Source organism: Rhodococcus sp. 21391 (assembly GCF_016772255.1).
GTDB lineage: Bacteria > Actinomycetota > Actinomycetes > Mycobacteriales > Mycobacteriaceae > Rhodococcus_F > Rhodococcus_F opacus.
In genome coordinates, this window is sequence record NZ_CP063781.1 from 1,884,551 (window position 1) to 1,999,893 (window position 115,343).

A 115,343-nucleotide genomic window follows, 5' to 3' on the forward strand; every position below is an offset into this window, starting at 1 on the left:
GACCTTCAAGGAGGACGACGTGCAACTCGAACGGGCCGATGTGGAAGGCTCGCTCGAGTGACCGGACCCACCGCCCGGACGACGGAGTGGAGACCGGCTCCACGAGAAGGTAGCCTCGGGCGCTGATGCTTACCCTTGGGTAACGTTGGCCCGGGTAGCGATAGATGCTCAGATCGTCCGAGAACGAACACCGAGAATGAAGAGGTTATTGAGTTGAAGCTTCGTAAGATCACGGTTGCCGGAGTAGCAATCGCCGCAGCCCTCACGATGTCCGCGTGTGGCTCCGACGAGAGCGACACGGCGACCAAGACCACGACGACGACTTCCGCAGCTGCCGAGACCTCGGAAGCCATCGAGGTGCCCACCGCGGCCGATCTCAACGCGCTTCTGGTGCAGGGCCTCGATCCGGCCACGCCGCTCGAGGTCAAGTCCGCCATGGTCGAGGGTTCGGAGCAGGATCCGGAGCTCATCAACCAGGTCGCCGCCGCCGCGAAGGCCAACAACGCCGAGGTCACCGTTCTCGACCCGGTCATCGACAACGGTGACGGCACCGCCAGCGGCCAGCTGCAGCTGACCGTCAACGGCCAGGTCCAGCAGGGTGGCGTTCCGGCCATATTCGTTCCCGGCGAGAACGGAACGTGGAAGCTGTCGAAGATCACCGCATGCCAGATCGTGTCGCTCGCGCAGCTGACCTCGCCTGCATGCCCTGCCTGATTCCAGGCCGAACCGTGCGGTCCTGACGGATCGCCGCGTTCCCGCACCGATGCCGGTGTCCCCTCGGGACACCGGCATCGGTCGTTCGCGGCTGGTCGGTTCAGCCGGCAGGGGCGGGCGCGAGCTTCGATACGGCGGTGCTCGTCAGGTCGTCGAAGACGCCGGCGTCGATCGGGTCCTGGCCCGTCGCGACCAGCTGGGTGACGGTGCTCCCGACGACGACCACCACCACGTCCGAGACCAGACTGACGCCCTCGCTGGTGGTGACGAGCCGGAACGCCACCGACGCGTCACCCGCGGGCTGCTGCTCGCGGCCGCCGACCCGGTACTGCACCTGCACGCCGTCGGCGTCCGTGCCGGTGTACTCGGTGCAGCCCACCAGCCGGTCCTGCACCGCCGCGAAGGCCTGGGATGCGTCGGCGCCGGTGCCGTAGCTCGCCGCGTCCTGGTCGATGGTGGCGAACTCCGGGCCGGTGAACCAGTCGGACGCCGACGCCACCGCGCCCGCACGCTGATCCGCGACGGGCGACAGCACCGCGCCGCATTCCGCGGGGTCCGTGCTCGACTTGTCGGAGTCCGCCGACTCCGACGCCGGAGGCAGCCCCAGATCGTCCTCGGGGTCGGGCGCGGGGGTGAATCCGACGGGAAGGTCGCCGACGTCGAGGAGGGCCGCCTTCAGGGCGGCCTGATCGGCGAACGGTGTGCCTGCCGCGTCCGGTGCTGCGGTCACCACCGGTCCGAGCGGCGCGAGTGAGGCGGTGTCGCCGGCGTCGCCGGATGCGTTCGACGAGCACGCCGACAGCGCGAGCACGGCGAACAGGGAGCAGGAGACGGCGACGGGTCCGCGGCGCATCAGGAATCCCACCGGACCGAGTTCGACGTGGTCTGGTGCAGGCGGGTGGCGCCGTCGGGGTCGCTGTACTCCTGGTCGCCGCCCACGGTCACCGTCCCGGCGACGGGCAGCGGCAGGCCGAGGTCGACGGTCATGGTGCCCGAACCGTGCATCACGTACTGGTCGACGTTCAGCGTGCCTGCCTCCCCGGGCAGCTCCCAGACGGGGGACTTCGGCTTCTGGTCGATCGTGTAGTCGACGGTGAGACGGTTGCCGTCCCGGGCGGTCAGGGTGGCCACGGTGGTCTGGTCGAGGGCGATGCCGCTCATCACCTGCTGGCGGATCGTCCACTGGGCGCCCACTCCGACGGGCTCCGCAGGAAACGGGACCGTGCGATACACGGCCTGGTAGAACGCCTGCTCGATCGCGGAGCGCGCGATGTCCTGGGTTTCGGCGTCCGGACGCAGTCGCAGCGCGGTGATCGCACCGGTGGGGTCGACTGTGAAGCCGGCGCCCGAACCGGCGCTGGCTTCGAGCGCGCTGCCGAGGCGGTCGTCGGGGCTGGTGACGTCACCGAGCGTGAGGTCGACGGTGGTGCTGCCGTCCGTGTCGTCGCTGGCCTGCCCGACGGCGGCGGTGAGGGGGAGTGTGATCTCGGGTGAGGAGAAGTCCTGGGCGGGCTGGTCGTCGATCTGCTGGAACACCTGCGCGCCGGTGGTCAACTGCACCTGCTGCGTGACCCCCGCCGGCGGTCTGCGTCGGATCATCTCGCGCGGCTCCTCGCCGGGCTGGATCAGTTCGACGGTGGTGGCGGAGATCGGGACGGTCACTTCGGCGGGAGTGGACGTGGACCCTGCGGGGTTCGACTCCGAGGAGTCGCCGTCACCTCCGCACCCGGCGGTCAGAGCGACCAGGGAGAGGGTTGCGGCGAGTAGGCAGAATCCGGGTCGCAGAGCATTCGAGAACAGTGGCACGCCCCCAGGCTAGTGCGCGCGGGAGCGCGTGAACGGAGGCTTGCCTCCGTAGTGGATGATGAACGGGTGAGTCAAGACCCCACGGCAGAGAACGAGACCGACGCAGAAGACCGAAACGACGGTGACACGTCCGGCACCGCAGCGCCCCGGCCGGTGCAGCATCAGCGCAGGCTGCTGCTGTTCGTGATCGCCGGTGCCGTCCTGGCCGCGGACCTGCTGACGAAGATCCTCGCCGTCGCCAACATCGAGCCCGGCCGGCCGGTCTGGCTGATCGGGGACATCGTCTCGCTGCGGCTCGTGCGCAACCCGGGTGCGGCGTTCTCCATGGCCACCGGCATGACGTGGCTGCTCACGCTCGTCGCTGTGGGTGTGGTGATCGGCGTCGTCCGCATCGGCCGCACGCTGCGGTCGCCGTGGTGGGCACTCGGTCTGGGGCTGGTACTCGGAGGCGCCCTCGGCAACCTCGTCGACCGGTTCTTCCGGGCGCCGGGAGTGATGCAGGGTCACGTCGTCGATTTCGTGTCCGTCGGCTGGTGGCCGGTGTTCAACGTGGCGGATTCCGGCATCGTGTGCGGTGCGATCCTGCTCGTCGTGCTCACACTGATAGGGCTGGAACCGGACGGAACACGTAAGGGGGTAGAGAAGTGAGGGAAACACGGTCGATGCCGGTCCCGGACGGGCTCGAAGCGATGAGGGTCGACGCCGGCCTCGCTCGACTACTCGGTCTGTCGCGCACCGCGGTGGCTCAGCTCACGGAAGAGGGTTCGGTGCTCGTCGACGGCGCACCCGTCGGCAAGTCCGACCGCCTGTCCGCAGGCACCTGGCTCGAGGTGGAACTGCCGGAACCGCCGCGGCCGCTGACCATCGAGGCGGAACCCGTCGAGGGCATGGAAATTTTGTACGCCGACGACGACGTGGTCGCCGTCGACAAACCGGTGGGTGTGGCCGCCCACGCCAGCGTGGGCTGGACCGGTCCGACCGTGATCGGCGGTCTCGCCGCCGCGGGCTTCCGGATCTCGACGTCCGGTGCGCACGAACGCCAGGGCATTGTGCACCGGCTGGACGTCGGCACGTCCGGGGTGATGGTGGTGGCCACGTCGGAACGCGCCTACACACTCCTCAAGCGCGCATTCAAGCAGCGGACCATCGACAAGCGGTACCACGCGCTGGTGCAGGGGCACCCGGACCCGAGCAGCGGAACCATCGACGCGCCGATCGGCAGGCACCGCAGCAACGACTGGAAGTTCGCCGTCACCGCGGACGGCAAGCCCAGCATCACGCACTACGACACGGTCGAGGCGTTCCAGGCGGCGAGCCTGCTGGACATCCACCTCGAAACGGGCCGGACCCATCAGATCCGCGTCCACTTCGCCGCACTGCGGCACCCGTGCTGCGGCGACCTCACATACGGGGCCGATCCGCGGCTGGCGGAACGTCTCGGACTGGAACGGCAGTGGCTGCACGCCCGGTCGCTCGGTTTCGCGCATCCCGCGGACGGGCGGTGGGTCGAGATCACGTCCAAGTACCCGAAGGATCTCGAGGACGCTCTCGGGGTTCTGCGGGCGAGCTGAGGTGAGGCGCCCGTACCCGGGCGGTACCGCGGTGCCGGCAGTGCTCACCGCCGTCGCCCTGATCGCGGTGACGGTCGTGCTCGGAGTACTGCACCCTGTCCGGCGGGCGCCCGTGTCGACGGACACGCTGGGCCCGGACAACGGGGAAGTGGTGGCCGACTACCTGGCCCGGGCGGACCGGTCGCTCGACGCGGCGGACGCGCGCCGCGAACAGTGGGCGCTGGTTTCGTTCACGCGTCCGGTGACGACGGACGTCGTCCGGGACGCCGCGTCCGGCACCCGGGTGTCGCAGGTGCTCTTCCGTGTGCCCCTGGACCGGGTGCAGACCCCCCTCGTTCCCGTGTCCGTCGCGGCAGGCGATGCGGCGCTCGCACGGGCGAGCGTCCTGGCCGCCGGACGCGCCCAGGCGATGACGGGCGAAACGGAGCGGCAGGCGCAGATCGCGGCGGTGTCGTCGGCGGAACTCGCCCGGAACTGCGCGTGCGTGATCGGTGTCGTCGTCCGCGGTGATCACGAAGCCCTCACCGCACTGCGGTCCGCCCCGGACGTCCGGGCGGTCGAGGCACTCGGCGCCGACGCCGTCGCCGGGCGATTCGCCGTGCGCCCGCTGCTGCCGGAGCAGGTCGAGATCGTCGCGCCCGGCCCCGACGACGGCATCGTCCCGGGGAGCGGTTCGTGAAGGCGAGGAAGGCGGAAACCGTGGGCGCCGCCTGCGGAGTCGGCGCCTACGTGCTGTGGGGCGCGTTCCCGGCGTTCTTCGGATTGCTCGGCCCGGCCGGATCGGTGGAGATCCTCGCGCACCGGGTGGTGTGGACGCTCGCGCTCATGTTCGTCGTCCTCGCGGTCTCGGGCCGGCTCCGGTCGCTGCGCGGGCTGAGTCCGCGCACCTGGCTGCTGGTCACGGCCGCGTCGACGGCCATCGCGGTGAACTGGGGCACCTACATCTACGGGGTCACCTCGGACCGGGTGGTCGAGACCGCGCTCGGCTACTTCATCAACCCGTTGGTGAGCGTGCTGCTCGGGGTCGTGATCTTCCGGGAACGGCTCGTTCCCGCCCAGATCGTCGCGCTCGCGCTCGCCGCCGCCGCGGTGGTCGTGATCACCGTCGACTACGGACATCCGCCGTACATCGCGCTGACCCTGGCCGCCTCGTTCGCGCTGTACGGGCTGTGCAAGAAGGTGATGCCGCTCGACCCGCGGACGAGCCTCACCGCCGAGGGAATCGTGGCCGCGCCCGTCGCGATCGGCTACCTCGTGTTCCTCGCCCTCACCGGGGCAGGCACGTTCCTCGGGTTCGGGCTGGGTCACACCCTGCTGCTGATGGCCGCGGGACCGGTGACCGCGCTGCCGCTGTTGCTGTTCGGCGCGGCCGCGCAACGGGTGCCGTTGCGCACACTCGGCATGCTGCAGTACCTGACGCCTGCGCTGCAGATGGCGTGGGGCGTCGCCGTTCTCCACGAGGACATGCCCGCGTCGCGGTGGATCGGTTTCGCGCTGATTTGGGTGGCACTCGCGATCTTCAGTACCGATGCGCTGGTACGGGTCCGGCGCGAGCGGCGAAATACCGAACCGTCCCAGGCGCCCGTCCAGTAACTCGCGTCACGACTTCTCCGACACCCGCCGTCGGCGACCGGTGCTGTCGGTCCGAGGGCCTACACTCGTGAGGCTCCCAGACCTTCAGAGAGGCGCACGTGGCTGACTCGTTCGTACATCTGCACAATCACACCGAGTACTCGATGCTCGACGGTGCGGCCAAGGTCGGCCCCCTGTTCGAAGAGGCCGAGCGACTGGGGATGTCGGCGGTCGGCATGACCGACCACGGCAACATGTACGGCGCCAGCGAGTTCTACAACGTGGCGAAGAAGCAGGGCATCAAGCCGATCATCGGCATCGAGGCGTACATCGCGCCCGAGTCCCGCTTCAACACCAAGCGCGTGCTGTGGGGCGACCGCAGCCAGAAGTCCGACGACGTCTCCGGTAGCGGCGCGTACACCCACATGACGATGGTCGCGGAGAACGCGACCGGTCTGCGGAACCTGTTCAAGCTGTCCTCGCTCGCGTCGATCGAGGGCCAGCTCGGCAAGTGGGCGCGGATGGACGAAGAGCTCATCGCCACCCACCACGAGGGCATCATCGCGACCACGGGATGCCCGTCCGGTGAGATCCAGACCCGGCTGCGACTCGGCCACGACCGCGAGGCGCTCGAGGCCGCCGCCAAGTGGCAGGAGATCTGGGGCAAGGACAATTTCTTCCTCGAGCTGATGGACCACGGACTGTCGATCGAGCGACGAGTGCGTGAGGGCCTGCTCGAGATCAGCAAGAAGCTCGAGATTCCGCCGCTCGCCACCAACGACTGCCACTACGTCACCAAGGAAGCCGCGGAGAACCACGAGGCGCTCCTCTGCATCCAGACCGGTAAGACGTTGTCCGACCCCACCCGGTTCAAGTTCGACGGCGACGGCTACTACCTGAAGCCGGCCGCGGAGATGCGCGCGCTGTGGGACGACCAGGTGCCCGGCGCGTGCGACAACACACTGCTGATCGCCGAGCGGGTCCAGTCGTACGACGACGTGTGGGCGCACCACGACCGGATGCCGATCTTCCCGGTCCCCGAGGGCGAGACGCAGGGCACCTGGCTGCGCAAGGAGGTCATGCGCGGACTGGACCGCCGGTTCCCCGACGGACCGCCCGAGGAGTACCTCGCCCGCGCCGACTACGAGATCGGCGTCATCCTCGAAATGGGTTTCCCCGCCTACTTCCTCGTCGTCGGCGACCTCATCAACCACGCGCGGGAGGTCGGCATCCGCGTCGGCCCCGGCCGAGGCTCGGCGGCGGGTTCGCTCGTCGCCTACGCGATGGGCATCACCAACATCGACCCCATCCCGCACGGCCTGCTGTTCGAGCGGTTCCTGAACCCCGAACGCGTCTCCATGCCCGATATCGATATCGACTTCGACGATCGCCGTCGCGGCGAGATGGTGCGCTACGCGACGGACAAGTGGGGCAGCGACCGCGTCGCCCAGGTCATCACGTTCGGCACCATCAAGACGAAGGCGGCCATCAAGGACTCCGCCCGAGTCCAGTTCGGCCAGCCCGGTTTCGCGATCGCCGACCAGATCACGAAGGCGCTGCCGCCGCCGATCATGGCCAAGGACATCTCGGTGTCCGGCATCACCGACCCGAACCACGAGCGCTACAAGGAAGCGGTGGAGGTTCGCGCCCTCATCGACTCCAACCCGGACGTCGCGAAGATCTACCAGACGGCCAAGGGGCTCGAGGGCCTGATCCGTAACGCCGGCGTCCACGCCTGCGCGGTCATCATGTCGTCCGAACCGCTGATGGATGCGATTCCCGTGTGGAAGCGCGCCCAGGACGGCGCCATCATCACCGGCTGGGACTACCCGTCGTGCGAGGCCATCGGCCTGCTGAAGATGGACTTCCTCGGACTGCGGAACCTCACCGTCATCGGTGACGCCATCGACAACATCAAGGCGAACCGGGGGATCGATCTCGATCTCGACACCCTCGCGCTCGACGACCCGGCCACGTACGAACTGCTCTCGCGCGGAGACACTCTCGGCGTGTTCCAGCTCGACGGCAGCGCGATGCGCGACCTGCTGCGCCGCATGCAGCCCACCGGTTTCGAGGACATCGTCGCGGTGCTCGCGCTGTACCGGCCCGGTCCGATGGGCATGAACGCGCACAACGACTACGCCGACCGCAAGAACGGGCGGCAAGAGGTCAAACCCATCCACCCGGAACTCGAGGAGCCCCTGAAGGAGATCCTGGCCGACACGTACGGCCTGATCGTCTACCAGGAGCAGATCATGCAGATCGCTCAGAAGGTGGCCGGGTACTCGCTCGGACAGGCCGACATTCTCCGCCGCGCCATGGGTAAGAAGAAGCTCTCGGTGCTGGAGGAGGCGTATGCCGGTTTCCGCGAGGGCATGCTCGCCAACGAATTCTCCGAGCCCGCCATCAAGGCGCTGTGGGACACCATCCTCCCGTTCGCCGGGTACGCGTTCAACAAGTCGCACGCCGCCGGGTACGGCCTGGTGTCGTTCTGGACCGGGTATCTCAAGGCCAACTATCCGGCCGAGTACATGGCCGGTCTGCTCACCTCGGTCGGTGACGACAAGGACAAGGCCGCCGTCTACCTCGCGGACTGCCGCAAGATGGGGATCACGGTGCTGCCGCCGGACGTCAACGAATCGGAGGTCAACTTCGCCTCCGTCGGTGAGGACATCCGGTTCGGCATGGGCGCCGTCCGCAACGTCGGCGCCAACGTCGTGGGCTCGATCATCAAGGCGCGCAAGGAGAAGTCCAAGTTCGTCGACTTCTCGGACTACCTCAACAAGATCGACGCCGCCGCCTGCTCCAAGAAGGTCACCGAATCGCTGATCAAGGCAGGCGGATTCGACTCGCTGGGCCATCCGCGCAAGGGACTCATGCTCGTCCACGCCGACGCCATCGACGCGGTGATGGGCACCAAGAAGGCGGAGGCGATCGGACAGTTCGACCTGTTCGGCGGCGACGACGCCGACGAGTCGATCTCCTCGGTGTTCAACGTGAAGATCCCCGAGGAGGAGTGGGACTCGAAGCACCGGTTGGCGCTGGAACGGGAAATGCTGGGCCTGTACGTGTCCGGGCACCCACTCAACGGCGTCGAACACGTGCTGTCGGCGCAGTCCGACACCGCGATCCCGACCATCCTCGAAGGCGACATCAAGGACGGCACCCAGGTCACCGTCGGCGGCATCCTCGCGTCGGTGAATCGGAGGATCAACAAAAACGGTCTCACCTGGGCGTCCGCGCAGCTCGAGGATCTGACCGGTGGTATCGAGGTGCTGTTCTTCCCGCAGGCCTACTCGGTCTACGGGATGGATGTCACGGAGGACTCCGTCGTGCTCGTCAAGGCGCGCGTGTCGATCCGTGACGATCGGATCTCACTCATCGCCAACGACCTTGCGGTGCCGGATCTCTCGGCGGTGGGGGTCGCGAAGCCGCTGGCGGTCAGTCTGCCGCTGCGTCAGTGCACCAAGGACAAGATCGGCGCGTTGCGTCAGGTGCTCACACGCCATCCGGGCACGTCGGACGTGCACGTGCGGTTGATCGGCGGCACCGAGGTCACGTTGTGGAAGGTGGACGACGTGCTCCGGGTGGAACCGTCGTCGGCGTTGATGGGTGATCTCAAGGCGTTGCTCGGACCGAGCTGCCTGTCCGTGTGACGGTCAGGGGCGCGGCGGGAAGAGGCGCCGCGCCCACCACACCACGACGGCCACCGCGGCGGCGGTGAGTATGGCCGCCTGCAGCGTCTGAGTGACCACGAGGACCGTGACGAAGACCAGCAGCGCGACGGCCAGTGCTTCCAGCTTGTAGAGGGGCCACTCGGCGCCGGCGAGATCGACGGTGCGCGGGGGGTCGCTGCGGCGAACCTCGCGGCGCAGCCATGCGTCGTGTGTGGTCATCGCAGGTCACCTCACTGACGGGGACCGGGGGAGTGGACGTCCCCCGCGTGGGATCAGGATACTCGGAACCCGGAGTTCGGCGCAACGAACAAACGGATGCGGTTCTTCGCATGTGCGCTCGTTCGGTGGAATCGGTGGCGCGTTCTCGCGGATCAGGTGTTGACTGGACGCATGCCACTCACAGGTGAATACGAACCCAGTCCGTCCAAGTGGGCAGCAGATCAGGCCGAGTTGATGGAATCCACCGATGGAGCCAAGGGCACGACGCTGGGCGGCAGGCCTGTCGTCCTGCTGACCACGCGCGGCGCGAAATCGGGCAAACTCCGCAAGACGCCGTTGATGCGTGTCGAACACGACGGGACGTACGCGATCGTCGCCTCGCTCGGCGGTGCACCCAAGAACCCGGTCTGGTACTACAACGTGAAGGCCGAACCGCACGTCGAACTCCGTGACGGCTCGACCACACGGGACATGGTGGCCCGTGAGGTGACCGGCGACGAGAAGGTGACGTGGTGGGACCGCGCCGTCGCCGCGTTCCCGGACTACGCCGAATATCAGAAGAAGACCGATCGGGAGATCCCGGTGTTCGTGCTCGAACCCGCCTGACGCCCGCACCGCCGCTGTCCTTCGCCGTTCGACCGTCCCCCGACCGGAGGCCCGATGAGAGCGAAAACCGTTGCCGATCAGCTGGTACGTCAACTCCAGGACGCCGGCGTCCAGCGGATCTACGGAATCGTGGGCGACAGTCTCAATCCCGTCGTCGACGCGGTCCGGCGGTCGGGTGGCGCGGCGAAGGGTGGAATCGACTGGATCCACGTGCGTCACGAGGAGGCCGCCGCGTTCGCCGCGGCAGCGGAGGCGCAGGTCACCGGCAAACTGGCGGTGTGCGCCGGCTCGTGCGGTCCGGGAAATCTGCACCTGATCAACGGTCTCTACGACGCGGACCGCTCGGGGGCGCCCGTACTTGCGATCGCGGCGCAGATCCCGAGCGAGCAGATCGGTCTCGGCTTCTTCCAGGAGACCCACCCGGACCGCCTGTTCGTCGAGTGCTCCCGGTACGCGGAGCTGATCGGCAGTCCCGCCCAGGCGCCGCGCGTGACGGCGTCCGCTATCGCGCACGCGACCGCGCTGTCCGGTGTCTCGGTGATCACCCTTCCGGGCGACATCGCGGACCGCCCCGCCGAGGGACAGGCACCGTCGGTGCCGCGCACCGGCGTACCGGCGATCGTGCCCGACCAGGCCGACGTGCGGGCGCTCGCCGACGCCGTGAACGGGGCGGGAAAGGTCGCGATCTTCGCCGGCGAGGGCGTGCGGGAGGCTCGAGAGGAGCTGCTGAGCCTGGCCGACGCGATCGGTGCGCCGATCGGCCACACGCTCCGCGGGAAGGAATGGATCCAGTACGACAACCCCTTCGACGTCGGGATGACGGGACTGCTGGGATACGGGGCGGCCCACGACGGCATGCACGGCGCCGACCTCCTGCTGCTCGTCGGAACCGACTTCCCGTACAACCAGTTCCTGCCCGACGGAGTCCGCACTGCGCAGATCGACTGGGCCGCACAGCGAATCGGGCGGAGAACGAACGTCGACCTGGCCGTGCACGGCGACGTGGCGAGCACGCTGCGTGCCCTCGCCCCGTTGATCCGGCGGAAGGACGATCGCCGATTCCTCGACGACATGCTCGAGAAGCACCGGACGCTGATGAACAAAGTGGTCGGTGCGTACACGAAACCCGCGAAGCAGCGCATCCCGATCCACCCGGAATATGCGGCGTCGATCCTCGACGACCTCGCCGCCGAGGACGCGATCTTCACCACCGACACGGGAATGTCGAACGTCTGGACGGCGCGCTACCTGACGCCGAACGGGTCGCGGCGTTTCCTGTCCTCGGCCCTGCACGGATCGATGGCGAACGCCCTGCCGCACGCGATCGGCGCCCAGGTGTGCGCGCCGGGCAGGCAGGTGGTCTCCGTGTCGGGCGACGGCGGGCTGTCGATGCTGCTGGGAGAACTGGTGACGGTCGCGATGTACCGGCTCCCGGTCAAGATCGTGGTGTTCAACAATTCCACTCTGGGCATGGTCAAGCTGGAAATGCTGGTGGACGGGCTGCCGGATTTCGGGGTCGACGTCGCGCCCGTCGACTACTCGGCGGTGGCGTCGGCACTGGGCATCTTCGCCCGCCGGATCGAGGATCCGGCCGACATCGAATCGGGTCTGCGGCAGGCGTTCGATCACGACGGACCGGCGCTCGTCGATCTGGTCACCGACCCGCTGGCGTTGTCGCTGCCGCCGACCATCACGGGCGGGCAGGTCACCGGTTTCGCGTTGGCGCTGTCGAAGATGGTGATGAACGGCGGTGTCGGCGAGGCCGTGAAGATGGCGAAGTCGAATGTCCGCAACGTGCCGCGACCGTCCCAGTTCGATCCGCGCGGCTGAACCCGACTGGTATCCCATGGCTGGAGAGTGGGAACATATCCGGGTGTCCACATCGCCCGATACCGCAGCCCAGAACATCACCTCGCCCCTGACAGTGGGCGATATCGACGCTGCCATCGAGCGAATTTCCCACGTGATCGACGCGACCCCGCTGCAGCGGAGCGAGCGCCTGTCGTCGCTGACCGGCGCGAACGTCTACCTCAAGCGCGAAGACCTGCAGGTCGTCCGCTCCTACAAGCTGCGCGGCGCCTACAACCTCATGGCCCAGCTCGATGCCGGCGAGCGTGCGGCCGGAGTGGTGACGGCCAGCGCGGGCAACCATGCGCAGGGCGTCGCTTTCGCCTGCCGGACAATGGAAATCACGGGCCGCATCTACGTTCCGTCGAACACCCCCAAGCAGAAGCGTGACCGCATCCGCGCGCACGGCGGCGAGTTCGTCGAGCTGATCCTGACGGGGGAGACGTACGACGCCGCTGCCGCTGCGGCCGCGGCCGATGTGCGGCGGACGGGCGCGACGATGGTGGCGCCGTTCGACGACGCCCGTACCGCAGCCGGACAGGGCACCATCGCCGCCGAGATCCTCGCGCAGCTCGGTGCGGCCCCCGATTCCGTGCTGGTCCCGGTCGGTGGCGGCGGATGCATCGCCGGCATCGCCACGTATCTGCGTGCGCACGCACCCAATGCGGCCATCGTCGGGGTGGAGCCGACGGGGGCGGCGTCGATGACGGCGGCCCTGGTGGCCGGTGGTCCCGTGACGTTGACGGAGATCGACCCGTTCGTCGACGGCGCGTCGGTGAAACGGGTCGGCGACCTTCCCTACGCCGTGGTGTCCGCCCTCGGCGCCGAGGTCGCGACGCACACGTCGCTGGGCCAGTCCGACCGGTCGACCACGATCCGGCTCGATCCCGAGAGCTTCGTGATGGCCAACCTCGACGAAGGTGCGTTGTGCACCACGATGCTCGAGCTGTATCAGAACGAGGGCATCATCGCCGAGCCCGCGGGCGCCCTGTCGGTGGCGGCCCTCGGCAACATCACGTTCGAGCCGGGTTCCACGGTGGTGTGCCTGATCTCCGGGGGCAACAACGACGTCTCGCGGTACGGCGAGATCCTGGAACGCTCGCTGGTGAATCTCGGCCTGAAGCACTATTTCCTCGTCGATTTCCCGCAGGAGCCGGGCGCGCTGCGCCGCTTCCTGGACGAGGTGCTCGGGCCCGAGGACGACATCACCCTGTTCGAGTACGTGAAGCGCAACAACCGGGAGACCGGTGCCGCCCTGGTGGGTATCGAGCTGGGGAAGGCCGAGGGGCTCGGCGACCTGCTCGAGCGGATGGAGCAGTCCCGGATGCAGGTGGAACGCCTGGAGCCGGGGAGCCCCGCGTACCGCTACCTCACCTGAGCCGCTACTTCTGCAGCAGCCGCGCGACCACCTTGTTGTACAGCTCGGGCTCGGGCATGGGGAGCCCGAGCAGTGCGGACAGGTAGATGCCGTCGCCGACGAGCCGCACGATCTCGGCCTGCACGGGGTCGTCGATCTCGCTCTGGAGACCTTCGTCCCAGCCGCGCATCACCTCGGTGACGGCTTTCTGGATCTCGTCGTGCTGACCGTCGACGCTCCGTAGCGCGGCGATGGTCGAACGGTAGAGGGCGAGTTCCTCGGTGGTGCTCGCGTCCGGAACCTGTAGATACCACTCGGACAGCGAGGTGCCGCCGGAGACGGCGTCGGCGCGCTGGGCGTCCGCCCGTTCGCCGAGCCGGCGCACCATGGCGGCGAGCAGCGATTCCTTGCTGGGGAAGTGGTAGAGCAGTCCGCCTTTGGACACCCCGGCCTCCGCGGCGACGGATTCGAGGGTCACCTGGGCTATCCCCACGTCGAGCAGCAGCTTCTCGAGGGCGTCGAGTATTCGATCGCGCGTTCCGGCAGCCATGGAGAGGGACTGTACCCGGGAAATAACTTTACCGTCCGGACGGTTCACGGTAATGTAACGGAACTGTACCGGCTGGACGGTTCATCACCGTGTCAGCTCTCGAATCGGAAAGTCGCAGGAAGATAAATGTCTGTCTCCACGGATCGCGGGATCAACGACGCCTACGGCGCGCCAGGTCAGTCCTCCGCATCACGCCGAGACTGGCTCGGATTGGTCGTCCTGGCCTTCGCCGTCCTCCTGATCGCCGTCGACGGCACCGTGCTCGACCTCGCACTGCCGTTCATCAGCGCCGACCTCGAACCCAGCAGCACGCAGCTGCTGTGGATCATCGACGTCTACTCGTTCGTCCTCGCCGGCCTGCTCGTCACGATGGGCACGCTCGGCGACCGGATCGGGCGGCGTCGCCTGCTGCTCCTCGGCGCCGCCGGATTCGGCATCGCCTCGCTGATCGCGGCGTGGTCGCCGACACCCGAGATGCTGATCGCAGCCCGCGTTCTGCAGGGAATCTCGGGTGCGACGCTGATGCCCGCGACACTCGGTCTGATTCGCACGATCTTCGTCGACCCGCGCCAGCGGACCCTCGCCATCGGCGTGTGGGGTGCGATGGCCGGTGGCGGCACCGCGGCGGGCCCGCTGATCGGCGGCTGGCTGCTCGAGCACTTCTGGTGGGGCTCGGTGTTCCTGATCAACATCCCCGTGATGCTGGTCCTGATCGCCGTGGGACCGCTCGTGATCCCCGAGTCGAAGGACCCCGCCCCGGGACGCTTCGACCTGCTCAGCGCGGCGCTGTCGATGACGACGATGCTGCCGCTGGTGTACGCGGTCAAGGAGACCGTGGTGCACGGTGTCGACCCGGTGCTCCTCGTCGTCGGACTCGTCGGCGTCGTGTCCGGTGTGGTGTTCGTACGCAGGCAGAAGGCGATGAAGGACCCGATGATCGACATCGGCCTATTCGCCAAGCCGGCGTTCTCGACCGCCGTCCTCACCAATCTGCTGTCCATCTTCGCGCTGGCCGGTGTGCTGTTCTTCGGCTCGCAGTACCTGCAGTTGGTGCTGGGCAACAGCGCGTTCGAATCCGGTGTGCTGATGTTGCCCGGCATGCTGATGAGCGCGATCACCGCACTCGCGGCGGCCTGGATGGTGCGCCGGTGCGCCACCTCGCATGTGCTCGGCGGCGGTCTCGCGATCGCGGCTGTGGGTGCGGCACTGATGCTCACGCTCGGCGTGGACGGCGCCCCGACGATGTTCGTGATCGGCTTCGGCCTCGCAGGCGCCGGTGTCGGTATCGCACTGACCCTGACGTCCGACCTCGTGGTCAGCGCCGTCGAGCCCGAACGGGCCGGCGCGGCCTCCGCGGTGTCCGAGACCGCATACGAACTCGGCATCGCACTAGGCGTCGCAGTGCTCGGCAGCGTCGTCATGGCGATCTTCCGGAACGGCCTCGACACGTCGATGCTGCCGCCGGAACAGGTCGAGCCCGCCCAGGGCACGCTCGGCGCCGCCGTCGCGGAGGCCCAGCACCTCCCGGAGACGGCCCGGACGGTGTTCCTGGAGTCCGCGCAGTCGGCGTTCGTCGACGGCATGCACGTTGCCGCCGGCGCGACGGCCGTGATCCTGTTCGCGACCGCCATCCTCGTCCTGCGGATGCTGCGCGACCGTCAGGGTGAGCTGTCGAGCACCACGAACGAGTGACCCGGTAGCACCGTCGCCGACGCGGTCTCGTCCTGCGTCGGCGGCTCCCACCACAGCACGGGGGAGCCGCCGACCGGGACGCTCACCGGTTCGGCGCCCAAGTTGCACGCGAGCCGAAGCGCACCGCGGTGCACCACGATCCACTGCTCCGCCTCGTCGTAGTCGACGGACAGGTTCTCGAGCCACGGATCCGTCAGCTCGGCGCGGTCCCGACGGAGGTGCAGCAACGAGCGATAGCAGTCGAGCAGCCGGGCATGCGGTTCGCGGACCGGTTCGTCCCAGTCGAGCTTCGACCGCTCGAACGTCTCCGGGTCCTGCGGGTCGGGAACATCGTCCGTGCTCCAGCCGTGCTCGGCGAACTCGGCCTTACGCCCCTCCGCCGTCGCCCGCGCGAGTTCCGGTTCGGGGTGGGAGGTGAAGAACTGGAACGGGGTGCTCGCCCCCCACTCCTCACCCATGAACAGCATCGGCGTGAACGGCGAGCACAGCACGAGCGCGGCCTTCACGGCGAGCTGCCCGGAATCGAGATACGTGCCGGGACGGTCGCCGACCGCCCGGTTGCCGATCTGATCGTGCGTGCACGTGTACGTGACCAGCGAACTGGCCGGGGTCCGGCGGGTGTCCAGCGGCCTGCCGTGGGTGCGACCGCGGAACGTCGAGAACGTGCCCACATGGAACCACCCCTGGCGCAGGGTGTCGGCGAGGCAGGCCATCGAACCGAAATCTCCGTAGTAGCCCTGTCTCTCGCCCGAGACGGCGGCGTGGATGGCGTGATGCACGTCGTCGTCCCACTGGGCGTCGAGGCCGCAGCCGCCTGCCGACCGCGACGTGATCAGGCGCGGATCGTTGAGGTCGCTCTCGGCGATGAGCGTCAGCGGCCGCCTCAGGTGCGCGGACAGCCTGCGGGTCTCGATGGCCAGGTCCTCGAGAAGGTGGGTGGCGGTGTGGTCGACGAGCGCGTGGACCGCGTCGAGGCGCAGCGCGTCGATGTGGAACTCGCGGAACCACCGCAGCGCGTTGTCGATGATGTAGCGGCGGACCTCGCCGCTGTCCGGTCCGTCCAGATTGATGCTCCGGCCCCACGTGTTGGCGCCCTGCGCCAGGTACGGCCCGTACCGGTCCAGGTAGTTTCCCGACGGTCCGAGGTGGTTGTACACGGCGTCGAGGACCACGCCGAGACCGCGGGCGTGGCACGCGTCGACGAGGGTCTGCAGCCCGTCCGGTCCGCCGTAACCCTCGTGCACTGTGTACCAGAGAACCCCGTCGTATCCCCAGTTGTGGGTCCCGTTGAACCCGTTGACGGGCATCAGTTCCACGAAATCGACGCCGAGGGCGACGAGATGGTCGAGCTTGGCGACGGCAGCCGCGAACGTGCCCTCCGGGGTGAACGTGCCGACGTGCAATTCGTAGACGACGGAGCCGGCGAGCTGCCGCCCGGTCCACCGCGAGTCGGTCCAGAGGCTCTCGTCGAGCGTGTGGAGCTGCGACGGACTGTGGACTCCGTCGGGCTGGCGCGGCGACCGGGGATCGGGAAGCGGGGTGTCGCTGTCGTCGAGGACGAACGCGTACCGGGAATCCGGCGACGCGTCGACGTCGGCTCGCCACCATCCGTCCGGTGACGGGGTCATGTCGTGGCGTCGGCCGTCGACCTCCACAGAAACGGATTCCGGAATCGGGGCCCATACCTCGAATGTGTGCACCCGATCAGCATGCCTCGACGCGGCGGGCCGCGCAGGACAGTCAGCTCTCGGGCGTGCCGGAGTCCTCGACCTCCTCGATGATCTCGGCGCCGAGAACGGACAACCGGTGTTCCTCGGCGTCCTGCACGGTGCCGAAGTCCTGCTCCTCGAGCACGTTACGGTCCTTGTCGAGGTATCGATACGTAGCCATGTCCCCACGATGGCACACGCCGGCAGAGATGGCGGCGAGTCGGCCCTTTCGCCCCGGTTCCGGAAGTAGCAAGCTGGGAGTACGGACTCGAACGTCGTCGCGAGGAGCAGTCATGCACGTAGCAGTGGGAGACCGGTTGCACGTTCAGGGCAGGGTGGTCGGAGTGCACGAGACGACCGCCGAGGTCGTAGAGGTACACGGAGAGAACGGCGCACCGCCCTATCTCGTCCGGTACGACGACGGCCACGAGGCGCTCGTGTTTCCCGGATCCGATGCCTGGGTGGAACACCCGAAGTCGTAGGTATCGGGCGTTTCGCCTGGTCGATGCGCGGCGAATCGCTGTGCCACATTGGTTGCACGATTGATGTATCGAATGCGTCTATCGTGAGCCCATGCCCGAAACGGCCAAGAGGCCCTACAGTTCGCCGCTGCGAGCGGAATCGGCGCGCCGGACCCGTCTCCTCGTCCGGGACGCCGCGGCCCGGCTGTTCATCGACCGCGGATACGTCAGCACGACGGTGCGGAACGTGGCCGAGGCCGCCGGGGTGTCGACGCGCACGGTGTTCACCGCGTTCCCCGGTGGCAAGGCGGAACTGTTCCACGAGGTACTTCACGGAGCCATCGAAGGTGATACCGCCGCGGCCCACACGCCCGTGCCCCGGGACGGCGACCCGGTCGAACGGATCCTCGACCAGATGGTGGGATTCAGCACCGACGTCCTGGAGCGGGCCGGGACCCTGATGACGACGTCGATCGAATCCTCGGGAGCGGACGACGACATGCGGCGGTTCGCCGACGAGGGGGCGCGGGCCTCGGCCGAGAATGCGATGACGCTCGCCGAGGGACTCGCCGCGCACGAACTTCTGCGTCCCGAGATCTCCGTCCAGCGGGCCGCCGACGTGCTGTTCACGGTCGTGTCGCCGCAGGTCTACTCGATGCTGCGCCGGCAGTGCGGGTGGGACGTCGACGAGTACCGGAACTGGGTGAAAGCGACGATCCGGGCGAGTCTGCTCCACTGATGGGGCGCGCCTACGGCAGCAGGATGAATTTGCCCGCCGCGTGCGGCTTCCGAAGATCGGCGTGCGCGCGCGCCGCCTCGGACAGCGCGTACGTGCGCGCGACGCGCACCCGCACGTCCCCGTTGCCCGCGAGGTCGACGAGGAAGACGCGGGCCCGCTTACGCGGTTCCATCCCCTCCGGCCCCCGCGCGCCGACGATCCGGAAGCCCGCTTCGGCAGGCCGGGGCCCGGGGACGGTCGTCACCAACCGCGACCGGTCCCGCACCAGTTCCACGGAGACGTCGATCGACTCGTCACTGCCCGCGGTGTGGATGACGGCGTCCACCCCGTCGGGCGCCAGGACGCGGACCCGATCGCCCAGACCGGCGCCGTAGGACACGGGGGCGGCGCCGAGCGACCGGACGTAGTCGTGGTGCTCGGGGCGCGCCGTGCCGATGATCGCGGCGCCGCGGGCACGCGCCAACTGCACGACGAACGACCCCACGCCACCGGCCGCTCCGTGCACGAGCAGCAGGTCGCCGGCGCCGACGTGCGCCGTGTCGAGGGTGTCGACCGCGGTGGCACCCACCGCGAGAAGTCCGGCAGCCTCGTTCCACGGCAACGACGCCGGCTTCGGGATCACCGAATCACCGGACACGACAAGTCGATCCGCGTACGACTCGGACACCGGATACACGATCACCTCGTCGCCCACCGAGATCGGGCCCACCGGTCCCGCTGCGGCGTCACCCACCTCGGCGACGACGCCCGCGGCCTCGCTGCCCAGCCGCAAGGGCAGGGCGTCCGGGTCGGCGCCGAACGCGCCGCTGTAGAGCTTGTAGTCGATCGGGTTGACCCCGATGGCGCGAACCTCGATCACCACCTCGCCGGGGGCGGGATTCACTGCCTCGGCGTCGACGAGCGCGAGGACCTCCGGCCCTCCGTACGCCCGGGCAACCACACGGCGCGCCATACAAGAGCCAGTACCCCTGTGAGTACTTGTTAACCGCGGGCGGTTGACAAGTACTCACAGGGCCAGAAGCGCAACGGGATAGCGGGAGAACAGTGTCGACGTGTCGACTCGGCCGCCAGCGTACGTCGCGGACGTGAGCAGGTCGGTCCAGGTGCCGTCCGGGAGGGAAACGGTGGTGTCGCCCCAGCCGCGTTGCTCCAGGCCGACGGTGTGCCGGGTGGCCAGCGCCACGACGTCCGCGGACGACCCCTGGGGGCCGCGGGCGAAACCGATCAGATGCTGCGCCGCGGTCCCCGACGCGAAGACCGGCGCATAGGTCCCGCCGACGAAGCTGTCCGGACGTTCCCGGCGCAGGCGCAGAGCTGTGCGGACGACGTGCATCTTCGCCGCGCCCGTCGCATCGAGCGGAGGAGTGCTGAGTCCCGCGAGCATGCTCCGTCGCACGTCGTAGTCGACGGGACGGCGATTGTCCGGGTCGACGAGCGAGTCCTCCCACAGCTCGGTTCCCTGGTACACGTCCGGGATCCCCGGTCCGCACAGCTGCAGGAGCTTCTGGCCCAGCGAGTCCGACCAGGCGTGCGGGGCCAGCTGGGTGCACAGTGAACCGAGCGCCTTCCCGACCGTGCCGTCGATCACCGTGTCCAGCCAGCGGTGGAGGTCGCTCTCGAAGTCCTCGTTCACGTCGTGCCACGATGTCCGGGTTCCGGCCTCACGGACCGCCTTCTCCGCGTAGGCGTGGACGCGGTCGCGGAAGTCGGGCACGTCGCCCGCGGCGCGGCCGTCGACCGGCCACACCCCGAACAGGTTCTGCCACAGGAACAGTCCGGTGACGGGATCCGGGCTGGGTGCGATGCGTTCCCACTGATCGACGCATTCGGCCCACAGGTCCGGCACCTGCGACAGGATGCCGATCCGGGCCCGGACGTCCTCCCCGCGCTTGGTGTCGTGCGTCGAGAGCGTCGTCATCGCCCGCGGCCACCGGGTGGCTCGCTCGGCTGCGGCCAGGTGGAATTCGGCGGGGGAGACGCCGACGTTCGCCGGATTGCCACCCACCTCCTGCAGTGACACCAGCCGGGCGGTGCGGTAGAACAGGCAGTCCTCCACGGACTTCGCCATCACCGCACCGCACACCTGCTGGAATCGGGTGGCCGCCTCACCGCCGGCGATCAGGGCGGCGGCGAGGGCGGACAGCGCGTCGGACCGTTGCGGTTCACGCCGCAGGACGTCACCGATCACGCGCTTCGCCAGCCCGGCCAGCGGACTGTAGTCGGACCGGTACACGGGCATGGCCGCGACGACGTCCGCGACGGCGTCACGCAGGTCCGCATCGCTGCAGTCGGTGCCGGTCTCCGCGCGGATCGCACGGACGAGGCGCCGGACCTCCGGGGCGAGGATGGTTCCGGCGACGTCACGTTTGATCGCGGTTTCGTGCTCGTGAATCCACGTCGCGTCACCCCGGTCACCCGTGCGGGACGCCGACAGGGCAGTGAGCGCGGGAGCTCCCGACGTGTCGACGAAGATGCCGCCGAGTTCGGCCAGTGCGTCGTAGCCGGTGGTGCCCGCGATCGGAAGGTGGTCGTCCAGTGGTTCGGTGTGGCCGAGGATCTTCTCGATCACGAGCCACCGGTCCGCGCCGATCAGCCCGCGCAGCCGGTCGAGATACTCGGCCGGATCGGACAACCCGTCGGGATGGTCGATGCGCACTCCGTCGATCAACTCGTCCGCCACCCAGCTCCGCAGTTCGCGGTGCGCGGCCTCGAACACCCGCGGGTCTTCCTGGCGGATACCGGCCAGTTCACTGACCGCGAAGAATCGGCGGTACCCGATGAGCCCGGAGTCCCACGGGACCAGGCGGTAGGACTGCGCGTCGTGCACCGACGCCGGTTCGGCGGCATCGGTGCCGGGGGCGATCGGGAACCGGTGCTCGTAGAACGCGAGCAGGGGCTCGGGTCCCGAGCGGTCGACGGTGAGGGACTCGAGATCGGCGTCCGATCCGAGGACGGGCAGCGCGAGTCGCCCGCCCGCGCCGTTGTCGTCGCTCCAGTCGATGTCGAAGAAGTCGGCGAACTCGGAGCGGCGACCGTGCGTGAGGACGTCCCACCACCACGCGTTCTCACGCGGATTCGCGACACCCACATGGTTGGGGACGAGGTCGACGACGATGCCCATGCCGCGGCCCCGCAACTCCTGGGCCAGCGCGGTCAGCGCCTCCCGCCCGCCGAGCGCCGGGGACACGCGGGTCACGTCGGTGACGTCGTAACCGTGGGTCGATCCGGTCGTGGCCGTCAGGATCGGCGACAGATAGACGTGGGAGATCCCGAGGTCGTCCAGGTAGTCGGCGACGGCGGCGGCGTCCGCCAGGGTGAAGCAGTCCCCGCGCAGTTGCAGTCGGTACGTGGCCGTGATCGACATCGTCGTCCCCGGCTCAGGCGGTCCGGCGCAGCACGACCAGCGACCGGGCCTCGACCTGCAGCGAATTCCCGGCCTTGATCACCGCTTCCTTCGCCCCCGTCGGGACGGCGGTGTCGAGCACGACCGCCCATTCGTCGGCGTAGTCGGAGTTCGGCGTGGAGAACTCGATCTCCTCGTCGTGCGCGTTGAAACACAGCAGGAACGAGTCGCCGACCACGCGCTCGCCGCGATGGTTGGGTTCGGGAATGCCCTCGCCGTTGAGGAAGACCGCCAGCGACTTCCCGAAACCGCTGTCCCAGTCCTCAGGCGTCATCTCCTCACCGGCTGGGGTGAGCCACGCGATGTCGCGGGTCTGGTCACCGCTGCGGATGGGTGTGCCCTCGAAGAACCGGCGACGACGGAACACCGGATTCTTCATGCGCAGTGCGATCACCCGTTTGGTGAACTCGACCAGGTCGGCGTTGGAGTCCGCCAGCGACCAGTCCATCCACGACAGTTCCGAGTCCTGGCAGTACACGTTGTTGTTGCCCCGCTGGGTGCGGCCCATCTCGTCGCCGTGCGCCAGCATCGGCGTCCCCTGGCTCAGCAGCAGGGTGGCCAGGATGTTGCGGCTCTGCCGCCCACGCAGATCGAGGATCTCCGGGTCGTCCGTCGGTCCCTCGACGCCGCAGTTCCAGGACCGGTTGTGGCTCTCGCCGTCGTTGTTGCCCTCGCCGTTGGCCTCGTTGTGCTTCTCGTTGTACGACACCAGGTCGCGCAGGGTGAACCCGTCGTGGGCGATGACGAAGTTGATGCTCGCGCCGGGGCGGCGCCCGGTCGCCTCGTAGAGGTCGGACGAGCCGGTGAGCCGGGACGCGAATTCGCCGAGCGTCGCGGGTTCGCCGCGCCAGTAGTCGCGGACCGTGTCCCGGTACTTGCCGTTCCACTCCGTCCACAGGCCGGGGAAGTTGCCCACCTGGTACCCGCCCTCGCCGATGTCCCACGGTTCGGCGATGAGCTTGACCTGGCTGACGATGGGATCCTGCTGGACGAGGTCGAAGAACGCGGAGAGCCGGTCGACGTCGTGCAGTTCACGGGCGAGCGTGGACGCGAGGTCGAACCGGAATCCGTCGACGTGCATCTCGGTGACCCAGTACCGCAGCGAATCCATGATCAGTTGCAGCGTGTGCGGGTGCCGGGCGTTGAGACTGTTCCCCGTGCCCGTGTAGTCCATGTAGTGCTCGGCGTCGCCGTCGACGAGCCGGTAGTAGGCGGCGTTGTCGATGCCGCGGAACGAGATGGTCGGACCGAGGTGGTTGCCCTCGGCGGTGTGGTTGTAGACGACGTCGAGGATGACCTCGATGCCCGCCTCGTGGAACGAGCGGACCATCGCCTTGAACTCCGACACCGCGGCGCCCGGCTTCTCCGCCGACGAATACCCGGTGTGCGGGGCGAGGAAGCCGAACGTGTTGTAGCCCCAGTAGTTCCGCAGCCCCTTGTCGAGCAGCGTCTGATCGTGCATGAATTGGTGCACCGGCATCAGTTCGATCGCGGTGACACCGAGGTCGACGAGGTGGTCGATGATCACCGGATGCGCGAGGCCCGCATACGTGCCGCGAAGCTCTTCCGGCACACCGGGATGCGTCGCCGTCATGCCCTTGACGTGGGCCTCGTAGATCACGGTGTCGTGGTATGGGTGTTTCGGTGCGCGGTCGGCAGCCCAGTCGAAGAACGGGTTGATCACCACCGTCGTCATCGTGTGGCCGAGCGAGTCGTGTCCGGGCAGTCCCGGCGTCGAGATGTCCCCGGGCTCCGCTGTGAGCTCGGCGTCGTCCTCGGCCTCGATGTCGTCGTCCGAGTCGACGATCTCGACGGCATCCTCCGATTCCTCGGGGGCGGGCTCGGCGGGCGCGTCGATGTCGTAAGAGAACAGGGACCGGTCTCCGTCGAACTCGCCGTCGAACGCCTTGCCGTAGGGGTCGAGGAGGAGCTTGCTGGGGTCGCAGCGGTGCCCCGCCGCGGGATCCCAGGGGCCGTGGATCCGGTACCCGTACCGCTGACCGGGAACGACGGTCGGCAGGTACGCGTGCCACACGTAGCCGTCGACCTCGTCGAGGCGCACGCGTGTCTCCGTGCCGTCCTTCGCGATCAGGCACAGGTCGACGGCCTCGGCGACCTCGGAGAACAAGGAGAAGTTCGTCCCGGCCCCGTCGTAGGTGGCGCCCAGTGGGTAGGCGCTGCCGGGCCACACGGGAATGGGCGTGGTGCCGGTCGACTCGCTTGCTTCCATATCGAGAACACTAGCCCGCGTTCGCGTCGCTCTCAGCTCGACGAGAGCGGGCTATCGGCCCGGGGTGGAGCTCCGTGCGGCAGCAACCATTCCGGTTGTGATCTTCCGCACGTCCTCGCTGGTGCACACGTACGGCGGCATCGCGTAGATCAGGTTCCGGAACGGCCGCAACCAGACCCCGGCGGCCACCGCGGCGTCGGTGGCGGCCCGCATGTCGACGGGTTCGGCGAGTTCGATCACGCCGATCGCGCCGAGCACCCGAACGTCCCGGACACCGGGGAGTTCCCGGGCCGGTGCGAGTCCCGATTCGAGTGCGCGGCGCACGGCCTCGACCTCGCCTCGCCAGTCGCGCGACAGCAGGAGTTCGATCGACGCCACCGCGACGGCACAGGCGAGCGGGTTGGCCATGAACGTGGGGCCGTGCATCAGCCCGCCGGCGTCCCCGGCGCTGATGGTCTCGGCGACGTCGGTGGAGCAGAGCGTCGCCGCGAGGGTCATGTACCCGCCGGTGAGGGCCTTGCCGACGCACATGATGTCGGGGCGTGCGCCGGCGTGGTCCGCGGCGAACAGCTCGCCGGTGCGGCCGAAACCGGTCGCGATCTCGTCGAACACCAGCAGGAGCTCGTGCTCGTCGCAGATCCGCCGCAGCTCCGACAGGTACCGGGGGTCGTGGAAGCGCATGCCACCGGCGCCCTGCACCACCGGTTCCACGATGACGGCCGCCAGTTCGTCGGAGTGGGAGGCCACCAGACGCTCGAACTCTGCGACGTACCGCGGGTCGAACTCGCGGGGCGGGGGTCCCGCGAAGACCTGCCGTGCCAGGACGTCCGTCCACAGCGAGTGCATGCCGCCGTCCGGGTCGCAGACGCTCATCGGGGCGAACGTGTCGCCGTGATACCCGCCGCGCCAGGTGAGCAACCGGTGTCGCTCCGGCCTGCCGCGACTGCGCCAGTACTGCAGGCACATCTTGACGGCGACCTCGACGGACACCGAACCGGAATCGGCGAGGAACACCTTGTCGAGTCCGTCCGGGGTGATCTCCACGAGCAGCTGGGCGAGCCGCGCGGCCGGTTCGTGGGTGAGCCCGCCGAACATCACGTGGCTCATCCGCCCGAGCTGCGCCGTCGCCGCCGCGTCGAGGACGGGATGCCGGTAGCCGTGGACCGCGGCCCACCACGAACTCATGCCGTCGACGAGTTCACGTCCGTCGGCGAGAGTGAGGCGCGTCCCGCTCGCCTCGGCCACCACGAGCGGGGTGGTCGAGGCGGGGAAGGCGCCGTACGGATGCCAGAGCAGCGAGGCATCGAGGGACGTGATGTCGTCGACGGACAGGCTCGGGGAGGTCACGGTCTCGACCCTAGCCACCCGAAGAAAACCGGGCCCACCCGGGTTGAACACCGTTCAAGTCGCGTATCGTGCCGGGGGTGAGTACCGACCGCACCTTCACCACCTGGCTCGACGACGTCGAGGACCAGCGGCGCGCCGCGGGACTGCGCCGCGAGTTGCGTCCACGCACGCCGGGCAACGCGCTCATCGATCTGGCATCCAACGACTATCTCGGACTCGTACGGCACCCGGAGGTGCTGCACGGCGCGATGACCGCCCTGCGCCGCTGGGGTGCGGGGGCCACCGGCTCGCGGCTGGTCACGGGATCGACCACCGAACACGAACTGCTCGAGACGGAACTCGCCGAGTTCGTCGGCGCCGAGGCCGGGCTGGTGTTCTCCTCCGGTTACACCGCGAATCTCGGTGCCGTCACCGCACTGTCCGGCGCCGGATCGCTGATCGTCTCCGACGCGGGCAGCCACGCGTCGCTGGTCGACGCGTGCCGCCTGTCCCGGGCCCGCGTGGCCGTCGCACCGCACGCCGATCTCGACTTCGTCCGCAGCGCACTGGCCACCCGGACGGAGGAGCGGGCGCTGGTCGTCACCGATTCGGTGTTCAGCGCGGACGGTGATCTCGCACCCCTCGTCGACCTCCACCGGGTGTGCCGCGACCACGGGGCGTTCCTCGTCGTGGACGAGGCGCACGGCGTCGGAGTCCGCGGCGCAGGGGGCCGCGGACTCGTGCACGAGGTGGGGCTCGCCGGCGAACCCGACATCGTCGTCACGGCCACGCTGTCGAAGTCGCTGGCCAGTCAGGGCGGTGCGGTGCTGGCGTCGGAGAAGGTGCGTGCGCATCTCGTCGACGCCGCGCGCACGTTCATCTTCGACACCGGACTGGCCCCCGCGGCCGTCGGCGCGGCGCGGGCGGCACTCGCCGTTCTGCGGCGGGAACCGCACCGTGCCGAGTCCGTCCTGGACCGTGCGCGGGATCTCGCGCGCTTCACCGGAGCAGGGGCACCCGAGTCCGCCGTCGTCTCCGTGATCCTCGGCGACCCGCAACGCGCCGTCGACGCCGCAGCCGCCTGCCGCGAACAGGGACTGCACGTCGGCTGCTTCCGGCCCCCGTCGGTGCCGGAGGGCACGTCGCGTCTGCGGCTCACCGCGCGCGCGACGCTCGACGTGGACGAACTGGCGCGGATCGAAGCCGTGCTGACCGACGTCCTGGCGGGAGCGTCGGCGTGAGCATCCTGGTGGTCACCGGCACGTCGACGGATATCGGTAAGACGGTGGTCACGGCGGCGCTTGCGGCGGCTGCACGCGAGGCCGGCCTGTCCGTGGCGGTGTGCAAGCCCGCGCAGACCGGCGTCGCCCCGGGAGAACCGGGCGATCTGGCCGAGGTGACCCGACTGTCCGGCGTGACGGCGGTGGTGGAGCTGGCCCGCTACCCCGAACCACTCGCCCCCGACACCGCGGCCCGGCGCAGCGGGCAGCCGATGCTGCGGTGCGCCGACGTCGTCGAGACGGTCCGCGCACTCGACGACCGGCACGATCTGGTGCTCGTCGAGGGCGCGGGCGGCCTGCTGGTGCGATTGGGCGCCGGGGGCTTCACGCTCGTCGATCTCGCGCGCGCCCTCGATGCACCGGCTGTCGTGGTCGCCGCGGCCGGGCTCGGCACGCTCAACCACACCGAGCTCACGATCCGGGCACTGTCGTCGGCCGGTCTCGCCTGTGCCGGAACGGTGATCGGGTCGTGGCCGGACGAGCCCGGGCTCGCCGAGCGGTGCAATCTCGACGACCTGCCGGCCGTGACCGGGGTCGACGTCGTCGGCTCGGTGCCCGCGGGCAGCGGACGCCTCGGCTCCGCGTCGTTCGGCGCGGCCGCGTCCACGTGGTTCGACGGCACCTGGCTGAAGGCGACGCTCGCGGGCCTCTGAGCTGGGGCGGTCAGGATTCGGCGAGCACCGACAGCACGTTGCCGGCGGGGTCGGTGAACCAGGCGATGTCGGGACCGTTGCCGCGCATGATTCCCTTGTCGTCCTGATCGAAACCGTCGTACCGCAGGAACCGGATCCCGCGCTCGGTGAGCGCGTCGACGGCCTTCTCGACGTCGTCGACGGCGAAGTTCAGGATGGTGAACGTCGCCGGCGTGTGGTCGGGTTTGGGATAGATCAGCACCACTGGCCCCTGGGGGAGGTGCAGGCCCAGCAGGCCCATCTCCTCTTCGGTGACCTCGAGGCCCAGGGCGTCGGTGTAGAAGGACTTGGCTGCGGCGATGTCGTCGACGGCGAATCCGCTGAATGCTCTCGCATTGCTCAACATGGCTGTTCTCTTTCCGTGCTGTCGATCAGGACATCTCGGCCCGCGCCTGCGCGCTGAGCTGGATGATCTGGACGTAGTTGCCGTCGGGGTCCACGGCGGTGCTGAACCAGCTGCCGTCACGATCCTCGAGCGGGGACAGCCACGTCGCGCCGAGTTCGTCGATCCGGTCTGCTGCGGCGCGGGCGTCGGTGACCTCGACGTTGAGGAGTACGCGTCCGGGTTCGGGATTCGTGTCGCCGACGTCGTCACGCCGGTCGAGCATGATGTAGAAGCCGTCGAAGTCGAGGACGTCGTAGCCCGGCTCGCCGGGGGTGCGTTCGACCTTCGGCGAGAACGCGGCGGTGTACCAGTCCCGTAGTCGGTTGGGCTGAGTGCTGGCGAGCAGGATGCTTCCGATCGTGGCGTCGGCCATGATGTCCTCCCGGTGGGTGTGCGTTGTCGGTGGTCCTGCAGATATGGACTCGGCCGCCCCGCGAAATTCATCGCCAGGGAGTTTCCGAGGTTCCGAAAGCTGCACCGTCCCCTCCGAATGTCGGTAGTGTGATTCGTGTCACGGCTACATCCGGCTGGGTTGGGAGGGGTCACATGTCGACCTCCGAAATGCTCGAATTGAATCGCACCATCGACCGCCTTCGGCGCGCTGTCGGTTCGTTGCGATCGATGTACGGCGACGCCGCATCCGTGCGGCGACTGAGCAACGATTTGGAGCGGCTCGAGATCGACGCGCGGGACCTCGACTCCTCGCCACCGAACGTCGTCCACCGGGAACCGGTGGAGCGAATCAAGGTGTCGGACACCCCGTACGACGCGTCGATGTGGCTCGGTGTCGACGACGAGGGGCTGGGCGGGCTCCACTACGAGCGCGGATGAGCGCGCCGCCGAAGAATCCCGAAAGTGCCGGTGTGGGGGCGCCGACGCGTGCCCGGATCGCGGAACGCACGCTCCGCACCGACCGGTGGTGGCTCGCCCCGCTGCTGACGGTGCTCGGCCTGTCCGTCTTCGTGGTGTACGCATCGGTCCGGTCGTGGGTCCGCACCGCGTACTTCGTCGAGGACTATCACTACCTGACGCCGTTCTACTCGCCGTGCCTGAGCGATTCGTGTGTGCCCGGTTCGAGCGACTTCGGGACACCCATCGGCGAGTTGCCGATGATCATCCCGCTCGGGTTCCTGGTGCTGCCGTTCCTGCTCGGCTTCCGGCTCACCTGCTACTACTACCGCAAGGCCTACTACCGGTCGGTGTGGTTCTCGCCGCCCGCGTGCGCGGTCGCGGAGCCTCATCGAACCTACACCGGTGAGACGCGCCTGCCGCTGATCGTCCAGAACGCCCACCGCTACTTCTTCTACGTCGCACTCGTCGTCTCGCTGATCAACACGTACGACGCGATCCGCGCGTTCCACGGCGCCGACGGCGGATTCGGAATCGGGCTCGGCACACTCATCATGGTCTGCAACGTGATCCTGCTCTGGGCGTACACCGTCTCGTGCCATTCCTGTAGGCATGTCACCGGCGGCAGGCTCACCCACTTCTCCAAGCACCCGATCCGATACCGGCTCTGGACCTGGGTCAGCACACTGAACACCCGGCACATGCAGCTCGCCTGGACCACCCTCGCCACACTGATCGTCACCGACTTCTACGTGATGCTCGTGGCCAGCGGGACCATCTCCGACCTGCGCCTGATCAACTGACTTCACCGAAGAGGGAGTGGAATGACGGAAGTCGAACGGCACCAGTACGACGTCGTGGTCATCGGTGCCGGCGGCGCCGGACTGCGAGCGGTCATCGAGGCCCGGGAACAGGGCCTGTCCGTCGCCGTCGTCTGCAAGTCGCTGTTCGGCAAGGCACACACGGTCATGGCGGAGGGTGGCTGCGCCGCCGCGATGGGAAACGCCAACGAGAAGGACACGTGGCAGACCCATTTCCAGGACACGATGCGGGGCGGCAAGTTCCTCAACAACTGGCGAATGGCCGAACTGCACGCCCGCGAGGCTCCCGACCGGGTATGGGAACTCGAAACGTACGGCGCCCTGTTCGACCGGACCCCCGACGGCCGGATCAGCCAGCGCAACTTCGGCGGTCACACGTATCCGCGGCTCGCCCACGTCGGTGACCGCACCGGACTCGAACTGATCCGCACCATGCAGCAGAAGATCGTGTCACTGCAACAGGAAGATTTCGCCGCCACCGGCGACTACGAGGCCCGGATCAAGATCTTCGCCGAGTGCACCATCTCCGAGCTGACCAAGGACGGCGACCGGATCTCGGGTGCGTTCGGATACTGGCGCGAGAGTGGACGGTTCGTTCTGTTCGAGGCACCGGCCGTCGTGATGGCCACCGGCGGGATCGGCAAGTCGTTCAAGGTGACGTCGAACTCGTGGGAGTACACCGGCGACGGTCACGCCCTCGCCCTGCGCGCAGGCGCCAACCTCATCAACATGGAGTTCGTGCAGTTCCACCCCACCGGCATGGTGTGGCCGCCCAGCGTCAAGGGCATCCTCGTGACGGAAGGCGTCCGCGGCGACGGCGGGGTCCTGAAGAACTCCGAGGGTGAGCGGTTCATGTTCTCGTACATCCCGCCGGTCTTCAAAGGGCAGTACGCGGAGACCGAGGAAGAGGCCGACGGCTGGTACAAGGATTCCGACAACAACCGCCGCACACCGGATCTGCTGCCCCGCGACGAGGTGGCCCGCGCCATCAACTCCGAGGTCAAGGCCGGGCGGCAGACCCCGCACGGCGGCGTGTACCTCGACATCGCCTCGCGCATGCCCGCCGACGAGATCGTCCGGCGGCTGCCCTCGATGTACCACCAGTTCAAGGAACTCGCGGACGTCGACATCACCAAGGAGCAGATGGAGGTCGGGCCCACCTGCCATTACGTGATGGGGGGCATCGAGGTCGACCCCGACAGCGGGTCCTCCAGCGTCGCGGGTCTGTTCGCCGCGGGGGAGTGTTCGGGCGGGATGCACGGCTCCAACCGGCTCGGCGGCAACTCGCTGTCCGACCTCCTCGTGTTCGGGCGTCGCGCCGGACTGGGGGCGGCGGAGTACGTGAAGTCGCTGCAGGAACGGCCGGTCGTCTCCGCGGACGCCGTCGATGCGGCGGCGCGGATGTTGCTGTCGCCGTTCGATCCCGCGGTCGGGGAGGGCGGCACCACCGAGAACCCGTACACGCTCCACACCGAACTGCAGCAGACCATGAACGACCTCGTCGGCATCATCCGGAAGGAAGACGAGATCGTCCGTGCCCTGGAGAAACTCACGGAGATCAAGGGCCGCATCGGGGGCGTGGAGGTCGAGGGGCACCGCCAGTTCAACCCGGGATGGCACCTCGCCGTCGACCTGCGGAACATGGTGCTGGTCAGCGAATGCGTCGCGCAGGCGGCTCTGCTGCGCACGGAAAGTCGCGGTGGGCACACCCGCGACGACCACCCGAGCATGGAGGCCGAGTGGCGCAACACTCTGCTGGTGTGCAGCGTGGTCGGCGACATGTCCGCGCATCCCGATTCGGTGGTGCCGGACGTCACCGTCACCCGCGAGCCCCAGCTCCCGATGCGTGCAGAGCTGTTGGAGCTCTTCGACATCGACGAACTGGCGAAGTACTACACCGACGCCGAACTCGCGGAACACCCGGGAAGGAAGGCCTGAGATGGGTTACGACGCGCAGTTCCGGGTCTGGCGCGGCGACGCCGACGGCGGCGCCCTCCAGGACTACTCCATTCCCGTCAACGAAGGTGAGGTGGTGCTCGACATCATCCACCGGTTGCAGGCGACGCAGACCCCGGACCTGGCGGTGCGATGGAACTGCAAGGCGGGCAAGTGCGGCTCGTGTTCCGCGGAGATCAACGGCCAGCCACGGCTGTTGTGCATGACGCGGATGTCGACGTTCACGGAAGACGAGGTGGTGACGGTCACACCGCTGCGGGCGTTCCCGGTCATCCGGGATCTCGTCACCGACGTGTCGTTCAACTACGCGAAGGCGCGAGAGATCCCGTCGTTCACCCCGCCGCCGGGGCTCGGGCCGGGCGAGTACCGGATGCAGCAGATCGACGTCGAACGGTCGCAGGAATTCCGCAAGTGCATCGAGTGCTTCCTCTGCCAGAACACCTGTCACGTCATCCGTGATCACGACGACAACAAGCCGGCGTTCTCCGGGCCCCGCTTCTTCATCCGCGTCGCCGAACTGGAGATGCATCCACTCGACACGGCCGACCGTCGTGAGGCGGCGCAGGAAGAGTTCGGCCTCGGGCTCTGCAACATCACCAAGTGCTGCACCGAGGTGTGCCCCGAAGGGATAAAGATCACCGACAACGCCATCATTCCGATGAAGGAGCGGGTGGTCGACCGACGGTACGACCCCATCGTCTGGTTGGGCAACAAGCTCTTTCGCCGCGGTTAGCGCCTCCGGCACCCGTGAGTACTTATCAACCGCGGGCGGTTAATAAGTACTCACGGGCGCGTCAGCGCACGGCGTGGAGGTTGCGGGCGGTGGGCGACTTCTCGACCGATTCGGGGTCGGGGTCGGTGCCCAGGATCCGGTCGGCGGTTCCCGAGGTGGTGACGGTGAACCAGTAGTGCTCGTTCTTGTAGTGGTGATGGCGGTGGTTGCGCCAGATCGCGCGGTACAGGCGGGAGTTCGGCTTGTAGTCGCTGTGGATGAGGTAGTGCGTCCATTCGTAGAGGACACCCAGGACGCTCAGCACCACCAGGAACGTCAGTCCGAGTCCGGTGCGCGGGAACGCGAGCAGTGCGACGGCTACGAGAACCGGGATCAGCCACATCAGTGTCTGCCACGGGATGAAGACGAGCGGTACGTCCCGGGGGTCGACGTGGTGCTCGCGGTGCTTCCGGGCGAGCAGTGAATCGACGGTCAGGCCCAGGACCTTTCGGGGCTTCCAGTGCAGGATGCAGACGTGGATGACCCATTCGGCGAACGGGAACACGGCCAGCATCACCAGCGGAAGCACGACATCGGTCAGCTGCCAGTCGCCGACGATCAGGCGGGCGGCCACCGCGGCGACCAGCATGCCGCCGATCATCCACGGGGAGGGGTGGCGGCGGAACTGGTCTGCGGCGTCGCGGAGGGTGATCGACCTGCGCTGGCGGCGATCTGCGGGAGGTTTCGTGGTCATGTGTCCTTCTCCGAATCGTGTTGGTGCAGTGCGTCGATGACGGCGGTCACGGCCGCCGTGCCGAGGTCGAGGAGGGTGGTGGCGGTCTGGGCCGCGGCGACTTCGTCGTGGGCGGAGATCGCCTCGGCCAGCTGGGAGTACAGGTCGGTGCGGCCGACTTCCGCGACCATGACGGCGGCCATCGCCGTCATGGTCGGTTCGTACGCGTTGCGGAGGCTGTTGAAGATGAGCCGGAATGCGATGGAATCGGCCGTGTCGACCACGCGCTCCCAGAAGGCCAGGGCGCCGACCTGCTGCGCGACCGGGTCGCTGTCGGAGGCGAGACGATCCACAGCGACGCGGAGAGCGGCACCCGACTCGTCGGTCGCCCGGCCGGCGGCGAGCCGCGCGACCTGCACGCCGATCATCCGCCGGGCCTCGAGGACGCTGCGGACCACGGCCCAATCGGGTACGCCGTCGCGGACCAGCAGCTGGGACAGCAGTTCGGGCCCGCCGTGCTGCCGGAAGTCGCGCACCGAGGTGGCGTCGCCCTGCCGGACCTCGACGAGTCCGGCCTGGGCCAGCTTCTGGATCGCCTCCCGGACCGCGGGCCGGGACACCCCGAAGGCTTCGGCCAGACGTCGTTCGCTCGGCAGGGCGTCGCCGGCGGCGAGGTCGCCGCCCAGCACACGCGCGGTGATCTGGTCGAAGACTTCGGTGGAGGCGGATTTCCGCGCGATCGGCTCGAACATCATGACCACGACACTAAGGCGGCGATAGGTAAGAGGTCAAGTGGTCTTACCAGTGCCTCACGTGCCGAAAAGGCTCCGGACGAACGCACTGGTGTCGGGCAGGGACGCGGGCATGGTGTACAGATGGCCGGTCGGATACGTCCGGAACACGAACTGCTGCCCGTTCGCGGTGAGGTCGGCCGTGAGTTTCCAGGTGAGGGGGACGGGGACGACGTCGTCGAACAGTCCCTGTCCGATGAACAACGGCCGGTCGTAGCCCCGCACGGGAACTCCCAGCGTGATGCGCAGCGCCGCCAGGACCGCCGGGTCGTCGAGGGGGCGGGACATCAACTGGCCGATCGAGATCCCGTCGAGTTGCGGGGCCGCCTCCTCGTAGCAGAGCGATTCGACGCGATTCAGGACGTCGACGCCGAGCGGTGTGAGGTAGCTGTCGATATCGAGGTCGGGCCGCGACGCACGCAAACCGGCGAGCGCGTACGCCACGAACACCGTGCTCCCGGTCAGGGGGAGCTGCGGGAATCCGGGGCCGACGAGCGGTGCGAGGTTCTCGAGATTGGACGGGGCGCCGGTGGCGACGGTGCCGCGGAAGTCGAGGTCGGGTGCGTACGTGGTGGCCATCGAGGCGGCGACGAGAGCGGCGTGGCCGCCCTGCGATTGGCCGATCGCGACCCACCGGTTCGACAGGGACGGCGTGACGGTCCGCGCCGCGCGCACCATGTCGATCACGCTGTGCGCCTCCGTCGGGCCGTCCAGGTACGGGTGCACACCCGGTGTGCCGAGCCCGACGTAATCCGTTGCGACGACGGCGTAGCCCTGGTCGAGCCAGTGCTGGACGTACGGTCCGACGAGTTTTCCCGTCACCGTCGGCGCGCACTTGTCGGCGATGCCGACCGTTCCGTGGGCCCAGGACACGACGGGCCACCCGCCGGGCGGCGCCTCACCGGGGGGCAGCAGGACCGCGCCGGTGCTGAGCGCGGGTTCGTTCATCGGCCCCGTCGTCCAGTAGGTGACGTACGTGGCGTCGGCGACGCCCGGCGGCCGCGCGTCCGGCGCCACCGGCGTCGCGACGACGACGGCACCCGGATCGCCGACCGCAGTCTGTGCTGCCGCCGGGGTGGGCGCGCCGAGGAGCGACAGTGCGAGTGCCGCCGCGAGAACCGTTCCGGTGCGGCGGCCGAGCGAAGACGTCATCGCGTCCGTCCCTGGGCCGTCGGAGGCGCCGCGCGGTCCTCGAGTGGCCGACGCGGCGTCGACTCAATTGTGCGCGCTCAGGGGCGGTGGGCGGAGTCTTTCAGTCGTGCGCGAATTCCGTCGACGAACAGCGACAGGCCGAAGTCGAACCGGACCGCGGGATCGCCGGCGAGGAGATCCTCGTCGTACGCCGCGATCGGGGACTGCGGGGCGTCGGGGGAGAGGGCCGCCCGGGTGAGGGCGCCGGCCGACTCCATCTGCGCCCGCGACTGCTCGTCGACCGTGTGGCCGAGGACGTAGTACAGCAGCGAGTAGGACGACAGTTCCGCGTGTTCGCGGGACAGTCCGGATCGCAGACCGACTGCGGCGAAGCTTTCCCGGACCCGGGAGTTGGTCATGCGGGACGCATACGTGGCGGAGACCAGTTCGGCGCCGTCGCGGTGGGCGAGCAGTGCGGTGCGGAGCCGGTGGGCCAGTTCGGTGAACTCCGCGTCCCAGCCGGGGGCCGTGACCGGTGCGTCGACGTCTTCGAGGATCTTGTCGGCGAGGGCCCCGAGCAGGGTCTGCTTGTTGGGGAAATGCCAGTACAGCGCACCCGGCTGCACGCCGAGGGCCGTCGCGAGTCTGCGCATCGTGAGGTCGGGGAGGCCGAACTCGTCGAGGATGGCCATTGCGCCGTCGAGTACGTCGCCGCGTCGCAACTGCACTGTGTGATCTCCCAATCTCGTCGAAAGCCCGCTTCGGCTTTGACAGTATTCCACCACGGATCTAACGTGAACACCGTTCAACTTGTACGGTGTTCAATTTTTCGGCCCAGTCGATTCACGGCACGTGATCGGCCCGTTTTCCAGGAGATACGTGTGACATCGGCCCCGGTACAGACAGATATCCTCGCCCTCGCGCGTGAGCAGGTTCTCGAGCGCGGTGACGCGCTGAACGAGAGTCAGGTGCTCGAGGTCCTGCAACTTCCCGACGATCGGCTCGAGGAACTGCTCGCCCTCGCGCACGACGTGCGCATGAAGTGGTGCGGTCCCGAGGTCGAGGTCGAAGGCATCATCAGCCTCAAGACCGGCGGCTGCCCCGAGGACTGCCACTTCTGCTCGCAGTCCGGCCTGTTCCAGTCGCCGGTCCGCGCGGCGTGGCTCGACATCCCGTCGCTCGTGGAGGCCGCCAAGCAGACCGCCAAGTCCGGCGCCAGCGAATTCTGCATCGTCGCCGCCGTCCGCGGCCCCGACGAGCGGCTGCTCGCCCAGGTCGCTGCCGGCATCGAGGCGATCCGCAACGAAGTCGACATCCAGATCGCCTGCTCGCTGGGCATGCTCACCCAGGAGCAGGTCGACCAGCTCGCCGCGATGGGTGTGCACCGCTACAACCACAACCTGGAGACGTCGAAGTCCCACTTCCCGAACGTCGTCACCACCCACACGTGGGACGAGCGCTGGAACACCCTCCGCATGGTGCGCGAAGCGGGCATGGAGGTGTGCTGCGGCGGCATCCTCGGCATGGGCGAGAGCCTCGAGCAGCGCGCCGAGTTCGCGGCCAACCTGGCCGAACTCGAACCCGACGAGGTGCCGCTGAACTTCCTCAACCCGCGTCCCGGAACCCCGTTCGGCGACCTCGAGGTCCTGCCCGCGAGCGAGGCCCTCAAGTCGGTCGCCGCGTTCCGCCTCGCGCTGCCCCGCACCATCCTCCGCTTCGCAGGCGGTCGCGAGATCACGCTCGGGGACCTCGGAGCCAAGCAGGGCATCCTCGGCGGCATCAACGCCGTCATCGTCGGCAACTACCTCACGACCCTCGGCCGCCCGGCCGAACAGGACCTCGACCTGCTCGTCGATCTGCAGATGCCGATCAAGGCACTGAACGACACCCTGTGACGATCCGGGCCGAGGCGACCATGGGCGACCACCCCGAGGATCGGGGCGACGGCACCGAGGAGCGCTATAACCCCTACACCGGCCGCCGCGTGGTGACCGGTGTGGACGACGCGGTCCCCACCGCCGCGCAGCTGGGGCTGGAGCCGCCCCGCTTCTGCGAGGCGTGCGGCCGCCGGATGGTGGTGCAGATCAGCCCGGACGGCTGGTGGGCGAAATGTTCCCGCCACGGTGTGTTCGACTCGATCTACGGCGGACGGCGGTAGCGTCGGACGGGTGACCACGCTCCCGCGCTTCAGGCTTCGATCTGCCGCCGGAATCTTCTGCGGGACGGTGGTGGCGAGCGCGCTCGTCGGGGTGTTGTGGGGAGTCCTCGCACCGCCCGAGCACCTGCTGGTGGTCGCCCCCGACCGTGGGGTGTCGCTGACAGGGGAGAGCGTGCACCGGTTCGACGCGATCGGAATGTTCGCCTGCGCGGGCCTGGTGGTCGGCATCCTCACCGCGGTCGCGGCGTGGACGGCGCGGACGAGTCGCGGCCCGGTGGCGCTGGGCGCGGTCCTGGCAGGCAGTGTGGTCGGGGCCGGGGTGATGGCGATCGGTGGAATCGGCGTGGCTGCGCTGCGGTTCCCCGACCCCGACACCTCGACCGCAGGCGCCGTCGTGGCGGTCGCGCCGGGAATCGGGACCCTGCTGGTGCTGATCTTCCAGCCCCTCGTCGCCTGCGCGGTGACGTTGGTGCTCGCCGCGCTCAACCCGTACGACGATCTCGGTGTCAGCGATCCCCCGGTCGAACTCGACGAGCCGGAAGAGCGCGACGCGACCCTTACCTCGTGACCGAGGTCCGCATCCGTACGTCACCGAGGAGGCGCCCGCTGGCGAGAGCGCCGATGCGGCGGGTCGCGAACCGGGTGCTGACCGACGACACCCAGTTCATCAGCCCGGAGACGACGCTCGGCGGGGTGCTGCGCCGGTCCAGGGCACGCAGCGCTGTCGTGACCACCTGATCCGCGGTCTGCATGCGGCCGACGGCGGCGTCCTCGGAGCCGACGACGTCGAAGAACTCGGTGCGGGTGGGGCCCGGGCAGACGGCGAGCACGGTGAGGCCCGTGCCTCGCGCCTCGGCCCACAACGCCTCCGTGAAATTGAGGACGAACGCCTTCGTGGCCCCGTAGACGGCCATGCCGGGAGTCGGCTGGAACGCTGCGGTGCTCGCGACGTTCACGAGTGCGCCGCGTCCCCGGAGCAGGTCGGGCAGGAACGTGTGCGACAGCTCGACGAGGGTGGTGACGTTGAGCTGGATCTCGGAGATGAGGCGCTCCAGGTCGGCGGAAGCGAAATCTCCGTGCGTCCCGAATCCCGCGTTGTTGATCAGTGAGTCGACGCGGATGTCGCGGGCGGTGAGTTCGCTGCGCAACCGCTCGCCGGCGCCTTGTGTCGCAAGGTCGAACGGGAGCACGGTGACCGACACGTGGTGCGCGGCGCGGAGTTCGGTGGCGAGTTGTTCGAGGCGGTCGGCGCGGCGGGCGACGAGAACGAGATCTGCTCCGCGCTCGGCGAACCGGCGGGCGAATTCGACACCGAGGCCCGCGCTCGCGCCGGTGATGAGGACGGTGGTTCCGGATACATCGAAGGACATGTCTGCTCCTATCGGTGGGGTGCCTCGAATGTAGTCAGTGTCATCTATGTAGTCAATGACAACATTTTGCTAGGCTGGCGGCATGTCCGTCGCCGAACAGCCCTACCACCACGGGAGTCTTCGCCAGGTGCTGCTCGCGCGCGCCGAGAGCACGCTCGAGAAGGACGGTGTCGACGGACTCTCCCTCCGGCAGCTCGCTCGTGAGGCCGGGGTCAGTCACGCCGCACCCAGCAAGCACTTCCGGGACCGTCAGGCGCTGCTCGACGCACTCGCGGAGTCCGGTTTCCTGCGCCTCACCGCCGCTCTCGAACGCGCGGTCCAGGAGGCGGAACCCCACGCCCGGGCCCGCTTCGCCGCGCTCGCCGGCACCTACGTGAGCTTCGCGCTCGAGCATCGCGAGTTGCTGGCCCTGATGTACGGCAACAAGCACGCGCCCGGAGCCGCCTCCCAGGTCGTGGAGGCCGGCCACGCCTCGATGGACCTGACGGTCCGTATCGTCACCGAGGCCCAGGCCGCGGGCGACATCGGACCCGGGGACGCGTCGCGCATCGCCCTCATCGCGTTCGCGACGTTCCACGGGATCGCGACCCTGGCCGCCGGCGGAATGCTCGACGGCGCGCCGGTGGACGAAGTCGTCACCGCCGCATCGGACACGTTCTGGCGGGGTCTCGCCCAGGCGTGAGTCCGACGCCCTGACGTGTGGAGGCGGCCTGACGCGCGGGGTCAGCTCGGCGGTCGAAGCGCCGCGAACTCGTCCGTCACCCGCAGCGTGGAGTCGGTGAACCGGTAGAGCGCGGCCGGGCGCCCACCGGTGCGGCCCGACGGTGCCGTGTTCCCGGTAGGAGTCAGCACCCCACGTCGTCCGAGGACGCGCTGGAGATTGGTCGCATCCACCTGGTATCCGAGTGCGGCGCAGTAGATCTCACGCAGCGTCGACATGGAGAACTCGTCGGGGGCCAAACCGAACGCGATATTGGTGTAGGAGAGCTTGGCCGCGAGGCGGGTCCGGGCGTGCCGGACGACGGTGCCGTGGTCGAACGCCATCTCGGGGAGCGCGGACACCGGGTGCCACGCGGTGTCCGGCGGCAGCTGCGGGTCGGCGGGGAGGGGCACGAGCCCGAGGAAGGTCGACGCGATGGTGCGCGGGCCCGGCACTCGATGCGGATCGCTGAACACCGACAGCTGCTCGAGGTGGGAGACCTCCTGCACGTCCACCTTCTCGGCCAGCTGGCGTCGCGCGGACGTGGTGAGGTCTTCGTTCTCGTGGAGCAGTCCGCCGGGTAGGGACCAGGCGCCCGCCTGGGGATCGAGGGCCCGTTGCCACAGCAGCACGGCGAGCTCACCGGTGCCCGCCGCGTGACGCGCATCACCGCCTTGACCTGCGGTGATGTGGTCGGGGAAGTGGCGAACCTGGAACACCGCGGTAAGCACTTCATGCGTGGTGTTACTATTGGGCATGTTTTCGATCCTAAGTCGAAAACCTCGATTGCGGAAATTCGGGCCAGCCCGCCCGAGTTCACGGTGAAGGAGCAAGCCATGACGACCACGACGTTGTGGGCGGGTACCAACCCGCAGATTCAGGACGGTCCCGGCGGTTACGCGGGCGTCGAGGCGAGCGAAGAGTGGGCTGCCGAGATCAAACGGCTGGCACGTGAGCGGGGAGCGACCCTCCTTGCGCACAACTACCAGTTGCCCGCCATCCAGGACGTGGCCGACCACGTAGGCGACTCCCTGGCACTCTCGCGCATCGCCGCCGAAGCCCCCGAGGACACCATCGTGTTCTGCGGCGTGCACTTCATGGCCGAGACCGCGAAGATCCTCAGCCCCGCCAAGACCGTCCTGATCCCGGACGAGCGCGCGGGCTGCTCGCTCGCCGACTCGATCAACGCCGATCAGCTGCGGGAGTGGAAGGCGGAATTCCCCGACGCCGTCGTCGTGTCGTACGTCAACACCACCGCCGAGGTGAAGGGTCTGACGGACATCTGCTGCACGTCGTCCAACGCCGTCGACGTGGTCGCGTCGATCGACCCCGACCGTGAGGTCCTGTTCCTTCCCGACCAGTTCCTCGGCGCACACGTCAAGCGCGTCACCGGCCGGAAGAACATGCAGATCTGGGCGGGTGAGTGCCACGTCCACGCCGGCATCAACGGCGACGAACTCACCGCGCAGGCCAAGGCGCACCCCGGTGCCGAACTGTTCGTGCACCCCGAATGCGGTTGCGCCACTTCGGCTCTCTACCTGGCCGGCGAAGGGTTCGTGCCCGAGGACAAGGTGAAGATCCTCTCGACGGGCGGCATGCTCGACGCCGCCCGCGCGACCGGGGCGAAGCAGGTTCTCGTGGCCACCGAGGTCGGCATGCTGCACCAGCTGCGCAAGGCTGCGCCGGAGGTCGACTTCCAGGCCGTCAACGACCGCGCGTCCTGCCCGTACATGAAGATGATCACTCCCGCGGCCCTGCTCCGCTGCCTGCTCGAGGGCAAGGACGAGGTTCACGTCGATCTCGAGACCGCAGAGCGTGCCCGCAAGTCGGTGCAGCGCATGATCGAGATCGGAAACCCGGGCGGCGGCGAGTGAGCAGCCCGGCCCGGGGGATTTCCTGGGAAGAGCACGCCGACCTCGTGGTGGTGGGCGGTGGTGTGGCCGGACTGACGGCCGCACGCACCGCCTCGCTGCGCGGACTGACCGTGCTCACCGTCAGCAAGGGCGGCGCGACGGACACCGCGACGCAGTACGCGCAGGGTGGTATCGCGGTGGTGGGTGACGCCCTCACCGATTCGGTGGCCTCGCACGTCGCCGACACGTGCGAGGCCGGGGTGGGCCTGTGCGACGAGGACGCCGTGCGGTCGATCGTGGCTGGCGGCCGTGACGCCGTGGCCGCGTTGACCGATCTGGGCGCGGTGTTCGACCGCGGCCGCGACGGCGCCGTCTCGCGCACCCGCGAGGGCGGGCACAGCACCCGGCGGATCATTCACGCCGGCGGGGACGCCACGGGCGCGGAGGTGCAGCGCGCTCTGGGTGCCGCCGGCCTTCCGGTCCTGTTCGACAGTTGCGCCGTACGGGTGCTCACCGATGCGCGCGGCGTCACCGGCGTGCTCGTGGATTCGCCGCGCGGACTCGGCATCGTCCACACACCGGCCGTCCTCCTGGCGACCGGCGGACTCGGGCAGCTGTACGCCTGCAGTACCAACCCGCCCGGAGCGACCGCGGACGGCATCTCTCTCGCGCTCGACGCGGGCGCAGCCGTCGCCGATCTCGAGTTCGTGCAGTTCCACCCGACCGTCCTGTTCACTCCCGGCGGTCTCGGACGGCGTCCGCTGATCAGCGAGGCCGTCCGCGGCGAGGGCGCGATCCTCGTCGACGCCAACGGCGATTCGGTGACCGCGGGTGTGCATCCGCGCGGCGACCTCGCCCCCCGCGACGTCGTGTCGCGGGCGATCGCATCGAGGCTCCGGGACCTGGGTCACGACCACGTCTACCTCGACGCGCGTCACCTGTCCGGGTTCGCGCAGCGGTTCCCGACCGTGACGGCGTCGTGCCTGGAAGCCGGGATCGACCCGCGCGAACAGCTGATCCCGGTCGCGCCCGCCGCGCACTACTCGTGCGGCGGAGTGGTCACCGACGTCGACGGACGCACCGCAGTCCCCGGTCTCTACGCCGCGGGAGAGGTGGCCCGCACGGGGCTGCACGGAGCGAACCGGCTGGCCTCCAACAGTCTCCTCGAGGGCCTGGTGGTCGGCGAGCGGGTCGGCGGCGCTGCCGTCGACCGCGCCGGCCTCCGCGTCGAGGCAACCGCCCCCGAGCAGCGTGCCCTGCCGTCCGCACCGCGGGAGCTGGTGCAGCAGTTGATGACCGGCAACGCCTCCGTCGTCCGGGACGGTGCCGGCCTCGAGGCGGTGGCCGCCGCCCTCGCCGGCGCGCCGCGCACGGTGCCCGAGGGGGAGACCGCGCTCGAAGACGCCGCGTTGACGCTGACGGCGTCCGCGCTGGTACTCGCGGCCTCCGCGCGGACCGAAAGTCGTGGTTGCCACACCCGCAGCGACTACCCGCAGACGTCCGACGAGTGGCGCCGCAGCACGCATGTACGCCTCCGTGACGGCGAACTCGAGCTTCTCGAACCCCAACTGACAGGAGTGCTGTGATGTCCGACCATGTCCTTCCCGACGGTCTGGACGCGGCCGAGGTGCGTGCGCTCGTGCGTCTCGCCCTGGACGAGGACCTGCGGTACGGACCGGACGTGACGTCGTCGTCCACGGTCCCGGCGGACGCGGTGGCGAAGGCGTCCGTGGTCTCCCGTGCGCACGGCACCGTCGCCGGCCTCGACGTGGGACTGCTGGTGCTCGACGAGGTGATCGGGGCGGGCCGCTACCAGATTCTCGATCGGGTCGCCGACGGCGCCCGGGTCGTGCCGGGCCAGGCCGTGCTGACGGTCACCGCGCCCACGCAGGGGCTGCTCACCGCGGAGCGGACGATGCTCAACCTGGTGTGCCATCTGTCCGGCATCGCCACCGCGACGTCCGCCTGGGTGGACGCGGTCGAGGGCACCGGGGCGAAGATCCGCGACAGTCGCAAGACGCTGCCGGGACTGCGCGGCTTGCAGAAGTACGCCGTCCGGGTGGGCGGCGGCGTCAATCACCGCATGGGCCTCGGCGACGCGGCACTGATCAAGGACAACCACGTCGCGGCCGCCGGTTCGGTGGTGGCGGCGCTGCGGGCGGTGCGCGCGGCGGCACCGGACATCGAGTGCGAGGTGGAAGTCGACAGCCTCGAGCAGCTCGACGAGGTGCTGGCCGAGAACGTCGAACTGGTGCTGCTCGACAACTTCCCGCTGTGGCAGACGCAGATCGCGGTGCAACGCCGCGACGCGAACTCCCCCGGCACCAAGCTGGAGTCGTCGGGCGGACTCACGCTGGACGTCGCGGCCGAGTACGCCGGGACCGGAGTCGACTACCTCGCGGTCGGCGCGCTCACCCATTCCGTCACCGTGCTGGATCTCGGCCTCGACATGTGAACCCACCCGTGAGTACTTCTCAACCGCCCGCGGTTGAGAAGTACTCACGGGTCAGACGGCGCGGCGGACTGTCGCCAGGAATGTGGCCGCGACGAAGAACAATCCGGAGAACGTCCGGTTGGTGGCGCGCTGCTGGCGTGGTGACCGCATCAGCCGCAGGACCTTCGACGCCAGCCCGGTGTAGCCGGTCATGACGACGACGTCGACCGCGATCATGGTGGCGGCGATGATCAGGTACTGGGGGAGCAGGGGCGCCGACGGGGTGATGAATTGCGGGAGCACCGCGAGCATGAAGACGACGGCCTTCGGGTTGCTGGCATTGACCAGGAACCCGCGCAGGGTCATCGCGGGCCCACTGGTCTCGGCGACCTCGCCGTCGACGCCGGAAACATCGGTCGCATTCGCCCGCCACTGGCGGATGCCGAGATACACCAGGTAGGCGACGCCGAACCACTTGATCACCGTGAACGCGAGGGTCGAGTTCGCGAGCAGCGCCCCGAGTCCGGCGGCGACCACCGCGATCTGCAGCAGCAACCCCAGCTGCAGACCCGCGATGTTCCAGTAGCCGCGTCGGAGCCCGAACCGCATCCCCGTGGCCATCGACGCGATCGCGCCGGCCCCCGGGGACAGACTGATCACGCACGAGGCCCCGAGCACTGCACACCACATCTGCCACGACACCACGTGATGGTACGTCGCGCCCCGGGCGGTACTCGTTCTACGGGGGATCGATACAGCTGAGGGGCGGATCCACGAGGGAACAGAGTGCGGCAGGGCGTTCGGGTCCGTAGCCGGGCGGGAGACCGTTCGCGACGAGGTCCCGGTAGGTGGTCACCGCTTCGGTCGGTCGCCGGGTGAGGGAGGGGTCGGTCAGCGCGTCGACGGTGAACAGACCGAACCGGGGACGGTACGTGCCCCACTCGTAGTTGTCGGTGATCGACCAGTAGTTGTATCCGATCACCGGGGCGCCGTCCGCCCGCGCCCGCTCCAGCCAGTAGACGTGATCGCGGAGATGATCGGACCGGGTGTAGCCGTCCGGGCGCGGTTTTCCGTCGTCGGTGGGTATGCCGTTCTCCACGACGTACAGCGGTAGTCCCGGGAATTTGCGGGTGTACCGCATCAGGGCGTGGTAGATGCCGTCCGGTTGGGGGCTGATGTCGTAGAAGGCGTCGGTGACCGCATTGGCCGCGGTGACGTTGTCGGGGGAGAGGCCGTAGTAGTAGTCGACGCCGAGGAAGTCGAGCTTGTCGCGGACCCGGTCGACGAAGGTGGCGTCGAGCGCGTCCATGGCGGCCGGGACGTAAGCGAGGTTGCTGCTCACCCGGGCGCCCGGGTCGTTCTCGCGGATCAGGTCGTAGGCGCGGCGGTGGACCTCCACGAGCCGGTCGAGCATCTGCGGGACCCGGTCGGGGCCGACTCCGCCGAACGTCAGCTCCTTCTGCACGTACACGGTCGGTTCGTTGATCGTGATCCAGAGCGCGCCGAGACCGGAATAGCGCTCGATCACCCTCTGCGCGTTCGCGAGCCAGTCGTCGACGGTGTCCGGGTTCGTCCACCCACCCTGATCGGCGACCCACCCCGGATACACCCAGTGGTCGAGCGTGATCATCGGGGTCATCCCGCGGCTGGTGATCTCGCGGACGACGTCGTCGTAGTACCGCAGTTCGGTCTCGTCCCACGCGCCCGGGGCGGGCTGCACGCGGGCCCATTCGACGCCGAACCGGAAGACGTCGACACCCAGGTCCGCGGCGCGGGCGATGTCCTCGGTGTACCGGTGACGGAAGTCGACCGAGTTGCCGATCGCGTCGTGGGTCCGCCCCGAGTCGGAATACCGCCGCCAGTTGCTGTCCGGTGAGGAACCCTCCGATTGGAACCCGGACGTTGCCACGCCCCACAGGAAGTCGTCGGGGAGAGGGGCGGCGTGCGCCGCGGTGGTGGGCGTCAGCAAGCACAGCAGGACCGCGCCGGCGCCCAGGAGTCGCGAGGGAGTCCGCATCGGCCGAAGAGTAGCGGAAAACGGTGTCCCGAGTGCGCCTATTGGGGGATACTGGTGAGTAGGACTACCCGCCAGTAGGAGGCGCGTCATGGTCGACACCTCAGCTCCGAAGGTCACCGAAGAAGAAGCACGAGCGGTCGCGGAGGAGGCGAGGGAATCCGGCTGGGACAAACCCTCCTTCGCGAAAGAACTGTTTCTGGGACGGTTCCGGCTGGATCTGGTTCATCCCTTCCCCCGCCCGGCTACCGAGGACGCCGCGAAGGCCGAGGAATTCCTCACCCGCCTCCGCGCCTACTGCGAGGAGATGGACGGCAGCGTCATCGAATCCCAGTCGCGCATTCCCGACGAATACGTCCGCGGCCTCGCCGACCTCGGCTGCTTCGGCTTGAAGATCTCGGAGGAGTACGGCGGCCTCGGACTCTCGCAGGTCGCGTACAACCGGGCCCTGATGCTCGTCGCGTCGGTGCATCCGAGCCTGGGCGCGCTGCTGTCGGCTCACCAGTCGATCGGCGTCCCCGAACCGCTCAAGCTGGCAGGCACCCCCGAGCAGAAGCGCGAGTTCCTGCCGCGCTGCGCACGCGGAGCCATCTCCGCGTTCCTCCTCACCGAACCGGACGTCGGTTCCGACCCCGCGCGCCTGGCGTCCTCCGCGACCCCGATCGAGGGCGGTGCCGCCTACGAACTCGACGGCGTGAAGCTGTGGACGACCAACGGCGTCGTCGCCGAACTGCTCGTCGTCATGGCGCGGGTACCCAAGAGCGAAGGTCACCGCGGCGGCATCTCCGCGTTCGTGGTCGAGGCCGACACCCCGGGCATCACCGTCGAACGACGCAACGCGTTCATGGGACTGCGGGGGATCGAGAACGGCGTCACCCGGATGTACAAGGTCCGCGTTCCCCGCGAGAACCTGATCGGCCGGGAAGGTGACGGACTCAAGATCGCGCTCACCACCCTCAACGCGGGCAGGCTGGCGATTCCGGCGATGTGCGCCGGGGCCGGGAAGTGGTCGCTGAAGATCGCCCGCGAATGGTCCGGGGTACGCGTCCAGTGGGGCAAGCCCATCGCCGAGCACACGGCCGTCGCCAACAAACTGTCGTTCATGGCCGCGACCACCTATGCCCTCGAGGCCGTAGTGGACCTGTCGGCGCAGATGAACGACGAGGGTCGCAACGACATCCGGATCGAGGCGGCGCTCGCCAAGCTGTGGTCGTCCGAGATGGCCTGCGTCATCTCCGACGAGCTGATCCAGGTCCGCGGCGGTCGCGGATACGAGACGGCGGCGTCGCTGGCCGCCCGCGGTGAACGCGCGGTGCCGGTGGAACAGCTGGACCGCGACCTGCGCATCAACCGGATCTTCGAGGGTTCGAGCGAGATCATGCGGCTATTGGTCGCGCGCGAGGCCGTGGACGCGCACCTCACGGCCGCGGGCGATCTCGCGGACCCGCACGCCGACACGGGTGCGAAGGCCCGCGCGGCCGCCAAGGCGAGCGGGTTCTACGCGAAGTGGCTGCCGCAACTCGTGGCAGGCAAGGGGCAGGTGCCGACGTCGTACAGCGAATTCGGTGTCCTGGCCAAGCACCTGCGGTTCGTCGAACGGCACTCCCGCAAGCTGGCCCGCTCCACGTTCTACGGGATGGCCCGGTGGCAGGCGGCGCTGGAGAAGCAGCAGGGCTTCCTCGGCCGGGTCGTCGACATCGGCGCCGAACTGTTCGCGATGTCCGCCACGTGCGTCAAGGCGGAGATGCAACGCGAGGAGAACGAAGCCGAGGGCGCGGCCGCCTACGAACTCGCCGACGTGTTCTGCCGGCAGGCGGCGCTGCGGGTCGAGAAGCTGTTCGACGGTCTGTGGCACAACACCGACGACGTGGACAAGCAGGTTGCGCACTCGATCCTCGAGGGACGTTATGCGTGGCTGGAGCGGGGAGTGGTCGACCCCAGCGAAGGCACCGGTCCGTGGATCACCGAGTGGACCCCCGGCGCGTCCACCGAGGAGAACCTGGCGAGGAGGTTCCTGCACTCCACCCGCCTCTAGGCCGTCCGGTTCCCCGCCACGGCTCGGCGGTACCCTCCGAGGAGACGCGCACACCAGCGTGGCACCCGCCTGCGTTCTCGGACGCGGGCGGGACGAGCCGAGGGACCACCAGTGCGCAGCTTCATGTGTCGTAAATGCGGCCAACGACTGTCGTTCGAGAACAGTCTCTGCCTGAAATGCGACAGCGCTCTGGGATTCCACCTGCCGAGCCGGTCCATCGTCGTCCTCGACGGCGCGGACCGCGCGGTGGTGGACGGCGCGGACCGCGCGGTGGTGGACGGCGAGACCTGGCTGCGGTGCGCGAATGCCGGCCCGGCGAAGTGCAACTGGCTCGTCCGGAAAGACGACGTCCAGAGCCTGTGCACGTCGTGCCGGCTGACGCGGACGCGTCCCGCGGACGGTGACGACGCGGGCATGGCCGCGTTCGCGACCGCCGAGACCAACAAGAGGCGGGTCGTTCTCGAACTCGACGAACTCGGTCTCCCGGTCGTCCCCAAGTTCGAGGACCCGGACGCCGGGCTGGCCTTCGACCTGCTGTCGAGCGCGCGGACCCGGGTGGTGACCGGGCACGCCAGCGGGGTGATCACCCTTGACCTGGCCGAGGGCGACGACGTGCACCGGGAACAGCTGCGCGTCGAGATGGACGAGCCCTATCGCACGCTCGTCGGCCATTTCCGGCACGAGATCGGGCACTACTACCAGTCGATGCTGATCCGGGGCGACGCCGAGCGCACCCGATTCGAGGACCTGTTCGGGGATCCGGACCAGGACTACCAGGCCGCGCTGAAACGTCACTACAGCGAGGGCGCGCCGAAGGGCTGGGGCCGGCTCTACGTGTCGTCCTACGCCACGATGCACCCCGCCGAGGACTGGGCGGAGACCTTCGCGCACTACCTGCACATTCGTGACGCCCTGGACACCGCGGCAGCCTTCGCGATGGCGCCCGCCGGAGCGACGACGGGCAGCGAACTCAGCGGTGACGTGGGGTTCGACCAGATCATCGACTGGTGGCTGCCGCTGTCGTGGGCGCTGAACCAGATGAACAGGTCGATGGGCCACCACGACCTGTATCCGTTCGTGCTACCGGCCGCGGTGCTGGAGAAGATGCGGTTCATCCACTCACTGATCCAGCCCGCCCCGGTGTGGGACGAGCCGGCACCGGTGTCGACGGAAACCCGGTCGGTCGCCGACCGGTGAAAACGGGGTGCGCCTATCCTGGATAATCGGTGTCGAGCCCTGTTCTCCGCAGAACAGTCCGCTCGTCCGAGACACCGTGTCCCGACAGTCGCAGAGAGGACCTCTCATGCTCGCCCGCACCGACCTTCGTGGTCGTACCCCTTCCACGGCCGAACTTCGCGCCGCACTTCCTCGAGGTGGAGTGGATGTGGACGCGGTCCTGCATCAGGTTCGCCCCGTCGTCGAGGCGGTCCGGGAGCGCGGCGCCGACGCGGCGCTCGAGTTCAGCGAGAAGTTCGACGGCGTCCGTCCCGCGCAGGTGCGGGTGCCGCAGTCCGAGTTGGACCGCGCGCTCGGCGAACTCGATCCGGCCGTCCGCGCCGCCCTCGAGGTCGCGATCGAACGCACCCGCAAGGTCCACGCCGACCAACGCCGCACCGACACCACCACCGAGGTCGTCCCGGGCGGCACCGTCACCGAACGGTGGGTGCCCGTCGACCGTGTCGGGTTGTACGTCCCCGGCGGCAACGCCGTCTACCCGTCCAGCGTCGTGATGAACGTGGTACCGGCGCAGGCCGCCGGTGTCCGGTCCCTCGTGGTGGCGTCGCCGCCGCAGTCCGAGTTCGGTGGTCTGCCGCACCCGACCATCCTCGCCGCGGCCGCCCTTCTGGGCGTCGACGAGGTGTGGGCCGTCGGCGGCGGACAGGCCGTCGCCCTGCTCACCTACGGCGGCACCGACACGAACGGCGCCGAACTCGCCCCCGTCGACCTCATCACCGGCCCCGGCAATATCTACGTCACTGCCGCCAAGCGCCTCTGCCGTGGCCTCGTCGGCATCGACGCCGAGGCAGGCCCCACCGAGATCGCGATCCTCGCCGACCACACGGCCGACCCGGTGCACGTCGCGGCAGACATGATCAGCCAGGCCGAGCACGACGTGATGGCCGCGAGCGTGCTCGTCACCTCCAGCGTCGAACTCGCCGACGCCGTCGACACGGCCCTGGCCGCGCAACTCGAGATCACCAAGCACAAGGAGCGCGTCACCGCCGCGCTGTCCGGCACGCAGTCGGGCACCGTCCTGGTCTCCGACGTCGAGGCCGGACTGCGGGTGGTCAACGCGTACGCCGCCGAGCACCTCGAGATCCAGACCGAGAACGCCACCGCCGTCGCCGCGAAGGTGACCAGTGCGGGTGCGGTGTTCGTCGGCCCGTGGGCGCCGGTCAGCCTCGGCGACTACTGCGCCGGGTCCAACCACGTCCTGCCCACCGCGGGCTGCGCCCGGCACTCCTCGGGCCTGAGTGTGCAGACGTTCCTGCGCGGCATCCACGTCGTCGACTACTCCGAATCCGCGCTGAAGGAGGTCTCGGGCCACGTCATCACCCTCGCGAACGCCGAGGACCTGCCCGCACACGGTGAGGCCGTGCGGCTGCGGTTCGAGGCGCTGCGGTGACCGCGGCGAACGTGCCGGGTTCGTCGATCGGGGTGGACGCCCTGCCGATCCGGGAGAATCTGCGTGGCAAGTCGGCATACGGGGCGCCGCAGCTGACCGTCCCGGTTCAGCTGAACACCAACGAGAATCCGCACCCGCCCACGAAGGCCCTCGTCGACGACGTCGCGGAGTCCGTGCGGGAGGCAGCTCGGGAACTGCACCGCTACCCGGACCGTGATGCGGTGGCTCTGCGCACCGACCTCGCCGCGTACCTCGTCCGCCAGACGGGGGTGCCGGTGACGGTCGACAACGTGTGGGCGGCCAACGGGTCCAACGAGATCCTGCAGCAGCTGCTGCAGGCGTTCGGCGGTCCCGGTCGCAGCGCGATGGGCTTCGTGCCGTCGTATTCGATGCACCCGATCATCGCGGACGGCACCGAAACCGAGTGGCTGCCGATCTTCCGGCGCGCGGACTTCGCGCTCGACGTGGACGCCGCGACCGCGGCGATTGCCGAGCGCAGGCCCGACGTCGTGTTCGTCACCAGTCCCAACAACCCGACCGGGCACAGCGTCGGCATCGCGGAACTGCGCCGGGTCCTCGACGCCGCACCGGGTGTCGTGATCGTCGACGAGGCGTACGCCGAATTCTCCGACGCCCCCAGCGCCCTGACGTTGATCGACGAGTACCCGTCGAAGCTCGTCGTGTCGCGGACGATGAGCAAGGCGTTCGCGTTCGCGGGTGGCCGGCTCGGATACCTCGCGGCCGCACCGGCATTCATCGAGGCGCTGCTCCTGGTCAGGCTGCCGTACCACCTGTCGGTGGTCACGCAGGCCGCTGCCCGCGCGGCGCTGCGGCACGCGAACGAGACGCTCGCCAGCGTGCACGCTCTCGCAACGGAGCGGGTGCGGGTGTCGAAGGCATTGGAGGACACGGGGTTCCGTGTCATCCCCAGTGACGCGAACTTCATCCTGTTCGGTGAGTTCACCGACAGTGCCCGCGCCTGGCAGGCCTACCTCGACCGCGGAGTGCTCATCCGGGACGTCGGCATCCCCGGATACCTGCGCGCCACCGTCGGGCTGGCCTCCGAGAACGACGCCTTCATCGTGGCGAGCGACGACATCGCCGCCACCGAACTCACCAGCTCAGGAGACCGAGGATGACCGACCGCATCGCCCGCGTGGAGCGCACCACCAAGGAATCCAGCATCACCGTCGAACTGAACCTCGACGGCACCGGCATCGTCGACGTCTCCACCGGGGTCCCGTTCTTCGATCACATGCTGACCGCGCTCGGCTCCCACGCGAGTTTCGACCTCACCGTCCACGCGAAGGGCGACATCGAGATCGAGGCGCACCACACGGTGGAGGACACGTCGATCGTGCTCGGCCAGGCGCTCGGTCAGGCGCTCGGCGACAAGAAGGGCATCCGCCGGTTCGGTGACGCGTTCATCCCCATGGACGAGACGCTCGCGCACGCATCGGTCGACGTGTCCGGGCGTCCGTACTGCGTCCACACCGGCGAACCGGAACACCTGCTGCACGCCGTCATCGGCGGCTACCCGGGCGTGCCGTACGCGACGGTGATCAACCGGCACGTGTTCGAGTCGATCGCGCTCAACGCGCGCATCGCCCTCCACGTGCGGGTGCTCTACGGACGCGATCAGCACCACGTCACCGAGGCCGAGTTCAAGGCCGTCGCCCGCGCACTGCGCGAGGCGGTCGAACCGGATCCCCGCGTCACGGGTGTGCCGTCCACCAAGGGCAGCCTGTGATCCGGGCGCATTCGTGAGTGTCGTCCTCGTCTACGTCCTGTTCATCGCCGCGGGGATCGCGGCGGGCGGCGCGTACTCCATGTGGAAGTTCAACAAACTGGCCTCGGGCGTGCTGCTGGCACTGGCGGTGCTGGCAGCCGTGGCGGGCGTTCTCAGGTTGATGTAGTGCCCGTCGCAGTGGAGTCGCGCCGCGGCCTGTTCCGCACCCGCGGCATGCCCGCCGCGATGGTGATGGGCGCCGCGGCGTTCGGCGGCTGGGCGGTGCTGCTGCCCGTCGTTCCGCTGATCGTCTCGCTGTCCGGTGGCTCGGACACGCTCGCCGGCAGCGTCACGGCCGTGTTCATGGCCGCGACCGTCGTCACGCAACTCGGTGTGCCCCGGCTCCTGCGCAGGTGGGGGCATCGCTGGGTGCTCGCCGCCGGCTGCATGCTGCTCGGGCCGCCGTCGCTGCTCCTCCTGCTGTCCACCGAGGCGATCCCGGTGCTGGCCGTGTCGGCCGTCCGGGGATCGGGCTTCGGCATGCTCACCGTCGCCAGCAGTGCGCTGGTCGCCGAACTCGTTCCCCGCGAGATGCTCGGCCGCGCCACGGGTGCGCAGGGAATCGCGGTGGCCGCCGCGCAGATGGTCGGGCTGCCCGCGGGGCTTGCGATCATGCAGCACTGGTCCGCGACCCCCGTCTTCGTGATCGGCGCTCTCATTCCCGCTCTCGCAGTGGTCGCGATAACGCGCCTCCCCGCCATCCACGCCCCCGCGGATCGCACGTCGCAGGGCCGCATCCCGCTCGCCGTCCTGCTCACGCCGTGGCTCGCGATCGCGGTCTCCGCGGCCGCATTCGGCGGTCTGTCCAGCCTGCTGCCCATCGCGATCTCGGAGCGAGCCTCACTCGCCGGGGTGATCCTCGCCGTCTCGAGCGGTGCGACGCTGATCGGGCGATACGCCGCGGGATCGTTCTCCGACCGGCTGGGGGTGGGCCGCGCCCTGGTTCCCGCCCTGACGTGCGTGTGCCTCGGCCTGGTGCTGTTCGCCGTCGCGGCGGCGACGAGTGCGCCGGTGCCGCTGCTGGTGTGCGCGGCCCTGGCCTTCGGATTCGGATTCGGGGCGGTGCAGAACGAATCCCTCGTCATGATCTTCACCGCCGCGGGACCGGCTCGCTTCGGCTCGGCGAGCGCTGGCTGGAACATCGGGTTCGACGCCGGAACCGGTTTCGGTTCCCTCGCACTCGGAGCCGTCGCGTCGGCGGCCGGGTACTCCTGGGTGTTCGCGGTCGCCGCGACGGCCGTCGCGGTGGTCCCGGCCGCCGGGATGGTCGTCGGCCGCGCCCTCGGGCGTCGTGCGGCCGCCGGATAAGGTTGTGTCATGACCGTCCCCACGATTGCCGTCCTCGACTACGGCTCCGGCAACCTGCATTCGGCCACCCGCGCTCTGGCCCGGACCGGCGCGCGCGTCGAGGTCACATCCGATCACAAGGTCGCACTCGCGGCCGACGGTCTGGTCGTTCCCGGCGTCGGTGCCTTCGCCGCATGCATGGAGGGACTGCGCGCGGTCCGCGGGGAGCGGATCATCGGTCAGCGTCTGGCCGGCGGACGGCCGGTCCTCGGGATCTGCGTCGGTATGCAGATCCTCTTCGAACGCGGAGTCGAGTTCGGCGTCGAGGCGGAAGGCTGCGGCGAATGGCCCGGCACCGTCGAACGGCTTCAGGCCGACGTGCTGCCGCACATGGGATGGAACACGGTCGAGGCGCCGGAGAACAGCACGCTGTTCGCCGGCATCGATCCCGACACCCGGTTCTACTTCGTCCACTCGTACGCGGCCCAGTCCTGGGACATGCCGACGCCGGAGCGGCTGGCGCCCCCCGCCCTGACGTGGGCCGACCACGGCGGCAAGTTCCTCGCCGCCGTCGAGAACGGCGCGCTGTCCGCCACCCAGTTCCACCCCGAGAAGTCCGGCGACGCGGGTGCCGAGCTGCTCCGGAACTGGGTTCGCAGTCTGTGACCGAGCCCGGGGACGGGCGCGGCGACCTGTCGATCGGCAGGCTCGCGGTGTACGCGATGGGCGCCGCCACCGCGGTGCTGGTCCTCGCCACCGCGATCATTCTGGTGGTGAAGCCGGGCCCCGTCCTCGGACTGATCGTCGGACTGCTCGGTGTCGCAGGCGCGATCGCGGCCATGGGCTACGTGTCGAAACGCATGACCCGCAACGCCTACGGTCCCGATCCCGAGGACCCGGAGCCGGGTTCCGACCGCTGAGCGACTAGGGTTGTCGCACGTGAGCCTGGTCCTTTTGCCTGCTGTAGATGTCGTCAACGGTGAAGCTGTTCGCCTCGTCCAGGGGGAGGCAGGAAGCGAGACCGGATACGGCTCGCCTCGTGATGCCGCCCTCGCGTGGCAGAACGACGGTGCCGAGTGGGTCCATATCGTCGACCTCGACGCCGCGTTCGGCCGCGGCTCCAACCGTGAACTCCTCGCCGACGTGGTGGGCGAGCTCGACGTCCAGGTGGAACTGTCCGGTGGGATCCGCGACGACGCGTCGCTCGAGGCCGCACTGGCCACGGGCTGCGGACGCGTCAACCTAGGTACCGCCGCCATCGAGAACCCCGAGTGGTGTGCCCGCGCCATCGCCAAGTACGGCGAGAAGATCGCCGTCGGTCTCGACGTGCGTCTCGTCGACGGTGAATACCAGCTCCGCGGTCGCGGCTGGGTCACCGAGGGCGGAAACCTGTGGGAGACCCTCGCCCGCCTCGACAAGGACGGCTGCTCCCGGTACGTCGTCACCGACGTCAGCAAGGACGGCACCCTCACCGGCCCCAATCTCGAACTCCTCGCGCAGGTCTGCGCTGCCACCGACGCTCCCGTCGTGGCCTCGGGCGGCGTGTCCACCATCGACGACCTCCGGGCGATCGCCGGACTCGTCGATCAGGGGGTCGAGGGATCCATCGTCGGCAAGGCGCTGTACGCGGGGCGGTTCACCCTCCCCGAGGCGCTCGCCGCGGTCTCGGGCTGAGTTCCCGCCATGACCCTGTCCCGTGATCCCCGGGAGCTCCTCGCCGTCGCCGGTGAGCTGCTCGACGGCGTGCACGAACGGTTCGTCTCGGGCGTGGGTGCGCCCAGCGCCGTCCACAAGGGTCCCGACGACTTCGCGACCGCCGTCGATCTGGAACTCGAGAAGCGGCTGACCGGTGAACTGCGCGACCGGACCGGCATCGATGTCCACGGCGAGGAGTTCGGCGGCCCCGACCTGGGCAGCGGACCCGTGTGGGTGCTCGACCCCATCGACGGCACGTTCAACTATTCGGCCGGTCTGCCCACGGCGGGCACGCTGCTCGCGCTGCTCGACGACGGGGTTCCCGTTCTCGGTCTCACGTGGCTGCCGCTCGTCGGGCGGCGGTATGCGGCCGTCGCGGACGGTCCGCTGCTCGAAGGTGGCACGCCCCTGCCTGCGCTCGGGCGCACGTCGCTCGCGTCGTCGATCGTGGGCTTGGGCGCACTGAACATCGACAGTCGCGGGCGCATCCCCGGCGCGTACCGGCTGCAGGTCCTCGCGCAGCTCAGCCGGGTGTCGTCGCGGATCCGGATCCACGGATCCACCGGTGTCGACCTCGCGTTCACCGCGGCCGGAATACTCGGCGGCGCGGTGGTGTTCGGCCACAATGCGTGGGACAACGCCGCCGGTGTCGCGTTGGTGCGCGCCGCGGGTGGTGTGGTGACGGATCTGGGCGGCAAGCCCTGGACGGTCACGTCCGACTCGGTGCTCGCCGGAGCGCCCGGAGTGCACGGCGAAATTCTCGATATCCTCGGATCACTGGGTGATCCTCGTTCCGAGCCTTCAGGAGGGCGTACGCAATGACTCTGGCGGTTCGAGTGATCCCGTGTCTGGACGTCGATGCCGGACGCGTCGTCAAGGGCGTCAACTTCGAGAACCTGCGGGACGCGGGTGACCCCGTCGAGTTGGCTGCCGCGTACGACGCCCAGGGAGCCGACGAGCTCACGTTCCTCGACGTCACCGCGTCCACCGCGGACCGGGGCACCATGCTCGACGTGGTGAGCCGGACGGCGGAGCAGGTCTTCATTCCGCTCACGGTCGGCGGCGGTGTCCGCACCGTCGAGGACGTCGACCGGCTGCTGCGCGCCGGCGCCGACAAGGTCAGCGTCAACACCGCGGCGATCGCCCGCCCCGAGTTGCTCCGCGAACTCAGCGAACGCTTCGGCTCGCAGTGCATCGTGCTGTCGGTCGATGCGCGGACCGTGCCGCAGGGTCAGCCCGACACACCGTCGGGGTGGGAGGTCACGACGCACGGCGGCAAGCGCGGCACCGGTATCGACGCGGTGGAGTGGGCGGTCCGCGGCGCCGAACTGGGGGTCGGGGAGATCCTGCTCAACTCGATGGACGCCGACGGCACGAAGGCCGGTTTCGATCTACCGATGATCCGGGCGGTGCGCGCCGCCGTGCATGTGCCGGTGATCGCCAGCGGGGGAGCGGGCGCCGTCGAGCACTTCGCACCCGCGGTCGGCGCCGGCGCGGACGCCGTCCTGGCGGCCAGTGTCTTCCACTTCGGCGACATGACGATCGGCGACGTGAAGAAGTCCATGCGTGAAGAAGGGATCACCGTCCGATGAGTCTCGACCCCGCCATCGCGTCCCGGCTCAAGCGCAACGAGGCAGGACTGTTCAGTGCTGTCGCGCAGGAACGGTCGACGGGCGACGTTCTGATGGTGGCGTGGATGGACGACGAGGCCCTCGCACGCACGCTCGACACCCGCAAGGGAACCTACTACTCCCGGTCCCGTCAGCAGTATTGGGTGAAGGGCGAGACGTCCGGTCACACGCAGTACGTCCACGAGGTGCGGCTCGACTGCGACGGCGACTCGGTGCTGCTCGTCGTCGATCAGGAGGGGGCGGCGTGCCACACGGGCACGCACACCTGCTTCGACACCGACGTGCTCCTCGCCGCCGAGTAAGGCGCCTCGGCGCTCGGGCAGAGTGCCCGCCATGTCCTCGGGCAGAATGCCCGCATGCCTTTGATTCAGATCAGTCAGACACCGGGACTCACCGCGGAGCAGAAGCGCGCCACGATCGAGGCGGTCACCCAGGCCTACGCCGATGCGACGGGCAAGGATCCCGCGAAGGTGTGGGTGACGATCACCGAGGTCCCGCGCGACAGCTGGGGTGTCGGCGGGACGCCGCTGGGGTGAGCTGCCGGGACGCCGCTGGGGTGAGCTGCCGGGACGCCGCTGGGGTGAGCTGCCGGGACGCCGCTGGGGTGAGCTGTGGGGCGGTCAGGCTCGACCGGTTCCCGATGCGATGCTCTTGTCGAGTTGGGTGAGCATGGCGCCGGACAGTTCGGACAGCTGACGGACCTGGTCGGCGGACAGTCCGTCGAAGATCAGGGACCGGACGGATTCGACGTGCGGAGGCGCGGCTTCGACGACCTTGGCCATGCCCTCGTCTGTGAGGACGGCGTCGGAGCCGCGACTGCCGCGGATGCTCTCTCGGCGTACCCAGCCGGCTTTCTCCATCTTGGTGATGACGTGGGACAGCCGGGACAGGGACGCGTTGGCGCGCTGGGCGAGCAGGGACAGCTGCAGGCGCCGGTTCGCCTCGCCGGAGAGCGAGGCGAGGACGAAGTACTCGAAGTGGGTGAGTGCCGAGTCGCGTTGGAGCTGGGTGTCCAGTGCGGCGGGGAGCCTGGTGACCAGGGCGATGAGGGTGAGCCAGGCCTCCTGCTGCTCGGCGTCGAGCCATCGGGTGCCGGGCTCTGCCGGCGTGCCCACGTCGTTACCACTCATCAGTGGTGTCCTCCATCCGTACGTCGATCCACGCGTGCAACGTGTTCAACATAGTTAGCACGTCGTGGGCCGGACCATGCGTGGGGAATAGTTGCCGGGCCCACGCGTTGACTCCTATAGTAACTTGAAGGTTCAACATTGAGCCTCGATGTTGGATCTCGATCCGAAGGAGTCGCGATGACCGCCACCATGCCCGCACTGTTCCTCAGTCATGGTGCGCCTCCGCTGGTGGACAGCGAACTGTGGGTGTCGCAGCTGGCGAAGTGGGCAGGCGACCTGCCGCGGCCGAAGGCCATCCTCATGGTGTCGGCGCACTGGGAATCGGCGCCGCTCACGATCGGGTCCACCACCACCGGCACCCCCCTCGTCTACGACTTCGGTGGCTTCCCCGAACGCTTCTACCGGACCACGTACGAGTCGCCCGGCGCCCCCGAACTCGCGGCGCAGGTCGTGGCCCTGATGCCCGACGACGAGGCCGTGTCGCATCAGCCGCACCGCGGCCTCGACCACGGCGCCTACGTTCCGTTGACTGTCATGTACCCCGACGCCGACATCCCGGTGCTGCAGATCTCGCTACCCACGCTCGACCCGCAACGACTGCTGCACCTCGGGGAGCGGCTGCGTCCCCTGCGCGAGCAGGGCGTCCTGATCGTCGGTTCCGGATTCACCACCCATGGACTGCCGTTCCTGCGCGACCCGTCACCCGACGCGAAGGCACCCGGCTGGTCGTCGGAGTTCGACGCCTGGGCGGACGAGCGTCTCGCCGCGGGCGACGTCGATTCGCTCATCGACTTCCGCTCGCTCGCGCCGGGCATGCCGTACGCCCACCCGTCGATCGAGCACTTCGCGCCGCTGTTCGTCACGCTGGGCGCCTCGAGCAATCCCGAGCAGATCCCTCGGCAGGTCATCGACGGCTTCTGGATGGGGCTGGCCAAACGGTCGATTCAGGTGGACTGACGCGTCCGGAGGAAGGCCAGCGCCTGGTCGCCGTGCGTGTTGGCGCGGAACTCGCTCGAGATGACCTCGAGCACGGTGCGGTCGGTGTCGATGACGAACGTCGACCGCTTGACCGGGGCGAGCTTGCCGAGCAGTCCGCGGCGGACACCGAACTTCTCCGCGACGGCTCCGTCGGCGTCCGACAGCAGTGGGTAGTCGAACGACTGCTCCTGCGCGAACGACGCCTGCTTCTCCACCGCGTCGGTGCTGATCCCGGCGCGGGACGCGCCCACTGCGGAGAACTCGACTCCGAGGTCACGGAAATGGCAGGCCTCGGCGGTGCACACCGGCGTCGACGCCGCAGGGTAGAAGAACAGCACCAGAGGGCCGTCCTCGAGAAGGCTCGACAGCGATCGCGCGATGCCGTCCTGATCGGGCAGGGTGAATTCCGGTGCGAGCTGACCTGGCTTCATGACAGCCGAGGCTACCCGCGCACGCAGACACGACGGGTGCGCCTGGGATGATGGTCGGCATGCACGGCGAGCCCACCACGATTCCCGCACCCGAGTCCGCCGCCACCCCGGCCGACGGCGGGTCCGACTCGACCACCACGCGCGAGCAGTTCCACGCTCTCGCTGCCGAACACCGGGTGGTCCCGGTGACGCGCAAGGTGTTGGCTGACGCGGAAACTCCGCTGTCGGCGTACACCAAGCTGGCGGCGAACCGGCCGGGGACCTTCCTGCTCGAGTCGGCGGAGAACGGCCGATCGTGGTCGCGGTGGTCGTTCATCGGCGCGGGCAGTCCCGCTGCGCTCACCGTCGTCGATGGCGAGGCCGCGTGGTACGGCAACGTTCCCGCGGGCGCACCGTCCGGCGGCGATCCGATCGCGGCCCTCGGCCAGACGCTGGAACTGCTCCGCAGCGAGCGGCTGCCCGACCTGCCGCCGCTGACCGGCGGCATGGTCGGGTTCCTCGGGTACGACGCGGTGCGCCGGATCGAGCGGATCGGCGAGCACGCCACCGACGATCTGCAGATCCCCGAGATGGTCATGTTGCTGGCGACGGACCTCGCGGCCGTCGATCACCACGAGGGCGCCATCACCCTGATCGCCAACGCGGTCAACTGGGACGGCACCGACGAACGCGTCGACGAGGCCTACGACTCCGCGGTCGAGCGGCTGGACCGGATGACGCACGCCCTGTCGGCCCCGGCGTCGTCGACCGTGTCCACGTTCGCGAAGCCCGCCCCCGACTACCGGCGTCAGCGGACCACCGAGGGTTTCGGCGCGGACGTGCAGAAGCTCGTGGGAGACATCGAGGCGGGCGAGGCCTTCCAGGTCGTGCTGTCGCAGCGCTTCGAGATCGACTGCACCGCGGACCCGATCGACGTCTACCGGATGCTGCGCGCCTCCAACCCCAGCCCGTACATGTACCTGCTCAACGTGCCGAACGGCGACGGCGAAACGGCGTTCTCGATCGTCGGTTCGAGCCCGGAGGCCCTGGTGACCGTGTCGGAAGGCGTCGCCACCACGCACCCGATCGCGGGAACCCGCTGGCGCGGGCACACCGAGGAGGAGGACATCCTGCTCGAGAAGGACCTGCTGGCCGACGAGAAGGAGAACGCGGAGCACCTGATGCTCGTGGATCTGGGCCGCAACGACCTCGGGCGCGTGTGCGAACCGGGCACGGTGAAGGTCCACGACTACCGCCACATCGAGCGGTACAGCCACGTGATGCATCTCGTCTCCACCGTCACGGGTCACCTCGCGGACGGCAAGCATGCCCTGGACGCCGTCACCGCGTGCTTCCCGGCGGGCACCCTGTCGGGCGCGCCGAAGGTCCGGGCGATGCAGCTGATCGAGGAACTCGAACCCACGCGCCGGGGCATCTACGGCGGCATCATCGGGTACCTCGACTTCGCCGGCGACGCCGACACCGCCATCGCGATCCGGACCGCGCTGATCAAGGACGGCATCGGGTACGTCCAGGCGGGTGCGGGTGTCGTCGCCGACTCGAACCCCGAGTACGAGGACACCGAGGCACGGAACAAGGCGATGGCGGTGCTCAGCGCGATCGCGGCGGCACACACGCTCCGGACCCTGGGAGGCGACACGCAGTGAGTGACGCGTCGGAGACGGCCCGCGAACCCGGGCAGGCGGGACGTCGCCGGTCGATGATCTCGGTGCTGCTGCTCGCGGTCGCCGCGGTGTGCCTGTGGGGTGCCTCCCGGATGACGTGGGTGGAGGTCACCTCCTCCGACGGACTCGGTGAGGAGCGCACGTCGGCGCTCGTCGGCGGCACGTGGGCCGCGGCGCTCACGCCGCTGGCGCTGACCCTGGTCGCCGCGATCGCCGCGTCGTTCGCCGTGAAGGGCTGGGCGCTGCGGGTGCTCGGTGTCCTCGTCGCGGTCGTGGCCGTCGCGGCCGCGGTCCCCGCGGTGGGGTTGATCGTCTCCGGCGCCTCCGATGACGACGCGGGCCGGCTGGCCGAGTTGCCGGGCCGCGCCGAGGTCCAGTCGGTGTCCGTGCACGTCGGTCCCGCCGTTCTCGCGCTGGCGGGCGCCCTGGCGGCGCTTGCCGCCGCGGTGGAACTCGTCCGCCGTCCGCGAGTGCGGGCCGGGCTCTCCTCCAAGTACGACAGCCCCGGTGCGCGTCGGGACGCGGCGAAGAAGGCCGGCACCGATTCCGCCGAGGGGCCCGTCACCCAGCGCATGCTCTGGGATGCCCTGGATGCGGGGGAGGACCCCACGGTGGAAGACAAGAAAGCCGAACCTGTCGACCAAGTTGACGGACCGGACAAAGACCCGGGGACCCGAACGTAAACAGAATCAGAGTGCCATCTAGGCTGACTTCACCCCTGATGATGTTCCTCACATCGGGTTTCTGCCCAGAAAGGACTCGGGCCACGATGACCGTTCTCGACTCGATTCTCGACGGGGTGCGCGCCGACGTCGCCGCCCGCGAAGCCGTCCTTGACTTCGCCGCAGTCAAGGCTGCCGCCGCTGCCGCACCGCCGGCCCTCGATGCCGCGGCCGCCCTGCTCGAGCCGGGCATCGGAGTCATCGCCGAGGTCAAGCGGGCCAGCCCCTCGAAGGGCGCGCTCGCCGACATCACCGATCCCGCCGAGTTGGCCGCCGCCTACCAGGCCGGTGGCGCCCGGGTGATCAGCGTGCTCACCGAGGAGCGCCGGTTCCAGGGGTCCCTCGCGGACCTCGACGCCGTCCGCCGCGCGGTGAGCATCCCGATCCTCCGCAAGGACTTCATCGTCGGGCCGTATCAGATCCACGAGGCCCGCGCGCACGGCGCCGATGTCGTGTTGCTCATCGTCGCCGCCCTCGAGCAGGACGCGCTCGCGTCGCTGATCGACCGCACCGAGTCGCTGGGCATGACGGCCCTCGTCGAGGTCCATACCGAGGAAGAGGCCAACCGTGCGCTCGAGGCGGGCGCCAAGGTCATCGGTGTCAACGCCCGCAATCTCAAGACGCTCGAGGTCGACAAGAACACGTTCGGCGAGATCGCTCCCGGGCTGCCCACCGAGACCATCAAGATCGCCGAGTCCGGCGTGCGCGGCACGGCCGACCTGCTGGCCTACGCCGGTGCGGGAGCCGACGCGGTGCTGGTCGGCGAAGGCCTCGTCACCAGCGGGGATCCGCGCAAGGCGGTGGCCGATCTGGTCAACGCCGGCGCTCACCCGTCCTGCCCCAAGCCGTCACGCTGACGTTGCGCCGGAGGAACTGACCCGGACGGCGGCGGAACCCGGCGTTGGGGCAGACTGGACCTGTGACTTCACGTAATCAGGAAACCGTCTTCAAGGGTGGCAATCTGCCGACTGCCAGCGCCGGAATCGCCGAGCGCACGACGCACGACCCCGACGCCGGAGGACACTTCGGTGTGTACGGCGGACGGCACGTGCCCGAGGCCCTGATGGCAGTGATCGAGGAGGTCACCGCCGAGTACGAGAAGGCCCGCGCCGACGACGCGTTCCTGAACGAACTCGATCGTCTCCAGCGCGACTACACCGGCCGTCCGTCCCCGATCTTCGAGGCGACACGGATGAGCGAGTTCGCCGGTGGGGCGCGGCTCATCCTCAAGCGCGAAGACCTCAACCACACCGGCTCGCACAAGATCAACAACGTGCTCGGTCAGGTGCTGCTCGCCAAGCGCATGGGCAAGACCCGCATCATCGCGGAGACCGGCGCCGGCCAGCACGGTGTCGCCACCGCCACTGCCTGCGCGCTCCTCGGCCTCGAATGCGTCATCTACATGGGTGCCGTCGACACCGAGCGGCAGGCGCTGAACGTCGCCCGCATGCGGTTGCTGGGCTCCTCGGTGGTGTCGGTCGAGTCGGGGTCGAGGACCCTGAAGGACGCCATCAACGAGGCGCTGCGCGACTGGGTCACCAACGCCCACAACACGTACTACTGCTTCGGCACCGCTGCCGGGCCGCACCCGTTCCCGACCATCGTCCGCGACTTCCAGCGCGTCGTCGGTCTGGAGGCGCGTGCCCAGGTGCAGGCGCTGACGGGCCGGCTGCCCGACGCGGTGACGGCTTGCGTCGGCGGCGGTTCCAATGCCATCGGCATCTTCCACGCGTTCCTCGACGACCCGGCCGTGCGGCTCGTCGGCTACGAGGCCGCCGGTGACGGCGTCGAGACCGGGCGGCACGCCGCCACGTTCGCGGCGGGCACCCCGGGCGCGTTCCAGGGCGCGTACTCGTACCTGTTGCAGGACGAGGACGGCCAGACCATCGAGTCGCACTCGATCTCCGCGGGCCTCGACTACCCCGGTGTCGGACCGGAGCACGCGCTCCTCAAGGACATCGGTCGCGCCACCTACGAGCCGGTCACCGACACGGAGGCCATGGACGCGCTGCGTCTGCTGTCCGAGCGTGAGGGCATCATCCCCGCCATCGAGTCCGCCCACGCCGTCGCCGGGTCGCTGCGACTGGGCCGCGAACTGGGGGAGGGCGCGATCATCGTCATCAGCCTGTCCGGGCGCGGCGACAAGGACATGGACACGGCCGCCAAGTGGTTCGGACTGTTCGATCCCGACGATTCGACCGAGACCACCACGACTGACAAGGAAGGTTCGGCCAAGTGAGCGAACGACTCTCGCGCCTCGCCCCGACGTTCGCGCAGTGCCGCGAGGAGAAGCGCGCCGCGCTCGTCGGGTACCTCCCGGCCGGTTTCCCCACCGTGCAGGAGTCCATCGACGTGTTCAAGGCGATGGTCGAATCCGGTTGCGACATCGTCGAGGTCGGCATCGCCTACTCCGACCCGGTGATGGACGGGCCCACCATCCAGGCGGCTGCCGAGACGGCGCTGCGGAACGGCGTCCGGGTGCGTGACGTGTTCACCGTCGTCGAGGCGATCGCCTCCGTGGGCGGCAAGGCCGTCGTGATGACGTACTGGAATCCGGTCCTGCAGTACGGGGTCGACAAGTTCTCCCGCGACCTGGCGAGCGCGGGTGGACTCGGCCTGATCACGCCCAACCTGATCCCCGAGGAGGCCGGCGAGTGGATCGCCGCGTCGAAGGAACACGACCTCGACCGGATCTTCCTGGTGGCGCCGTCGTCGACCGAGGAACGCCTCGCGATGACCCTCGACGCCAGCAGCGGCTTCGTGTATGCCGCGTCCACGATGGGTGTCACCGGCGCCCGTGACGCGGTGTCGTCGATGGCACCCGAGCTGTCGGCCCGCATCCGCGCCCACTCGGACATCCCGGTGGGTGTCGGACTGGGTGTCCGCTCCGGCGCGCAGGCCGCCGAGATCGCCGCGTACGCCGACGCGGTCATCGTCGGATCTGCGCTGGTCACGGCCGCGGAGAGCGGTCTGGACGCGGTGCGCTCGCTCACGAAGGAACTCGCCGAGGGTGTTCGCTCCGCTACCGTGGCGTCGTGACTTCCACTGTGGACGTACTGGCCTACATTCCGAGTCCGCCTCAAGGTGTCTGGTATGTCGGACCGGTGGCCCTGCGCGCGTACGCGCTGTTCATCATCGTCGGGATCGTCGTCGCGATCGTGTGGGGCGACCGTCGCTGGGTCGCCCGCGGCGGCGAGAAGGGCACCGTCCTCGACATCGCCATCTGGGCGGTGCCGTTCGGCCTGATCGGCGGCCGTCTCTACCACGTGATGACCGACTGGCCGACGTACTTCGGGGAGGGCGGCGACCCCGTCGACGCCCTGAAGGTGTGGCAGGGCGGCCTCGGCATCTGGGGCGCCGTGGCGCTCGGCGGCGTCGGCGCCTGGATCGGTTGTCGTCGCCGCGGCATCCCGCTGCCTGCGCTCGGCGACGCGGTCGCGCCCGCAATCTTGCTGGCGCAGGCGATCGGCCGGCTCGGAAACTACTTCAACCAGGAACTCTACGGTCGCGAGACCGACGTGCCGTGGGGGCTCGAGATCTTCGAGCGGCGCAACGACGTGGGCCAGGTTTCACCGCAGCTGATCGACGGGGTGTCGACCGGCGAGGTCGCGTTCGTGGTGCATCCGACGTTCCTGTACGAGGCGCTGTGGAACGTGCTGATCGTTCTCCTCCTCGTGTGGGTCGATCGCCGCTTCCGCATCGGTCACGGCCGCCTCTTCGCCCTGTACGTGGCCGGATATTGCGCCGGCCGCTTCTGGATCGAACTGATGCGCAGCGACCACGCGAGCCTTATCGCCGGTGTCCGCGTGAACTCGTTCACCTCCGCCCTGGTGTTCGTCGCGGCCCTGGTGTACTTCTTCGCCGCCACGAAGGGCCGTGAGGACCCGGCCGAATTGCGGCCTGCCGACGGCGAACCGGTCGACAGCGAGACCACGGAGAAGGAGCCCGCGAAGAACATCGAGGACGAGGGCACTGACGAGGACGCGCCCGCGTCGGAGCCGGTATCGGACGACAAGGCCGCGAGTACTGCGAGTACCGGCGGCGAAGCGGGCACGAAGACCATCGACAGCAAGAAGGATGACGCGAATGACTGAACCGGGGAAAGCATCCGACGATTCCGGCAAGGGTGCATCCGAGGACGCACACAAGGTCGACCTGGGGAAGAGCAGCGACGGCACCGAGAACAGCACCGAGTCGAGCCTGCCCGAGTTCGGCTCACCCTTCGATTACGACGCCACCGCCGAGGCCTCGCTGTCCCAGCCGCCGGCCACGTCGGACGCGACGCCGTCACCGGGTTCGTCCGGCACCGGACCGGGCTGGGACACCTACTCCGGTGTCGGTAACGGCCCGGGCTGGGGGTCCACGCCCACCTACCCGTCGCCGAGCGGCACCGAGCCGACGGCTCCGTTCCCGAACGTGGGCGAGCCGACTTCGCCGACCGCGCCGTACACCGGATACGAGAAGCCCCAGCAGCAACCGGACGGTCCCACTTACGGCGCACCCGACCCCAATTACGGCGCGCAGTACGGGGCTCCGCAGTCGTCCCAGGACTACCAGCAGCCCGGATACCAGCAGCCAGGGTACGGACAGCAGCAGGGTTACCCCCAGCAGGGATTCCCGCCACCCGGATACGCCCCCGCCGGCTACAACGCGTACGCCGACCCGTCGGCGCCGTTCGGCAGGCATCCACTGACGGGTGAGCCGTACTCCGACAAGTCCAAGCTGACCGCCGGCCTGCTGCAGATCTTCCTCGGCGGTTTCGGAGTCGGACGGTTCTACCTGAACCAGCCCGGCATCGCCGTGGCGCAGATCGCCGTCACGTGGCTCACCTGTGGAATCGGCGGAATCTGGCCGCTGGTCGACGGCATCATGATGCTGACAGGGAGCGTGAAGGACAAGTACGGTCGACCCCTGCGGGAGCAGTGACGATCCCCGACCGAACTGTGGCCCGTGTTGCTGATGCGACACGGGCCACAGTGCTTTCCGGGGCCGGATTCGGCATATCTCGCGAGGTATCGGTCCTGGTAAGCTGAGCGCGCCGGATGTATGTCCGGTTACAACCTTCACGGGCCGATGCTGTCCCGGTAGACCCCCGAAAAGCAGTTAGCGCCCGTCGTGGCGACCCCGCTAGCGGAGGCCGCCGACAGCACGTGCGGAGCGCACACTGGTGGTCTTCCTGGCCGATGTGGAGGTATATCGGTGCTGTTCTCTCAGTTGCCCGGTCCCCAGGGCTTGTACGACCCGGACCAGGAAGTCGATTCCTGCGGCGTCGCCATGGTCGCGGACGTGCACGGCCGCCGCTCACACTCCATCGTCTCCGACGGACTCCTCGCACTCGAGAATCTCGAGCACCGCGGTGCGGCAGGATCGGAACCGAACAGCGGCGACGGCGCCGGCATCCTCCTCCAGCTCCCCACCGAATTTTTCGGGGACGTCGTCGACTTCGATCTCCCGGCGCCGCTCGAGGACGGCGGCAGCACGTACGCGGCGGGAATCTGCTTCCTCCCGCAGGACGCGCAGGCACGGGCGGCCGCGCAACGACGCGTGTCCGACCTCGCGGCCGAGGAGGGGCTCGAGATCCTCGGCTGGCGTCGGGTGCCCGTCGATCCGGACGGCGCGGACGTCGGCTCCACGGCCCGGGCCTGCGCACCGCACATGAGCCAGTTGTTCGTCACCGCACCCTCCGTCGGCGGGGTCCGGCCCGGCGGGCTGGCACTCGACCGCCTGGTCTACGCGCTGCGTAAGCGGGCCGAGCAGGTCACTCCCGAGGTCGAGTCCGAGGGCAGCGGCGTGTACTTCCCGTCCCTGTCGAGCCGGACCGTCGTCTACAAGGGAATGCTGACCACGTCCCAGCTGTCCCGGTACTACCCGGACCTGCGCGACCCGCGGATGGCGAGTGCGATCGCGATCGTGCACAGCCGGTTCTCGACCAACACGTTCCCGTCCTGGCCGCTCGCGCATCCGTTCCGGTTCGTCGCGCACAACGGTGAGATCAACACGGTCCGCGGCAACCGGAACCGGATGCGCGCCCGCGAGGCGTTGCTGTCGAGTTCGGTGATCCCGGGCGACCTGCGCAGGCTGTATCCGATCTGCACCCCCGACGCGTCGGATTCGGCGTCGTTCGACGAGGTCCTCGAATTGCTGCACCTCGCCGGCCGCAGCGTGGCACACGCGGTGATGATGATGGTGCCGGAGGCGTGGGAGAACGACACGTCGATGTGCCCCGACCGTCGGGCGTTCTATCAGTTCCACGCGTCGCTGATGGAGGCGTGGGACGGACCGGCGTGTGTGACGTTCACCGACGGGACCGTGGTCGGCGCCGTGCTGGACCGCAACGGCCTGCGTCCGGGACGCTGGTGGCAGACCGTCGACGGGCGGGTGGTCCTCGCGAGCGAGAGCGGTGTCCTCGACGTCCCGCAGGCGGAGGTCGTGGCGAAGGGCCGCCTCGAGCCGGGGCAGATGTTCCTGGTCGACACGTCCGAGGGCCGGATCGTGCCCGACGAGGAGATCAAGATGCGGCTCGCGGCGGAGCAGCCGTACGCCGAGTGGCTTTACGCCGGTCTGCTCGAACTGAAGACGCTGCCGGATCGCCCGCACGCGCAGCACAACCACGAGTCGGTGGTGCGACGGCAGGTGGCGTTCGGGTACACCGAGGAGGATCTGCGGATCCTGCTCGCGCCGATGGCCGCGTCCGGCGGCGAGCCCCTCGGCTCGATGGGGACGGACACGCCGATCGCCGTCATGTCGCAGCGTTCGCGGCTGCTCTACGACTACTTCGTCGAATTGTTCGCGCAGGTCACGAACCCGCCGCTCGACGCGATCCGTGAAGAGATCGTGACGTCGCTGTCGCGGGTCATGGGACCGGAGCAGAACCTGCTCGAGCCGACCGCGGCGTCGTGCAGGCAGATCGTGCTGCCGTGGCCGGTGCTCGACAACGAAGAGCTGAACAAGATCATCAACGTCAACGCGGACGGCGACCATCCGGGGCTGGCCGCGGCGGTGCTGCGCGCGCTGTACGACGTGGAACGCGGCGGTGCGGGGATGGCCGAGGCGATCGAGGAATTGCGGGCTCAGGCGAGCGCCGCGATCGCGGACGGCTACCGGACGCTGGTGATCTCGGACCGCGACTCCGACCACACCCGCGCGCCGATCCCGTCGCTGCTCGCGGTCGCCGCGGTGCACCATCACCTGGTGCGGACCAAGGAACGCACCAAGGTGGCGCTGGTCGTCGAATCCGGTGACGCCCGCGAGGTCCACCACCTGGCGCTGCTCATCGGGTACGGCGCCGCCGCCGTCAACCCGTACCTCGCGATGGAGTCGATCGAGGACCTCGTGTCCGAGGGCGAACTCACCGGCGTCGAGCACACGATCGCCGTGCGGAACTACCTCACCGCTCTCGGCAAGGGTGTGCTCAAGGTGATGTCGAAGATGGGCATCTCCACCGTCGGCTCGTACACCGCGGCGCAGGTGTTCGAGGCGATCGGCCTGGACGGCGACCTCGTCCACGAGTACTTCACGGGCACCGTCAGCAAGCTGGGCGGCGCCGGTCTCGACGAGATCGCCCGCGAGGTCACCGTCCGTCACCGGCAGGCGTACCCGGACAACCCGGCCGAGTTCGCCCACCGGCGGCTCGCGGACGGCGGCGAGTACCAGTTCCGCCGCGACGGCGAACTGCACCTGTTCACCCCGGAGACGGTGTTCCTACTGCAGCACGCCACCCGCACCGGTCAGCACGAGGTGTTCGCGAAGTACAGCGAGGAGGTGAACCGCCTCGCCGAGGCCGGTGGCGCGCTGCGCGGCCTGTTCACGTTCCGGGAGGGGATGCGCCCGCCGGTTCCGCTGGACGAGGTGGAACCGGTCGAGCGGATCGTCACCCGGTTCAACACCGGCGCGATGAGTTACGGCTCGATCTCCGCCGAGGCTCACGAGACGATGGCCGTCGCGATGAACAATCTCGGCGGACGCTCCAACTCCGGTGAGGGCGGCGAGAACGTCGACCGTCTCTACGATCCGTCGCGCCGCAGCGCCGTCAAGCAGGTGGCGAGCGGGCGGTTCGGCGTGACCAGCGACTACCTGATCAACGCCAGCGACATCCAGATCAAGATGGCGCAGGGCGCCAAGCCCGGTGAGGGCGGCCAGTTGCCGGCGTACAAGGTGTATCCGTGGGTCGCGGAGACCCGGCACTCGACGCCGGGGGTCGGGCTGATCTCGCCGCCGCCGCACCACGACATCTACTCGATCGAGGATCTCGCCCAGCTGATCCACGACCTGAAGAACGCCAACGACCGGGCCCGGGTCCACGTGAAGCTGGTCAGCTCGGTGGGTGTGGGAACGGTCGCCGCAGGTGTCAGCAAGGCACACGCCGACGTGGTCCTGATCTCCGGGAACGACGGCGGAACCGGCGCCACCCCGCTGACGTCGATGAAGCATGCCGGGGCGCCGTGGGAGATCGGGCTGGCCGACGCCCAGCAGACATTGGTGCTCAACGGTCTCCGCGATCGCATCACTGTCCAGTGCGACGGCGGTATGCGCACCGCGCGGGACGTCGTGGTCGCGGCGCTGCTGGGTGCGGAGGAGTTCGGGTTCTCGACGGCCCCGCTGATCGTGGCGGGCTGCATCATGATGCGGGTCTGCCACCTCGACACCTGCCCGGTCGGTGTCGCCACCCAGAATCCGGAGCTCCGCAAGCGGTATACCGGCAAACCAGAGTTCGTGGAGGAGTTCTTCCGCTTCGTCGCCGAGGACGTTCGCCGGTACCTGGCGGACCTCGGGTTCCGCAGCATCGACGAGGCTGTCGGTCACGCCGATGTCCTCGAGACCGCGCAGGGGATCGCGCACTGGAAGAATCGCGGACTCGACCTGACCCCGATCTTCGCCGTGCCCACCGGGCCGGACGGGACGCCGCTGCCGCAGCGGCGCCGGGACCGCGATCAGGACCACGGACTGGACCGGGCGCTGGACCGGACGCTCATCCAACTGGCCGAGGGCGCCCTCGAGGACGCGCACGCCGTGGAGATCGAGATGCCGGTGCGCAACGTCAACCGGACCGTCGGCACGCTGCTCGGCGCGGAGGTCACCCGCCGGTACGGCGCCGCCGGGCTGCCGGACGACACGATCCGGCTCACGTTCACCGGTTCCGCCGGGCAGTCGCTCGGCGCATTCCTGCCGCCGGGTATCACCATCGACCTGACCGGTGACGCCAACGACTACGTCGGCAAGGGATTGTCGGGCGGGCGGATCGTGGTCCGTCCCGCCGACGACGTCCTGTTCGTCCCCGAAACCCAGGTGATCGCGGGCAACACCCTGCTCTACGGCGCCACCTCGGGCGAGCTGTATCTCCGGGGCCGCGTCGGCGAACGCTTCTCGGTGCGCAACTCCGGTGCGTCGGCCGTCGTGGAGGGCGTCGGTGACCACGCCTGCGAGTACATGACGGGCGGACGGGTCGTGATCCTCGGACCGACCGGCCGGAACATGGCGGCCGGTATGTCCGGCGGCATCGCCTACGTCCTCGACCTCGACCCCGAGGACGTGAACCCGGCGATGGTGAAGCTCCTGCAACCCGACCCGGACGACCTCGACTGGTTGTGCGGCGCGGTCACCCGGCACCACCGGTGGACCGGTTCCGCGGTGGCGGCGTCGGTGCTCGCCGACTGGCCCCGGCGCTCCGCGTTGTTCACCAAGGTGATGCCGGTGGACTACCAGCGGGTGCTGGACGCGACCCGGATCGCCAAGGCCGAGGGACTCGACGTCGACACTGCGATCATGGAGGCGGCACGTGGCTGATCCGCAGGGCTTTCTGCACATCGTCAAGAAGGAGGCGCGCAAGCGTCCGGTCGCGGAGCGGGTGCACGACTGGCACGAGGTGTACGCGCCGCAGAGTCCGGCGGAGCGGGCCGCCGAGGTGTCCGAGCAGGCCGCACGGTGTATGGACTGCGGAATCCCGTTCTGCCACTCGGGAAGTGCGGGCTGCCCGCTGGGCAACCTGATCCCGGAGTGGAACGACCTGGTGCGGCGCGGCCGCTGGTCGGCGGCCAGTGAGCGTCTGCATGCCACCAACAACTTCCCGGAGTTCACGGGGCGGGTGTGTCCGGCGCCGTGCGAGTCGGCGTGTGTGCTCGCCCTCGCCGACACGCACACGACCGGCAGCGTCACCATCAAGCGGATCGAACAGGCCATCGCTGACGTCGCGTGGGAGTCCGGCACGGTGGTGCCCAAGCCACCGATGATCGCCACGGGCCGCAAGGTCGCGGTGGTCGGTTCCGGTCCGGCCGGTCTCGCGGCGGCACAGCAGCTGACCCGGGCGGGGCACGACGTCACCGTCTACGAGCGCGACGACCGGCTCGGGGGACTGCTGCGGTACGGCATCCCGGAATTCAAGATGGAGAAGGCGATCCTCGATCAGCGCCTGATGCAGATGCGCGCCGAGGGAACGCACTTCGTCACCGATTGCGAGGTCGGCGTCGACCTCACCGTGGAGCAGATGCGCGAGAACTTCGACGCCGTCGTGCTCGCGATCGGCGCACTCCGGGGCCGTGACAACACGACCGTCGAAGGCCGGGAGCTGAACGGGATCCACCTCGCGATGGAACACCTCGTCACCTCGAACAAGGAATGCGAGGGTGACGGTCCCGCGACGATCACCGCCAAGGGCAAGCACGTCGTCATCATCGGCGGCGGCGACACCGGGGCCGACTGCCTCGGAACGGCGCACCGCCAGGGCGCGCTGTCGGTGACCCAGCTGGACTACAACCCGGAGTTGCCGACGGAACGGGACGAGGCCGCGACGCCGTGGCCGGCGTGGCCGATGGTGCTGCGCACGTCGCCCGCGCACGCCGAGGGCGGTGTCCGCCGGTATCAGGTCGCGGTGCAACGCTTCCTCGGTGACGAGAACGGGAACGTCCGATCCATGGTCCTCGCCGAGGTCCGGGTCACCCGCGAGGACGGCACACGCATCATCACGCCGGTCGGCGAGGAGATCGAATTGCCTTGCGAACTGGCGCTTTTCGCGATCGGATTCGAGGGTGTCGATCTCGGACCGCTGCTCGACGACTACGGGCTGTCGCCCACCCGGCGCGGATCGCTCTCCTGCGGACCGGATTGGCAGACCACCGCACCCGGGGTCTTCGTCTGCGGGGACGCGCACCGCGGCGCGTCGCTCGTGGTGTGGGCGATCGCGGAGGGCAGGTCCGCGGCGCACGCCGTCGACGTGTATCTGACCGGGGCGTCGGACCTCCCGTCGCCGGTGCATCCGACGGCGCTCCCGCTGGCAGTCGTCTAAATGGAGAAGGGCGCGCGGGACGACTAGGCTCGAGGCCGTGAACCGACGCACGAAGATCGTATGCACACTTGGACCTGCTACCGCCACCGGTGACCGTATTCGCGAGCTCGTCGAAAGCGGTATGGACGTGGCGCGGCTGAATTTCAGCCACGGCGAACACGCCGACCATGAGGAGAACTACAAACGCGTCCGGGCCGCCTCGGACGCGACGGGCAAGGCGGTCGGTGTCCTCGCCGACCTCCAGGGCCCGAAGATCCGGCTCGGCCGGTTCGCCGAGGGTCGCACCACGTGGGCCAACGGTGAGGAAGTGCGGATCACCGTCGACGACGTCGACGGCACCCACGACCGGGTCTCGACCACGTACAAGCAGCTCGCCGAGGACGCCAAGCCCGGCGACCGGCTGCTCGTCGACGACGGCAAGGTCGGTCTCGTCGTCTCCGGTGTGGAGGGCAACGACGTGATCTGCCGGGTCACCGAGGGTGGCCCGGTCAGCAACAACAAGGGTGTGTCCCTGCCGGGGATGAACGTGTCGGTCCCGGCGCTGTCGGAGAAGGACATCGCCGACCTCGAGTTCGCGCTCGGCCTCGGCGTCGACTTCATCGCGCTGTCGTTCGTGCGGTCGCCGGCCGATGTGGAACTGGTTCACGCCGTGATGGATCGGGTCGGTCGCCGGATCCCGGTGATCGCGAAGCTCGAGAAGCCGGAGGCGATCGACAACCTCGAGGCGATCGTGCTGGCGTTCGACGCGGTGATGGTCGCCCGCGGTGACCTGGGGGTGGAGTTGCCGCTCGAGCAGGTGCCGCTGGTGCAGAAGCGGGCGATCCAGATCGCCCGGGAGAACGCGAAGCCGGTCATCGTGGCCACCCAGATGCTCGAGTCGATGATCGAGAACTCGCGGCCCACCCGCGCCGAGGCGTCCGACGTCGCGAACGCGGTCCTCGACGGTGCGGACGCGGTGATGCTGTCCGGTGAGACGTCGGTCGGTAAGTACGTGATGGAGACGGTGCGCACGATGGCGCGGATCGTCGAGGCGGTGGAGAACGAGTCCACCCAGGTGCCGCCGCTGACGCATGTGCCGCGCACCAAGCGGGGTGTCATCTCGTACGCCGCCCGCGACATCGGGGAGCGCCTCGACGCGAAGGCGCTGGTCGCGTTCACCCAGTCCGGGGACACGGTGCGCCGCCTGGCGCGGCTGCACACTCCGCTGCCGTTGCTGGCGTTCACCCCGTTGCCGGAGGTGCGCAGCCAGTTGTCGCTGACCTGGGGCACCGAGACGTTCATCGTCGACCCGGTCGAGAGCACCGACGCCATGGTGCGGCAGGTCGACCACGCGCTGCTCGGGTTGGGCCGCTACCAGAAGGGGGAACTGGTAGTCATCGTGGCCGGGTCGCCGCCCGGCACCGTAGGCTCGACCAACCTGATCCACGTCCACAGAATCGGCGAAGAGGACCACTAGGTGAGCGAAGTCGCGGCGAAGACCGATCTCCAGACCCTGCTCGAACTTCTCGATCTCGAGAGGACCGGCGAGGACACGTACCGAGGTCGGCATCCCGCGCAGGTGGGGAGCCGGACGTTCGGCGGCCAGTTGATTTCCCAGGCACTGGTCGCCGCCGGCCGCACCGTGAGCGGCGAGCGCGCCGTGCACGCGATCAACGCCCACTTCATCCGCGGCGGCGACGTCAAGGAACCCATCGAATACCGCGTCGAGCGGCACCGCGACGGCCGGGCATTCGCGAACCGTCAGGTCACGGCGCTGCAGAACGGTGAGGAACTGTTCGTCATGCTGGCGGCGTTCCAGGACTGGGGCAAGGGTCTCGAGCATGCGGTCGAGGTGCCCGACGTCCCGTTCCCGGACACGCTGCCGCCGCTGGGCGACCACTTCCTGGGTTACGAGGATCGGCTGAAGATGTTCGTCGACGCCCTCAAACCGATCGACATGCGTTACGCGAACGACCCGTCCTGGATCATGAAGGGCACCGGGGAGAAGCTCACCCACAACCGGGTCTGGATGAAATCGGACGGCGACCTTCCGGACGACCCGCTGATACACGTGGCCGTCATGGGCTACTCGTCGGACACCACGGTCCTGGATTCCATCATCACCACCCACGGATTGTCGTGGGGGCTGGACCGGATCGTCGCGGCCACCGTCAACCATTCCATCTGGTTCCACCGGCCGTTCCGGTTCGACGACTGGACGCTCTACGCCACCGAGTCGCCGGTCGCCGCGGGGTCCCGCGGCCTCGCGACGGGGCGGTTCTTCTCCCTCGAGGGCGAGTTGCTGGCCACCGTCGTCCAGGAAGGTCTCATCCGCCACTTCCCGCCGCGGAAGTAGCGGCCCCGTCATTCCTTTGCCACCGAACGGTTTTGAACGGTAGTTCAACTGGTGGCTGCGGCGTATGGTCGGTCTGGAATCTCCGAAACGGAACGGACGTGCACAATGAGCGCAGACGCACCCGAGCAGAAGAACTCCGGCCGGCAGGCCGAGACCGAAGTGCCCCGTCCCGACGACGAGGCGCTTGCCGAAGCCAAGAAGAAGGTGGAGGAGATCGACGCCCGCTACGAGCCGGGCGCCCGCGAGACGGTCGTCCTGCCCGGCTCCGACGGCACGGTGTCGGGTACCGCCTTCGACGATTACGTCGACGACGAGGGCAACCTGAAAAAGCCTGAGCCCGAGAAGGACTCGTAGACTCCCCGTCGACGGGGCCCGTTCTCCCTGCCCGGTGTCCCACCCGTGCGGCGAAACCGCCCAAATGGGACATCGGGCGACGTGTGGGTGCGGATCGACGCGTGTCCTGCGCGTATCTCTCGCCGACGACCGAGGTCCGGGGTTAGACTTCGCCATCTTTTCTGGTGAGTTTCACCTCGTGATCGGGGATATGGGTCGTGGACTGGAACAACGTCGTCTGGGACAGCGCAATGTGGCTGCTCAAGGCCTACGTCATGAGTGTCGTCGCGTTCGTCGTCGTAGTGATACTGCTCGCGCGGTTCACCAAATGGGGAAGGCAGTTCTGGCGCTTCGCCGCGCCGTACTTCAATCCGCGGCGCAGCCTCAAGCCGTTGACCATCCTGGCGGTGTTGCTGCTGTCGACGGTCTTCGCGGTGCGGATGACGGTGCTGTTCTCCTACTGGTACAACGACTTCTACGATTCGATCCAGAATCTGGACGAATCGGCGTTCTGGCACTTCCTCCGCGTATTCGCCCTTCTGGCGACGGTCCACGTGGTGCGGGCCCTGATCGAGTACCTGATCGGGCAGACCCTCGACATCGACTGGCGGACGTGGCTCAACCACCATCTCGTCGACGACTGGCTCGACAGCCGCGCCTACTACCGTGACCGGTTCCTGGACGACGCGATCGACAACCCGGACCAGCGCGTCCAGGCCGACATCACCAACTTCGTGACCACGTCCCGCTCGCTGTCGATGGGCGCGGTGACCGCCGTGCTGTCGATCGTGTCGTTCACGGGAATCCTGTGGGATCTGTCCGGCCCGATGACGGTGTTCGGCGTCGAGATCTCGCGGGCGATGATCTTCCTCGTCTACATCTACGTACTGGTGACCACGGTGGTGGCGTTCTGGATCGGCAAGCCGCTCATCAAGCTGAACTTCCTCAACGAGAAACTGGGTGCCAACTTCCGCTACGCGCTGATCCGGGTGCGGGAGTACGGCGAGAGCATCGCGTTCTACCGCGGCGAGAACGTCGAGCGCCGCACACTCGCCGGACGGTTCGCGGACGTCATCCGGAACATGTGGCAGATCGTTTTCCGGACGTTGAAGTTCAGCGGATGGAACCTCACCGTCAACCAGACGGCCGTCATCTTCCCGTTCCTCGTGCAGGGTCCGCGACTGTTCACCGGTCAGGTGTCGCTCGGTGACGTGATGCAGACGTCGCAGGCGTTCGGCCAGGTCCACGACTCCCTGTCCTTCTTCCGTGAGTCGTACGCCGACTTCGCGAGTTTCCGCGCCACCCTCATCCGACTGAACGGTCTGGCCAACGACAACCAGCATGCCGCCGAACTTCCGATCCTGAAGACCGGCAAGTCGGGCGACGACCTCCAGGTCGAGAAGCTGGACGTGCGCATCCCGACGGGGCAGACCCTCATCGAGGGCCTCGAGCTCACCGTGACCCCCGGGCAGTCGTTGCTGGTCAAGGGCCCGTCGGGCTCGGGCAAGACCACCCTGCTCCGCACGCTCGCCGATCTGTGGCCGTACGCCGACGGCACGGTGTCGCGGCCCGCGGGGGAGGCCATCTTCCTGTCCCAGCGGCCGTACCTTCCGCTCGGTTCGCTGCGGACCGCGCTGGCGTACCCGAAAGAGCCGACGGCGTCCGACGACATCGTGCGCGACGCGCTGTCGAAGGTGTCGCTCCGCAATCTGGGGGATCGGCTCGACGAGACCGCCGACTGGACGCGGATCCTGTCGCCGGGTGAGCAGCAGCGTCTCGCGTTCGCGCGGGTGCTGATCGCACGCCCCGCGGTGATCTTCCTCGACGAGGCCACGTCGGCCATCGACGAGGGCCTCGAATACACGCTCTACACCCTGCTCAGGACCGAACTCCCGGACAGCATCGTGGTGAGCGTGGGCCACCGCAGTACCCTCAATCAATTCCATTCCCGCGGTGTGGAACTCGAAGGGGAGGGGCGGTGGACGGAGTCGGAACTCGTGGGGTGACGAGCTACCCGGCGCCCGGTCGAGTCGTGAATTGCAGGACGCGGTAGGGGTCGCCGGTCGTCGTGTTCCATTGCGACACAAGCAGATGCAGCTCGCCCAACGTGGACCCCGGGTGGATGAATCCGCCGTAGATCTGCGCCCACGTGCCGTCCGCCGCTCCCCAGTCGCCCCCGGCGACCTGCACGGTCGGTTCCGACCAGAGTCCGTCGATCCGGTCCGCGGTGCGGGTTACGATCGCGTACGCGGTGGGATCGAAGTACGCGAGGACCCAGGTGCCGTCGATCCGTCGCAGGCACATCTCCCCGACGGGGCCCGGCAGGATCGGGGTCGCGGGCTGTCCCCACGCCCACCCCGTACCGCGGTCCCAGCCCCAGTCCTCGTAGGCACCGGGCTCGAGGATGCGCGATTCGGGGACCCGCCGGAGGATCATCCCACCCGGATTGGTGCGGTCGAACGCGCTCGAGACGACGTAGACGTAGCCGTCGTGCCGTTCCATGGTCCACAGCTGGTCGAGTGACCCACCGCGGTTGTCCCAGCGGGCGGGTGAGCGGTGCCAGTTCTCGCCGCCGTCGTCGGACCAGGCGAGATACGTGAAGTTCGTCGGCCACGCACGCGACCGCCACGAGTGCACACTGACGACGGACAGATAGGTCCGGTCACCGATCGTGACGGCGTCGGCGGGAACGACGGTGAACTCGCTGCCCGCAGATTCCCGGTCGGGGAGTTCGCGGACGTCGTGCGCGTTCGGCAGGATCTCCGTCGCCGTCCGGCCGCCGGCCGCGGATTCGAACTCGATGCCGCCCCGGAGATCGGTTGTGGTGGAGCGCAACATCACGGGGCTGCGCCACCGTCTACCGCTTCGGCCGCGTGAGCTGAACGTGTCGCCGAAGAAGAACGCGACTCTGCCGTCGGCCAGGCGTGTGGGACAGCCGAGGTCGGTGCCGTGCACACCCCAACGCCGCGTCGCCTCGCCGGTGACCTCCTTGACGAAGGTCGCTGCCGGTGTGGTCGTGCTGTCCGGGATACGCACTCCTCCCGTCGGTGAATCCGGTGGTCAGGACGTCTTGCGGTACGACGCCGCGAGTTCGTCGGCCCGATCCCACGGGGACCAGTCGACTTCGCGGCCGTCCAGTTGCGCTTCTACCACCTCGAGTCCCGCGTGCCAGCCGGCGGCGTGGGCGTAGGCGGATTCCTCTTCTTCCACGGTGTGGGTGAGCGTTAGCCAGCAGCCTCCGCTGCCGTCGGGGACGAGTTCCCAGTGCAGGGTTTCGGCGTCCCACAGGTATTCGAGGATGTGCGCGGGATGCACCGAGATGACCGTCCCCGTGGTGGTCTGATCTGCGGGCAATCCGAATCGGCGCACCTGCTCCGGCGTCACACGGAAGACGAGTTCGGCACCCGGAGTGAGGTCGAACTCGACGTCGGCGGGGAACCAGGCCTTCAGGTACTGCGGGTCGGTGAGAACACGCCACACCTTCTCCGGCGAGTGCGAGAGCGCTTGCTGGAATCGAAGGGCTACCCGCCCGTCGTAGGTGAAAGTGACGGTGCCGAGCTCCATGGGTGACCTCCGTGCTCGAGGGCGTACCTGTCCCACCATGGTACTGGCAGGACGGCTCAGATCCCCAGGATCGGGCACAAAAAACCGCCGCTACCTGCGGGGTCGTCAGTCGCCTACGGAAGAGAGTCCCGAGACGCTGCAGGCGGTGCCGGTCGGCGAGGATGTCGATCCGTGCGATCTTCCCACCTGCGACGGTGAAGGCCATGACCGACATGGCCTTTCCCTCGGGTGCGGTCACGACTCCGGCGGCGCCGTTCACCAGGGCGAGCCGGGCGAACGGAGCGAAGCGCGAGAAGGTGAGGGCCTGCTCGCTGACGGCGCGGGCTCCGCGCACGGGAGAGGATCCGTCAGCGCCGCCGTTTGCCCGCAGGACGATGTCCGGGTCGAGCAGGGCGAGGAGGTCGTCGAACCGGCCGGCCCGCGAGGCGGCCATGAACGCCTCGACCACCTCGCGCTGCCGGGTCGGGTCGGTATCCGGAACGGGCCCCGACCCCTGGACGCGGCGGCGCGCGCGGCTCGCGAGCTGACGGGACGCGGCGGCGGTGCGTCCGGCGATCGGGGCGATCTCGTCGAAGGACAGGGCGAACATGTCGTGCAACACGAATGCGAGCCGCTCGGCGGGTGTCAGCGTGTCGAGAACGACCAGCAGCGCGAGTCCGACCGAGTCGCCGAGCACCGCCTCCTGCTCGGGATCGGCCACGTCCAGCTCACTCACGCTCGGATCCGGCACATGGACGTCGAGTGGCTCCTCGCGGCGAGTCTTCCGTGACCGGAGCATGTCGAGGCATACCCGGGCGACGACCGTCGTCAGCCAACCACGCAGGTTCTCCACATCCGACGTATCGGCACGGCTGAGCCGGAGCCAGCCCTCCTGCACGGCGTCCTCCGCTTCGCTGATCGAGCCGAGCATCCGATAGGCGACCGCCGACAGGTGCGTCCGGTTCTCCTCGAAGCGATGCGCCAGAACTTCGTTGTCGGTCGTCTGTCACATTCTGCCGCCGCGGTTCGTCATGTCAGTGCGAACGAAAATCAGCCGGTGTGACATCACATCACCCGAATACCTTTGGAGGCAGGCAATCATGAAAGCCCGGATGACCAACCCCGCGATGATCGTTCCCGACGCCATGAAGTCTCTGCTGGCGCTGGGAAAGGCTGCGTCGAACGCGGACGTGCCGCCGGTGACCCACGCTCTCGTCCATCTGCGGTCGAGCCAGATCAACGGCTGCAGCGTGTGCGTGGACATGCATTCGCGTGAGTTGGAGAAGGAAGGGGAGACCAACGGGCGGATCTTCGCGGTGGCGGCGTGGCGGGAGGCTCCGTACTTCAGCGACGCCGAACGCGCGGCCCTGGCGCTGGCCGAGTCGATGACCCGGTTGAGTGATCGTCCGGATCCGGTGCCCGACGACGTGTGGAACGAGGCCGCCCGGCACTACGACGAGCAGGCGCTCGCGTCGCTGGTCCTGTCGATCGCCACCGTGAACCTGTGGAACCGGCTCAACGCCGCCACCCGGCAGGTCGCGGGCGGCCAGTGGTGACGGGGACACCGTAACGGGGGACGAGATGCGAATCGCAGGTCGGAGTAGGTATCCGACCTGCGATTCGCGGAGAAATCCTGGCAGTGCCCTCGGTGAGACTCGAACTCACACTGGACGGGTTTTGAATCCGTTTCCTCTGCCAATTGGGATACGAGGGCGTGTTGCGCTGTACCACTGTAGAAGATCGCCGTCGGGAGTCAACCACCGGTACCCTTCTAACGTTCGCTCCCCGTGCCGGGGTCGTCCGAGCAGAGGAGAATGGTGGCCATGAACGCTCCCCAGCAGCAAGGTGTGCCGTCGCAGCCGCGACGGGTCGTGGTGGCCGAGGACGAGGCGCTGATCAGGCTCGATCTGGTCGAGATGTTGCGGGAAGAGGGCTACGACGTGGTCGGTGAGGCGGGGGACGGGCAGGCCGCCGTCGACCTGGCGGTGGAGCTCAAACCCGACCTCGTGATCATGGACGTGAAGATGCCCCGTCGCGACGGCATCGATGCGGCCTCGGAGATCGCGGCGAAACGCATTGCGCCCGTGGTCATTCTCACAGCGTTCAGTCAGCGCGAGCTGGTGGAGCGGGCCCGCGACGCCGGGGCGATGGCCTATCTCGTCAAGCCGTTCTCCACAGCCGACCTGGTGCCCGCTGTCGAGTTGGCGGCCAGCCGGTTCAAGGAAGTGACCGCGCTCGAGCGGGAGATCTCCGATCTGTCCGAGCGTCTGGAGACCCGCAAGATCGTCGAGCGGGCCAAGGGCGTGTTGATGGAGAAGCAGTCCCTGACCGAGCCCGAAGCGTTCAAGTGGATCCAGCGGGCCGCGATGGACCGCCGGTCGACCATGAAGGCGGTCGCGCAGGTGGTACTCGAGACCCTCGGTGGGGAAGCTCCCACCAGCTGACCCGCGAGATCGGCTACAGCCGGTGCGCTTTCGACGCGTCAGGCGCCGGTGGGGAAGTCCGCGGATCGGCTGACGTCGGCCCACCGGTGGGCCTCGGCGGCGCGTTCGCGGGACGACTTCTCGGCCATCTCGACGGCGCCGGCCCCGAGCAGCAGGCGCAGCGGGGCGTCCTCGGCGGCAACCACATCCATGATGATCCGAGCGGCCCGGGTGGGGTCGCCGGGCTGGGTGCCGTCGGTGGTCTCCCGGTAGTGGTTCATCGCGCCGACCGTTGCCTCGTAGTCGGGGCCGACCGAGCTGCGTGTCATCGACGAACCCTGCCAGTCGGTGCGAAATGCGCCGGGTTCCACGATGAGCACCTTCACGCCGAACGGTTTCACCTCCGCCGCCAGGACTTCGGAGAATCCCTCGACGGCGAACTTCGCTGCCTGATACGCGCTCAGCCCCGGCGTGCCACCGACGCGGCCTCCGACGGAGGAGAACTGCACGAAGCAGCCGCCGCGCTGTTCGCGCAGGATCGGCAGTGCCGCGCGGGTGACGTTGACGACGCCGAAGAAGTTGGCCTCGACCTGCTGGCGGAAGTCCTCGTCGTCCATTTCCTCGATCGGGACGCTGTTGGCGTAGCCGGCGTTGTTCACCACCACGTCGAGGCCCCCGAACTCGTCGACGGCGGTGGCGACCGCCGCACGGGCGGCCGCGGCGTCGGTGACGTCCAGGGGGACCGCCCGAACCCGGTCGCCGTACGTGTCGACCGGGCCGGTCAGCTGTTCGGGCTGCCGGGCGGTGGCCACCAGGTTGTCGCCGCTGCCGAGGATTGCTGTCGCGAGTTCCCTGCCGAAACCGCGTGAGGTTCCGGTGACGAGCCACGTCTTCGCCATGGTGTACTCCATCCGCTGGTTGCAACTGACTGGTTGGATGCTTACGAAATTCATGGAACACCCGCCGGGAGGAACTGTCAACCAACTATTTGGTTGATAGTCTGAATGCATGGTGCGCGATGCAGTGGCAACGAAGAAACGACTACTCGACGCGGCGGCGGCCGAGTTCGCCGAGTTCGGCATCGCCGGGGCGCGGGTCGACCGCATCGCCCTGGCCGCCAAGGCGAACAAGTCGATGATCTACGCGTACTTCGGCGACAAGGGGCAGCTGTTCGACGCGGTCTTCTCCGCCCACGTGGTGGCCTTCACCGAGCAGGTGCGGTTCGACGCCACCGACCTCCCGGGTTACGCGGGGCGGTCGTTCGACCTGTACGAGGACAACCCGGCGACGCTCCGGCTCGCCACCTGGTACCAGCTGGAGCGGCCCGACGGTGAGCCGCTCCAGGTCGTGGTCGCGTCCAACCGGTCGAAGCTCGCCGACATCGAGCGAGCGCAGAGAAGTGGTGTGCTGCCAACCCGATTCGAACCCGTGGAACTGCTCACCGTCGTCCGGTCCGTCGCGATGTCCTGGCACACGCAGACACCGGAACTCGGCGCCTCGGCCCCCGCGGACCGGGCCCGCCGGCGCCAGGTTGTCGTCGACTCCGTGCGCCTTCTCGTCGGCGGCTGAGGCTCGCCACGCTACGACCGCGTAAACACTCGTCGTATTCAGATCACAGTAAGGTCACGAGCCTTTCCGGACGGATCGCGCAAGCCGCCGGACCGCTAGCGTCTGATCCCACAGCGGACGCCAACTCGGGTGGCGCCCGCACTCAGGTGATCTAAGGAGAGTTTGGATGGCTAAACGGACCCTCGTGCGGGCGGCCGCGGTTCTCGGCGCGGCATCACTCGCACTGGCAGGTTGTAGTTCGGACAGTGGCGACGACTCCGCGAGCGGGAGTGACAGCTCTGCCTCGGCCACCACTGTTTCCACCGACTGCACGCCCGAAGAGGCGGCGGCAGCGGGTGCCCCGTCCACAGCGCCGCTGAAGATCGGCACTCTGCTTCCCGACACGGGAAGCCTCTCCTTCCTCGGACCGCCGATGGTGGCGGGCACCCAACTCGGTGTCAACGACGTCAATGCGGCCGGTGGAGTTCTCGGTCAGCCCGTTCAACTGATCCCCGGCGACTCGGGCGACACCACCACCGACACGGCGAACACCACCGTGGACCGGGAACTCGCCGCGGGCACCCAGGTGATCATCGGCGCGGCGTCGTCCTCGGTGTCGCTGAAGGTCATCGACAAGGTGTCCAGCGCCGGCGTCGTGATGTTCTCCCCGGCCAACACGTCCGACCAGTTCGTCTGCTACCCGGACAAGGGCCAGTACTTCCGCACCGCCCCCACCGACGTGTTGCAGGCTCAGGCTGTGTCGCAACTCATCTCGGACGACGGCGGCCAGCGCGTGTCCATCCTGGCCCTCAACGACCCGTACGGAACCGGGCTCGCCGACAACATCCAGAAGAACCTCGTCGACGCGGGCATCCCCGAGGACCAGATCCAGAAGATCATCTACGACCCCAACGCGCAGTCCTTCAACTCCGAGATCGACCAGGTGAAGGACTTCGCCCCCGACGCCGTCGCGGTGGTCGGATTCGAGGAGTCCGCGAAGATCATCACCCGCATGCACGAGGTCGGCATCGGCCCGTCCGACGGGATGAAGGTCTACGGCGTCGACGGCAACATGGGTAACGCTCTCGGCGAGTCGGTGGCCGCACCGTTGCTCGACGGCATGCAGGGCACCACGCCGCTCACGGACGTCGGCCCGGCCTTCCAGGATCGTCTCAAGGGCATCAACCCGGGACTGATCGACTTCAACTACGCCGGTGAATCCTACGACGCCGTAGTCGTTTCCGCGCTCGCCGCGGAAGCCGCGAAGTCGACGGCCGGTCGCGACATCGCCGCGAACATCAACGCCGTCACCGAAGGCGGAACCCCGTGCACGTCGTACCAGGAGTGCCTGCCGCTCGTGCAGGCCGGCACGGACGTCGACTACAACGGCATCACCGGCAAGCTCGACTTCACCGCCGCAGGCGAGCCGTCCATCGGTTCGTACGGCAAGCTGAAGTTCGGTGCCGACAACAAGCTGACGACGGACGGATACATCGTCGTCGGCGGGTGATCGCACTCCCCTGAAACGGACTGTGGGCCAGGGAAACCTGGCCCACAGTCGTATCCGGAACCGCCGGACCTACTTCTTCTCCTGACTTCCCGCGAGGGTCCCCAGGTACAGCTCGATCACCTTCGGGTCGTGCATCAGGTTGGGTCCCGAGTCGGTGTAGGCGTTGCGGCCCTGGTCCAGGACGTAGCCGCGGTCGCAGATCTGCAGGCACCGGCGGGCGTTCTGCTCGACCATGATCACCGAGACTCCCACCGCGTTGATCCGCTTGCAGCGAATGAACACCTCGTCCTGGAACATCGGGGACAGTCCGGCGGACGGCTCGTCGAGCAGCAGCACGGACGGTTCCATCATCAGAGCACGTCCCATCGCGACCATCTGCCGTTCACCGCCGGACAGGGCGCCCGCCTTCACCTTCTTCCGCTCGACGAGCAGCGGGAAGAGGTCGCCGACGAACGCGAATCGCTCCGCGAAGAGCTTGGGCCGCAGATACATCCCCATCTCGAGGTTCTCCTCGATGGTGAGCGACGGAAAGACGTTCTGCGTCTGCGGGACGTAGCCGACGCCCTTCTGCACGAGAACGTGGGCGGGTTTGGACGTGATGTCCTCGCCCCGCAGGGTCACCGATCCCTCACGCACCGGTATCAGCCCGAACAGCGACTTCAGGAGCGTGGACTTCCCGGCGCCGTTGGGACCGATGATGCCGACGATCTCACCCTCGCGCAGGAAGAAGTTGCATTCGCGGAGGATGTTGACGCCGGGGATGTAGCCGGCCACCACACCGTCCGCGCGGACGAGGGCACCCTCGGCGAGCCGGGCATGCTCCTCGGGTGTGGCCGCGAATTCCGCAGGGGTCAGTTCGGTCATGGGTTCTCACGCCTCAGCTCGGTGATGTCGGGTTCGGAGAGGTCGCCGCCGGTCTCGAGGGTTTCGGCCTCGGCGTTCTCGAGTGCCTCGGCCAGAACGGCCGTCGCGCCCACCGGATTTCCCTCGTCGTCGAACTCGAGTGCCTGATCGTGGTGGCTGCCCAGGTAGGCGTCGACCACCGCGTTGTTGGACGAGAGGTGTCCCGGTGTGGACTCGGCGATCACGCTGCCCTGCGCCATCACCACCACCCAGTCGCTGATGTCGCGGATGACGTCCATGTCGTGTTCGACGAACACGACGGTCATGCCCTCGTCCCGAAGCGATTTGATATGGCCGAGCAGGCTCTGGGTGAGCGCCGGGTTCACGCCGGCCATCGGCTCGTCGAGCATCACCACGGTCGGCTCCGTCATCAGCGCCCGCGCCATCTCGAGCAGCTTGCGCTGACCGCCGGACAGCGAGCCGGCGAGGTCGTCGGACTTGGTGTCGAGTGTGAACCGCGCGAGCAGTTCGTTGGCCCGTTCGGTGACGGCCCGTTCCTGCGCCTTCCACGTCCACGGCAGAAGCGCGTTGAAGATCCGCTCGCCGCGTTGCCCGGTGGCGCCGAGCCGCACGTTGTCGAGCACCGTCAGCTTCGACAACGCCTTGGTGAGCTGGAACGTGCGGACGACGCCGCGGCGGGCCACCTGGTGCGGATACATCCGGCCCAGCGACTGGCCATCCATCGACCACGTGCCGCTGTCCGGCCGGTCGAACCCGGTGAGCAGGTTGAACAGGGTGGTCTTACCTGCGCCGTTCGGACCGATCAGTCCGGTGATGCAGCCGCGCTGAATCTCCAGATGCGCCACGTCGACGGCCTTGAGCCCGCCGAACGTCCGGGACACGTTGTCGACCACGAGGATCGGGTCGGGTTTCGGTGCGCCGGGGGAGTGCGGGACGTCGGCGAAGATCGAGGCCCGTTCCTCGGCGGTGAGCACGGTGGCGGTCTGCAGATGATCCGGCAGTCTGTGGTCAGGCATTGAGCTGCACCTCCCGCTTGTTGCCCAGTATGCCCTGCGGCCGGAAGACCATCAGCACCGCGATCATGATGCCGAGCAGGACGAACCGCATGGCCCCGACCTGTTGTTCCGTCAGCGGCAGCAGCGGATCGGGCCCGGAGATGGCCTGCCGCAACAGGGCGTCCGGGATGGCCAGCAGGAACCAGAACAGCATCGCGCCGACCACCGGTCCGAAGACCGTCGCCGCGCCGCCGAGGATGAGGGCGCCGAACGCGAAGAACGTCTGCGCGGTGGAGTAGAAGTCGGGGTTGATCGACTTGGTCTGCAGCGCGTTGAACACGCCGCCGAGCCCGCCGATCATGCCGCCGAGGACCAGCGCCTGCATCTTGTAGACGAAGACGTTCTTGCCGAGTGCGCGAGCGGCGTCCTCGTCCTCGCGGACGGCCTTGAGGACACGGCCCCACGGACTGTGCGTCAGGAGGAACACGAACCCGCACAGCACCAGGACGAGAGTCCATCCGACGACCATCGACCAGAGGTCGTCGCCGTAGAACTTCACGCCGAGGAAGTTGTACTGCTTACCCGAGTCGAACGGGCTGAGCGTGGTGAACGGGTCGGCGAAACCGAACAGGCCGTTGGTGGATCCGGTGATCGAATCCGAAGCGGTGGACCGGAAGATCAGCCGCAGGATCTCGGACGCGGCGATCGTGACGATGGCGAGGTAGTCGGCCCGCAACCGCAGCGTCGGGATACCGAGGACGACAGCCAGCAACCCGGCCGCGGCGAGACCGACGAGGATGCCGACCCATAGCGGCTGCTGGTAGGTGACGGTCATGATCCCGACGCCGTAGCCGCCGAGGAGGGCGAACCCGATCTGACCGAAGTTCAGCAGTCCTGCGTAGCCGAAGTGCAGGTTGAGGCCGATCGCCAGCAGCGCGTAGAAGATCGCCGACGGGCCGATCAGCTGGGCGAGCGAGACCTGGAGTGCTCCTGCGATGTCCATGCCCTCACCCGATCCTTTGCCGGCTGCCGAGAATGCCCTGAGGCCGGACGACCAGGATGACGATCAAGATGAGCAGTCCTCCGATGTACTTGAGGTCGGGGTTGATCACCAGCGTCGACAGCTGGACGAGCAGACCGACGATCACACAGCCGAGCAGCGCGCCGTAAGCGGTGCCGAGTCCGCCGAGCGTGATACCGGCGAACATCAGCAGCAGGAGCTTGAAGCCCATCTCCCACTGCACGCGGCCGCCGAGTTCGGAGATGCCGAACAGAACGCCGCCGAGCGCGGCGAGACCGCCGCCGAGACCCCACACGAAGCGGATCACCCGTTCGACGTCGATGCCGGACGACGCGGCCAGGTCGCGGTTGTCGGACACCGCGCGCATGGCCTTGCCGATGCGCGTCTTCTGCAGCAGCAGGGCCACTCCGACGAGAACGACGAGACTGATGCCGATGCTCACGAGGTTGGCGTCGGTGATCGCGATCGGACCCCAGTGCCTTTCCACCTGGGCCTGGTAGTCGACGAACGGTTCCGCGCGATCGGAGAAGAAGATCAGGATCAGGTAGCGCAGGGAAATCGCGAGTCCGATCGACACCACCAGCTGCGCTATCAGGCCGGTCTTGCGTCGTCGCAGCGGTTTCCAGATCCCGGCATTGTTCAGCAGTCCGATCAGGATTCCCACGAAGACCGCGAGGATCGTGGCCGGGATCAGCTGCACACCGAACGTCACGTTGATCACCCACGCCGCGACCGCACCGAGGGTGACGAGTTCGCCGTGCGCGAAGTTCGTCAGGCCGGTGGTGCCGTAGATCAGGCTCAGCCCGACACCGGCGATGGCGATGACGAGACCGAACCGGAGCCCGTCGATGGTCTGGCGAATCAGCTTCTCGTAGAACGGGACCGCGGAACCGGTGCGGGCCTCGCCGAACGAGAAGATCACCGTGTTGGTGCGACCGGCCACCACTTCCCGCTGCACCGTGGCCTGCACGCTGACGTCGTCGGGAAGCGAGTCCGCCACGATCTCGAACGTGTACGTGCCGGGCGCGACCTGGAGTTCCCAGCGACCGTTCGACTCCGACGTCGCCTTCGCCACCTCGTTGCCCGACGAATCGAGAGCGCGCACTTCGACGTCCGCGAGCCGTTCGCCCGCGTTGTTCAGATTGCCGCTGACCCGCACCGCGTTCTCCGGGGGCGCCGGTTGCCCGCTCGTCGCGGGCGGTGGGGGCGGTGGGGTGGGTTCCTGCGCCGCCGCGGGACCGCCGAAAGCGATCGCCGCGACGAGGCCGAGCAGGACGAGGACGAACGCACGGCCGAGCTGCCGGGTGACCGACCCTCGTCTCGTGCGTTTCCTCGCGGATTTCGGTCGCGTCCTCACTGCTGGGAGTCGCTTCCTCACGGTTGGGGCCACGCAGGTCCTCCGGGGACGTGTAGATCGGTCAGGAACGTGCTGCGACGGACTCGACTACCGCCCGTGCCGCAATTTCCGGACTCTAACGGCTCCGGTCGCGCGAAATGGGGTTCTCGGATTTCCGGCACGTTTCGGTTGGGTATCGAACCATCCGGCTGATCGGTGTCGGATCGGCTCCCTAGACTGGGCAACCGTGAGCCCTGCAACCACCCCCCGGTCCACCACGTCCCCCGCGTCCGGCGCAGCCGCGTCGTCCGACGATCGCCCCACCCTGATGCTGCTCGACGGCCACTCGCTGGCCTTCCGTGCGTTCTACGCCCTGCCCGCCGAGAACTTCAAGACGCACAGCGGTCAGGTCACCAACGCCGTCTACGGGTTCACGTCGATGTTGATCAACCTGCTGCGCGACGAACAGCCGAGCCACGTGGCGGCGGCGTTCGACGTGTCCAGGCAGACGTTCCGGGCGGAGAAGTTCCCCGAGTACAAGGCGAATCGCAGCACGGCTCCGGACGAGTTCAAGGGGCAGGTCGAGATCACCAAGGACGTCCTCGGGGCTCTCGGCATCCCGGTGATGGCCGAGGCGGGCTTCGAGGCCGACGACATCATCGCCACGCTCACCACCCAGGCCGAGGCGCTCGGGTACCGCGTCCTCGTGGTGACCGGCGACCGGGACTCGCTCCAGCTGGTCACCGACGGGGTGACGGTGCTGTACCCGAAGAAAGGCGTCTCGGACCTCACCCGGTTCACGCCGGCGGCCGTCGAGGAGAAGTACGGGCTCACACCTGCGCAGTACCCCGACTTCGCGGCACTGCGCGGCGACCCGAGCGACAACCTGCCGGGCATCCCGGGTGTGGGGGAAAAGACCGCCACCAAGTGGATCAAGGAGTACGGCGATCTCGTCGGCCTGGTCGACAACGTCGACAAGGTCCGCGGCAAGGTGGGTGACGCGCTGCGGGAGAACCTGCCGAACGTCCTGCTCAACCGGGAACTGACCGAGATGGTGCGCGACGTCCCGCTGCCGTACACCCCGGATCAGCTGATGCTCGCGCAGTGGGATCGGGAGAAGATTCACGCGCTGTTCGACGACCTCGAGTTCAAGGTGCTGCGCGACCGGCTGTTCGCCACGTTGGCGCCGGTCGAAGCGGAGGCCGAGGAGGGTTTCGAGGTGCGCGGGAGCGCGCTCGATCCCGGGGCCGTCGCGGACTGGTTGTCGGCGCACGCGTCGACGGGCGAGCGATCCGGCGTGTCGGTGGTCGGCACCCGCACCCCGTACGGCGGTGACGTGACGGCGATCGCCATCGCCGCCGCAGACGGTGAGGGCGCCTACATCGCCACTGCGTCCGCCACCCCGGAGGACGAGAAGGCGCTCGGCACCTGGCTCGCGGACGCGGATCAGCCGAAGGCCCTGCACGAGGCCAAGTGGGCGATGCACGCGCTGCGCGGACGCGGCTGGGTGCTCGGTGGTCTCACCAGCGACACCGCGCTGGCGGCCTACCTGGTGCGCCCCGGGCAGCGGACGTTCAACCTCGACGACCTGTCGCTGCGGTACCTGCGCAGGGAGCTGCGGGTGGAGGAGACCGGCCAGGAGCAGCTGTCGCTGCTCGACGACGCCGACCAGGTCGACGCGGAAGCCGCCGAGACCGAAATTCTCAGCGCCCGCGCCGTCCTCGACCTCGCGGCCGCGCTCGACACCGAACTCGCGAACATCGAATCCACGGCGCTGCTGTCCGAGATGGAGTTGCCGCTGCTGGAGGTGCTGGCCGTCATCGAGGCGTCCGGCATCGCCGTCGACGGTGACCACCTGCACGACCTGCAGAGCCGGTTCGCGGCCGAGGTCTCCGCGGCGGCGGAGGCGGCCTACGGGGTCATCGGCAAGCAGATCAACCTCGGGTCGCCCAAACAGCTGCAGGTCGTGCTGTTCGACGAGCTGGAGATGCCCAAGACGAAGAAGACGAAGACCGGATACACCACGGACGCCGAGGCCTTGCAGAACCTGTTCGAGAAGACGTCGCACCCGTTCCTCGAGCACCTGCTCGCGCACCGCGACGCGACGCGGCTGAAGGTGACCGTCGACGGGCTGCTGAAGACGGTCGCCGAGGACGGGCGCATCCACACGACGTTCAACCAGACCGTCGCGGCCACCGGCCGGCTGTCGTCGACCGAGCCCAACCTCCAGAACATCCCGGTGCGCACCGACGCCGGCCGGCAGATCAGGGACGGTTTCGTCGTCGGCGAGGGCTACGACTCGCTGCTCACGGCCGACTACAGCCAGATCGAGATGCGGATCATGGCACACGTGTCCGGTGACGAGGGGCTGATCGAGGCGTTCAACACCGGCGAAGACCTGCACAGCTTCGTCGGCGCGCGTGCGTTCGGCGTGCCGATCGAGGAGGTCACGCCGGAGCTGCGCCGCCGTGTGAAGGCGATGTCCTACGGGCTGGCGTACGGGCTGAGCGCGTTCGGTCTGGCCGCCCAGCTCAAGATCTCGACCGAAGAGGCCAAATCGCAGATGGAGGCGTACTTCGCGCGGTTCGGCGGGGTGCGCGACTACCTGCACGAGGTCGTGGAACAGGCCCGCAAGGACGGCTACACGTCGACGCTGTACGGGCGTCGCCGCTACCTGCCCGACCTCACCAGCGACAACCGCCAGCGTCGGGAGGTCGCCGAGCGCGCCGCGCTCAACGCCCCCATCCAGGGCACGGCCGCCGACATCATCAAGGTCGCGATGATCAACGTGCAGCGCTCACTGCGCGAGGCGGGCCTGAAATCGCGGATGCTGCTGCAGGTCCACGACGAACTCGTGCTCGAGGTCGTCGATTCGGAACGGGAACAGGTCGAACAGCTGGTCCGCGACAAGATGTCCTCGGCCATCGAGCTGTCGGTGCCGCTCGACGTGTCCGTCGGCACCGGTCGCAGTTGGGACGCCGCCGCACACTAGGCGGCGGCGGTCCTCCGCCCTACTCGGCGGGCGCCTGCTCGGCGATCTGCTTGCGCACCTCGTCCATGTCGAGTGCCTTGACCTGCGTGACCAGATCCTCGAGCGCCGCGGGCGGCAGCGCACCGGGCTGGCTGAACACCAGCACACCCTCGCGGAACGCCATGATGGTCGGGATCGACCGGATGTTCGCGGCGGCGGCGATGCCCTGTTCCGCTTCGGTGTCGACCTTGGCGTGTACGACGTCGGGGTGCTGCTCCGACGAGGCCTCGAAGGTGGGGGCGAAGGAGCGGCACGGTCCGCACCACGATGCCCAGAAGTCGACCAGAACGACGTCGTTGCCGGTCACGGTCTCGTCGAAGTTCTGCTGAGTCAGAGTCTTGGTGGCCACGAGGGTCCTTTCTTTCGGTGACTGCTTTGCGTGTGCAACGCCGCGTCGCCGTCGATTCTTCCCTGCGGCGTCGTCAGCCGGTGCGCTCCGTGTCCCGGAACGTGCGGCGGTAGGCCTGCGGGGTGGTGTGGCGCAGCCGCAGGAAATGCTGCCGCAGGACGGCACCGCCGCCGAAGCCGACCCGTTCGGCGATCACGTCGACCGAGAGATCCGAGTTCTCCAACAGATGCTGCGCGGCCAGCACCCGCTGATCGCTGAGCCACCGGGCCGGGGTGGTCCCGGTCTCGGCCTGGAACCTTCGTGCGAACGTGCGGGGAGACATGTTGGCCTTGGCCGCCACCGCGGTCACCGACAGGTCGAGGGCGAGGTGCTCGGTCATCCAGTCGAGCAACGGCCCGAGGGTGTCGATCGTCGTCGACGGCAGCGGCATCGCCACGTACTGCGCCTGACCGCCGTCCCGGTGCGGCGGGACCACCATGCGCCGCGCGATCCCGTTGGCCACCCGGCTGCCCTGTTCCTTGCGCACGATGTGCAGGCACAGGTCGATGCCCGCGGCGGTGCCCGCGCTGGTCAGGACGGGATCGTCGTCGACGTACAGGACGTTCGGGTCGACCGTGGCGGCCGGGTGGAGGTCGGCGAGCCGCTGGGCGTGCCGCCAGTGGGTGGTGCAGGTGCGTCCGTCCAGCAGCCCGGCCGCGCCGAGCACGAAGGCGCCGCTGCAGAGGCTGGCGACCTTGGCGCCCCGGTCCACCGCGGCCCGCAGTTTGTCGAGGAGGGGGTCTATGCACGGGTCGGGGTCCTTCGCGCAGACGAAGGTGCCGTCCGCCTCGGCGTAGGTTCCGCCCGCGGGAACGACGATGAGGTCGGCGTCGTCGAGCCGGTCGAGGTCGTACGGGACGTCGATGCCGTATCCGAAGCGGGTGCGGATGGGTTCCGGTGAGCCGGCGACGAGCGAGAAGTCGTAGGTGGGGAGTCCGTCGTCGGATCGGTCGAAACCGAACACCTCGCAGGCGACACCGAGCTCGAACGCCTCGGTGAGCGGCATGAGCGGTACGACAACTTTTTTCAACACCGTCCCAGTATGGCAGAAATACGGTTAACAATGTCGTTTCTGCCACTTTTTCTCGGAGGTCGATGCTACGAGGCTGAAGACATGACAATCCTGGTCGTGGTACTCCTCGTGTTCCTGGCGCTCGACGCGCTGGCGCTCGCCGGCCGCACGCCCGACACGCACAACGAAGTCATCCAGCACGGGGACTTCCGGTTTTGAGAGGGAATCTGGCGGTCCAGTACGCGGGCGCGGCGCTCGCCTGGGGCGCGAGTTTCCTCTTCATCAAGGTCGGCCTCGAGGGCCTGTCCTTCACGCAGGTCGTGCTGTGGCGACTCGTGTTCGGGGCGGTGACCCTCGGTGCCGTCCTCGGACTCACCCGGACACGATTGCCGCGCGAAGCGGCGACGTGGGCGCACCTCTCGGTCCTGGCGGTCGCCCAGTGTGTGGTGCCGTGGTTGCTGTTCAGCTGGGCAGAGCAGAGCATCAGTTCGGGCCTGGCCAGCATCTACAACGCGACCACGCCCCTCATGACGATGTCGGTGGCCCTGGCGTTCCTGCCTGGGGAGAAGCTCACGGACGCAAAGCTGTTCGGCCTCCTGCTCGGATTCACGGGGGTGGTCGTGGTGCTGGCGCCGTGGCAGGCGGGGATCATCGGCAGCGTCCCCGCCCAGCTCGCGTGCCTCGGCGCCACCGCGTCGTATGGCGTGGCACTGGTCTACCTGAGGCGGTTCATCCTTCCGCGGGGCGTCGGCACGCCCACCATCGCGTTCATGCAGGTGTCGATCGCCGCAGCCGCCATGGTCCTCGCCGCCCCGTGGGTCGCGAGCACGCAGATGCACCTGACCCCCGCGATCGTCGCGTCGATGATCGGGCTCGGGGCGTTCGGAACCGGGCTGGCGTTCGTGTGGAACACGAACGTGGTGCGCGGCTGGGGGCCCACCGCGGCCTCCACCGTCACCTACCTGACACCGGTGGTCGGCGTCGTGCTCGGTGCGGTCGCACTCGACGAGCACATCTCCTGGAACCAGCCCGTCGGGGCACTCGCGGTGATCGCGGGAATCGTCGTCACCCAACGGTCTTCGCGCACGGCAGCCGAGACGGTCGCCGTGGACGCGCCGTGATCATGGTGGTGCCGTGACGACCCACTCGCGTTTGGCGTCCCCGTCCCACCGGCGCACTACCGACGCCCGGCCGATGATGTCGCCGCCGTCGAGGAGCCGCGCGGCCTCCGCGATCTGATCGGCAGGCAGTCGCCGCGCGAGAGTCACGTGCGGCGTCCACTCGCCCGGGCGGATGTGCGGTGTGATCTCCGTGGCGTGCGCCGCGAGATCGAACACGCTGCGGTGCAGGGACAGCAGCGCCTTCGACGGCACCACCAACCGGGACAGCGTGACGTGCCTGCCGCCGAACATCACGAGCCCGCCCAGCCGGATGTGGAACGAGGGCGTCGCGATTCGGCGGCCCAGCAGTTCGTCGATCTCGGGTGGGATGTGGCGTGCCACGAACAGGGTGATGTGGGGCCGATTCGATTCGGCGCGAACGCGAGTGCGGCTGGGCATCCCGGCATCCCACAGGCGTTGCCACTCCGCGCGCACGGCAACGTCGGTCGCTTCGTCGAACAGCAGTTCCACCGACTGGACCATGGTAGGCAATGATGGCCTCATGAGCGGTGCTACGGCAAACATTTCCGATACCCGGATCGGGGTGCTCCTCGGCGATGGCATCGGTCACGAGATCGTCCCGGCAACCCAGCGGGTGGTCTCGGCCGCGGTGACCGCGGCAGGAGGCGGCGACGTCGACTGGGTGGAACTGCCCCTCGGCCTGGGCGCCATCGAGTCGCACGGAACGCCGATCCCCGACTCCACGCTCTCCGCGCTGGACGAACTCGACGCCTGGATCCTGGGCCCGCACGACAGCGCCGCCTACCCGGAACCGTTCCGCGGCCGGCTGACCCCCGGCGGGGTGGTGCGCAAGAGATTCGACCTCTTCGCGAACATCCGCCCCGCGCGCTCGCTCGAGGGCGTCGCCTCGACGGTCCCGTACATGGACCTGGTGATCGTCCGGGAGAACACCGAAGGGTTGTACGCGGATCGGAACATGTTCACCGGCAGCGGCGAGTTCATGCCCACTCCGGACGTGGCGCTGGCGGTCGGCGTCGTGACGAGGAAGGCGTGTGAGCGCATCGCGCACACGGCATTCGCGCTGGCGCGCACCCGCGGCCGGCACGTCACGATCGTGCACAAGGCCAACGTGCTGTCGATGACGACCGGGTTGTTCCGCGACGTCTGCCGGGAGGTGGGGGAGCGCGACTACCCGGACGTGCGGATCGACGACGAGCACGTCGACGCCATGACCGCGCACCTCGTCCGCAGGGGACGCGACTTCGACGTCGTGGTGACGGAGAACATGTTCGGCGACATCCTGTCGGACCTGACCGGTGAGCTGTCCGGCTCGCTCGGCACCGCCCCGTCGATCAACAGTTCCGAGACCAAGGTGATGGCGCAGGCGGCGCACGGAGCCGCCCCCGACATCGCGGGCCACAACCGGGCCAATCCCACGGCGCTGATGCTGTCGGCCGCGATGATGCTGGAGTGGCTCGGGGAGCGCCGCGCGGACCGGCATCTGGGCGGCGCGGCCCACCGGATCCGCGACGCGGTCCGTGCGACGATCGCATCCGGAGTCGCCACGGCTGACCTGGGTGGACTCGCATCGACCGGTGAATTCACCGAGACGGTCCTCGCCCGGACACTGCGTCGCTGAAACCGCCGCCACGGGCCGGGACAGGCCGTTAATGTTCGGTAACGACGTCCGCAGATGCGGGTGCCGTAACCTACCGTTCGACTATTCGGAGTTCGCGAGTTCTCCGTCGCCGTAGCTCGCTCGGTGTACCACGATTTCCTTGGAGGACATGCCAGTGTCTGGTCGATCCGTCTTCGCGCGAGGCCGAGTGGCCCGCACCATCTGTGCACTGGCGGGCGGCAGTGCTCTGCTGCTCGCCGGATGCGCCAGCAACACCGAGGGCGGTGGTACGCCCTCCGGAGAAGAGACCGTCGCCGTGGAAGTCGACAAGGTGGATGCCATCGCGGCGACTCTGCCCGAGAAGATCGCCTCGTCCGGCAAGATCATCGTCGGTGTCAATATTCCCTACTCGCCCAACGAGTTCAAGGATCCGAGCGGCAAGATCGTCGGCTTCGACGTCGACCTCGTGGACGCCGTGAGCAAGGTGCTCGGCGTGACACCGGAGTACACCGAGGCGGACTTCGACAAGATCATCCCGTCGATCCAGGCCGGCAGCTACGACATGGGTATGTCGTCGTTCACGGACACCAAGGAACGCGAGCAGTCGGTCGACTTCACCACCTACTTCAGCGCCGGAGTGCAGTGGGCGCAGCCCGCCGGCAAGTCCGTCGACCCCACCAACGCGTGCGGCCTGCGGGTCGGCGTGCAGACCACCACCATCGAGGATCTCGAGGAGGTGCCCGCCAAGAGCGCGGCGTGCGTCGCGGCCGGGAAGCCGCCCATCGAGATCGTGAAGTTCGACAGCCAGGACGACGCGGCCAACGCCGTCGCCCTCGGCAAGGTCGACGCGATGTCCGCCGACTCGCCCGTCACCGCGTACGCGATCAAGCAGAGCGACGGCAAGATCGAGGCCGCGGGCGAGGTCTTCGACGCCGCGCCGTACGGCTGGCCCGTCGCGAAGGGGTCGCCGCTCGCCCAGACCCTCCAGCAGGCGCTGCAGCATCTCATCGACGACGGCACATACCGGACGATCGCGGAGAACTGGGGTGTCGAGGCGGGCGTCATCACCACCTCCCAGATCAACGGCGCCACGAGCTGAGCGGTTGACGAGTGTCTGACGTGGAGAAGGCCCCGGACCGGTCCGGCACCGAGACGGGGCAGGAACCGGAACCGATCAAGGCGATCCCGCTGCGGCGGCCCGGCCGCTGGATCGCCGCGATCGTCGTCGGCCTGCTGCTGGCGTTGTTCGTCAACGGTGCGCGCACCAACGAGGCGTACCGCTGGGACGTCTACGCCCGCTATCTGTTCGATGCACGGATCTCGGCCGCGGCGTGGAACACCATCCAGCTGACGATCCTGTCGATGGCGATCGCCATCATCCTGGGTGTCGTCCTCGCCGTCATGCGGCTGTCGCCGAACCCGGTGCTGAAGGCGGCGTCGTGGGGGTATCTGTGGATCTTCCGCGGGACCCCGGTCTATGTGCAGTTGGTGTTCTGGGGACTGTTCCCGTCCATCTACAAGCAGCTGGATCTGGGCATCCCGTTCGTCCACCAGTTCGTGCACATCGACCTGCAGGGAATCAACGCGGCGTTCCTGTTCGCGGTGATCGGGCTGGGACTCAACGAGGCCGCGTACATGGCCGAGATCGTCCGGGCCGGCGTGAACTCGGTGGCCGAGGGGCAGACCGAGGCGTCGGTGGCGCTCGGCATGACCTGGTCGCAAACCATGCGCCGCACGGTCTTGCCCCAGGCCATGCGGGTGATCATCCCGCCCACGGGCAACGAGCTGATCAGCATGCTGAAGACGACATCGCTGGTCACCGCGGTGCCGTACAGCCTGGAGTTGTACGGACGTGCCAGAGACATCTCGGGCGCGAACTTCCAGCCCATCCCGCTGCTGATGGTGGCCGCCACCTGGTACCTCGCCATCACCAGCCTGCTCATGATCGGCCAGTTCTACCTGGAGCGTTACTACTCGAAGGGTGCGTCCCGCAAGCTCACCCCGCGGCAACTGCAGGCGCTCGCGGACGCGCAGGGCAAGCCGCTGGTGATCGAACCCGGCCCCGAGACCTTGCCCGACACACCCGGAGGGGAACGACGATGACGCCGATGGTCAAGGCGGACCGGGTCTGCAAGAACTTCGGGGCGCTGAAGGTACTCAAGGGTGTATCGCTGGAGATCGACCCCGGCCAGGTCCTGTGCCTGGTCGGGCCGTCGGGCTCGGGGAAGTCGACCTTCCTGCGGTGCATCAACCACCTCGAACAGGTCAACGCCGGGCGGCTGTACGTCGACGGCGAGATCGTCGGGTACTCCGAGCGGGGCGGCAAGCTCTACGAACTCCATCCCAGGGCGGCCGCGAAGCAGCGCCGCGACATCGGGATGGTCTTCCAGCACTTCAACCTCTTCCCGCACCGGACTGCTCTCGAGAACATCATCGAGGCGCCCATCCAGGTGAAGAAGCTGAGCAAGAAGCAGGCGCTCGAGCAAGGACGCGATCTCCTCGAGCAGGTGGGCCTGAGCGAGAAGGCGGACGCGTACCCGGCGCAACTGTCGGGTGGTCAGCAGCAGCGCGTCGCGATCGCCCGCGCGCTGGCGATGGACCCCAAACTGATGCTGTTCGACGAGCCGACGTCCGCCCTCGACCCGGAGCTGGTCGGGGAGGTGCTGACCGTCATGAAGGATCTCGCGGCCGGCGGCATGACGATGGTCGTCGTCACGCACGAGATGGGCTTCGCACGCGAGGTGGCCGACCAGCTCGTGTTCATGGACGCCGGCGTCGTCGTCGAATCGGGGAACCCCCGCGAGCTGCTCGCCAATCCGCAACACGACCGCACCAAGTTGTTCTTGTCGAAGCTGCTGTAGTGGCCTCCGGCCCTTGAGTACTTGTTAACCGCCCGCGGTTAAGAAGTACTCACGGGTTTGCGGCAGCTGAAGATGGCGGTGCCGGGGAAGATTTGTCCCCGCAGCGGGCTCCACTGCCCCCATTCCCGGTCGAGCCACTCGGGCCACTCCGGCTCGATGATGTCGCGCACCTCCAGTCCGGCCGCCACGATCTCGCGCACCCGGTCGCCGATGGTCCGGTGGTGCTCGACGTAGGTGGGGACGCCGTCGCCGTCGACCTCCACGTAGGGCGTGCGGTCGAAGTAGGGAAGCGACGCAGTGAGTCCACGGGGGCCCGGATCGTCCGGGAAGATCCAGCGGATCGGATGGTTGACGGCGAAGACCCACAGCCCACCCGGGCGAAGAACCCGGGCCACCTCGCTCATCACCTGCTGTGAGTCCGCCACGAACGGAACTGCTCCAAAAGCCGAACACGCGATGTCGAAGCTCGCGTCGGCGAAGGGGAGGTGCTCGGCTCCCGCATGAACGAGCGGCACGGTCGCGCCACCCGCCCGCATGGCCTCGACCCCGCGGGTCAGCATCGACATGGACAGGTCGAGCCCGACCGCCCGGGCGCCCCGGCCGGCGAGCCACCGCGCGCAGGGAGCGGAACCGCAGCCCACCTCGAGGACATCCTTGCCCATCACGTCACCGAGAAGGTGGTAGTCGCCCTCGTGGAGTCCCTCCGGACACCAGACGAACTCACCCTCTGACGAGTCCACGCCGAGGAACTCGCCGTGGGTGCGGTGGTAGTCGTCCGCATCGGCGTCCCACCAGGCACGGCTCGCGCGTTCGCTGGACTCGGAATCGACGCGGACGCGGCTCACCCCGGACGTTCCGAGGACGCTGTTGGCGGTGCCGTGACGGTCGTCTTCGGGCGAGAGGGGAGAATCGGACGGGCGAGGATCGGGCATGGGCAACAGAGTAGAGCGTGGGAACGTGCCCGGGTTTGCCCAGCTTGCCCACGGGCGCGTAGCCTATTGCACGCGAGTGTCTCTGTGTGCGGCATCGGATTCGGTTCAGTTCGAGTTTGTTCGGTTCCAGTCGGGTGTCGTTCACTGCGCTTGCGGTGATCTGATTCGGCGAATGTTTCGTCGGTTCAGGTTGCTTGTCCGACAGAACACCATCAACCGACCACAACCCGTCCGGAGCAACTCAACACATGCCCTCCACCACCGTGACCTCGCCGCAGGTAGCCGTCAACGACATCGGCTCCGCCGAGGACTTCCTCGCCGCCATCGACGCAACGATCAAGTACTTCAACGATGGCGACATCGTCGAAGGCACCATCGTCAAGGTCGATCGTGACGAGGTCCTGCTCGACATCGGTTACAAGACCGAAGGCGTCATCCCTTCCCGTGAGCTCTCCATCAAGCACGACGTCGACCCCAACGAGGTCGTCTCCGTGGGCGATGAGGTCGAAGCTCTCGTCCTCACCAAGGAGGACAAGGAAGGCCGACTGATCCTGTCGAAGAAGCGCGCTCAGTACGAGCGTGCCTGGGGCACCATCGAGGAGCTCAAGGAGAAGGACGAGGCCGTCAAGGGCACCGTCATCGAGGTCGTCAAGGGCGGCCTGATCCTCGACATCGGCCTGCGTGGCTTCCTCCCCGCTTCGCTCGTCGAGATGCGCCGTGTCCGCGATCTGCAGCCGTACGTCGGCAAGGAGATCGAGGCCAAGATCATCGAGCTCGACAAGAACCGCAACAACGTCGTCCTCTCGCGCCGTGCATGGCTCGAGCAGACGCAGTCCGAGGTTCGCAGCGAGTTCCTGCACCAGCTGCAGAAGGGCCAGGTCCGCAAGGGCGTCGTGTCCTCCATCGTCAACTTCGGTGCCTTCGTGGACCTGGGCGGCGTCGACGGCCTGGTGCACGTTTCCGAGCTGTCCTGGAAGCACATCGACCACCCGTCCGAGGTTGTCGAGGTCGGCACCGAGGTCACCGTCGAGGTTCTCGACGTCGACCTGGACCGCGAGCGCGTCTCCCTGTCGCTCAAGGCGACGCAGGAAGACCCGTGGCGTCAGTTCGCCCGCACGCACGCCATCGGCCAGATCGTGCCCGGCAAGGTCACGAAGCTGGTTCCGTTCGGTGCCTTCGTGCGCGTCGAAGAGGGAATCGAAGGCCTCGTCCACATCTCCGAGCTGGCCGAGCGCCACGTGGAGGTCCCGGACCAGGTTGTCGGCGTCAACGACGATGCACTCGTCAAGGTCATCGACATCGACCTCGAGCGTCGTCGCATCTCGCTGTCGCTGAAGCAGGCCAACGAGGACTACAACGCCGAGTTCGATCCGTCCAAGTACGGCATGGCGGACAGCTACGACGAGCAGGGCAACTACATCTTCCCCGAGGGCTTCGATCCCGAGACCAACGAATGGCTCGAGGGCTTCGACAAGCAGCGTGAAGAGTGGGAGAACCGCTACGCCGAGGCTGAGCGTCGCCACAAGATGCACACCGCTCAGATGGAGAAGACCGCTGCAGACGAGGCCGCCGAGGCTGCCACCGCTGCTGCCGGCTACTCCTCCGAGTCGGGTGCCGGCGACGCCGACGCCGCTTCGGCCGCCAGCACCTCGTCGTCCGAGTCTGCCGGCGGATCGCTGGCCAGCGACGCACAGCTCGCCGCTCTGCGCGAGAAGCTGTCGGGCAACGCCTAGCAAGTCCGCCTGACGCGTCAGGCAAAGCCGAAGACCCCGCTCCTGCAATGCAGGGGCGGGGTCTCGTCGTTGCCGGACATCCGAACATGACTGTGGCCCAACCTCTCCGGAGGTTGGGCCACAGTGGTGTGTCGGGTGAGGAGGGTGCTCAGTTCGCGGTGGCGGGAATCCAGTAGCCGGACGACGACTGCACCTCGGCACGCTTGCGCATCGTTGCGAAACTGTGCCTGCCCTGGCCGATGAGTGCGGTGAGCCAGGTCCGGCGATGCTCGGCGAGTGCGGATGCCACCTCGGGGATCTCGATGCAATGCACCCCGCCCGCGATGCCGAGGCGGTGCCGACCGAACTGGTTGCGGTGATCGCGCATGGCGTTCCTCTTCTTCGAGAAGGTGCAGGTCGGGTGCGTTCGGTCGAACATAACCGACCCTGTCGGAGATCTGTGGTATTTGGGGCAGGTGAGTCTGCAGAGAGGGAAGCGGGTGGAGATCGGCGAGGGACGTGCGTACTCGGTCCGCGGCGGGTGCAACACTGGGAGGCGTGTTGAGAATCGGCCTCACTGGAGGCATAGGAGCCGGTAAGTCCACCGTGTCGAAGGTCCTCGCCGAACTCGGGGCCGTCATCGTCGACGCCGATCTGATTGCGAGGGAGGTCGTCGAACCCGGAACACCCGGACTCGCTGCCCTCGTCGACCGGTTCGGTGAGCAGATCCTGACGGAGGACGGCGCACTCGATCGGCCCGCCCTGGCAGCGCGTGCCTTCGCCGACGACGAATCACGGCTGGCGCTGAATGCGATCGTCCACCCGCTCGTCGGGGCGCGCACCACCGAGACGATCGAATCGGCGCCAAAAGACGCGATCCTCGTTCAGGACATTCCACTGCTGGTCGAGGGCGGAATGGGCGCCGCGTTCCACCTGGTCGTCGTCGTATTCGTCGATGCCGAGGAGCGGGTGCGGCGGCTCGTCGGATCGCGGGGGATGCCCGAGAACGATGCGCGGGCGCGGATCGCAGCTCAGGCGGACGACATTCAGCGGCGGGCGGCGGCGGACGTCTGGCTCGACAACAGCGGTGCCCCGGGCGCGCTCGAGCCGGAGATCCGGGCACTGTGGTCGGAGCGTCTCGTGCCCTTCGAGTCCAACATCCGCACGCGGACCGTCGTCCGTGTCCTGCCCGAACTCGCTCCGCCGAATTCGCAGTGGCCGGCGCAGGCCGACCGGCTGATCGCTCGCGTGAAACTGGTGTGTGGCGACCGCGCCGTCCGGGTCGACCACATCGGGTCGACGGCCGTCGAGGGATTGCCCGCCAAGGACGTCATCGACGTCCAGGTGACCGTCGCGAACCTCGAGACCGCGGACGACCTCGCCGAATCACTCGCCGACGCCGGGTTCCCCCGCATCGAGCACATCACCGCCGACGACCCGAAGCCCTCGTACCAGGGCGGAGAGACCGACCCGGCGCTGTGGGGCAAGCGAATCCACGGCGGTGCCGATCCGGGACGGCCCGTCAACATCCACATTCGCGTCGACGGGTGGCCCGGACAGCAGTTCGCGCTCGTCTTCCGCGACTGGCTCCGCGCCGACACCGAGGCCCGGACCGAGTACCTCGCGGTCAAGGAAGGTGCGGCGGAGAAGGCGGCCGGTCACACGGACTACCGGGACGCGATCACCGCCTATGTGGACGCGAAGACCCCGTGGTTCGACCGCGCCTATCACCGGGCGTGGGAATGGGCCGAGCGGACCGGCTGGACCGCGTAGGTCACCGCCAGTCGATCGGCATTCCGATCGAGGCCAGCCAGCGGCCGAGGTCGTGGCCGTGCGCGGCGATGCCGTCGATCGCCGTGGTGGCGGTGAGGATCGCCTGCTCGACCGTCGCGGTGTCGAGCAGGCCGGTGCTGTGCGCCTCGATCAGCTCGTCGACGTCGAGGAGTTCGGTGTCGCGGCCGGTGCGCACGACCAAATCCAGGTAGTGGTCCTCGGACTTCCACACGTCGTCACCCCGGGTGAAGGTGCCGATGTCGACGTAGTGGTCCTGATCGCGCTGGTGGTAGGGGTGGTAGTGGAAGATCGACGCCCGCAGGCCGAGGTCGGGGAGCAGCCACGACTCCAGGTAGTGGAATTGCGGGTGGTCGGAGGTGCGCGCCATGTACAGCCCCCACGCTTCGACGCGGTAATGATCGACGTGGCGGACGAACCCCTTGGGGTCGGTGTTGGTGTGATCTCGTAGGTCGAAGTATTCGACCTTCGGTGGGTGGATGTCGTGACTCGCGCCTGCCATGGTGGGGAACCTACCGGGTTTTTCAGCTGACGGAGATCGTCGGGGAATTTGTCGGTACCTGCGCCTACCCTGGTTGCATGGCGTTTGCATCCGAGCACCCCGTGGTGGCACATTCCGAGTTCCGTCCCATCGGGGAGATCGAGCGGTCGGAAGCGCGGTTCGAGGTCGTCAGCGACCACAAGCCGGCCGGCGATCAGCCCACCGCGATCGCCGATCTGGAACGCCGCATCAACGCCGGCGAGAAGGACGTGGTCCTGCTCGGCGCCACCGGTACCGGTAAGTCCGCCACCACGGCGTGGCTGATCGAGAAGGTGCAGCGGCCCACCCTGGTGATGGCGCCCAACAAGACGCTCGCCGCGCAGTTGGCCAACGAGCTGCGCGACATGCTGCCCAACAACTCTGTCGAGTACTTCGTCTCGTACTACGACTACTACCAGCCCGAGGCGTACATCGCGCAGACCGACACCTACATCGAGAAGGACTCGTCGATCAACGACGACGTCGAGCGACTGCGCCACTCGGCGACGTCGAGCCTGCTGTCGCGGCGCGACGTGGTGGTGGTGGCGTCCGTGTCGTGCATCTACGGTCTCGGCACCCCGCAGTCGTACCTCGACCGCTCGGTGCAGCTCGAGGTCGGGGTGGAGGTCCCGCGCGACGCTCTGCTGCGACTGCTGGTCGACGTGCAGTACACCCGCAACGATCTGGCGTTCACCCGCGGATCCTTCCGGGTGCGCGGCGACACCGTCGAGATCATTCCCTCGTACGAGGAGTTGGCGGTCCGGATCGAGTTCTTCGGCGACGAGATCGAGGCGCTGTACTACCTGCACCCCCTCACCGGGGACGTGGTGCGGAAGGTCGACTCGGTGCGCATCTTCCCGGCAACGCACTACGTCGCGGGTCCCGAGCGGATGGAACGTGCCGTCAAGGACATCGAGGCCGAACTCGAGGAACGGCTCGCCGACCTCGAGGGCAAGGGCAAGCTGCTCGAGGCGCAGCGGCTGCGGATGCGCACCCAGTACGACCTCGAGATGATCAAGCAGGTCGGGTTCTGCTCCGGCATCGAGAACTACTCGCGTCACATCGACGGTCGCGGACCGGGTACGGCGCCCGCCACGCTGATCGACTACTTCCCGGAGGACTTCCTCCTCGTCATCGACGAGTCCCACGTGACGGTCCCGCAGATCGGCGCGATGTACGAGGGCGACATGTCGCGCAAACGGAATCTCGTCGAGTTCGGGTTCCGGTTGCCGTCCGCCACCGACAACCGTCCGCTGACCTGGGAGGAGTTCACCCAGCGCATCGGGCAGACGGTGTACCTGTCGGCCACACCCGGCAAGTACGAGCTGGGACAGGCAGGCGGCGAGTTCGTCGAGCAGGTCATCCGCCCCACCGGTCTCGTCGACCCCCAGGTGGTCGTCAAACCGACCAAGGGGCAGATCGACGACCTCGTGCACGAGATCCGCGAACGTGCCGACCGGGACGAGCGCGTCCTCGTCACCACGCTGACGAAAAAGATGGCGGAAGATCTCACCGACTATCTCCTCGAGCTCGGTATCCGGGTCCGGTATCTCCACTCGGACATCGACACCCTGCGACGGGTCGAGTTGCTCCGGCAACTCCGGTTGGGGGAGTACGACGTGCTGGTCGGTATCAACCTGCTGCGTGAGGGTCTCGACCTTCCCGAGGTCTCGCTGGTGGCGATCCTCGACGCCGACAAGGAGGGCTTCCTCCGAAGCTCGACCAGTCTCATCCAGACGATCGGCCGCGCGGCTCGTAACGTCTCCGGCCAGGTCCACATGTACGCCGACAAGATCACCGACTCGATGCAGCACGCGATCGAGGAGACCGAGCGGCGTCGGGAGAAGCAGATCGCCTACAACGAGAAGATGGGCGTCGATCCGCAGCCGCTGCGGAAGAAGATCGCTGACATCCTCGACCAGGTCTACGAGGAAGCCGAGGACACGGCCAGCGGAGTCGACGTCGGCGGTTCCGGCCGCAACGCCACCCGCGGGCGCCGCGCCCAGGGCGAGGCCGGGCGCTCGGTCAGCGCCGGGGTGTACGAGGGCCGCGACACGAAGTCGATGCCGAGGGCGGAGTTGGCAGATCTGGTCAAGGAGTTGACCAATCAGATGATGAACGCCGCCCGTGACCTGCAGTTCGAGCTCGCCGGACGCCTACGCGACGAGATCGCCGACCTGAAGAAGGAACTGCGCGGGATGGACGCCGCGGGCCTGAAATAGCGGGCGCGCCGAGGCAGTACGGTCTGAAGCATGGATGCACACAACGCAGGTCGTACCGCCCGGTCCTTGGAGCTGCTTCATTCCCTCAGCTATTTCGTTCCCGAGGTCGAGGATCGCCTGGTCGAGGCAGGCCTCGAGCCGGGTCGGATGGGCTACTTCGCGGGCCGCTCCGCGCCGATGGGCGCGGTCGGTGCGGGCGTCGTCACTGCGACCTTCTTCAACTTCAGTCCGGCCGTGATCGAGTCGGTCATTCCGCGTGCCTGGGGTCTCGCCATGCCCGCGGCCGTCGTCGACGCGCGGTACCGGGCGGTCGGGGAGGCGTATGTGCGACTTCTCGGCGAATCGGTGACGAACTCACCGGAGATGGCCGAGGCCGCCGAACTCGCGTCGATCGCGGCCCGCGGGATCCCGGGTGTCGAGGGCAGGCCACTGTATGCGGGGTACGCGGAGGTGGCGTGGCCGGACGCACCGCACCTCGCCTTCTGGCATGCCCTCACATTGCTGCGGGAGTACCGCGGCGACGGTCACGTCGCCGCCCTGCAGACGGCGGGACTGAGCGGACTCGAATCGCTGATCACGCACACCGCGACCGGGATCGGATTCCAGAAGAAGTTCGCGATCACGCGCCGCGCCTGGACCCAGGACCAGTGGGACTCGGCATGCGAGAGTCTCCGTGACCGGGAGATCCTGGATGCGCGGGGCGAACTCACCGCCGACGGCAAGGAACTGCGCGAACTGGTCGAGGATCTCACCGACGATCTCGCGCTGGCTCCGTGGGCCGCGCTGGGGGAGGACGGGGCAGCCCGGCTCGTCGAACTCGCAACCCCGTGGCGCGACGCGATCGTCGCGGCGGGGGTGTTCCCCGCCGGCGTGTTCGGTCCCAAGGTCGGCACGTCACCCTGACGCTGATCACAGCCGAAGCGCCTCTGGAATGTGATCCGTCATGCACTGGGGATCTCCCTTGTGGCATGTGTTGCAAATGCACCTATGCGGGCACCGATACGGCTAGGGTCAGCGCAGTGGCTGCTGGGTCCAGGCATGACGTATGTCCGGACCCCGGCCAGTTGACCACCGCAGACATGGAGGAATGAATGAGCGCCTACCGGACCGTTGTCGTCGGAACCGATGGCTCCGAGTCGTCGTTTCTGGCCGTCGAGAAGGCTGCTGCCATCGCGGGGGACGCCGGTGCCAAACTGATCATCGCCTGCGCGTACTACCCGGCCGATCCGAAGGACGTCGGGCAGGCCGCCGACGCGCTCGGTGACGAGGCCTACCAGATCACCGGTTCCGCCCCGACGTACGACATCCTCCGCACCGCGAAGGAGCGCGCCCACGCGGCCGGCGCCAAGGAGGTCGTGGAGCGGGCTGTCGTCGGTGCCCCGGTCGAGTCGCTGCTGAACCTGGTCGACGAGGTCGATGCCGGTCTTCTGGTGATCGGCAACCGCGGACTCAACACGCTCACCGGGCGTCTCCTCGGGTCCGTTCCGTCGGATGCCGCCCGCAAGTCGACGTCCGACGTCCTGATCGTCCACACGGTGCGCTGAGACCGGAGACGGATCAACAGTAGTTCGCCTCGGCGGCATCGAGATAGACCTGCGCCACCTGTTCGGTGGTGAGGCCGATATCCGATGTCGCCGAGGCGAACTGCGCCATCGGGGTCAGATGCGCGAGGATCGTGGCCTCGTCGGTGCCCTCGGACCGTTGACTGCAGATCCCGTTGGCCAGCGCCATCACCGTGTCGTCGGGCAGCGCCGGTATGCCGGACTCGATCAGCGCCTCCTTGTAGCGCAGGCCACGCGAGTCCAGGTGTGATGCGGACGTAGTGGACGCAGGCGGGGCCGTCGGCGGCGGGCCGGAGGCGGTGGCCTCCGAGCACGCGGTCAGCACGATCGTGGTGAGGGCGAGCCCACACCCGATCAGCCGACCGCGACCGCCCGGTGTCACGACAGGATCCCGACCTCGGCCGGACCGAGTTCGGACAGCACCGCGGGCAACGCCTTCGTGTGCACCACACCGAGTCGTTGCGTCGCGCGGGTCAGGGCGACGTAGAGGTCGTTCATTCCCCGCGGCGACTCGTCGAGAATGTCCTGTGGCTCGGCGATGAGCACCGAGTCGAACTCCAACCCCTTGACGTCCCGCACCGTCAGGACGCTGACGGTGTCCGACTTCAGATCGGCCAGTGCGGCGACGAGGTCGTGGCCCCCGATCACGACAGTCGTGCCCGGTCCCGATTCCCGGGACACGCAGGTGCGCACCGTGTCCGCGAGCTCGGATTCGGACACCTGCAGTGCCCATGGTGGAAAACCGGATTCGCGCACTGACCGTGGCACGGTCTGCTCGGCGTCGATCTCGGCGAGAACTTGCCGTGCCGACGTCATGATCTCCGCCGGAGTGCGGTAGTTGACGGTCAGTTCCGTGAGCTTCCACCGTGCGGCCACGTACGGCTCGAGGATCCGTTGCCACGACGACGTTCCCGCCGGGTCGCCGGTCTGCGCCGTGTCGCCGACGAGCGTCATCCAACGATTCGGTATGCGCCGCATCAGCATTCGCCAGGCCATCTCCGAGAGTTCCTGCGCCTCGTCGACGATGACGTGGCCGTAGGTCCAGGTTCGGTCGCCCGCTGCGCGCTCCGCGGTGGTCTGGTGCTGTCCCACGTCGTGGCGTTCGGCCAGCTGGCTGGCGTCGATCAGGTCGTACGCCATCAGAATTTCCGGGTCCAGCTCATCTTCGAGATCCTGCGGCGCCGAACCGGTCAGGATGTCCAGGGCGCCCTGGGCATCCGCGATCTGCGCTCGCCACTGGCGGCGGGCGCGTTCCCGTTCGGCGGCGTCGTCGACGCCGAGCAGTTCCGCCAATTCGTCCAGGAGTGGCGCGTCGGCGGCGCTGAAGCCGCGCATGACGGGGCGTCGCAACGACTCACGTTGCGTTTCGGTCAGATTTGGGGCGGCGTCGGCCAGTCGTTTCGGCGACGCATACAGCTCGGCGAGGACCTGCTGCGGCGACAATTCCGGCCACAGCGCGCTGATCGCCGTCATGATCTCCGGGTCTTCACGCATCTCGTCCCGCATGTCGGCGATGTCGTCCCGGCTCAGCAGGTTCCCGCCGTCGACGACGTTGGCGCCCAGTGTGTCCGCGAGTTGCTGGGCGAGCGCCTCGATGACCGACGAGACGAAGATGGGCCGGGCCAGGTTGTGCGGGCGCCGCGACGACCTCGCCCGGCCACGAGCGCGGGTGACGACTTTGCGGTCGAGGGTGATCCGGTAGGTGTCGAAGGTCAGCTCGACGGGACGCGACGGCACTTCCTGCCGATCCCGGACCGCCTTCTTGAGCACGTCCAGCATGTCGAGCGAGCCCTTGATCTCGCCGGCGTCGAGGCTGTCCTCGACGGTGGCGCGGACACCGGGGTAGAGGTCGCCGATGGTCGAGAGCAGCACGCCGGTCTCGCCGAGCGAGGGCAGCACCTGGCCGATGTAGTCGAGGAACGTGGCGTTGGGGCCGATGATGAGGACGCCGGCTTTCGCGAGCTGTTGCCGGTAGGTGTAGAGCAGGTAGGCGGCGCGGTGCAGCGCGACCGCGGTCTTGCCGGTTCCCGGTCCTCCCTGGACCACCAGCACACTCTTGTGCTCCGACCGGATGATGGCGTCCTGCTCACCCTGGATGGTCTCGACGATGTCGTTCATCTGACCGGTGCGGGCGGCGTTGAGCGCGGCGAGCAGTGCACTTTCACCCGCGACGCCGTCCGAGCCGGTGATCGTGCCCGCGGCCTCCGCCGCCGCCAGATCCAGATACTCGTCGTTGACGGCCGTCACTCGGCGGCTTCGCGTCCGGATGTGCCGTCGACGGGAGACGCCGTCGGGGGCTGCGGGGGTGGCGAGGTAGAACGGGCGGGCTAGGGGCGCACGCCAATCGAGGAGCATCGTCTCGTAGTCGTTCTCCTCGTCGAGGATTCCGAGTCGGCCGATGTAGCGGTGCTCGCCGTCGAGATCGATGCGCCCGAAGCACAGCCCGTTCTCGGCGGCGTCGTACTTGGCGAGGTCTTCGGTGTAGAGCTGGTTGAACGACTCCCGCTCGCTCCGGGCCTGCGGGGTCCCGCCGGTTTCGAGCAGTACACGGCTCAGCCGGTTCGCCGCGTACTGGCGAAGGCCGTCCAGTCGGGTGTAGAGCATCGTCACGTACTGCTGCTCGAGCTCGCGCTCGTCGCGTGACGTGTCCTCGTCGGGCAAGAGGTCTCCTTGACTGGTTCGGCTGCAACCGGATCGGCTGCAAAAGTGCCTGGACAGTCTAGTCGGCCCCGGAGGCCGACCGCTGACATTGCAGGTCAGAGGCGGTTTCCGGGGCCGATCAGATCGATTATCCGGCGCAGGTCGGCGCCGCGACTCGGGGTTAGTGGGACAGTTCGTCCCGCTTCGCTCGGGCCTTCTCGAGCGCGGCTTCCGCTTGCTTGCGGGCCCGCTTGCTCAGCACCTCGCCGCGTTCTGCGGCGGTGCCGGCCCATTCGCCGCCCTTTTCGCGGGCGACCTCGGCCCACTCCGGGCCGCGTTCCTTCGCGACGTCGACGAGTTCCGCTCCGCGTTCCTTCGCCAGTTCGACGAGTTCCGCGCCGCGCTCCTTGGCGACCTCGGCCCATTCGGAGCTGTGTTCCTTCGCGACCTCGGCCCATTCGGAGCCGTGTTCCTTCGCGACGTCCGCCCACTCGGGGCCGCGATCCGCCGCTACCTTCGCGAATTCGGCGCCACGGTCTTTCGCGACCTCGAGGATTTCGGACCCGCGCTCGGCGGCCTCACCGGACAGGATGCGTGCGCGCTCCGACGCCGCAGCCAACGCCTCCCCGATCTCGGGACCGTGATGGTCGTGACCCGATCCGAGCGGCAGAGCCGCGGCCACGGCCTCCTGTGCGTGCCGGGCGGCGCGACGGCCACGCCAGCCGAGGGACGGCTTGCCCTCGGTGTCGACGGCGGCGATCAGCAGTCCGCCGAGCAGGCTGACGTTCTTGAGGAACTGAGTGCGCTGCGCCGCCTTCTTCGCCGGGTCGTTCTCGTTCCAGAAGTCGTGCCCCACAACGGTAGTGGGCACCAGGCTGCCGGCCAGTGCGAGCGATGCGAGTCGCGGCGCCTTCCCGGTGGCGAGAAGTACTCCGCCGCCGATCTGCACGGCGGCGTTGATCTTGACCAACGTCTCCGGGTCGGACGGGATCTTCTGCGTGACGGACTCGGGAAGCGTTTCGGTGGACTTGTCGATCAGTGGTGCGGCGGCCTGTGCTCTCTGCGCCGGATTTCGAAGTGCATCGATCCCTCCGCTGATGAAGACTGCGGACAGCAGTGGGCGAGCGATACGACGGACAAGCATTCCTGGCCTCCCAATCTCGAGTTCTCCCGTCTCACACTAACGAGAGTTCAGGGCAGTCGTCGGCGTACGACGATGTTGCCGAACCGACGGGCTGCCCATTCACCAGTACCCAGGGAGGCCGATCGCCAATCGTGGACCGTCCGGTGCGCAATCGGCGATCGGATGCGGTCACCAGCCGCGCGCGCGCCACTCCCCGAGGTGGGGGCGTTCGGTGCCGAGGGTGGTGTCGTCACCGTGGCCGGGGTAGACGACCGTGTCGTCGCCGTAGCGGTCGAAGAGCTTGGTTTCGACGTCGGAGAGCAGTGATGCGAACTTGCCGGCGTCGGCGGTCTTGCCCACGCCGCCGGGGAAGAGGGAGTCACCGGTGAAGAGGTGGGTGCGTCCGCCGCCGGCCTCGGTGAGCGCGAGCGCGACGGAACCGGGGGTGTGGCCGGCGAGATGGATCACGTCGAGGGTGACGTCGCCGACGGTGACCGTGTCACCGTCTTCCAGGAGACGGTCGGGCCGGACGGGCAGTGCGTCGGCGTCGAGTGGATGCGCGGCGGTGTCCACGTGGGTGGCGGCCGCGACGTCCTCGAGCGCCAGCCAGTGGTCGCCGTGCTGGTGCGTGGTGACGATCAGTTCGAGGGAGGGAGCGTGTTCGTCGATCAACTGGTTGACGCGGTCCGCCTCGTTGGCGGCGTCGATGAGGACGGATTTTCCGGTTGTGGAACAGACGACCAGGTACACGTTGTTGTTCATGGGGCCGACGGACATCTTCGTGATCGTGGCTCCCGGAACCGTGCGGCGCTGTGGCGCCGAACCGGGGGAGACGTGGCCGGTGTACGAGTCTTCTATCACCATGGGCTGCTCGGTCATGATGGGGAGGCTACCGTCGAATACAGGCAGGTGAGTGGCAGGGCGGCTATCCGTCCCACAGAACGTGTCGGTGCCCCGGCTTACCATGGCACGGCCAGAGGGCCCAGCGTTCATGCGCGTCCTCGGCTGTCGAACAATGAAGGGACTTGGAGTGGCGGATCGCCTTATCGTGCGGGGTGCCCGTGAGCACAATCTGCGAGGGGTCGATCTCGATCTGCCCCGCGACAGCCTGATCGTGTTCACCGGGCTGTCGGGCTCGGGCAAGTCGAGTCTGGCGTTCGACACGATCTTCGCCGAGGGCCAGCGACGCTATGTCGAGTCGCTGTCGGCGTACGCGCGCCAGTTCCTCGGTCAGATGGACAAGCCCGACGTCGACTTCATCGAAGGTCTCTCGCCTGCGGTGTCCATCGACCAGAAGTCGACCAACCGCAACCCGCGGTCGACGGTCGGCACCATCACGGAGGTCTACGACTATCTCCGTCTGCTGTACGCCCGGGCGGGCACCGCACATTGCCCGGTGTGTGGCGAGCAGATCGCGCGGCAGACGCCGCAGCAGATCGTCGACCAGGTCCTCGACATGGAGGAAGGCACCCGGTTCCAGGTGCTCGCTCCCGTCGTGCGTACCCGCAAGGGTGAATTCGTCGACCTGTTCGACCAGCTCAACATGCAGGGCTACTCGCGTGTGCGGGTCGACGGCGTGGTGCATCCGCTCTCCGATCCGCCGAAGCTCAAGAAGCAGGAGAAGCACGACATCGAGGTCGTCGTCGACCGCCTCACTGTCAAGGCCGGTTCCAAGCAGCGGCTCACCGACTCCGTCGAGACCGCGCTGCGGTTGGCGGAGGGCATCGTCGTCCTCGACTTCGTCGACCGCGAAGAGGACGCCGCGGACCGGGAACGCCGATTCTCGGAGAAGCTGGCGTGCCCGAACGGCCACGCTCTCTCCATCGACGACCTCGAACCCCGGTCGTTCTCGTTCAACTCCCCGTACGGCGCCTGCCCCGAGTGCACGGGTCTCGGAATTCGCAAGGAGGTCGACCCCGACCTCGTGGTCCCCGACCCAGAGCTGTCCCTCGAGGACGGAGCCATCGCGCCGTGGTCGATGGGGCAGAGTTCCGAATACTTCGGCCGCCTGCTGTCCGGGCTCGGCGACATTCTCGGCTTCGATATGAAGACGCCGTGGAACAAGCTGCCCGCGAAGGCACGCCGGGCGATCCTCGAGGGCAGTGAGGAGCAGGTCCACGTCCGGTACAAGAACCGGTACGGGCGTACCCGTTCCTACTACGCCGAGTTCGAGGGCGTCATGCCCTTCCTGCACCGCCGCCTCGAGCAGACCGAGTCGGACCAGATGAAGGAACGCTACGACGGCTACATGCGAGACACCCCCTGTCCCGCATGTGGCGGCGCGCGTCTGCGCCCCGAGATCCTGTCGGTCACGATCGCGAACGAGAAGTTCGGCATGAAGTCGATCGCCGAGGTCTGTGAATTGTCGATCTCCGATTGCGCCGACTTCCTGAACAGCCTCACGCTGGGTAGTCGCGAGGAGGCCATCGCCGGTCAGGTGCTCAAGGAAGTTCAGGCACGTCTCGGCTTCCTGCTCGACGTCGGCCTCGAATACCTGTCGCTCGCCCGCGCCGCCGGGACCCTGTCCGGTGGTGAGGCGCAGCGTATCCGCCTCGCCACTCAGATCGGCTCGGGCCTGGTGGGCGTCCTGTACGTGCTCGACGAACCGTCGATCGGTCTGCATCAGCGCGACAACCGGCGTCTCATTGAGACCCTGACGCGCCTGCGCGACCTCGGGAACACGCTCATCGTGGTCGAGCACGACGAAGACACCATCCGCACGTCCGACTGGGTGGTCGACATCGGACCGCTCGCCGGCGAACACGGAGGCAAGGTCGTCCACAGCGGGCCGTACGAGGAACTGCTCGACTGCGAGGAATCCCTCACCGGGGCCTACCTGTCGGGCCGCAGTCACATCGAGATTCCGGCCATCCGCCGACCGGTCGATCGCAAGCGGCAGGTCACGGTCATCGGTGCGCGCGAACACAACCTCGGGGGCATCGACGTCAGCTTCCCGCTGGGCGTGCTCACGTCGGTCACCGGTGTGTCCGGGTCCGGTAAGTCGACGCTCGTCAACGACATCCTCGCGACGGTGATGGCGAACAAGCTCAACGGCGCCCGCCAGGTGCCGGGCAGGCACACCCGCATCAACGGGCTCGACCAGCTGGACAAGCTCGTGCAGGTCGACCAGTCGCCGATCGGCCGCACCCCGCGGTCCAACGCGGCCACCTACACCGGGGTGTTCGACAAGATCCGCACCCTGTTCGCCGCCACCACCGAGTCGAAGGTGCGCGGCTACCAGCCGGGCCGGTTCTCGTTCAACGTCAAGGGCGGCCGGTGCGAGGCCTGCTCCGGCGACGGCACGTTGAAGATCGAGATGAACTTCCTTCCCGATGTGTACGTGCCGTGCGAGGTCTGCCACGGCGCCCGGTACAACCGCGAGACCCTCGAGGTCCACTACAAGGGCAAGACCATCGCCGAGGTGCTGGACATGCCGATCGAAGAGGCCGCGGAGTTCTTCGAGCCCATCACCTCGATCCACCGCTACCTCAAGACCCTGGTCGAGGTCGGTCTCGGGTACGTGCGGCTCGGTCAGCCCGCACCCACGCTGTCCGGTGGTGAGGCGCAGCGCGTGAAGCTCGCCGCCGAGCTGCAGAAACGGTCGACGGGCCGCACGGTGTACATCCTCGACGAGCCCACGACCGGTCTGCACTTCGAGGACATCCGCAAGTTGCTCGGGGTCGTCAACGGGTTGGTCGACAAGGGCAACACGGTGATCGTGATCGAGCACAACCTCGACGTGATCAAGACCTCCGACTGGGTGGTCGACATGGGGCCCGAGGGCGGGTCCGGCGGCGGCACCGTCGTCGCGCAGGGCACCCCGGAGGAGGTGGCGCAGGTTCCGGAGAGTTACACGGGTCGGTTCCTGGAAAACGTCCTCGAGGTGCCGGCGCCTCCAGCTGCGGCGAAGTCGAAGGCGGCCAAGTCGTCGTCGTCGAGGAAGCCCGCTTCCACGAAGAAGACTGCCGCGGCCGCCACGGCGACACCGCGCAAGCGGGCGCCGAAGAAGGCCGCAGCAGTCAGCTGAGTTCGGTCAGTCCCTCGCGGCCGCGTCGATCGCGGTCGCGAGGTCCGCGGGCCGCGACCACATCGGCCAGTGGCCGGTCGGCAGATCGACGTAGTCGACCTTCGCGATCTGCGCGAGTTCGGCGGCCATCGGATGACCCGCGCCGGCCATCTGCTGGATGACCTCCGACGGGAAGCTCGTGCAGATCACCGTGGTCGGCACGTCCAGACGGCTGCTGTCGACGAGTTCGAGCCTGTCCCTCGCCGGGCCG

General features: G+C 68.3%; 110 protein-coding genes, 1 tRNA gene and 1 pseudogene (2 of these 112 running past the window's edge). 70 read left to right on the forward strand and 42 right to left on the reverse strand.

The window, feature by feature from the left end; genetic code table 11:
- Together GO592_RS08930 and GO592_RS08935 are read left to right on the forward strand one after the other, a co-directional pair.
- Positions 1-61, forward strand: partial view of a DNA polymerase IV gene (locus GO592_RS08930; RefSeq protein ID WP_443218437.1) — the final stretch only. It extends 1,289 nt beyond the left edge of the window; only the last 61 of its 1,350 coding nucleotides appear in the window; the start codon falls outside the window, past its left edge; its stop codon occupies positions 59-61.
- A 152-nt stretch (positions 62-213) separates the two neighbouring features.
- A complete protein-coding gene (locus GO592_RS08935) occupies positions 214-714 on the forward strand; it encodes a hypothetical protein (RefSeq protein WP_005247603.1) in 501 nt (166 codons plus the stop codon).
- Between the two features lie 100 nt (positions 715-814).
- On the opposite strand, the gene GO592_RS08940 is transcribed toward GO592_RS08935, so the two are convergent.
- Positions 815-1,567: a sensor domain-containing protein gene (locus GO592_RS08940; RefSeq protein WP_039951287.1), complete on the reverse strand. Its 753-nt coding sequence runs from the start codon at positions 1,565-1,567 to the stop codon at positions 815-817.
- On the reverse strand, positions 1,567-2,520 hold the full coding sequence (locus tag GO592_RS08945) for a hypothetical protein (RefSeq protein WP_007297434.1): 954 nt from the start codon (positions 2,518-2,520) through the stop codon (positions 1,567-1,569). Before GO592_RS08945 ends, GO592_RS08940 begins: the two co-directional genes overlap by 1 nt.
- 51 nt (positions 2,521-2,571) lie before the next feature.
- Here GO592_RS08945 and lspA point away from each other — a divergent pair, with 51 nt between their 5' ends.
- The 5 genes from lspA to dnaE all read left to right on the forward strand — a co-directional run bounded on the left by lspA (position 2,572) and on the right by dnaE (position 9,319).
- Positions 2,572-3,168, forward strand: a complete 597-nt coding sequence (lspA, locus tag GO592_RS08950; protein WP_186301130.1) for a signal peptidase II — start codon at positions 2,572-2,574, stop codon at positions 3,166-3,168.
- The gene (locus tag GO592_RS08955) at positions 3,165-4,091 is read left to right on the forward strand and encodes an RluA family pseudouridine synthase (protein ID WP_005260233.1); all 927 of its coding nucleotides are present in this window, start codon (positions 3,165-3,167) and stop codon (positions 4,089-4,091) included. The genes lspA and GO592_RS08955 overlap by 4 nt, the downstream gene beginning before the upstream one ends.
- Position 4,092: 1 nt before the next feature.
- The gene (locus tag GO592_RS08960) at positions 4,093-4,770 is read left to right on the forward strand and encodes a hypothetical protein (protein WP_050998617.1); all 678 of its coding nucleotides are present in this window, start codon (positions 4,093-4,095) and stop codon (positions 4,768-4,770) included.
- Positions 4,767-5,684, forward strand: a complete 918-nt coding sequence (gene rarD / locus GO592_RS08965) for an EamA family transporter RarD (protein WP_039951272.1) — start codon at positions 4,767-4,769, stop codon at positions 5,682-5,684. The genes GO592_RS08960 and rarD overlap by 4 nt, the downstream gene beginning before the upstream one ends.
- A 98-nt stretch (positions 5,685-5,782) precedes the next feature.
- On the forward strand, positions 5,783-9,319 hold the full coding sequence (dnaE, locus tag GO592_RS08970) for a DNA polymerase III subunit alpha (protein WP_007297430.1): 3,537 nt from the start codon (positions 5,783-5,785) through the stop codon (positions 9,317-9,319).
- A gap of 3 nt (positions 9,320-9,322) precedes the next feature.
- Here the strand turns inward: dnaE and GO592_RS08975 are convergent, their stop codons facing one another.
- Positions 9,323-9,559, reverse strand: a complete 237-nt coding sequence (locus tag GO592_RS08975; protein WP_007297429.1) for a hypothetical protein — start codon at positions 9,557-9,559, stop codon at positions 9,323-9,325.
- A 171-nt stretch (positions 9,560-9,730) separates the two neighbouring features.
- On the opposite strand from GO592_RS08975, the gene GO592_RS08980 reads away from it, so the two are divergent.
- From GO592_RS08980 to ilvA, 3 genes are read left to right on the forward strand one after another with little or no spacing between them, the layout of a single operon-like run.
- Positions 9,731-10,165, forward strand: a complete 435-nt coding sequence (locus tag GO592_RS08980; RefSeq protein ID WP_007297428.1) for a nitroreductase family deazaflavin-dependent oxidoreductase — start codon at positions 9,731-9,733, stop codon at positions 10,163-10,165.
- A 54-nt stretch (positions 10,166-10,219) separates the two neighbouring features.
- Positions 10,220-11,995 (forward strand): pyruvate dehydrogenase, encoded by a 1,776-nt coding sequence (locus GO592_RS08985; RefSeq protein ID WP_007297427.1) that lies wholly within the window; start codon positions 10,220-10,222, stop codon positions 11,993-11,995.
- A gap of 43 nt (positions 11,996-12,038) precedes the next feature.
- A complete protein-coding gene (ilvA, locus tag GO592_RS08990; protein ID WP_039951284.1) occupies positions 12,039-13,391 on the forward strand; it encodes a threonine ammonia-lyase IlvA in 1,353 nt (450 codons plus the stop codon).
- 4 nt (positions 13,392-13,395) lie between these two features.
- Here ilvA and GO592_RS08995 read toward each other — a convergent pair whose 3' ends face one another.
- Positions 13,396-13,920: a TetR/AcrR family transcriptional regulator gene (locus GO592_RS08995; protein ID WP_007297425.1), complete on the reverse strand. Its 525-nt coding sequence runs from the start codon at positions 13,918-13,920 to the stop codon at positions 13,396-13,398.
- A 126-nt stretch (positions 13,921-14,046) separates the two neighbouring features.
- Between GO592_RS08995 and GO592_RS09000 the strand changes: the two genes are divergently transcribed.
- A complete protein-coding gene (locus GO592_RS09000) occupies positions 14,047-15,612 on the forward strand; it encodes an MFS transporter (protein WP_007297424.1) in 1,566 nt (521 codons plus the stop codon).
- On the opposite strand, the gene treZ is transcribed toward GO592_RS09000, so the two are convergent.
- Together treZ and GO592_RS09010 are read right to left on the reverse strand one after the other, a co-directional pair.
- Positions 15,579-17,312 (reverse strand): malto-oligosyltrehalose trehalohydrolase, encoded by a 1,734-nt coding sequence (gene treZ / locus GO592_RS09005; protein ID WP_007297423.1) that lies wholly within the window; start codon positions 17,310-17,312, stop codon positions 15,579-15,581. The two genes, GO592_RS09000 and treZ, sit on opposite strands and share 34 nt — an antisense overlap.
- Before the next feature lie 40 nt (positions 17,313-17,352).
- Positions 17,353-17,502: a hypothetical protein gene (locus GO592_RS09010; protein ID WP_005260252.1), complete on the reverse strand. Its 150-nt coding sequence runs from the start codon at positions 17,500-17,502 to the stop codon at positions 17,353-17,355.
- A gap of 112 nt (positions 17,503-17,614) precedes the next feature.
- Between GO592_RS09010 and GO592_RS09015 the strand changes: the two genes are divergently transcribed.
- Together GO592_RS09015 and GO592_RS09020 are read left to right on the forward strand one after the other, a co-directional pair.
- The gene (locus GO592_RS09015; RefSeq protein ID WP_005563004.1) at positions 17,615-17,803 is read left to right on the forward strand and encodes a DUF1918 domain-containing protein; all 189 of its coding nucleotides are present in this window, start codon (positions 17,615-17,617) and stop codon (positions 17,801-17,803) included.
- Between the two features lie 91 nt (positions 17,804-17,894).
- Complete coding sequence (locus GO592_RS09020) at positions 17,895-18,521, forward strand: TetR/AcrR family transcriptional regulator (protein ID WP_007297422.1); 627 nt, start codon at positions 17,895-17,897, stop codon at positions 18,519-18,521.
- A 10-nt stretch (positions 18,522-18,531) separates the two neighbouring features.
- Here GO592_RS09020 and GO592_RS09025 read toward each other — a convergent pair whose 3' ends face one another.
- From GO592_RS09025 to GO592_RS09040, 4 genes are read right to left on the reverse strand one after another with little or no spacing between them, the layout of a single operon-like run.
- A complete protein-coding gene (locus tag GO592_RS09025; protein ID WP_007297421.1) occupies positions 18,532-19,473 on the reverse strand; it encodes an NADP-dependent oxidoreductase in 942 nt (313 codons plus the stop codon).
- A 54-nt stretch (positions 19,474-19,527) separates the two neighbouring features.
- Positions 19,528-21,885 (reverse strand): malto-oligosyltrehalose synthase, encoded by a 2,358-nt coding sequence (gene treY / locus GO592_RS09030; protein ID WP_007297420.1) that lies wholly within the window; start codon positions 21,883-21,885, stop codon positions 19,528-19,530.
- Positions 21,886-21,898: 13 nt separating this feature from the next.
- Positions 21,899-24,154 carry a glycogen debranching protein GlgX gene (gene glgX, locus GO592_RS09035; RefSeq protein ID WP_007297419.1) on the reverse strand — a complete coding sequence of 752 codons (2,256 nt, stop codon included), beginning with the start codon at positions 24,152-24,154 and terminating at the stop codon, positions 21,899-21,901.
- Positions 24,155-24,205: 51 nt separating this feature from the next.
- Positions 24,206-25,501, reverse strand: a complete 1,296-nt coding sequence (locus GO592_RS09040; RefSeq protein ID WP_007297418.1) for an adenosylmethionine--8-amino-7-oxononanoate transaminase — start codon at positions 25,499-25,501, stop codon at positions 24,206-24,208.
- A gap of 77 nt (positions 25,502-25,578) precedes the next feature.
- On the opposite strand from GO592_RS09040, the gene GO592_RS09045 reads away from it, so the two are divergent.
- A complete protein-coding gene (locus tag GO592_RS09045) occupies positions 25,579-26,721 on the forward strand; it encodes an 8-amino-7-oxononanoate synthase (RefSeq protein ID WP_007297417.1) in 1,143 nt (380 codons plus the stop codon).
- Positions 26,718-27,413, forward strand: coding sequence for a dethiobiotin synthase (gene bioD / locus GO592_RS09050; RefSeq protein ID WP_007297416.1), 696 nt, complete (start codon positions 26,718-26,720; stop codon positions 27,411-27,413). The genes GO592_RS09045 and bioD overlap by 4 nt, the downstream gene beginning before the upstream one ends.
- A 10-nt stretch (positions 27,414-27,423) precedes the next feature.
- Here the strand turns inward: bioD and GO592_RS09055 are convergent, their stop codons facing one another.
- Entirely contained in the window at positions 27,424-27,798 is a 375-nt protein-coding gene (locus GO592_RS09055; RefSeq protein WP_005260275.1) for a VOC family protein, read from the reverse strand.
- A gap of 25 nt (positions 27,799-27,823) precedes the next feature.
- On the reverse strand, positions 27,824-28,210 hold the full coding sequence (locus GO592_RS09060) for a VOC family protein (RefSeq protein WP_007297415.1): 387 nt from the start codon (positions 28,208-28,210) through the stop codon (positions 27,824-27,826).
- Positions 28,211-28,383: 173 nt separating this feature from the next.
- Here GO592_RS09060 and GO592_RS09065 point away from each other — a divergent pair, with 173 nt between their 5' ends.
- Genes GO592_RS09065 through GO592_RS09080 form a run of 4 tightly spaced genes read left to right on the forward strand, consistent with a single transcriptional unit; the run spans position 28,384 to position 32,196 of the window.
- A complete protein-coding gene (locus tag GO592_RS09065) occupies positions 28,384-28,668 on the forward strand; it encodes a hypothetical protein (RefSeq protein WP_005247567.1) in 285 nt (94 codons plus the stop codon).
- Positions 28,665-29,489 carry a hypothetical protein gene (locus GO592_RS09070; RefSeq protein WP_005260277.1) on the forward strand — a complete coding sequence of 275 codons (825 nt, stop codon included), beginning with the start codon at positions 28,665-28,667 and terminating at the stop codon, positions 29,487-29,489. Before GO592_RS09065 ends, GO592_RS09070 begins: the two co-directional genes overlap by 4 nt.
- Before the next feature lie 21 nt (positions 29,490-29,510).
- Complete coding sequence (locus GO592_RS09075; protein ID WP_007297414.1) at positions 29,511-31,445, forward strand: fumarate reductase/succinate dehydrogenase flavoprotein subunit; 1,935 nt, start codon at positions 29,511-29,513, stop codon at positions 31,443-31,445.
- A 1-nt stretch (position 31,446) separates the two neighbouring features.
- Positions 31,447-32,196 (forward strand): succinate dehydrogenase/fumarate reductase iron-sulfur subunit, encoded by a 750-nt coding sequence (locus GO592_RS09080; protein WP_005247561.1) that lies wholly within the window; start codon positions 31,447-31,449, stop codon positions 32,194-32,196.
- 61 nt (positions 32,197-32,257) lie between these two features.
- On the opposite strand, the gene GO592_RS09085 is transcribed toward GO592_RS09080, so the two are convergent.
- The 4 genes from GO592_RS09085 to GO592_RS09100 form a co-directional block, all read right to left on the reverse strand.
- Positions 32,258-32,929, reverse strand: a complete 672-nt coding sequence (locus tag GO592_RS09085) for a sterol desaturase family protein (protein ID WP_007297413.1) — start codon at positions 32,927-32,929, stop codon at positions 32,258-32,260.
- On the reverse strand, positions 32,926-33,663 hold the full coding sequence (locus GO592_RS09090) for a FadR/GntR family transcriptional regulator (RefSeq protein WP_007297412.1): 738 nt from the start codon (positions 33,661-33,663) through the stop codon (positions 32,926-32,928). Before GO592_RS09090 ends, GO592_RS09085 begins: the two co-directional genes overlap by 4 nt.
- A 54-nt stretch (positions 33,664-33,717) precedes the next feature.
- Positions 33,718-34,851: a lipase family protein gene (locus GO592_RS09095; protein ID WP_007297411.1), complete on the reverse strand. Its 1,134-nt coding sequence runs from the start codon at positions 34,849-34,851 to the stop codon at positions 33,718-33,720.
- A gap of 77 nt (positions 34,852-34,928) precedes the next feature.
- The gene (locus GO592_RS09100; RefSeq protein ID WP_007297410.1) at positions 34,929-35,558 is read right to left on the reverse strand and encodes a TetR/AcrR family transcriptional regulator C-terminal domain-containing protein; all 630 of its coding nucleotides are present in this window, start codon (positions 35,556-35,558) and stop codon (positions 34,929-34,931) included.
- A 153-nt stretch (positions 35,559-35,711) separates the two neighbouring features.
- Here GO592_RS09100 and bioB point away from each other — a divergent pair, with 153 nt between their 5' ends.
- The 3 genes from bioB to GO592_RS09115 are packed head-to-tail and all read left to right on the forward strand — an operon-like array spanning position 35,712 to position 37,556.
- Positions 35,712-36,725: a biotin synthase BioB gene (gene bioB / locus GO592_RS09105; RefSeq protein WP_005260291.1), complete on the forward strand. Its 1,014-nt coding sequence runs from the start codon at positions 35,712-35,714 to the stop codon at positions 36,723-36,725.
- Positions 36,722-36,988 (forward strand): biotin synthase auxiliary protein BsaP, encoded by a 267-nt coding sequence (gene bsaP / locus GO592_RS09110; RefSeq protein WP_007297409.1) that lies wholly within the window; start codon positions 36,722-36,724, stop codon positions 36,986-36,988. The genes bioB and bsaP overlap by 4 nt, the downstream gene beginning before the upstream one ends.
- A 10-nt stretch (positions 36,989-36,998) precedes the next feature.
- Complete coding sequence (locus GO592_RS09115; protein WP_039951270.1) at positions 36,999-37,556, forward strand: DUF2567 domain-containing protein; 558 nt, start codon at positions 36,999-37,001, stop codon at positions 37,554-37,556.
- Here GO592_RS09115 and GO592_RS09120 read toward each other — a convergent pair.
- Entirely contained in the window at positions 37,546-38,358 is an 813-nt protein-coding gene (locus GO592_RS09120) for an SDR family NAD(P)-dependent oxidoreductase (protein ID WP_007297407.1), read from the reverse strand. The genes GO592_RS09115 and GO592_RS09120 overlap by 11 nt on opposite strands.
- An 82-nt stretch (positions 38,359-38,440) precedes the next feature.
- Between GO592_RS09120 and GO592_RS09125 the strand changes: the two genes are divergently transcribed.
- The gene (locus GO592_RS09125) at positions 38,441-39,040 is read left to right on the forward strand and encodes a TetR/AcrR family transcriptional regulator (protein ID WP_007297406.1); all 600 of its coding nucleotides are present in this window, start codon (positions 38,441-38,443) and stop codon (positions 39,038-39,040) included.
- Between the two features lie 41 nt (positions 39,041-39,081).
- On the opposite strand, the gene GO592_RS09130 is transcribed toward GO592_RS09125, so the two are convergent.
- On the reverse strand, positions 39,082-39,816 hold the full coding sequence (locus tag GO592_RS09130; RefSeq protein WP_007297405.1) for an NUDIX hydrolase: 735 nt from the start codon (positions 39,814-39,816) through the stop codon (positions 39,082-39,084).
- A 78-nt stretch (positions 39,817-39,894) separates the two neighbouring features.
- On the opposite strand from GO592_RS09130, the gene nadA reads away from it, so the two are divergent.
- The 3 genes from nadA to nadC are packed head-to-tail and all read left to right on the forward strand — an operon-like array spanning position 39,895 to position 43,366.
- Positions 39,895-40,932 (forward strand): quinolinate synthase NadA, encoded by a 1,038-nt coding sequence (gene nadA, locus GO592_RS09135; protein WP_005260307.1) that lies wholly within the window; start codon positions 39,895-39,897, stop codon positions 40,930-40,932.
- Positions 40,929-42,497 (forward strand): L-aspartate oxidase, encoded by a 1,569-nt coding sequence (locus tag GO592_RS09140; RefSeq protein WP_007297404.1) that lies wholly within the window; start codon positions 40,929-40,931, stop codon positions 42,495-42,497. Before nadA ends, GO592_RS09140 begins: the two co-directional genes overlap by 4 nt.
- On the forward strand, positions 42,497-43,366 hold the full coding sequence (nadC, locus tag GO592_RS09145) for a carboxylating nicotinate-nucleotide diphosphorylase (protein WP_007297403.1): 870 nt from the start codon (positions 42,497-42,499) through the stop codon (positions 43,364-43,366). The genes GO592_RS09140 and nadC overlap by 1 nt, the downstream gene beginning before the upstream one ends.
- A gap of 51 nt (positions 43,367-43,417) precedes the next feature.
- Here the strand turns inward: nadC and GO592_RS09150 are convergent, their stop codons facing one another.
- Positions 43,418-44,047: a LysE family transporter gene (locus GO592_RS09150; RefSeq protein WP_005260313.1), complete on the reverse strand. Its 630-nt coding sequence runs from the start codon at positions 44,045-44,047 to the stop codon at positions 43,418-43,420.
- A 37-nt stretch (positions 44,048-44,084) separates the two neighbouring features.
- Positions 44,085-45,362, reverse strand: a complete 1,278-nt coding sequence (locus GO592_RS09155) for a glycoside hydrolase family 1 protein (protein WP_007297402.1) — start codon at positions 45,360-45,362, stop codon at positions 44,085-44,087.
- Positions 45,363-45,450: 88 nt separating this feature from the next.
- On the opposite strand from GO592_RS09155, the gene GO592_RS09160 reads away from it, so the two are divergent.
- The 14 genes from GO592_RS09160 to GO592_RS09225 all read left to right on the forward strand — a co-directional run bounded on the left by GO592_RS09160 (position 45,451) and on the right by GO592_RS09225 (position 56,958).
- Positions 45,451-47,394 (forward strand): acyl-CoA dehydrogenase family protein, encoded by a 1,944-nt coding sequence (locus tag GO592_RS09160; RefSeq protein ID WP_007297401.1) that lies wholly within the window; start codon positions 45,451-45,453, stop codon positions 47,392-47,394.
- A gap of 111 nt (positions 47,395-47,505) precedes the next feature.
- Positions 47,506-48,591 (forward strand): zinc-binding metallopeptidase family protein, encoded by a 1,086-nt coding sequence (locus GO592_RS09165; RefSeq protein WP_007297400.1) that lies wholly within the window; start codon positions 47,506-47,508, stop codon positions 48,589-48,591.
- 106 nt (positions 48,592-48,697) lie between these two features.
- Positions 48,698-50,020, forward strand: a complete 1,323-nt coding sequence (gene hisD / locus GO592_RS09170; protein ID WP_005260320.1) for a histidinol dehydrogenase — start codon at positions 48,698-48,700, stop codon at positions 50,018-50,020.
- Complete coding sequence (locus tag GO592_RS09175; protein WP_005260322.1) at positions 50,017-51,159, forward strand: histidinol-phosphate transaminase; 1,143 nt, start codon at positions 50,017-50,019, stop codon at positions 51,157-51,159. Before hisD ends, GO592_RS09175 begins: the two co-directional genes overlap by 4 nt.
- Positions 51,156-51,770 carry an imidazoleglycerol-phosphate dehydratase HisB gene (gene hisB, locus GO592_RS09180; protein WP_007297399.1) on the forward strand — a complete coding sequence of 205 codons (615 nt, stop codon included), beginning with the start codon at positions 51,156-51,158 and terminating at the stop codon, positions 51,768-51,770. Before GO592_RS09175 ends, hisB begins: the two co-directional genes overlap by 4 nt.
- 13 nt (positions 51,771-51,783) lie before the next feature.
- Complete coding sequence (locus GO592_RS09185; RefSeq protein WP_007297398.1) at positions 51,784-51,936, forward strand: hypothetical protein; 153 nt, start codon at positions 51,784-51,786, stop codon at positions 51,934-51,936.
- Entirely contained in the window at positions 51,936-53,117 is a 1,182-nt protein-coding gene (locus GO592_RS09190) for an MFS transporter (protein ID WP_007297397.1), read from the forward strand. The genes GO592_RS09185 and GO592_RS09190 overlap by 1 nt, the downstream gene beginning before the upstream one ends.
- A gap of 9 nt (positions 53,118-53,126) precedes the next feature.
- Positions 53,127-53,762 carry an imidazole glycerol phosphate synthase subunit HisH gene (gene hisH / locus GO592_RS09195; protein WP_007297396.1) on the forward strand — a complete coding sequence of 212 codons (636 nt, stop codon included), beginning with the start codon at positions 53,127-53,129 and terminating at the stop codon, positions 53,760-53,762.
- Positions 53,759-54,016 carry a membrane protein gene (locus GO592_RS09200; RefSeq protein ID WP_005247513.1) on the forward strand — a complete coding sequence of 86 codons (258 nt, stop codon included), beginning with the start codon at positions 53,759-53,761 and terminating at the stop codon, positions 54,014-54,016. Before hisH ends, GO592_RS09200 begins: the two co-directional genes overlap by 4 nt.
- 19 nt (positions 54,017-54,035) lie before the next feature.
- Positions 54,036-54,770, forward strand: coding sequence for a bifunctional 1-(5-phosphoribosyl)-5-((5-phosphoribosylamino)methylideneamino)imidazole-4-carboxamide isomerase/phosphoribosylanthranilate isomerase PriA (gene priA, locus GO592_RS09205; protein WP_005247511.1), 735 nt, complete (start codon positions 54,036-54,038; stop codon positions 54,768-54,770).
- A gap of 9 nt (positions 54,771-54,779) precedes the next feature.
- Complete coding sequence (locus GO592_RS09210; RefSeq protein ID WP_007297395.1) at positions 54,780-55,613, forward strand: inositol monophosphatase family protein; 834 nt, start codon at positions 54,780-54,782, stop codon at positions 55,611-55,613.
- Positions 55,610-56,383, forward strand: a complete 774-nt coding sequence (gene hisF / locus GO592_RS09215; protein WP_005247506.1) for an imidazole glycerol phosphate synthase subunit HisF — start codon at positions 55,610-55,612, stop codon at positions 56,381-56,383. Before GO592_RS09210 ends, hisF begins: the two co-directional genes overlap by 4 nt.
- Positions 56,380-56,724 carry a phosphoribosyl-AMP cyclohydrolase gene (hisI, locus tag GO592_RS09220; protein ID WP_007297394.1) on the forward strand — a complete coding sequence of 115 codons (345 nt, stop codon included), beginning with the start codon at positions 56,380-56,382 and terminating at the stop codon, positions 56,722-56,724. Before hisF ends, hisI begins: the two co-directional genes overlap by 4 nt.
- 54 nt (positions 56,725-56,778) lie before the next feature.
- Entirely contained in the window at positions 56,779-56,958 is a 180-nt protein-coding gene (locus tag GO592_RS09225; protein ID WP_005260336.1) for a tautomerase family protein, read from the forward strand.
- 84 nt (positions 56,959-57,042) lie between these two features.
- On the opposite strand, the gene GO592_RS09230 is transcribed toward GO592_RS09225, so the two are convergent.
- A complete protein-coding gene (locus tag GO592_RS09230) occupies positions 57,043-57,552 on the reverse strand; it encodes a MarR family winged helix-turn-helix transcriptional regulator (protein ID WP_007297393.1) in 510 nt (169 codons plus the stop codon).
- A 177-nt stretch (positions 57,553-57,729) separates the two neighbouring features.
- Between GO592_RS09230 and GO592_RS09235 the strand changes: the two genes are divergently transcribed.
- Positions 57,730-58,509 (forward strand): dioxygenase family protein, encoded by a 780-nt coding sequence (locus GO592_RS09235; RefSeq protein WP_007297392.1) that lies wholly within the window; start codon positions 57,730-57,732, stop codon positions 58,507-58,509.
- Here GO592_RS09235 and GO592_RS09240 read toward each other — a convergent pair.
- Positions 58,497-58,961 carry a peroxiredoxin gene (locus tag GO592_RS09240; RefSeq protein ID WP_005260343.1) on the reverse strand — a complete coding sequence of 155 codons (465 nt, stop codon included), beginning with the start codon at positions 58,959-58,961 and terminating at the stop codon, positions 58,497-58,499. The genes GO592_RS09235 and GO592_RS09240 overlap by 13 nt on opposite strands.
- Positions 58,962-59,020: 59 nt before the next feature.
- Here GO592_RS09240 and GO592_RS09245 point away from each other — a divergent pair, with 59 nt between their 5' ends.
- The 13 genes from GO592_RS09245 (at position 59,021) to GO592_RS09305 (ending at position 77,299) form a co-directional block, all read left to right on the forward strand.
- Positions 59,021-60,607, forward strand: coding sequence for an anthranilate synthase component I (locus GO592_RS09245; RefSeq protein WP_039951282.1), 1,587 nt, complete (start codon positions 59,021-59,023; stop codon positions 60,605-60,607).
- Positions 60,604-61,308, forward strand: coding sequence for a TIGR02234 family membrane protein (locus GO592_RS09250; protein WP_007297391.1), 705 nt, complete (start codon positions 60,604-60,606; stop codon positions 61,306-61,308). The genes GO592_RS09245 and GO592_RS09250 overlap by 4 nt, the downstream gene beginning before the upstream one ends.
- A gap of 86 nt (positions 61,309-61,394) precedes the next feature.
- Positions 61,395-62,204, forward strand: coding sequence for an indole-3-glycerol phosphate synthase TrpC (gene trpC, locus GO592_RS09255; RefSeq protein WP_005260348.1), 810 nt, complete (start codon positions 61,395-61,397; stop codon positions 62,202-62,204).
- 62 nt (positions 62,205-62,266) lie between these two features.
- On the forward strand, positions 62,267-63,586 hold the full coding sequence (gene trpB, locus GO592_RS09260; protein WP_005260350.1) for a tryptophan synthase subunit beta: 1,320 nt from the start codon (positions 62,267-62,269) through the stop codon (positions 63,584-63,586).
- Positions 63,583-64,386 (forward strand): tryptophan synthase subunit alpha, encoded by an 804-nt coding sequence (gene trpA, locus GO592_RS09265; RefSeq protein WP_007297390.1) that lies wholly within the window; start codon positions 63,583-63,585, stop codon positions 64,384-64,386. Before trpB ends, trpA begins: the two co-directional genes overlap by 4 nt.
- Entirely contained in the window at positions 64,383-65,441 is a 1,059-nt protein-coding gene (lgt, locus tag GO592_RS09270) for a prolipoprotein diacylglyceryl transferase (protein ID WP_039951265.1), read from the forward strand. The genes trpA and lgt overlap by 4 nt, the downstream gene beginning before the upstream one ends.
- Entirely contained in the window at positions 65,434-66,273 is an 840-nt protein-coding gene (locus GO592_RS09275; RefSeq protein ID WP_007297388.1) for a TM2 domain-containing protein, read from the forward strand. Before lgt ends, GO592_RS09275 begins: the two co-directional genes overlap by 8 nt.
- Positions 66,274-66,546: 273 nt before the next feature.
- Complete coding sequence (gene gltB / locus GO592_RS09280) at positions 66,547-71,130, forward strand: glutamate synthase large subunit (RefSeq protein ID WP_007297387.1); 4,584 nt, start codon at positions 66,547-66,549, stop codon at positions 71,128-71,130.
- A complete protein-coding gene (locus GO592_RS09285; RefSeq protein ID WP_005260358.1) occupies positions 71,123-72,625 on the forward strand; it encodes a glutamate synthase subunit beta in 1,503 nt (500 codons plus the stop codon). The genes gltB and GO592_RS09285 overlap by 8 nt, the downstream gene beginning before the upstream one ends.
- Positions 72,626-72,662: 37 nt before the next feature.
- Complete coding sequence (gene pyk, locus GO592_RS09290; RefSeq protein WP_005260360.1) at positions 72,663-74,081, forward strand: pyruvate kinase; 1,419 nt, start codon at positions 72,663-72,665, stop codon at positions 74,079-74,081.
- Entirely contained in the window at positions 74,082-74,960 is an 879-nt protein-coding gene (locus tag GO592_RS09295; protein ID WP_005260362.1) for an acyl-CoA thioesterase, read from the forward strand. It abuts the gene before it with no gap.
- A 105-nt stretch (positions 74,961-75,065) separates the two neighbouring features.
- Positions 75,066-75,314, forward strand: a complete 249-nt coding sequence (locus GO592_RS09300) for a hypothetical protein (RefSeq protein ID WP_007295821.1) — start codon at positions 75,066-75,068, stop codon at positions 75,312-75,314.
- A gap of 197 nt (positions 75,315-75,511) precedes the next feature.
- Complete coding sequence (locus GO592_RS09305; protein WP_007295820.1) at positions 75,512-77,299, forward strand: ABC transporter ATP-binding protein/permease; 1,788 nt, start codon at positions 75,512-75,514, stop codon at positions 77,297-77,299.
- Positions 77,300-77,303: 4 nt separating this feature from the next.
- Here the strand turns inward: GO592_RS09305 and GO592_RS09310 are convergent, their stop codons facing one another.
- The 3 genes and pseudogenes from GO592_RS09310 to GO592_RS09320 all read right to left on the reverse strand — a co-directional run.
- Positions 77,304-78,329: a DUF4185 domain-containing protein gene (locus GO592_RS09310; protein ID WP_007295819.1), complete on the reverse strand. Its 1,026-nt coding sequence runs from the start codon at positions 78,327-78,329 to the stop codon at positions 77,304-77,306.
- Between the two features lie 24 nt (positions 78,330-78,353).
- Positions 78,354-78,857: an SRPBCC family protein gene (locus GO592_RS09315; protein ID WP_005260370.1), complete on the reverse strand. Its 504-nt coding sequence runs from the start codon at positions 78,855-78,857 to the stop codon at positions 78,354-78,356.
- A gap of 130 nt (positions 78,858-78,987) precedes the next feature.
- A pseudogene (locus GO592_RS09320) lies at positions 78,988-79,821 on the reverse strand (sigma-70 family RNA polymerase sigma factor); the annotation flags it as partial.
- Positions 79,822-79,936: 115 nt separating this feature from the next.
- On the opposite strand from GO592_RS09320, the gene GO592_RS09325 reads away from it, so the two are divergent.
- Complete coding sequence (locus GO592_RS09325) at positions 79,937-80,392, forward strand: carboxymuconolactone decarboxylase family protein (protein WP_007295817.1); 456 nt, start codon at positions 79,937-79,939, stop codon at positions 80,390-80,392.
- Positions 80,393-80,476: 84 nt separating this feature from the next.
- Here GO592_RS09325 and GO592_RS09330 read toward each other — a convergent pair.
- Positions 80,477-80,550: transfer RNA gene (locus GO592_RS09330), tRNA-Leu, on the reverse strand.
- Positions 80,551-80,650: 100 nt separating this feature from the next.
- On the opposite strand from GO592_RS09330, the gene GO592_RS09335 reads away from it, so the two are divergent.
- Positions 80,651-81,280, forward strand: coding sequence for an ANTAR domain-containing response regulator (locus GO592_RS09335; protein WP_005260374.1), 630 nt, complete (start codon positions 80,651-80,653; stop codon positions 81,278-81,280).
- Between the two features lie 38 nt (positions 81,281-81,318).
- Here the strand turns inward: GO592_RS09335 and GO592_RS09340 are convergent, their stop codons facing one another.
- Complete coding sequence (locus tag GO592_RS09340; protein ID WP_039950448.1) at positions 81,319-82,158, reverse strand: oxidoreductase; 840 nt, start codon at positions 82,156-82,158, stop codon at positions 81,319-81,321.
- A 109-nt stretch (positions 82,159-82,267) separates the two neighbouring features.
- Between GO592_RS09340 and GO592_RS09345 the strand changes: the two genes are divergently transcribed.
- On the forward strand, positions 82,268-82,828 hold the full coding sequence (locus tag GO592_RS09345; RefSeq protein WP_007295815.1) for a TetR family transcriptional regulator: 561 nt from the start codon (positions 82,268-82,270) through the stop codon (positions 82,826-82,828).
- A 166-nt stretch (positions 82,829-82,994) separates the two neighbouring features.
- The gene (locus tag GO592_RS09350) at positions 82,995-84,317 is read left to right on the forward strand and encodes an ABC transporter substrate-binding protein (protein ID WP_007295814.1); all 1,323 of its coding nucleotides are present in this window, start codon (positions 82,995-82,997) and stop codon (positions 84,315-84,317) included.
- 69 nt (positions 84,318-84,386) lie between these two features.
- Here GO592_RS09350 and GO592_RS09355 read toward each other — a convergent pair whose 3' ends face one another.
- The 4 genes from GO592_RS09355 to GO592_RS09370 are packed head-to-tail and all read right to left on the reverse strand — an operon-like array spanning position 84,387 to position 88,554.
- A complete protein-coding gene (locus GO592_RS09355) occupies positions 84,387-85,181 on the reverse strand; it encodes an ABC transporter ATP-binding protein (RefSeq protein WP_007295813.1) in 795 nt (264 codons plus the stop codon).
- Entirely contained in the window at positions 85,178-86,197 is a 1,020-nt protein-coding gene (locus tag GO592_RS09360) for an ABC transporter ATP-binding protein (protein WP_007295812.1), read from the reverse strand. Before GO592_RS09360 ends, GO592_RS09355 begins: the two co-directional genes overlap by 4 nt.
- Entirely contained in the window at positions 86,190-87,179 is a 990-nt protein-coding gene (locus tag GO592_RS09365) for a branched-chain amino acid ABC transporter permease (protein WP_005247450.1), read from the reverse strand. Before GO592_RS09365 ends, GO592_RS09360 begins: the two co-directional genes overlap by 8 nt.
- A 4-nt stretch (positions 87,180-87,183) precedes the next feature.
- Entirely contained in the window at positions 87,184-88,554 is a 1,371-nt protein-coding gene (locus GO592_RS09370; protein ID WP_005565485.1) for a branched-chain amino acid ABC transporter permease, read from the reverse strand.
- Positions 88,555-88,780: 226 nt separating this feature from the next.
- Here GO592_RS09370 and polA point away from each other — a divergent pair, with 226 nt between their 5' ends.
- Complete coding sequence (polA, locus tag GO592_RS09375; RefSeq protein WP_039950442.1) at positions 88,781-91,525, forward strand: DNA polymerase I; 2,745 nt, start codon at positions 88,781-88,783, stop codon at positions 91,523-91,525.
- Positions 91,526-91,544: 19 nt separating this feature from the next.
- Here polA and trxA read toward each other — a convergent pair whose 3' ends face one another.
- Both trxA and GO592_RS09385 read right to left on the reverse strand, forming a co-directional pair.
- The gene (trxA, locus tag GO592_RS09380) at positions 91,545-91,913 is read right to left on the reverse strand and encodes a thioredoxin (RefSeq protein ID WP_005247443.1); all 369 of its coding nucleotides are present in this window, start codon (positions 91,911-91,913) and stop codon (positions 91,545-91,547) included.
- Positions 91,914-91,986: 73 nt separating this feature from the next.
- Entirely contained in the window at positions 91,987-92,985 is a 999-nt protein-coding gene (locus tag GO592_RS09385) for a helix-turn-helix domain-containing protein (protein ID WP_039950441.1), read from the reverse strand.
- Between the two features lie 194 nt (positions 92,986-93,179).
- Here GO592_RS09385 and GO592_RS09390 point away from each other — a divergent pair, with 194 nt between their 5' ends.
- A complete protein-coding gene (locus GO592_RS09390) occupies positions 93,180-94,085 on the forward strand; it encodes a DMT family transporter (protein ID WP_007295809.1) in 906 nt (301 codons plus the stop codon).
- Here the strand turns inward: GO592_RS09390 and GO592_RS09395 are convergent, their stop codons facing one another.
- Complete coding sequence (locus GO592_RS09395) at positions 94,086-94,607, reverse strand: 2'-5' RNA ligase family protein (protein WP_005571116.1); 522 nt, start codon at positions 94,605-94,607, stop codon at positions 94,086-94,088.
- Positions 94,608-94,626: 19 nt separating this feature from the next.
- Between GO592_RS09395 and GO592_RS09400 the strand changes: the two genes are divergently transcribed.
- The 4 genes from GO592_RS09400 to GO592_RS09415 all read left to right on the forward strand — a co-directional run bounded on the left by GO592_RS09400 (position 94,627) and on the right by GO592_RS09415 (position 98,564).
- Positions 94,627-95,724, forward strand: coding sequence for an isocitrate/isopropylmalate dehydrogenase family protein (locus GO592_RS09400; RefSeq protein ID WP_007295808.1), 1,098 nt, complete (start codon positions 94,627-94,629; stop codon positions 95,722-95,724).
- Between the two features lie 148 nt (positions 95,725-95,872).
- Positions 95,873-96,802 (forward strand): ABC transporter substrate-binding protein, encoded by a 930-nt coding sequence (locus GO592_RS09405; protein ID WP_050787246.1) that lies wholly within the window; start codon positions 95,873-95,875, stop codon positions 96,800-96,802.
- Between the two features lie 20 nt (positions 96,803-96,822).
- Positions 96,823-97,806: an amino acid ABC transporter permease gene (locus GO592_RS09410; protein WP_005571114.1), complete on the forward strand. Its 984-nt coding sequence runs from the start codon at positions 96,823-96,825 to the stop codon at positions 97,804-97,806.
- On the forward strand, positions 97,803-98,564 hold the full coding sequence (locus GO592_RS09415) for an amino acid ABC transporter ATP-binding protein (protein ID WP_007295807.1): 762 nt from the start codon (positions 97,803-97,805) through the stop codon (positions 98,562-98,564). Before GO592_RS09410 ends, GO592_RS09415 begins: the two co-directional genes overlap by 4 nt.
- Positions 98,565-98,602: 38 nt before the next feature.
- On the opposite strand, the gene GO592_RS09420 is transcribed toward GO592_RS09415, so the two are convergent.
- Complete coding sequence (locus GO592_RS09420) at positions 98,603-99,496, reverse strand: class I SAM-dependent methyltransferase (protein WP_007295806.1); 894 nt, start codon at positions 99,494-99,496, stop codon at positions 98,603-98,605.
- Between the two features lie 248 nt (positions 99,497-99,744).
- On the opposite strand from GO592_RS09420, the gene rpsA reads away from it, so the two are divergent.
- A complete protein-coding gene (gene rpsA / locus GO592_RS09425; protein WP_005260398.1) occupies positions 99,745-101,229 on the forward strand; it encodes a 30S ribosomal protein S1 in 1,485 nt (494 codons plus the stop codon).
- 148 nt (positions 101,230-101,377) lie between these two features.
- On the opposite strand, the gene GO592_RS09430 is transcribed toward rpsA, so the two are convergent.
- The gene (locus GO592_RS09430) at positions 101,378-101,596 is read right to left on the reverse strand and encodes a hypothetical protein (RefSeq protein WP_005260399.1); all 219 of its coding nucleotides are present in this window, start codon (positions 101,594-101,596) and stop codon (positions 101,378-101,380) included.
- A gap of 170 nt (positions 101,597-101,766) precedes the next feature.
- On the opposite strand from GO592_RS09430, the gene coaE reads away from it, so the two are divergent.
- A complete protein-coding gene (gene coaE / locus GO592_RS09435) occupies positions 101,767-102,981 on the forward strand; it encodes a dephospho-CoA kinase (RefSeq protein ID WP_039950446.1) in 1,215 nt (404 codons plus the stop codon).
- 1 nt (position 102,982) lies between these two features.
- On the opposite strand, the gene GO592_RS09440 is transcribed toward coaE, so the two are convergent.
- Positions 102,983-103,501: a DUF402 domain-containing protein gene (locus GO592_RS09440; RefSeq protein ID WP_007295803.1), complete on the reverse strand. Its 519-nt coding sequence runs from the start codon at positions 103,499-103,501 to the stop codon at positions 102,983-102,985.
- A 77-nt stretch (positions 103,502-103,578) separates the two neighbouring features.
- Here GO592_RS09440 and uvrB point away from each other — a divergent pair, with 77 nt between their 5' ends.
- From uvrB to GO592_RS09455, 3 genes are all read left to right on the forward strand, one after another.
- On the forward strand, positions 103,579-105,741 hold the full coding sequence (gene uvrB, locus GO592_RS09445) for an excinuclease ABC subunit UvrB (RefSeq protein WP_007295802.1): 2,163 nt from the start codon (positions 103,579-103,581) through the stop codon (positions 105,739-105,741).
- A gap of 30 nt (positions 105,742-105,771) precedes the next feature.
- Positions 105,772-106,644, forward strand: coding sequence for an SCO6745 family protein (locus tag GO592_RS09450; RefSeq protein WP_007295801.1), 873 nt, complete (start codon positions 105,772-105,774; stop codon positions 106,642-106,644).
- Between the two features lie 188 nt (positions 106,645-106,832).
- Complete coding sequence (locus tag GO592_RS09455; protein WP_007295800.1) at positions 106,833-107,285, forward strand: universal stress protein; 453 nt, start codon at positions 106,833-106,835, stop codon at positions 107,283-107,285.
- A gap of 13 nt (positions 107,286-107,298) precedes the next feature.
- Here GO592_RS09455 and GO592_RS09460 read toward each other — a convergent pair whose 3' ends face one another.
- The 4 genes from GO592_RS09460 to GO592_RS09475 all read right to left on the reverse strand — a co-directional run bounded on the left by GO592_RS09460 (position 107,299) and on the right by GO592_RS09475 (position 111,945).
- The gene (locus tag GO592_RS09460; RefSeq protein ID WP_007295799.1) at positions 107,299-107,685 is read right to left on the reverse strand and encodes a DUF732 domain-containing protein; all 387 of its coding nucleotides are present in this window, start codon (positions 107,683-107,685) and stop codon (positions 107,299-107,301) included.
- On the reverse strand, positions 107,682-109,964 hold the full coding sequence (locus tag GO592_RS09465; protein WP_007295798.1) for a HelD family protein: 2,283 nt from the start codon (positions 109,962-109,964) through the stop codon (positions 107,682-107,684). The genes GO592_RS09460 and GO592_RS09465 overlap by 4 nt, the downstream gene beginning before the upstream one ends.
- A gap of 160 nt (positions 109,965-110,124) precedes the next feature.
- Positions 110,125-111,087, reverse strand: a complete 963-nt coding sequence (locus GO592_RS09470; RefSeq protein ID WP_007295797.1) for a DoxX family protein — start codon at positions 111,085-111,087, stop codon at positions 110,125-110,127.
- Between the two features lie 168 nt (positions 111,088-111,255).
- The gene (locus tag GO592_RS09475) at positions 111,256-111,945 is read right to left on the reverse strand and encodes an MBL fold metallo-hydrolase (RefSeq protein WP_039950438.1); all 690 of its coding nucleotides are present in this window, start codon (positions 111,943-111,945) and stop codon (positions 111,256-111,258) included.
- A 151-nt stretch (positions 111,946-112,096) separates the two neighbouring features.
- Here GO592_RS09475 and uvrA point away from each other — a divergent pair, with 151 nt between their 5' ends.
- Positions 112,097-115,093: an excinuclease ABC subunit UvrA gene (uvrA, locus tag GO592_RS09480; RefSeq protein WP_007295795.1), complete on the forward strand. Its 2,997-nt coding sequence runs from the start codon at positions 112,097-112,099 to the stop codon at positions 115,091-115,093.
- Between the two features lie 6 nt (positions 115,094-115,099).
- Here the strand turns inward: uvrA and GO592_RS09485 are convergent, their stop codons facing one another.
- Positions 115,100-115,343 carry the 3' portion of an alpha/beta fold hydrolase gene (locus GO592_RS09485; protein ID WP_039950434.1) on the reverse strand. The gene runs 503 nt beyond the window's last position, so only the last 244 of its 747 coding nucleotides appear in the window; the start codon falls outside the window, past its right edge — the gene reads right to left on this strand; the stop codon is at positions 115,100-115,102.

Coding starts and splice junctions, on each gene's coding strand:
- GO592_RS08940 (WP_039951287.1), bottom strand. CDS start 1,567: ATGCGCCGCGGACCCGTCGCCGTCTCCTGCTCCCTGTTCGCCGTGCTC.
- GO592_RS08975 (WP_007297429.1), bottom strand. CDS start 9,559: ATGACCACACACGACGCATGGCTGCGCCGCGAGGTTCGCCGCAGCGAC.
- GO592_RS08980 (WP_007297428.1), top strand. CDS start 9,731: ATGCCACTCACAGGTGAATACGAACCCAGTCCGTCCAAGTGGGCAGCA.
- GO592_RS08985 (WP_007297427.1), top strand. CDS start 10,220: ATGAGAGCGAAAACCGTTGCCGATCAGCTGGTACGTCAACTCCAGGAC.
- GO592_RS08995 (WP_007297425.1), bottom strand. CDS start 13,920: ATGGCTGCCGGAACGCGCGATCGAATACTCGACGCCCTCGAGAAGCTG.
- GO592_RS09000 (WP_007297424.1), top strand. CDS start 14,047: ATGTCTGTCTCCACGGATCGCGGGATCAACGACGCCTACGGCGCGCCA.
- GO592_RS09010 (WP_005260252.1), bottom strand. CDS start 17,502: ATGGCTACGTATCGATACCTCGACAAGGACCGTAACGTGCTCGAGGAG.
- GO592_RS09015 (WP_005563004.1), top strand. CDS start 17,615: ATGCACGTAGCAGTGGGAGACCGGTTGCACGTTCAGGGCAGGGTGGTC.
- GO592_RS09020 (WP_007297422.1), top strand. CDS start 17,895: ATGCCCGAAACGGCCAAGAGGCCCTACAGTTCGCCGCTGCGAGCGGAA.
- GO592_RS09025 (WP_007297421.1), bottom strand. CDS start 19,473: ATGGCGCGCCGTGTGGTTGCCCGGGCGTACGGAGGGCCGGAGGTCCTC.
- treY (WP_007297420.1), bottom strand. CDS start 21,885: ATGTCGATCACGGCCACGTACCGACTGCAACTGCGCGGGGACTGCTTC.
- glgX (WP_007297419.1), bottom strand. CDS start 24,154: ATGGAAGCAAGCGAGTCGACCGGCACCACGCCCATTCCCGTGTGGCCC.
- GO592_RS09055 (WP_005260275.1), bottom strand. CDS start 27,798: ATGTTGAGCAATGCGAGAGCATTCAGCGGATTCGCCGTCGACGACATC.
- GO592_RS09060 (WP_007297415.1), bottom strand. CDS start 28,210: ATGGCCGACGCCACGATCGGAAGCATCCTGCTCGCCAGCACTCAGCCC.
- GO592_RS09065 (WP_005247567.1), top strand. CDS start 28,384: ATGTCGACCTCCGAAATGCTCGAATTGAATCGCACCATCGACCGCCTT.
- GO592_RS09070 (WP_005260277.1), top strand. CDS start 28,665: ATGAGCGCGCCGCCGAAGAATCCCGAAAGTGCCGGTGTGGGGGCGCCG.
- GO592_RS09075 (WP_007297414.1), top strand. CDS start 29,511: ATGACGGAAGTCGAACGGCACCAGTACGACGTCGTGGTCATCGGTGCC.
- GO592_RS09080 (WP_005247561.1), top strand. CDS start 31,447: ATGGGTTACGACGCGCAGTTCCGGGTCTGGCGCGGCGACGCCGACGGC.
- GO592_RS09085 (WP_007297413.1), bottom strand. CDS start 32,929: ATGACCACGAAACCTCCCGCAGATCGCCGCCAGCGCAGGTCGATCACC.
- GO592_RS09090 (WP_007297412.1), bottom strand. CDS start 33,663: ATGATGTTCGAGCCGATCGCGCGGAAATCCGCCTCCACCGAAGTCTTC.
- GO592_RS09095 (WP_007297411.1), bottom strand. CDS start 34,851: ATGACGTCTTCGCTCGGCCGCCGCACCGGAACGGTTCTCGCGGCGGCA.
- GO592_RS09120 (WP_007297407.1), bottom strand. CDS start 38,358: ATGTCCTTCGATGTATCCGGAACCACCGTCCTCATCACCGGCGCGAGC.
- GO592_RS09125 (WP_007297406.1), top strand. CDS start 38,441: ATGTCCGTCGCCGAACAGCCCTACCACCACGGGAGTCTTCGCCAGGTG.
- GO592_RS09130 (WP_007297405.1), bottom strand. CDS start 39,816: ATGCCCAATAGTAACACCACGCATGAAGTGCTTACCGCGGTGTTCCAG.
- nadA (WP_005260307.1), top strand. CDS start 39,895: ATGACGACCACGACGTTGTGGGCGGGTACCAACCCGCAGATTCAGGAC.
- nadC (WP_007297403.1), top strand. CDS start 42,497: ATGTCCGACCATGTCCTTCCCGACGGTCTGGACGCGGCCGAGGTGCGT.
- GO592_RS09155 (WP_007297402.1), bottom strand. CDS start 45,362: ATGCGGACTCCCTCGCGACTCCTGGGCGCCGGCGCGGTCCTGCTGTGC.
- GO592_RS09160 (WP_007297401.1), top strand. CDS start 45,451: ATGGTCGACACCTCAGCTCCGAAGGTCACCGAAGAAGAAGCACGAGCG.
- hisD (WP_005260320.1), top strand. CDS start 48,698: ATGCTCGCCCGCACCGACCTTCGTGGTCGTACCCCTTCCACGGCCGAA.
- hisB (WP_007297399.1), top strand. CDS start 51,156: ATGACCGACCGCATCGCCCGCGTGGAGCGCACCACCAAGGAATCCAGC.
- hisH (WP_007297396.1), top strand. CDS start 53,127: ATGACCGTCCCCACGATTGCCGTCCTCGACTACGGCTCCGGCAACCTG.
- GO592_RS09210 (WP_007297395.1), top strand. CDS start 54,780: ATGACCCTGTCCCGTGATCCCCGGGAGCTCCTCGCCGTCGCCGGTGAG.
- hisF (WP_005247506.1), top strand. CDS start 55,610: ATGACTCTGGCGGTTCGAGTGATCCCGTGTCTGGACGTCGATGCCGGA.
- hisI (WP_007297394.1), top strand. CDS start 56,380: ATGAGTCTCGACCCCGCCATCGCGTCCCGGCTCAAGCGCAACGAGGCA.
- GO592_RS09225 (WP_005260336.1), top strand. CDS start 56,779: ATGCCTTTGATTCAGATCAGTCAGACACCGGGACTCACCGCGGAGCAG.
- GO592_RS09230 (WP_007297393.1), bottom strand. CDS start 57,552: ATGAGTGGTAACGACGTGGGCACGCCGGCAGAGCCCGGCACCCGATGG.
- GO592_RS09235 (WP_007297392.1), top strand. CDS start 57,730: ATGACCGCCACCATGCCCGCACTGTTCCTCAGTCATGGTGCGCCTCCG.
- GO592_RS09240 (WP_005260343.1), bottom strand. CDS start 58,961: ATGAAGCCAGGTCAGCTCGCACCGGAATTCACCCTGCCCGATCAGGAC.
- GO592_RS09245 (WP_039951282.1), top strand. CDS start 59,021: ATGCACGGCGAGCCCACCACGATTCCCGCACCCGAGTCCGCCGCCACC.
- trpC (WP_005260348.1), top strand. CDS start 61,395: ATGACCGTTCTCGACTCGATTCTCGACGGGGTGCGCGCCGACGTCGCC.
- GO592_RS09275 (WP_007297388.1), top strand. CDS start 65,434: ATGACTGAACCGGGGAAAGCATCCGACGATTCCGGCAAGGGTGCATCC.
- GO592_RS09300 (WP_007295821.1), top strand. CDS start 75,066: ATGAGCGCAGACGCACCCGAGCAGAAGAACTCCGGCCGGCAGGCCGAG.
- GO592_RS09315 (WP_005260370.1), bottom strand. CDS start 78,857: ATGGAGCTCGGCACCGTCACTTTCACCTACGACGGGCGGGTAGCCCTT.
- GO592_RS09325 (WP_007295817.1), top strand. CDS start 79,937: ATGAAAGCCCGGATGACCAACCCCGCGATGATCGTTCCCGACGCCATG.
- GO592_RS09335 (WP_005260374.1), top strand. CDS start 80,651: ATGGTGGCCATGAACGCTCCCCAGCAGCAAGGTGTGCCGTCGCAGCCG.
- GO592_RS09340 (WP_039950448.1), bottom strand. CDS start 82,158: ATGGCGAAGACGTGGCTCGTCACCGGAACCTCACGCGGTTTCGGCAGG.
- GO592_RS09345 (WP_007295815.1), top strand. CDS start 82,268: ATGGTGCGCGATGCAGTGGCAACGAAGAAACGACTACTCGACGCGGCG.
- GO592_RS09350 (WP_007295814.1), top strand. CDS start 82,995: ATGGCTAAACGGACCCTCGTGCGGGCGGCCGCGGTTCTCGGCGCGGCA.
- GO592_RS09355 (WP_007295813.1), bottom strand. CDS start 85,181: ATGACCGAACTGACCCCTGCGGAATTCGCGGCCACACCCGAGGAGCAT.
- GO592_RS09360 (WP_007295812.1), bottom strand. CDS start 86,197: ATGCCTGACCACAGACTGCCGGATCATCTGCAGACCGCCACCGTGCTC.
- GO592_RS09365 (WP_005247450.1), bottom strand. CDS start 87,179: ATGGACATCGCAGGAGCACTCCAGGTCTCGCTCGCCCAGCTGATCGGC.
- GO592_RS09395 (WP_005571116.1), bottom strand. CDS start 94,607: ATGGTCCAGTCGGTGGAACTGCTGTTCGACGAAGCGACCGACGTTGCC.
- GO592_RS09400 (WP_007295808.1), top strand. CDS start 94,627: ATGAGCGGTGCTACGGCAAACATTTCCGATACCCGGATCGGGGTGCTC.
- GO592_RS09405 (WP_050787246.1), top strand. CDS start 95,873: ATGCCAGTGTCTGGTCGATCCGTCTTCGCGCGAGGCCGAGTGGCCCGC.
- GO592_RS09415 (WP_007295807.1), top strand. CDS start 97,803: ATGACGCCGATGGTCAAGGCGGACCGGGTCTGCAAGAACTTCGGGGCG.
- GO592_RS09420 (WP_007295806.1), bottom strand. CDS start 99,496: ATGCCCGATCCTCGCCCGTCCGATTCTCCCCTCTCGCCCGAAGACGAC.
- rpsA (WP_005260398.1), top strand. CDS start 99,745: ATGCCCTCCACCACCGTGACCTCGCCGCAGGTAGCCGTCAACGACATC.
- GO592_RS09430 (WP_005260399.1), bottom strand. CDS start 101,596: ATGCGCGATCACCGCAACCAGTTCGGTCGGCACCGCCTCGGCATCGCG.
- GO592_RS09440 (WP_007295803.1), bottom strand. CDS start 103,501: ATGGCAGGCGCGAGTCACGACATCCACCCACCGAAGGTCGAATACTTC.
- uvrB (WP_007295802.1), top strand. CDS start 103,579: ATGGCGTTTGCATCCGAGCACCCCGTGGTGGCACATTCCGAGTTCCGT.
- GO592_RS09450 (WP_007295801.1), top strand. CDS start 105,772: ATGGATGCACACAACGCAGGTCGTACCGCCCGGTCCTTGGAGCTGCTT.
- GO592_RS09455 (WP_007295800.1), top strand. CDS start 106,833: ATGAGCGCCTACCGGACCGTTGTCGTCGGAACCGATGGCTCCGAGTCG.
- GO592_RS09470 (WP_007295797.1), bottom strand. CDS start 111,087: ATGCTTGTCCGTCGTATCGCTCGCCCACTGCTGTCCGCAGTCTTCATC.
- GO592_RS09475 (WP_039950438.1), bottom strand. CDS start 111,945: ATGACCGAGCAGCCCATGGTGATAGAAGACTCGTACACCGGCCACGTC.